The organism is Methylobacterium sp. WL12 (genome assembly GCF_008039475.1).
GTDB lineage: Bacteria > Pseudomonadota > Alphaproteobacteria > Rhizobiales > Beijerinckiaceae > Methylobacterium > Methylobacterium cerastii.
In genome coordinates this window covers 1-110,729 of the sequence record NZ_VRUW01000003.1, presented here as the reverse complement: position 1 = coordinate 110,729, position 110,729 = coordinate 1, and the positions used below count along the sequence as shown (strand labels likewise).

Below are 110,729 nucleotides of genomic sequence, written 5' to 3'. Positions count from 1 at the left end.
AGGACCCGAGCTTCACCGGCACGACGGGTGCATCGGGTAGGCCGCAAAGGGGCGTGACGAGCGGAAGCGGTCGTTTCAAGATTGCCCTGGATCGTCGAAAGCGGCGCCCCCCCAAACCGCACTCACGGCACGGCGACCGCGGCGACCGCGGCGACCGCGTGCGGCGTGTCGTCGAGAAGCAGTGCCCGCAGCCGGGCGGCGGCGTCCGGGCTCGCGCCGTCGAGCGCCTGCAGCAAAGCCGCGATCTGGGCGCCGCACCGGGCAGCCAGGTGCCGGGCGTGTCGCCGCGGGCGCGCGACTTCGGCATCCGCGGCGGTCGTCGGCTCCCTGGCGGCTGTGGCTTGCCGCAACGCCTGCGCCACCAGCGCCGCCAGGCTCGGCACCGGATGATGGGCCTGCCGCAACGCCTCCTCGATCGCGACCAGGTCGCCGCCGGCCATCGCCTCGCAGGTACCGTCGTCTGAAGCCAGCGCCGCGCGCATCGCCGTCAGGGTCGCATGCCCGAGGGCGCGGACCGTGGCGTCGTCGGCCCGGCGGAACAGGCCCCGCAGGTGCGCGCTCGCGTGGGCGCGCATCCCGTCGAGGGCATCCGCCTCCGAGCGGCCGTCGTGGTAGCCGTCGCGGTACCAGGCGGCGATCCGATCGATGGCGGCAGGCTCCGCTTGGGCGAGGATCGGCAGGTTGCGCAGCACCTGCGCGCGGGCCGCGAGCGGGCTGTCGTCGTCGTCCAGGGTCGAGTCGGGGAAGCGGTCGGTCTCCACCACCTCGGTCACGGCGCCGGCCCGGATCAGGCGGTCGGCGTCAGGCATCCAGATGTCGTCGGAGGCGACCGCCAGCGCCTCGGCGGTGAAGTCCGCAGCGAGCCCCGCCGCGCGATAGGCCGCCCGCTCGGGGGCCGCGTCGACCGCGAAGGCCTGCCCGAACAGGCCGGCTTCGTAGGGGGCGTGGAAGCCGAGCCGCCCGCTCGCGCCGAGGTAGCGCCCGCGGCCGCGGACGAAGGCCAGGGTGCAGGCCGAGGCGCACTCGTCGGGAACGTAGGTGTCGAGCTGGTGCTCGGCGATCAGCGCGCCCAACGCCAGCCCCTCCTCGACGAGGCCGCCGCCGCTGGTGAGATGGATGCGGCGAACGGTTGGATGCGCGGCGAGCAGGTTCGCAACCTGTAGCGCGACGCCGTCCATCAGGTCGCCGGCCACCCGCACGTCGGCCCCGCCCGGCCCGAGGACGACTCGCGCTCCCACCTCCTCCGGCGCGAAACGCTGTGCGAGGTCCGTCGAGGCGCCGACGAACGCCATCCGCACGGCGGTCCGCGTGTCGGCCGAGACGGCGCCGACGAGGCAGGCGACGCCGAGCGCCGAGGCCGCGCAGGTGGTCGCGAACGGAGTTGCGAAGCGGGACGGGATGCGGCGGGGCTTGTCGTTCGGCATGCCAAGACCTCTCGCCTGCGCCTTCGCGCAGGTCGTCTCACGGATTGGAATTTGAGGGGATCACGCTTGGGGCCGAGCAGGGCGGCGGCTCAGGCCGCTTCGTGCGCGAGATAGGCGACCATCATCTCGGCCACCGCGCGGCCGGCATAGGCCGGCGGGCTCTCGCCCCGTCGCACCGGGAAGGCGTCGACGATCCTGCGGCCGGCCAGGATGCCCCGGACCTCGTCGGGCATCAGACCGTCGTCGATGGCGGTCGCGAAGGCGGCCCGGCCGTAATCGCGGCGCCGCAGGCGGGCCGCCGCGGCGGCGTCGCGGTATCCGGACGCGCGGCCGGCGCCGGTCGGGTCAAACGTTGCGTCGTGATAACCCATGATCGAAGTCCTTCCCTGCCTGCTCTCGCTCCTTCCCCATGCCGTCGGTGCGGCAACAGGCGTGGATCGGGCCGGCAGGCATCCGGGACTTCAGCTGTGACTTGCGCATCGCCACGGTCATGCCGGCCTCCCTGCGGCGTAAAAGCCTCCGCATCCTTTCGACGATTCGGACGATACGCTGCGAAGCTGGGGATGTGCTTCCAAAGTTATCCGCGGATGCAGACCAGTCGTGGCGCGGACGGATCGAACCGCAGAAGGATTGCGATCCGCGCGCCGCGGCGTCGGCGGCGCGGATTTGCGCGCCCGCCCCCTGGCGTTCCGGGCGCGCGCACGCCAAAATCGACGCCATGCACGACGGCACCCGCGTGGAGATCACGCCCGAGATCCTGCTCAAGGCCTACGCCGCCGGCATCTTCCCGATGGCCGAGGACGCCGACGACCCGACGCTGTACTGGGTCGAGCCGCGGGCGCGGGGCGTGCTGCCGCTGGACGGGTTCCGGGTGTCGAAGCGGCTCGCCCGCACGGTGCGCTCGGACGCGTTCGAGGTCCGCAGCGACACCGATTTCGACGGCGTGATCGCCGGCTGCGCCGCCCCGCGCCGCGAGAGCGAGCGCACCTGGATCAACGGCCGCATCCGCGAGCTCTACGGCGCACTGTTCGACCGCGGCCACGCCCACACCGTCGAGGTCTACGCCGGCGAGCCGCGCCGCCTCGTCGGCGGGCTCTACGGGGTGTCGATGGGCGCGGTCTTCTTCGGCGAGAGCATGTTCCACGAGGTCCGCGACGCCTCGAAGGTCGCCCTCGTCCACCTGATGGGCCGGCTTCGCGCCGGCGGATACCGCCTCGCCGACACGCAGTTCGTCACCGAGCACCTCGCCCAGTTCGGCGCCGAGGAGTTGCCGCGCCACGTCTACAAACGCCGCCTCGCCGAGGCGCTCGGCCATGCCGGCGACTGGAACGCCTGGCTGACGGACGGCAGCGTGCGCGGCGCTCAGGCGCTCGCCGCGCTCGGGGTGGGTGGCGCAGGGGATTGAGGCGAAAGCGTTTTCCTCCCGCACAAGGGGAGGAAGAAGAGATGACGATCAGCGGAAGAGCGCGTCGAACAGCGATTGCGGCTGCTGGGGCTGCGGCGGGGCTGCGGCCGGGCCTTCGTTCGAGGGGAAGAACTTCCGCGAGGGCTTCTGGCGCGGCTGCACGGGGACGCCGCGTGGCGCCTCGACGTCGACCTGACCGGCCGAGTTGACCTGCTGCACCGTCTTGGTCGCATCCTTCGTGCCGCGCTTGCGCTCGGGCTTGGCGGCCATCACCGGCACATCCTCCTGCTCGCGCGCCTCGGCGATGATGTCGCTGCCGCCCTTACAATCCACGAGCCACACGTCGTAGATCGGGTGCTCGATCGCGTGCAGGCCGGGACTCGAGGCGAACATCCAGCCGGTGAAGATCCGGCGGTACTTGTTCTCCAACGTCACCTCGTCGACCTCGAGGAAGGCCGTGGTCTTGGCGCTCTCGGTCGGCGGCCGCGTGTAGCAGACCCGCGGGGTGAGCTGCAGCGCGCCGAACTGCACGGTCTCGTCCACCGCCACCTCGAACGAGACGATGCGGCCGGTGATCTTGTCGAGGCCGGAGAACACCGCCGTCGGGTTCTTGATCTTGTCGGCCGAGGCTGGGCCTGCGCAGAGGGCGACGAAGGCGATAGCGAAGGACCCGAGTGCGGCGCGTGCTGTGATGCGGCTCAAGGCACGCCCCTCCCGGCGATTGGACGACGCGGCGAAAAGCCGACGGATGGCGGGCGTTCAACACCGGAACGGTGGTGGAAAAAGGGCGTGGCGCTTGTGATCCCGCCGTACGTCGGGCGGACGAGGCCTGCAGGCTCCGTTTCCAGCCCCTCCCCGTCATTCCGGTGCTGCGCAGCAGAGCCCGGAGTCCAGATCCGCAGACAGCGCATGCTGAAGAGCGACCTGCGGCTCCGGATTCCGGGCTCGCCTACGGCGCCCCGGAATGACGGTGCCCTCGTCAGAAAAGGCCCCACGATCCTGAAGCCGGGTCAGCACAGGTCGGTGACCTGCCGGCAGGACGACCGGAACGCTACTCGCCTGGATTCCACGGCACGTAGTCGCCGGTCGCGGCGGGCCGCGCGCCCCAGGAGAGCTGCGAACCCTTTGGGCGGTAGGCGTCGGCCGTGCCGGTCATGTTCTCGACGTGGGGCTTCTGCCACTCGCGCGGGGTGTAGGCTTCCTCGCTCGGCGGCAACTCGACGTTGTGGCAGAGCCAGCCGCGCCAGCCGGGCGGGACCTTCGAGGCGTCGGCATAGCCGTTGTAGACCACCCAGCGCCGCTCCGAGCCGACCGAGCGGTCGATCAGGGCGCCTTGCGCGCGATAGTACTTGTTGCCGTGGTCGTCGCTGCCGACGAAGTTTCAGCTGAGCAAGGTGTAGAGCGCGAGCGACATCGTCTGCCCGTTCCACCACGTGAAGATGCGCAGAAGCGTATCCTTGAGCGCCATCGCCGTCTCCGAGCCTCGTCGCACACGCGACCGCGATCGGTGTGCCGGGGCGGTTATGCGGAGCGGGTGGCCGCAAGTCCAGATCCAAGTCCGCGGTGAGGGCTGCAACCCGGCGGCGCCGTCGCCGGGGGCAGCGGTGTCGCCCGGCGACCACGCCCGCGCGACGTCGCGGCGCGAGGGGGCTTCAGGCGGTCAGCCGACGCTGTGGACGCAAAAATTTTCCGTGCGAAATCCCCACAGCAGAAACAGCACTTACGCAGTGCCACGACTTATCCACAGTTTTACCCGCAAGACCACAACATCTAGCGTGGAACCGGCCGCGCGAACACCACTTGTTGACGTGAGGGCCGGCCCGGCGTTAATGTCCGGGTCATGGTTCGGGCGCACCGATCCGTTCGATCAGCGCGCGTCCAGCCACCTTCTTACCAACGTCGGCCAGTCCGGGCAGCGTCCATCCAGGCGCCCGGATTCGGCTCTTCGGATCTCCGGATTCAACCCCGGGGCGCAGCTGCGCCTCGTCGGGAGAGGTGCGTCTCATGCGGTTCGAGCGTCGTTACACCACGTCCGGTTCTTCGCCCTATGCGGCAATCCCCTTCCGCAAGGCGCTGTCGGAGATCCGCAACCCGGACGGCTCTACGGTCTTCCGCCTCGACGGCATCTCGGTGCCCGAGGCGTGGTCCCAGGTCGCCAGCGACGTGTTGGCGCAGAAGTACTTCCGCAAGGCCGGCGTGCCGGCGCGCCTGAAGAAGGTCGAGGAGAACGACGTTCCCTCCTTCCTGTGGCGCTCGGTGCCCGACGAGGCGGCGCTGAACGAACTCCCCGAGGCTGAGCGCACCGGCTCCGAGACCTCCGCGACCCAGGTGTTCGACCGCCTCGCCGGCTGCTGGACCTATTGGGGCTGGAAAGGCGGCTACTTCACCAGCGAGGAGGACGCCTCCGCATTCCTCGACGAGCTGCGCTTCATGCTCGCCAAGCAGATGGTCGCGCCGAACTCGCCGCAATGGTTCAACACCGGCCTGCACTGGGCTTACGGCATCGACGGCCCGAGCCAGGGCCACTACTACGTCGACTACAAGACCGGCGTGCTGACGAAGTCCGAGACGGCCTACGAGCATCCGCAGCCGCATGCCTGCTTCATCCAGTCGGTCCAGGACGACCTCGTCAACGAGGGCGGCATCATGGACCTGTGGGTCCGCGAGGCGCGCCTGTTCAAGTACGGCTCCGGCACCGGCTCGAACTTCTCGTTGTTGCGTGGAGAAAACGAAAAGCTCGGCGGCGGCGGCAAGTCGTCGGGGCTGATGTCGTTCCTCAAGATCGGCGACCGGGCGGCCGGTGCGATCAAGTCTGGCGGCACCACGCGGCGCGCGGCCAAGATGGTCATCGTCGACATCGACCACCCGGACATCGAGCAGTTCATCGACTGGAAGGTGAAGGAGGAGCAGAAGGTCGCCGCCCTGGTGACCGGCTCCAAGGTCGTCTCCAAACACCTCACCGCGGTGATGAAGGCCTGCACCCAGTGCGAGGCCGAGGGCGACGCCTGCTTCGATCCCGAGCGCAACCCGGCGCTCAAGCGCGAAATCAAGGCCGCCCGCAAGGCGATGGTGCCGGACGCCTACACCAAGCGCGTCGTCCAGTTCGCCCGCCAGGGCTTCACCAAGATCGACTTCCCCGTCTACGACACCGACTGGGATTCCGAGGCCTACCTCACGGTCGCCGGCCAGAACTCCAACAACTCCGTCTCGCTCACCGACGACTTTTTGCGCGCGGTCGAGGCTGACGGGGAGTGGCTGCTGCGCGACCGCAACTCGAACAAGACCAAGTCGGTCGGCGCCCGCCACCTCTGGGAGAAGATCGGCGAGGCCGCCTGGGCCTCGGCCGACCCGGGCCTGCACTTCAACACCACGATGAACGACTGGCACACCTGCCCGACCGGCGGGCGGATCCGGGCCTCGAACCCGTGCTCCGAGTACATGTTCCTCGACGACACCGCCTGCAACCTGGCCTCGGCCAACCTGCTGACGATGTACGACCGGCAGACCAAGCAGTTCGACGTCGAGGCGTTCGAGCACCTCAACCGCCTCTGGACGGTGGTGCTCGAGATCTCGGTGACGATGGCGCAGTTCCCGTCGAAGGAGATCGCCGAGCTCTCCTACAAGTACCGCACGCTGGGCCTCGGCTACGCCAACATCGGCGGCCTGCTGATGACCATGGGCCTGCCCTACGATTCGGATGCGGGCCGGGCGCTCGCCGGCGCGCTCACCGCGATCATGACCGGCGTGGCCTACGCCACCTCGGCCGAGATGGCCGCCGAGCTCGGGGCCTTTCCGGCTTACGAGGACAACGCGGACGCCATGCTGAAGGTGATCCGCAACCACCGCCGCGCGGCGCATGGCGAGGCCGAGGGCTACGAGTTCCTGTCGATCTCGCCAGTTCCCCTCGACCACGCCAACATCCCGCAGGGCAACCTCGGCGACCACGCCCGCGCCGCCTGGGACCGCGCCCTGCGGCTCGGCGAGGAGCACGGCTACCGCAACGCTCAGGCGACGGTGCTGGCACCGACGGGCACGATCGGTCTCGTCATGGATTGCGACACCACCGGCATCGAGCCCGACTTCGCCCTGGTGAAGTTCAAGAAGCTCGCCGGCGGCGGCTACTTCAAGATCATCAACCAGGCGGCGCCCGATGCGCTGCGGGCTTTGGGCTACCGGGAATCCGAGATCGCCGAGATCGAGGCCTACGCGGTCGGCCACGGCTCGATGGGCCAGGCGCCGGCGATCAACCCCGGCAGCCTGCGCGCCAAGGGCTTTTCGGACGACAAGATCGCGGCGATCGAGGCCGGCCTGAAGTCGGCCTTCGACATCAAGTTCGTGTTCAACCGCTGGACGCTGGGCGACGACTTCCTCACCGGCACCCTCAAGGTGCCGGCGGAAAAGCTCTCCGACCCGACCTTCGAGCTGCTGCCGTTCCTCGGCTTTTCGAAGAAGGACGTCGAGGCCGCCAACACCCACATCTGCGGGGCGATGACCCTGGAGGGAGCTCCCTTCCTCAAGCAGGAGCACTACGCGGTGTTCGACTGCGCCAACCCGTGCGGGCGGATCGGCAAGCGCTACCTCTCGGTCGACAGCCACATCCGCATGATGGCCGCCGCCCAGCCCTTCATCTCGGGGGCGATCTCCAAGACCATCAACATGCCCAACGACGCCACGGTGGAGGATTGCAAGGCGGCCTACACCCTGTCCTGGCGCCTGGCGCTCAAGGCCAACGCCCTCTACCGCGACGGCTCCAAGCTGTCTCAGCCGCTGAACTCGGCCCTGATCCAGGACGAGGACGACGAGGAGGACATGGTCGAGGCGCTGGTCCAGATGCCCGCCGCGGCGAAAGCCACGCAGCTCGCCGAGAAGATCGTCGAGCGGGTGATCGAGCGGGTCGAGCGCATCCGCTCGCGGGAGAAGCTGCCGCACCGGCGCAAGGGCTACACCCAGAAGGCCGTCGTCGGCGGGCACAAGGTCTACCTGCGCACCGGGGAGTACGATGACGGCCGCATCGGCGAGATCTTCATCGACATGCACAAGGAGGGCGCCGCCTTCCGAAGCTTGATGAACAACTTCGCCATCGCGATCTCCCTCGGCCTCCAGTACGGCGTTCCGTTGGAGGAGTACGTCGAGGCGTTCACCTTCACCCGCTTCGAGCCGGCGGGCTTCGTGCAGGGCAACGACGCGATCAAGAACGCGACCTCGATCCTCGACTACGTCTTCCGCGAGCTGGCGATCTCGTACCTCGCCCGCATGGACCTCGCCCACGTCGACCCCTCCGAGATCGGCTCCACGATCCTCGGCGGCGGCGAGGGCGACACCACCCGCGAGCCGGGCAAGCCGCAGCAGACGGCCGCCAGCGTCGTCTCCCGCGGGCTGCTCCGCGGCTCGGCCGACCGGCTGACCCTGATCCAGGGCGGCCCGTCCGGCGCGACCGTCGGGGTCGGCTCCGGCAACGCGGGCCAGTCGGCCCCGGCCGGCGGCGTGGTCCACGCGCTACGCGGCGCGACGGCGCTGAAGATGGAGACCGAGCTGTCCGTCCACGCGGAGACCTCGATCGAGGCCCTGCCCTTCGCCAAGCCTGAGCGCAGCGTCGCAGACCGGCGGGCCGAGGCCAAGATGAAGGGCTACGTCGGCGAATCCTGCCCGGAATGCGCGAACTTCACGCTGGTCCGCAACGGAACCTGCCTGAAGTGCGACACCTGCGGCGGCACGACTGGCTGCAGCTAGTCAGACCAAGCCTCATGGGCGAGCCCCATGAGGTTTGGAGGATCGCCTGATCCCCGCACGCGCGGGGATCAGGCAGACATTCGAGCGCAGACTGCCGACTTCTGATCGGCCAACCGCAAGCCGGCCTGCCTCGACTCGCTGCGGAATGGCCTCACGGCGCCGTCCGCAGCCGCTCCAGCAGGGCGACGTCGGCATAGCCGTCCGGGCGGAGGCCGGTCGCGGCCTGGTAGGCGCGGATCGCGGCCCGCGTCTTCGGACCGATCCGGCCGTCGACGACGCCGACCGTGTGGCCGTGCGCGTCCAGGCGGGTTTGCAGGTCGCGGCGCTCGGCTTCGGTCAGGGCGCGGTCGCCGCGGGGCCAGTCGCGGGCGAAGGCGGCTTGCCCGCGCAGGCGGTCCGACAGGTGCGCGACGGTGAGCGCGTAGGACAGCGACGTGTTGTAGCGCAGGATCGCCGAGAAGTTCGGCCGCAGCAGGAAGGCCGGACCGCCCGCGCCCGCGGGGACGACGAGGGTCGCTTGCGCGGCGCCGTCCCCCTCGCGCTGGGGGACGGGCGTCACGCCGACCCCACGCCACGCATCGAGGCTGCGCGCGGTGGTCTCGTCCGCCAGCGCGTAGTCAAAGCGCTCTCCCAGCGCCGCCTCGCTGCCCCAGGCTTCGCCGCGGCGCCAGCCCATGGCGACGAGGTAGTTCGCCGTCGAAGCGAGGGCGTCGGGAGCCGACCAGAGGTCGCGCCGGCCGTCGCCGTCGAAATCCACGGCGTGGGCGCGGTAGACGCTCGGCATGAACTGGGTATGGCCCATGGCACCGGCCCACGAGCCGGTCAGGCGCGCGGGCGGCACGTCCCCTTGCGCGAGGATGCGAAGGGCCTCGATGAGCTCGTCGCGCCAGTAGCCCGGTCGGCCGGGATCGCCGCAGGCCAGCGTCGCGAGCGATTGCACCACCGGACGGACGATCGCGGCGTCGTCGAGGACCTTGCCGTAGCCCGACTCGACGCCCCAGAAGGCCACGAGGGTGAAGCGGTCGACGCCGGTGCGCTGCTCGATCGCCTCGAGGATCGTGGCCCATTCCGCAAGCTTGCGCTGCCCTTCGGCGATGGTCGCCTCGGTGATCGTGGCGTCGAGGTAGGCCCAGATCGGCTTGACGAACTCGGCTTGGCCGCGGGTCGCCTCCAGCACGCCCGGGTTGGACGCCAAGCCGGAGAGCTGCCCGTCCGCCACGGCCTGCGGCACCCCGCTTGCCTGCGCGTCGGCGGCGATCCTGCCCAGGCAGTCGGCCCAGGACGATGCCTCCGGAGGTGTCTCCGAAGATGCCGGGCCGGCCGTCGCCGGAGCCGTTACCAAGACCAGCGGGAGGGTAGCAGCGCGGAGCAAGCGGGCGAGGCGCATCATCGGTTCTCGGCGGCGGGACGGCGATCGCATTGCCGGAGGAAGCCCATGGGCCCTATGTCGGTTCTCGATCCCGCTCAAGGCGCGTGTGCGGTCGCGCCCCGGCGCACCCGTCACGGTTCACCACGGCTCTCGTCCCCGCACCACGCTTGGACCCCTCGACCGATGCCGAACCCTGTTACGTTGACCGTCCGTGCCGCCGCCGAGGGCCTCGTCGCGCTGGTGGCGGCCGGCAACCGGCTGCGCCTGCCGGGGACGGAGCACCCGTTCGTGGTCGGCGTCCACGCGCCGATGCGCGCGGAGCTGACGCTGCGGGACCTGCCGGTGACCGGGACGATCCCGCCGGGGCTCGACGGGCGCTACCTCAAGATGGGCGCCAACCCGGCTCGCCCGACGACGCGCGGCCACGACTGGTTCCTGGGCGACGGCATGGTGCACGGCCTCCGCATCGCGGGCGGCAAGGCCCTGTGGTACCGCAACCGCTGGATCGGCTCGCGGACGGCCTCGGCGGCGCTCGGCCGACCCGCCGCCCCCGGACCGCGCCGAGGCGACGACACCGTCAACACCAACGTCGTCGAGATTGGCGGCCGCGCCTTCGCCCTGGTCGAGGCCGGCAGCTATCCGGTCGAGCTGTCCGACGACTTGGAGACGCAAGCCTACGATCCGTTCGAGGGGACGCTTTCCGGCTCCTTCACCGGGCATCCGCACCGCGACCCGGAGACCGGGGAGACGCATGCGATCGCCTACGACGGCCGGGTCTGGGACAGCGTGCGCCACGTCGTCCTCTCGCCCGCCGGCCGCGTCGTGCGCGACCTGCCGATCCCGGTCGAGCACGGCCCCTGCATCCACGACTGCGCGATCACGGCGCGCTTCGCGGTGGTGCTGGACCTGCCCCTCACCTTCTCGATGCGGGCGGTGGTGGCAGGCCACCGCTTCCCGTTCCGCTGGAACCCCGCCCACCGCGCCCGCCTCGGCCTGCTCCCCCGGCACGGGACGGCCGCCGACATCACGTGGTGCCCGCTCGATCCGTGCTTCGTGTTCCACGTCGGCAACGCCTACGACGAGGCGGACGGGCGGGTGGTCCTCGACGTCGTCGCCTACGACAGCGTGTTCGCCTCGGCCGCGGGCGGTCTCGACAAGCCGGGCCGGCTGGAGCGCTGGACCGTCGACCCCGCCACGGCGCGGGTCGAACGGCGGGTGGTCGATCCGGCGGCGCAGGAATTTCCGAGGATCGACGAGCGCCGCTTCGGGCGACCGCACCGCTACGTCTACGCGGTCTCGGTCCCGGCCGACGGCAACACGCAGCTCGAAGGCGCGACGCAGATCTACAAGCACGACCTGACGACGGGGGCGCGGCGCGTGCACGAGTTCGGCGCCGGCAGCGTGCCGGGGGAGTTCGTGTTCGTGCCGGCGGCCCCTGAGGCCGGCGAGGACGAGGGATGGCTCGTCGGACTCGTCATCGACACCGCAAGCGACACGACCGACTTCGTCGTCCTTGATGCGCGCGCCTTCGAGGCGCCGCCCGTCGCCGCAATCCACCTCGGGCACCGGATCCCGCCGGGCTTCCACGGCAACTGGTTTGCCGCGCGCGACCCGGCCTGAACGGCTTGCCCCGTCACGCCGGCTTTTCTCCACGACGTGCCCTCTACGGCTTGCCGACCAGGGGGCAGCCGCCTTCCCCGAGCGGGCGAAAGGCCTTGTCGGCCGGGATCGTGTCGAGGAGCTTGTAGAGGTCCCACGCCCCCTTCGACTCCGAGGGCGCCTTCACCTCGAACAGGTACATCGGGTGCACCTTGCGGCCGTCCGCCCGGATAGTCCCCTTGCCGAACAGCGGGTCGTCCGTCGGGTTGGCCTTCATCCAGGCCATCGTCGCCTGCGGATCGGTGGATTTCGTCGCGGCCACGGCCTTCAAGTAATGCGACAACCCGGCATAGACGCCTGCGTGGTTCATGGTCGGCATGGCGTCGCCGTTGCACTTGTAGAAGCGTTCGGAGAAGGCCCGCGTCCCCGGGTTGAGATCCCAATAGAACGACTCCGTCAGCACCAGGCCCTGCGCGGTCTGCAGGCCGATCGCGTGCACGTCGACGACGTAGATCAGCAGCGCGGCGAGCTTCTGCCCGCTATCGGTCAGCCCGAACTCGTGCGCCTGCTTGATCGCGTTGATCGTGTCGCCGCCGGCGTTGGCCAGCCCGACCACCTTCGCGCCCGAGGACTGCGCCTGAAGCAGGAACGACGAAAAATCGGTGGCGGGGAACGGCACGCGGGCCGAACCCAGGACGCGGCCACCGCCCTTCTCGATCACCGCGGTGGCCTCGTTCTGCAGGGAGAGGCCGAACGCGTAGTCGGCGGTGAGGAAGTACCACGCGTCGCCGCCGCGCTCGAGCATGGCGCCGGCCGTGCCGTGCGACAGGGCGTAGGTGTCGTAGGTCCACTAGATCGTGTTCGGCGAGCACTGCTTACCCGTCAGCTCCGTGGTCCCGGCCCCTGAATCGATGAAGACCTTGTTCTTCTCGCGCGTGACCTGGCTGACCGCCAGGGCCACCGAGGAGGTGGGAACGTCGAGGATCGCGTCGACGCCGTCGCGGTCGTACCATTGTCGCGCCACGGCGGCGCCGATGTCGGGCTTGTTCTGATGGTCGGCGGCGACGACCTCGACCTGCACGTCCCGGTTTACCTTGGCGAAGTCCTCGACCGCCATCTGCGCGGCGACGACGGAGCCCTTGCCGCCGGTGTCGGCGTAGACGCCGGACATGTCGTTGAGGACGCCGACCTTGACGTGGATCGGCTCGGCGAACGCGGAGCCCGCCGAGATGGCGAGGCCGAGCGCGGCCGTGAGGATGCAGCACCGGGTCGAGGCCATGGCGGGCGGTCCTCCGAGATCGGTTATTGTTGAACCCAGGAGGGCACGCCCGACATCCCAGCGTCAAGCGTCGCGGCGTCTTGAGAAGCCAACGGAATACAGCAATGAAACCAATCGATCGTTGCGAGCGGGTGCTGCGATGCGGGATGAGCCGATATCGCCTCCGAGCGCGGACGTGAAGTCGGCAAACCGACCGGGACGGCACCTCGGAGGTCCGAGGCCAAATCGCGGGACCGCGCCGCGGAGCGCTTTATTCCGCGCGCCGGTCCGTGCATGGTGAATGCACGAGCGTCGCGCCGTCCGGTGCGATGCCGCCGCGGGATCGCGCTTCAAGCCCGACGTCAACGGGCAGGTCGATCCCGCCGCCGGGAGGGTTTTGGATGGATCGTCGCGTCCTGTTGGCCGGCGTCGGCGGCCTCGCCGCGTGGACGGCGCTTCGCCCCTCGGCCTCCGTCTCGGCCGCGGACAGGACGCCCATCGTGCTCTGGCACGCGATGTCGGGCGCGAACGGCGAGGAGGTCGAGCGGCTGACGCGCGACTTCAACGCGAGCCAGTCAGAGGTCACCCTTGAGGCGGTGTTCAAGGGCACCTATCCCGAGACGCTGACGGCGGCGATCGCGGCCTACCGCGCGGGCAAGGCGCCGCACGTCGTCCAGATCTTCGAGGTCGGCACGGGCACGATGCTGCAGGCGGGCCCCGCCATCAAGCCGGCCTGGAAGCTCGCGGAGGAGACCGGGCTCGCCCTCGACCCCAAGGCCTACATCCCCGGCGTGCGCGGATACTACAGCTTGGCCGACGGCAAGCTCGCCTCGATGCCGTTCAACTCCTCGACGGCGGTGATGTGGTACAACCGCGACGCCTTTGAGAAGGCGGGGCTCGACCCGGACAAGCCGCCGGCCACCTACGACGACTTCGCCAAGGCGGCCCGCACCCTCGCGTCGAAGGCGGCCACGCCCATCGCCAGCACCTCGGCCTGGATGACCTGGATCCAGTTCGAGGAATACGCCGCAATCCAGAACCTCGCCTACGCCACCGAGAACGACGGCTATGACGGCCTCGGCGCGGAACTGCTCATCAACACCAAGCCCTTCGTCGACCAACTCCAGCGCTTCCTCGACCTCTCGAAGGACGGCGCCTTCAAGTATGCCGGCCGCGACGGCGCGCCCGACGCGGTCTTCTATTCCGGGCAGGCCGCGATCGGCTTCGGCTCGTCCTCGGGCCGCGCCGACATCGTCAAGAACGCCAAGTTCCGGTACGCCGAGGCCTTCCTGCCGACCGAGCCGGCGCTGAACCCGCGGCCGAACAACTCCATCATCGGCGGCGCCAGCCTGTGGGCGATGACGGCGCCCAAGCGCAGCGAGGCCGAGTACAAGGGCGTCGCGGCCTTCTACGCCTTCCTCGCGAAGCCCGAGCAGGTCGCCCTCTACGCCCAGAACACCGGCTACGTCCCGGTGACGCTGGCCGGCTACGAGGCCACGAAGCAGGCGGGCTACTTCGACAGGAATCCCGGCACCGACGTTCCGGCGCGGCAGCTCTCCCGCGGGGAGCTGACCCCGAACTCGCGCGGCCTGCGCCTCGGCCGCCTGCCGGAGATCCGCGCGATCCTCTACGAGGAGATCGAGAAGGCGCTCCAGGGCCAGCAGACCGCGCAATCGGCCATGGACGGCGCCGTCGCGCGCGGGAACCGCGTGCTGCGCGACTTCCAGAAATCTGCGCGCGGCTGACGCGGCGGCCGGCGCAAGGCAGTCCCGACCAAGGCACTCCCCACATGGAACGACGGACGCTGTTCCCGGGCCGGGTGCTCCCGGCGCTGCTCATCCTGCCGCAACTGGTGTTGACCGGCGCCTTCTTCCTTTGGCCGGCCCTCCAGGCGATCAAGTCGAGCCTGGAGCGCGAGGACGCCTTCGGCACCAGCACCGAGTTCGTCGGCCTCGACAACTTCGCCGACCTGTTCGGCGATCCGCTCTACCTCGCCGCGATCGGGCGGACGCTGGTGTTCTGCGCCTGCGTGACCGCCATCGCGATGGGCGTGGCGCTGGTGCTCGCGGTCCTGGCCGACACCGAGATCCGCGGGCGCGCCTTCTACCGCACGATGCTGATCTGGCCCTACGCGGTGGCGCCGGCCATGGCGGCGGTGCTGTGGGTGCTGATGTTCCACCCGCAGATCGGCCTCGTCGGGGCTTGGCTGAACCGGATCGGGATCGCCTGGGACTACAAGCTCGACGGCACGCAGGCCATGGCGCTCGTGGTGCTGGCCGCCGCCTGGAAGCAGGTCAGCTACAACTTCATCTTCTTCCTGGCGGGCCTCCAGGCCATCCCGAAGACGATCATCGAGGCGGCTCGCATCGACGGCGCCCGCGGCGTCCGCCGGTTCCGCACCATCGTCCTGCCGTTGCTGATGCCGACGGTCTACTTCCTGCTCGTGGTCGACCTCGTCTACGCGGCCTTCGACACCTTCGCGACCGTCTACGCGGTGAACGGCGGAGGGCCGGGCCAATCGACCCAGACGCTCGTCCTCAAGGTGTACCTCGACGGCGTGGTCAACGCGAACGTCGGCTCGTCCTCCGCGCAGTCCGTGGTGCTGATGGCCGGCGTCATCGTCCTCTGCGCCCTGCAGTTCCGGTTCCTCGGGCGAAAGGCCGCCACCTGATGCGCCGGAGGATGCCCGCCCTGATCCCGCATGCCGTGCTGATCCTGGCGATCCTGCTGTTCGCCCTGCCGATCTGGATCGCCGTCGCGGGCTCGACCCAGGATTCGGCCTCGATCGCCCGCGGCGAGGTCTCGCTCGTCCCGAGCCTCTCCGGCCTCGGCGTCTACCGCGACGTGCTGGTGAACGGGTCGGCGGGGGCCGGGCCGGTGTGGCGCTCGCTGCTCGTCTCGGCCGCGATGGCGCTGGCGATCGCGTTCGGAAAGATCGCCCTGTCGCTGCCCTCGGCCTACGCCGTCACCTTCTTCCGCTTCCCCTTCCGCATGACCGCCTTCTGGCTGATCTTCCTGACGCTGATGCTCCCGGTGGAGGTGCGGCTGATCCCGACCTTCCAGGTCATGTCCTCCCTCGACCTCATCAACAGCTTCACGGGGCTGACGATTCCCCTCGTCGCCTCCGCCACGGCGACGCTGCTGTTCCGACAGACGTTCCTCGCCGTTCCGGACGAGCTCGTGGAGGCGGCGCGCATGGATGGGGCAGGCCCCTTGCGCTTCCTGCGGGACATCCTGATCCCGGTCTCGGGCGCCAACATCGCGGCCCTGTTCGTGATCCTGTTCGTCTACGGCTGGAACCAGTACCTGTGGCCGCTCCTGGTCGCGACCGATCCGAAGCTCGACACGGTGGTCATCAGCATCGTCAAGATGGTCGGCGTCGACACCGCCACCGAATGGAACAAGGTCATGGCGACGGCGGTGCTGGCGCTGATCCCGCCGGTCGCGGTGGTGCTCGTCATGCAGCGCTGGTTCGTGAAGGGCCTGACGGAGGGTGACAAGTGATGGCGGGCCTGAGACTCGACGGCCTGCGCAAGAGCTTCGGCGACAATGAAATCCTGAAGGGCGTCGACCTCGCCCTGGCGGACGGCGAGATGCTCGTCATCGTCGGCGCGTCGGGCTGCGGAAAATCCACCCTCCTGCGCATCGTGGCGGGCCTCGAGACGCCGACCGCCGGGCGCGTCCTGATCGACGGGCGCGACGTCACGGACCTCGACCCGTCGGCGCGCGACATCGCGATGGTGTTCCAGAACTACGCCCTGTACCCGCACATGAGCGTGTTCGAGAACATGGCCTACGCGCTGAAGATCCGCGGGCTTCCCCGCGCCGAGATCCGGGCGAAGGTCGACGCGGCCTCGGCCCTCCTGGGCTTGGAAGCGCTGCTCGATCGAAAGCCGCGCCAGCTGTCCGGCGGCCAGCGCCAGCGCGTCGCCATGGGGCGCGCCATCGTGCGCGACCCGAAGCTGTTCCTGTTCGACGAGCCGCTGTCGAACCTCGACGCGAAGCTGAGGGTGCAGATGCGCGGCGAGATCCGCCGCCTCCAGCGCCGGCTGAAGGTGACGAGCCTCTACGTCACCCACGATCAGGTCGAGGCGATGACGCTGGGCGACCGGTTGCTCGTGATGCACCAGGGCGTGCCGGTGCAGCTGGCGACGCCGACGGAGGTGTTCGAGCGCCCGGCCGACACCTACGTCGCGGGCTTCATCGGCTCGCCGGCGATGAACCTACTCCCCGGCACCCTCGGGCGCGACGGCACGACGGTGCGGGTGGCTGACGCCGACGTCGCGCTCGGGCCCTGGCGGTTCGACCGGCCCGACGGCCACCGGGTGGTCCTGGGCATCCGGCCGGAACACGTCGCGCTCGACGCAACGGGCATGGCCTGGCTGGTCGAGGTCGTGGAGCTTCTGGGCTCCGAGATGCTGGTGCATGCCGGACGCCCGGGCGAAGCGTCGCTGACGCTCAAGGTCGCCAACGGCGCGCCTGTGGGCGACGCCATCCAGGTCTCGTTTCCCGCAGCCCACATCCACCTCTTCGACCAGACGACCGGCTTGCGGATCGAGCCGACGCTCGCATCCTCACGCACGATGGACGCCGGCTCGCCTGAAGATGCGAGAACCTGACCGTGTTCTATCGCAGGACGCACCGCATGCGCTTCATGACCGCCGCCATCCTCGCCTGCCTCGCGGGCCCGTCTGCAGCCTGGGCTCAAGCCGCGCCGCCTTCGCCCCGCGAGGTGCCGGCCAAGACGATCCCGGTGCCCGACACCGTAAGCCCGGCCCTGCAGGCGATCATCGCCCAGCCGCTGCGGACGAACTGGGACAAGCCGCCGACGACGCCCGACGGCTGGAAGCAACTCTCGGACGGCTTCGCGACCCTCGTCGCCCCGCAGATCGGGCCGATGTCGGAGCGCCTGCGGGTGAGCGTGGCGCCGACGACGATCGACGGCGTGCGGGCGTACACGATCACCCCGGCCGACATCCCCGCCGCGAACCGCGATCGGATCGCGATCCACGTCCACGGCGGCTGCTACGTCCTCAACCCCCGCGAGGCCGCCCTGCCGGAGGCGATGCTGCTGGCCGGCTTCGGCCGAATGAAAGTCATCGCGGTCGACTACCGGATGCCGCCAGAGGCGTTCTTCCCGGCGGCCCTCGACGACGGCATGACGGTCTACAAGGCCGTGCTTCAGACCACCGCCCCCGGTCGGATCGCGGTCTTCGGAAGCTCGGCCGGCGGCGCGTTGACCCTCGAGATGATGCTGCGGGCCAAGGCGGAAGGCCTCCCGCTGCCCGGGGCGATCGCGCCCGGCACGCCGATGTCGGACGCGACGCAGCGCGGCGACTCGTTCCAGACCAACGCGATGGTGGACAACGTCCTGGTCTCGCCGACCGGATTCTGTGACGCGGCCACGAAATTCTACGCCGCGGGGCACGACCTTTCCGATCCCCTGCTTTCGCCGATCAACGGCGACGTGCGCGGGTTCCCGCCGACGATCCTGACGACGGGCACGCGCGACCTCCTCCTCTCGAACACCGTCCGGATGCACCGCAAGCTCCGGCAGGCCGGGGTCGAGGCCGCGCTCCAGGTCTTCGAGGGGCAGTCGCACGCGCAATTCTACCGGGACGATCGCGTCCCGGAGGTGAAGGAGGCGTTCGAAGAGATCGCGTCCTTCTTCAATCGCCATCTCGATCGCTGACGTAAGGGACCGCCCCAGTGCGTGCGATAGGTATTGGACGACGTGGCCTGCCTTGACGCGGTGGGCCTCGGGCGAGCCGACAGCCTCCACGATCGCGGCCGGCTGTCACGATCTTGAACAGGGCCCGTTTTCGAGGTCGAGCACGGGCGTGTCATCGTTGCGGCTTCGGCCGCGGAGAGCCGAAGCTCAGAGGACATCCATGGCGATCGCGCCCGTTGATCCATCCCTGTCCAAGCCTGTTCCCTCCAAGCCTGTGCCGGCAACCGATCCCGGCACGTCGCCGGCGTCCGGAACGCTCGAACGTCTCGGCATCCGCTTCACCGCTTGGGCCGAGCGCTGGTTTCCGGACGCCTTCATCTTCGTCGCCATCGCGGTGGTGATCGTCGCCCTCGGCGTCTTGGCCAACGGCGCGCCGGCGGCGTCCGTCGCCAAGAGCTTCGGCGATGGCTTCTGGAGCTTGATCCCCTTCACCATGCAGATGGCCTTCGTCACCATCGGCGGCTACGTCGTGGCGGTCTCGCCACCGGTGCGGGCGCTGATCGAGCGCATGGCGCAGGTGCCCCGGACCGGTCGCGGGGCAGTCGGCTTCGTGGCGGGGGCGACGATGCTCTCGTCGTTCCTCAGCTGGGGCCTGAGCCTGATCTTCGGCGGCCTGCTGGTCCGGGCGCTCGCCCGGCGGACGGACCTGCGGATGGATTACCGGGCCGCGGGCGCGGCGGCTTATCTTGGGCTCGGCGCGACCTGGGCGCTCGGTCTCAGCTCGTCGGCGGCGCAACTCCAGGCCAACCCTGCGAGCCTGACCAAGAGTCTGCTCGCAATATCCGGCGTGATCCCGTTCAGCGAGACCATCTTCCTGTGGCAGTCGATGCTGATCGCGGCAATCCTGTTCGTCGTCTCGGTGGCGATCGCCTACGCCTCGGCGCCGCGCGGGGCGACCGCCGTCACCGCCGAGACCCTGGGCGTCGACGTGAGCCGCGAATCGACCGACATCCCGCCGCCGCGCCAGCCGGGCGAGTGGCTGGAGCACTCGCCGCTCCTGACGATCCTCCTCGTGGTGATCGCCGGCGGCTGGATCGTGCAGGAATTCACCCGCCAGTCGTGGATCGTCGCGATCTCGAACCTCAACACCTACAACCTGCTGTTCCTCACCCTCGGCCTGCTGCTGCACTGGCGGCCGAAGCGCTTCCTCGTGGCCGTCTCGAAGTCGGTGCCGGCGATCGCGGGCATCCTGATCCAGTATCCGCTCTACGCGGCGATCAGCGGGATGCTGACGGTGCCGAAGAACGCGGCCGGCGCCTCGGCGTCCGATGCGATCACCCATGCCTTCGTCAACCTCAACACCGCCGGCACCTTCCCGCTGACGATGGGCGTCTACTCGGCGATCCTCGGCTTCTTCGTCCCCTCGGGCGGCGGCAAATGGTTGCTCGAAGCGCCCTACGTGCTCCAGGCGGCCAACGAGCTGAAGGTCCACCTCGGCTGGGCGGTGATGATCTACAACGCCGCCGAAGCGCTGCCGAACCTGATCAACCCGTTCTGGATGCTGCCGCTGGTCGGCATCATCGGCTTGAAGGCGCGGGACATCGTCGGCTTCAGCTTCCTTCAGCTCATCGTCCACCTGCCGCTGGTGCTGTTCCTGCTCTGGGCCCTGGCCTTCACGTTGACCTACCATCCGCCCGTCATGCCGTGAGGGCGCGGCGGCGGGACGGTCAGAGCTTGCGCGACGCGCTTTGGCCGACGAGGACGGCGGCGCCGGCATCCGCGAGGCGCTGCACCTGATCCCTCGGCGCGTCCGACGTCGTAACCAGTGTCCACCGTCGCGGAAGCGCCGCCCAGGCGTTCTGCTCGGCCCGGCCGAGCTTGCTCGCGTCGGCGAGTACGATCACCCCGTTCGCTTGGCGCATCATCAGGGATTTGAGGGCCACCTGATCGAGGCTCGCCTCGCAGAGGCCGCGACCCGCCACCACCCCGTCGGCGCTGAGGACGACGTGATCCGCGGTCATGAGGCGAAGCGCCTCGACGGCGAGGGGGCCGACCGTGCTCATGCTGGTGGCCCGCAGGGCGCCTCCCAGGACCACGAGCTCGATCCCCGGCGCCTCGGCGAGGGCGGGGAGCAGGGCGAGGTTGTTGGTGACGATGCGCAGGCGGCGCTTGGCGAGCAACTGCCCGAACGCGGCGACCGTGGAGCCGGCGTCGAGGATCAGCGTGTCGCCATCCTCGACCAGCGTGATCGCCTTGCGGGCGATGGCGAGCTTCTCGGGCCCGTTCACGGCCAAGCGCTCGGCCAAGGTCGTCTCGACCGGGTGCCCGGCGAGGATCGCGCCGCCGTAGGTCCGGCGGACGGCCCGGGTGGCGGAGAGGACCTGGAGGTCGCGCCGGACCGTTGAGGCCGAAACGTCCAGGCGGGCGGCGACGTCGTCGACGTCGATCTCGCCGAGCTTCAGCGCCTCCAGCAGCAGCGCCTGACGCGCCTTGCTCCGCATCGACATGAGGACGACGACCCTACCGAGATGATCCGGTGCGCCCGATCCGCCCTCCGCTCCGACCGAGCGAAGGGCCCATCATGCCCGAGGGTGGATCGGCTGGCTATGTAGAAGCCGGCGCCGCCTTTGGAGCGAGGTCGACCGCCTGCCGCAGGGCCTCCATCAGGCTGCGCTCGTCGGCGACGCCCTTGCCGGCGATGTCGAAGGCGGTCCCGTGATCGACCGAGGTGCGGATCACCGGAAGGCCCACGGTGATGTTCACGCCGGCCTCGAGACCCAGCACCTTGATCGGGCCGTGACCCTGATCGTGGTACATCGCGACGACCATGTCGTAGTCGCCGCGGCCGGCGAGGAAGAACAGCGTGTCGGCGGGCAGCGGGCCGCGTACGTCCCACCCCCTGGCCCGGCAGGCCTCGACCGCCGGCGTGATCTTCTCCGCCTCCTCGCCGTGGCCGAACAGGCCGTTCTCGCCCGCATGCGGGTTGATCGCGCAGACGCCGATCTTCGGGTTCGCGATGCCGGCCTTCACCAGCACGGCATGCCCCCGCGCGATCACGCGCTCGACCAGGCCGGGCTCGATCTTTGCGATCGCGTCGATGAGGCCGATATGCGTCGTGACGTGGATCACCCGGAGCTTGGGCGAGACCAGCATCATCGAGACCTCCGGCGTGCCGGTCAGGTGGGCCAGCATCTCGGTGTGGCCAGGGAACTTGTGGCCGGCGGCATGCAGCGCCTCCTTGGACAGGGGCGCGGTGCAGATCCCGCCGGCTTCGCCCGCCTGCACCAGCTCGACCGCCTTGGCGATGAAGCGGTAGGCCGCCTCGCCGCCGACCGGAGAAACCTGCCCGAACGGCAGGTCGGCGGGGACGACCTTGAGGTCGATGCACTGCACCGCCCCCGTGTCGAAGTCGGCCTCGCCGACCTCCGTCAGGGCATCGACCGGCACCCGCGACCCGACGATCTCGCCCGCCTGCCGGAGTCGCCCGGCATCGCCGACGATCAGCGGACGGCACAGGGCCTGGACCTCGGCGTGGGCGAGCGCCTTCATGATGATCTCGGGGCCGATGCCGGCCGGATCACCCATGGTGATGGCGATGGTCGGACGTGTCATGAGAAGCTTCCTTCGATGCGGACCGCACGCAAGCGCTCGCGGATGCGGATGAGGCTGTCGGCGTCGCCGAAGGCGCCCGCCTTCGTCGCGACGGGGATGGCGAGGCGGCCGAGCGTGAGGCCGAGGGACACGCCGGGCTCGATCTCGTCGACAAGGCGGATGCCTTCGACTCCGAAGCGCGACAGGAGGGCTGAGGCGGTCTCACCCCCGGTGGCCGCGAACGCGCCGATCCCGGAACCCAACGGCGCGAGCGCGTCGGCCAGGGTTTGCACGAGGCGGGGGCCGAGGGCCATGTCGGGAACGCCCTCCATCGCGATCTCGACCAGGACGTCGTGCCCGGCGGCGATCGCGATCTCGACATGCGCGAGCGAGGCGGCCAAGTCGCCGGGATCGCGCAGGAGGGTCTCGGACGGAACGGGCAGGTGGACGACGCCGTCCAGGGCGGCGAGCTTGCGGGTGGCCGCGCGGGAGGCTGCCGCGAGCGATCCCACCACGATCAAGCTGCCGCCACGGTGCGGCGCAATCCGCAACGGCGCGAGCGGCGGACTCGCCTCGACCGCGGCAAGGGCGTGCGCGAGGCCGGCGCTGCCGACGAAGAACGATGACAGGCCCGCGGCGGCGATGCGCAAGCCCGCGGCGGCGATGCAGTCGAGATCCTCCTGGGTCTCGGCATCGCAGATGGCGACGACATCGCCCGCGGCGGCGATCTGCTCGAGCTGCGACGCGAAGCCCGGGCCGCGCACCATGGCCAGCGGCACGGCCTTCGTCGCGACGCCGGCCGTGCCCAGCATAAAGGCCAGGTCGGCGTTCGCGTAGCTGTGGTCACGCGTCCAGACTTCGGCGTCCTCAAGGGGGCGGCCGTCGACGTGGACGCGGCCGCCGACGGTCGTGCGCCCGGCGGCCGGAAAGGCCGGGGCGCAGATTCCGAACACGGTCCCGGCGCGGCCGGCCTCGGTCCGGCCCTTCAAGTGATGGATCGCTGCGGCGGTCTCGGCGGCGGGCTGGCCACGCAGGGTCGAGTCGATCTTCTTGAATAGGATCCGGTCCGGATCGTGGAGGCGCCTCAGGCATTGGGCGTGCCGCTGAGCGGCAGCCGCGGCGGAGAGGCCCCGGCTGTCGGCATCGTAGGACAACACCAGGAGATCCGCAGAGCCGAATCCTGTCCCGGTGCCCTGAGTCGCTGTGCCCCAGCTCACCGCCGCCGCACGGCCGCGGCGACCGAAGGCGATGGCGCAGTCGGCGGCGCCGGTCAGGTCGTCGGCGAGGATGAGCCAGCGGTCGGCCATGTCAGCGCCCAGCGACGCGGTCTGGGCCGGCCGAGTGGTTCGGGCGGGCCATGCGATCCGAAGCGGGAACGCGGATGGCGGGCGCCAGCTCGGGATCGGCCTCCAAGAGTTCGGCTTCCACGGGATCGCCGAACCGCCGCGCGGCCCAGGCCGTCGCCACGGGGACGAGAATGGCCGTGACGACGACGCAGGCGGCCACCAGGATCGTCGCCGGACCTGCGGCGTCGGCATAGGCCGGGTTGGCCGAGGCCACGATCGCGGGCACCGCAGCCGCGTTTCCGGCGGTCGAGGCGGCAGCGATCCCGGCGACCCCGGTCCCGCCGGTGAGACGGTCCGCGAAAAACAGCGGGATGCCCGTGACGACCACCACGGCGACGCCCATCGCGAGGCCGAGAAGGCCCGCCTGCCAGACCTTGGTGAGGTCGAGCCCCGCACCGAGCGCGAAGGCGAAGAACGGGATCATCACGGGGATGGCGCGGCCGAGGAAGGCGCGCATCTCACGGTCGAGGTTGCCGATGATCATGCCGACGAGGAGCGGCAGGATGGCCCCGACCAGCGTCTGCCAGGGAAAGGCCGAGAGCCCCGCGACCCCGAGCGTGACCATGGTGAGGAACGGCCCGCTCTCCAGCGACATCACCGTGTAGGCGCCAACGTCGCGCGGGCGGCCGTACTGGCCCATCAGCGCCATGTAGAGGCCGCCGTTCGTGTCGTTCATCGCCGCGACGACCGCCAGGGTGGACAGGCCCGCGAACATGCCGGCGGCGACCGGCGCCTCGCCCAGCACGCGCCCGAAGACCAGGCCCAGAAGCACGGCGATGCCGACCTTCACCAGCAGCAGCGTGCCGCCCTTCCTGGCGATGTAGGGCGTCGCGCGGAAATCGATGCTCGCTCCCATGCACACGTAGAAGACGGCGAGGATCGTCAGCGCCCCCGAGAACAGGGCGCCCGTGAACGAGCCGAAAAGCTTCGGCGTGCCGGGGAAGAAGGTGGCGATGAGCGCCCCGGCGAGCAACGGCACCACCATCATGCCGCCGGGCACGGCCTCGATCGCCCGCTTGATCGGGATCTGCATCTCGGGCTCCTCCCTGCGCATTCCGCGCAGATTTATTGGTTTTTGCGCCGACACAGCCCACGACGACGCCGTTCGACACATTCATTCTGCACTGTTTGCGCATGCTGTCTATAAATTCGCTTAAAATACGCGATCCCCATCGTTCGACTGTCACCGCGAATCCTGGCTTGGGCACCGCGTCGCCCCTAGACAGGTGTCACGCACGTAGCGCGAAGACATCGCGTGCGGTGAGGCGGTTACGTCCGCTTCAAGGGCTACGTGTGAGGCGGTACCCGACCGAAGGCGGATACTTCCCGAACCCCCGCCCTAAAACGCCTTTCGACGTCAGGCGTCGGTCAGGGCCCCGCCTGTCGGCGCCGGTATTCGGCCGGCGTCGTGCCGACCCGGCGGACGAATGCGCGCCGGAGGGTGTCGGCGTCGCGGAAGCCGCAAGCGTCGGCCACCTGCTTGAGGGCGGCGTCCTTCGTTTCGAGCAGGCGGCGGACGGCCTCGATCCGCACGGTCTCGACATAGGCCGCGGGCGTCAGGCCGGTCTCGGCCAGGAACAGGCGCGCGAAGTGGCGCGGGCTCATCCCGGCCCGTTCGGCGAGGCGCTCGACGCCGTGGTCCTCCGCGGGGTGGGCGGCGATCCAGCGCTGCACCGCCTGCAGGGCGGAGCGTCCGACCGGGGCGCTCACCCCGCGGCGGCTGAACTGCATCTGGCCGCCGCCGCGCTTGAAGAACATGACGAGCTGAGCCGCGACCCGGCGTGCGATCTCGTCGCCGAGATCCTCGTCCACGAGCGCCAGGGCGAGATCGAGGCCGGCCGTCACCCCGGCGGCGGTCCGCAACCTCCCGTCGAACAGGCAGATCGCGTCGGGCTCGACGATCGCCGCGGGATAGTGCTCCGCCAAAGCCTCCGCCACGGCCCAGTGCGTCGTCACCCGGCTGCCGTCCAGCAGGCCGGCCTGCCCGAGGAGGAACGCACCGCTGCAGACCGAGCCGTAGCGTCGGCAGCCCTCCGCGGCCCGGCCGAGCCACGCCAAGAGGTCGGGCCGAACCTCCAGTTCCCGGATCCGCGGTGCGCCGGCGACGAGGAGGGTGTCGAACTGCGCCGGCGCGGCGTCTGGCGCGACCCAATCCGCGACCAGGCCACGCCCGGACGACGTGATGATGGGGCCGGGCTCCGTTCCGACGACGGCGAGTGCGTAGGCGTCCCGGCCGCTCTGGGCGTTCGCCTCCGCGAACACGTCGAGCGGTCCGGCCACGTCGAGAAGCTGGACGCCGGGAAGGGCGAGGACGGCGACGGATCGGGGGCCATGCAGGCTCCATGGCTGACGCTGCGCGCACGATGGCAGAGATCGTCGTGTCAAGACGATTGCTGACGGGCGTGGGGGTCCGTAGCTCGTGGAACGCCCCCGCGCAAAGGAGATCCGCCATGAGCACCCCGTCAGACGCCGCCATCCCCGAGAGCGCGCTCGCCAAGGCGATCACCGCCTTCGTGCGCGACACCGAGACCGACCTGCTCTTCAACCACTCAAGCCGGGTCTATCGGTTCGGCGCGCTGGCCGGCGTCCGGCAGGGCCTGCGCTTCGACCGCGAGCTGCTCTACGCCGGCGCGATGTTCCACGACGTCGGCCTGATGCCGGACCACAGCAGCGCCGACGCGCGCTTCGAGGTCGACGGAGCCAACGCGGCGCGCGACTTCCTGAAGGCGCACGGCGTGCCGGAGGCGGACGTCTACACGGTGTGGACGGCCATCGCCCTGCACACCACGCCCGGCATCCCGGTCCACATGCACCCGGTGGTCGCGCTCGTCACGGCCGGCGTCGAGATGGACGTGCTCGGCTTGACCTACGACCAGTATTCCGACGCCGAGCGCGCCGCGGTGGTCTCGGTCTTCCCCCGGACGCCGGACTTCAAGGAGGACATCATCCAGGCCTTCTACGACGGCATCCGGCACAAGCCGGACACGACCTTCGGCAACGTCAAGGCCGACGTCATCGCCGACAAGGAGCCGGCGTTCCGCAAGGGGAACTTCTGCAGCGTGATCCGGGCCTCGCGCTGGCCCGGTGGCACCCACGCGACGGGCTGCGGATGCGGGCAGCACGACTGAGCCGCCCCGCGCGCCGGAGCGAAGGCGATGCCGCCGAAAACGAGAATTGTTTAACGTGTGAGAAAGCGGCGTGGGCGGAGCGCGGCTTAAACCGCGGGATGGCAGATGCTCCCCCGCAACGCGCGCTCTACGTCATCACCGCCCACGCCCAGGAAGGCGTCCTCCAACAGACGCGCCAGATGGCGGCGAGCGCCGTCGTCCTCGCCCGCCGCTGGATCGACGCCGGCCATGCGAACGTTCGCATCGAAGATGCCAAGGGGGAACTCTTCACCGGCGATATGTTCAAAGCCGAGTTCAAGGATCGCCACAGGGGCTGCTTCTAGTTTCCTCTCGGTCTGCTTGTGCTGACGTGGCGCTTGAGAGTAGCGCTCGAAGCGTTGCACGATGGCGACGCTCGCAGTGCAACGCTTCGTCTTGCGCACAAGTGAGCGACAGGATTTCCGGCGCCATGCCATACGGGCGGACCCGACGACGGGGTGGCATGGACGTTGGCATGATCGGTGGAATGACGAGCGCGGGTTTCATGCAGGCGACGAAGGTCACAGCCGTGGCCGCGTCGATCTTCGGGCTGGCGGCCGCCCCCGCGACGGCAGGCTCTTCGGCGCAACCCGGGCAGACCGTGGGGCAGGCCCCCGGCGCGCCGTTGCCCGTCGGCCTCTACTTCATCGACACGTCGAGCTTCGGCTCGCGGGACATCGCCCCGCGCGGCACCGATTCGAACGTCAACCTGCCGTCCTTCATCTGGGCGACGCCGGCCGACATCGTCGGCGGACGGCTGCAATTCGTCGTGCTGCAGCCCATCACCGCATCGAGCACGCGGGGCGCGGCCTACCAGAGCGGGTTCGGGCAGACGCTGCTTGCCGCCCAGGTCGCCTGGAAGCTCGGCCACGACCTCAACTTCAGCTACCTGCTCGGCGCGTACCTCCCGAGCGACACGAAGATCGTCATCCAGAATCCGGTGCTGCACCAGCGCTTCGCCATCACGTACAATGGCGACGGCTGGAACCTGACGGGCAACGTCCTCTACGGCACCTTCTTCGACACGCGGTCGGCCACCGGCACGTACTACCCGGACTTTCTCAACCTCGACCTCACGGCCACGAAGCATTTCGGCAAATGGGAGGTCGGGCCGGTGGCCTTCGGATCGACCGACCTGCCGACCGGCGACCCCTCCTACGCCCGCCAAGGCCAGGTCGCCGTCGGCGCACTCGTCGGATACAATTTCGGCCCGGTGAACCTTCAGGCCTACGTCACGCGGGACGTGATTCAGCGCAACTACGCCGGCCTCGAGACACGCGGCTGGCTGCGAGTCACCGTGCCGATCTATCAGGACAAGGACGCGCCTCCCGCGGCGAGCCCGGTCATCCGCAAGTTCTGACATCGTCGACGCGCCGGTCATCGGAACGCAGTCGAGGGCATCGAGGTCTTCGCAGCGCGATGCCCTTCGGTCCGCGAGCTATCGCAGGGTGGGCGACTCGCCGGCCTTTAGATGCGGATCCTCGCCGTCTGGGCCGCCGAGCGAAACATGGTCGTTCAGGCGCCCGAGATGCTCGAAGACATGCTCGAAGGCGTTCGTGACGGCCTGCTCGAAGGCGCCGTCGCCCTTGCCCTGGGCGTCCTTGAGGGCGCCGAGCAGGGCGCGGTGCTTATCTGTGTCGCTCGACATGGTCTTCCTCCCGACCGGCACGAGCACCGGCTCGGAAAGCCAAGCGGCTCGACCGCCCCGAGTTCCGCGGCATCGCCGACGACGGACCCGGCTTGAAGCCGGCGCGCCTGGAACTTGCGGCGCTCCCGACCTGATGTGCGCGATGTCCGACACCCGGTGCGTCGCCTACTTCGCCGCCTGGATGTTCGGCGGCCCGAGATGCTGGAGGAAGTCCGGCTTGCCGAGGCTCACGCCGGCCCCGCGCAGGATCGCGTAGGCGGTGGTGACGTGGAAGAAGAAGTTCGGAAGCGCGAACCCGGTGAGGTAGGTCTGCCCCGAGAAGCGGTATCCCGAGCCGTTGGGGAATTTCAGCTCCACCTCGCGCTCCGCGGCGGATGCCAGCGCCGCCGGGTCGACGCCCTCGACGAAGGCGATGGTCCGGGCGCAGCGCTGCTTGAGCTCGGCAAAGCTCGCCTCGACGTCCGGCATCGCCGGAGCCTCAATGCCGGCGAGCCGCGCCATCGCGTTCTTCGCGCTGTCGGACGCCATCTGGAACTGGGCCGGCAACGGCTTCATGTCGGGGGCGAGGCGGGCGAGGAGCAGGTCGGCCTCCGGCTTCTCCGAGGCCGCCTTGTCGAGCCAGGCGCTCATGTTGCGAAGCGCGTTGACGAAGATCGGCGCGCTGACGTCGTGGATGCTGGTGCTCATCGAGAACGGCTAAGCCGGCCGCCGCCGTCGGCGCGGTGAGGCAGCGCACATGGCGGGACGCCACGTCCCAGCGGACGGGTGGCCCCTCAGGCCCGCCCGGCCGGCCGCGCGTCGGCGAGGCCGCCGAACGAGGTGAAGCGGTCCGGCTCGTCGAGGGGGACGTCGAGGCTGCAGCGCAACCCGTCGATGGCGAAGTCCAGCCGGACCAGCCCGCCGAGCTCCCGGCTAATCCCGCCCGTGATCAGGCGCGTGCCGAATCCGCGCTTTCCCGGCTCCCGAACCGGCGGGCCTCCGCTCTCCTGCCAATCCAGAACGAGCCGCCTCGCGGCGCTCTCGGCGACGACGACGGTCCAGGCGACCTCGACGCGGCCCGCATCGGTCGAGAGTGCGCCGTACTTGGCCGCGTTGGTGGTCAACTCGTGCACCGTCATGCCGAGCGCCAGGACGTAGCGCGGCGGCAGGTCGAGGTCGGTGCCATCCAGGTCGAAGCGATGGGCCTGGTCGTCCCGGAAGGGGGCCAGCTCGTTCTCCAGGACCGTCCGCAGCGAGGCGCCGCCCCAGTCGTCGCGCGACAGCAGGTCGTGGGTCTTGGACAGCGAGAGGATGCGCCCCTCCAGCCGTTCGCCCCGGTCGTCGTCGCGGCGGGTCTGCCGCGCCAGGGATTGCACGGTGGTCAGGGTGTTGCGGACGCGGTGGTTCAGCTCGTGCAGCATCATCGTCTGCCGCTCCTGCAGGACGCGGCTGCGCGCGACCTCCTCGCGCAGCTCGCCCTCGTGTCGTTGCAGCGACGCGGCCATGGCGTCGAACGCTTCCCCAAGCCGGCCGAATTCGCCGGGTCCGGAGATCCCGGTCCGGGTCCCCAGCTCGCCGGCCCGCCAGGCGCTGGCCGCCGCAAGCAGGCGTCGCACCGGCCGGCGGATGAAGACGCGTCCGGCCATCAGCGCGGCGACGACGGCGAGGATCGCACCGAGGCCGATCAGCACGATCCCGCGGCGGGTCGCGGCGTCGATGTCCGCGAAGGCGCTGGCCGACGACAGGCCCACCGCCACCGTCATGGTTTCGAGGTCCTCCGGCGAACCTCCGGCCACCGCCGTGATCCGTTGGTTGCCGCGCAACCCCGGCAGGTCGGCGACGGTGCCGCGGTGATCCGTCAGGGCTTTCCAGTAAGCCGGAGGAAGCGGCTTGCCCGCCCACGCCTCGTGATCGGGCAAGCGTACCAGGATCGTGCCGTTGGGGTCGGCGACGGTGAGCGCGGCATCGGGCGGCAGCCCGGCATTGGCCTGCCGGGCCGCGAGGTAGGACAGGTCGATGCTGGTGATGACGATGCCGTCGGGCCGCCCGTCGCCGTCGTCGTCGGGGATGGCTTGCGCGAACTGGATGGTGGGCCGGCCGGTGACCCGCCCGGACACGACCTGCCCGATGGCGAACCCGCCGGAACGCATCGCATCCTGGAAGTAGGACCGGTCGGCGACCGTGTAGGCCCCGACCGGCGAGCCGAGGGTGTTGCACCGGATCTTTCCATCCGCGTCGGCGACGCCGAAGAAGAACGAGCCGGGCACCTGGCCGACCACCGTCGCGAGGTAGGCTGTGCACGCCCGCGCATCCTTGGTGCGGATCTCCGACAGGCCGGCCAGGATGCCGAGCACCTGCCGCGCCCCGCGGCCGAACTGCCCGAGGTCGGCCGCGACGTTCCGCGCCGCGCGCATCGCCTCGTTGCGAACCGCCTCGGCACGGGCGGTCCGCAGGGCGTATTCGTTATAGCCTTGAACGGCCAACGCCGGAGTCAGGGCCAGCACGACCAGGCCCACGATCCGCTTCGTCAGTGACATCGAGGGCTGCTTCCCGAGCCTGGTCGTCCCCGCCGCGTCTCGGGACCCGGACACCAAACTAGGTCGCATTCGGCTCCGCGACCATGGCGTGGCATCGGGCGCGAGGCGGCATCGGTGACCCCGGGGATGCGGCTTTGGGAGAAACTTATCCGTTCCAATGTCTTAAAGACGCCACCGGCCTGTTCGTGCCGGCGGCGCCTGCCCTTTCCCTTGTGCACCCCGTCGCCGGGGCGGGAGCGCCGGCGGAAAGCGGTCCTCTTGCGGGCGCGGCGGGGTCAGGCGGTGCCGTTGCCGCCCGTCGCGCCGTAGACCTCGCCGGTGACGTAGCTCGCCTCCTGGCTCGCCAGGAAGACGTAGACCGGCGCGAGCTCCACCGGCTGGCCGGGGCGGCCGAGCGGCACCTCGGAGCCGAACGTCTCGACCGCCTCCTGCGGCTGCCCGCCCGAGGGCTGCAGCGCGGTCCAGAACGGCCCAGGCGCCACCGCGTTCACGCGGATGCCCTTCGCGACCTGCTGCTTGGCCAGAGCCTTCGAGAAGGCGACGATGCCAGCCTTGGTGGTGGCGTAGTCGACGAGGATCTGCGGCGGGTTGTAGGCCACGACCGAGGCCGTGTTGATGATCGACGCGCCCGCCGGCATGTGCGGCAGCGCCGCCTTGGTGATCCAGAACATCGCGTAGAGGTTGGTCTTCAGCGTTCGGTCGAACTGCTCGTCGGTGATGTCGCCGACGTCCTTCTGGTTGGTCTGCTTGCCGGCGTTGTTGACCAGGATGTCGAGCCCGCCGAGGTCGGTGACAGCCCGGTGCACCAGCGTCTCGCAGAACGCCTTGTCGGTGATGTCGCCCGGCAGCAGCACCGCCTTACGGCCCTCCGCCTCGATCAGCTCGGCCACCGCCCGCGCGTCCGGCATCTCGGCCTCGACGAAGCTGAGCGCCACGTCGGCACCCTCGCGGGCGAAGGCGATGGCGGCCGCGCGCCCGATGCCAGAATCGGCGCCGGTCACCAGGGCCTTGCGGCCGGCGAGGCGGCCGTGGCCCCGGTAGCTGGTCTCGCCGTGGTCCGGCTGCGGGTCCATCGCTCCGGCGAGGCCCGGCGCCTCCTGCGGTTGGCGCTCGAACGGCGGCTGCGGGTACTGGGTGCGCGGATCCTGCATCGTGAGGCGCTTGTCAGCGGCGTCGGTCATGAAGCTGTCCTGGCGCGCCGGGTTCGAACGGGACAGACCGTGCGGCGCGCGTGTCGGGTGATGCTGTCCGGGAACTTCGGCAATCGGCCCCGTGCGCGGATGTTCCGGCCCCTGCGGCCCTATGGACGCCGCCGGAGCCTTCCGTCAGGCCGCCTCGCCCCGCCTGCGCCCGAGCGCCGCCATGGCCTCGTCGGCGGCCCGCTGCCCGCTGTCGTGGGCGCCGTGGGCGGTGGTGAAATCGTGCGGGTGCGTCGCCTCGCCGGCGAAGAACAGCCTGTCCTCGAAGGGCCGGGCGAGCCGCGCCCGCGCACCCGAGCGGCCCGGCAGGGCGCAGCTATACGCGCCGCCGACGGAGGCCATCCGGCTCCAGGACGTCGCCGCCAGCGGCCGGATCGCCGAGGCGATGTCGCCTCCGAACAGCGCGGCCAGCTCGGCTGAGACGTGGGCGAAGCCGGCGGCCGGGCCGTCCTCCGCCACGATGCGGGCGCCCTCGCCTCCGAGGAACGCCTCGATCACCGGCCAGCCGTTGGGGCGGATCGAATAGGCGGCGGCTCGTCGGTCGTGCAGGTTGCCGTAGACGTGCGTGTCCGGCGCGAACGCGGCCTCGCGCCCGATCTCGAGGAAGACCTTCTCGTTGCGGCCGAGCGGCAGGTCGGCGGCGGCCTCGCGCCAGGGCTCGACCCCGGAGGGCAGGTGGATCGCGTCGCCGGCCAGCACCGCGGTCGAGACGGTGAGAATGGCGGCCCCGGCGCGGACGGTGCCGGCGCGCGTGGTGACGGCGACGCCGTCCGCGGTCAGGTCGACCTGCTCGGCGGGGGTGGCGAGCCGCAGAGTCGTCGCGGACGGCAGGCTGGCCGCGACCAGCGTGCCGTAGCCGAGCGGCAGGTGCCAGTTTCGGCCCGTCGCGGCGTCGTCGTAGGCGAGATAGTCGGTGGCCGAGATCGCCTCGGGTGCGACGCCGCTCATGAAGCCGGCGATGGCGCGCACGTAGGCGTTCCAGGGACCGCCGGGCTCCAGGGCGTCGCTCGCCCGGTCGCTGCCCGCCGCGACAAGGCGAAGCCGCTCCTCCCAGTCGCCGTAGGCCCGCTGCGCCGCCGCCTGGCCGTCCGCGTCCTGGGCCAGCGACGGATGCGCCTTCGCCCATGGCGGCTCGCCGCGGTCGACGGGAAAGCCCGAGGCCTCGGCGATGCCGACCCAGGCGTTGCGGTCGCCGGAGTGGAGCCATTCGCAGCCGAAATCGAGCGGATGGCCGCCGAGATCCTGCGTGAAGGCGCGTCCCCCGAGGCACGACGAGGCCTCGAGCAGCAGCGTCGCCTTGCCATGCGCCGCCAGCCGCCGCGCGGCCCCGATGCCGGCGGCGCCTCCGCCTACGATGATGACGTCGAACACGCTGGCCATGGCGCCGTAGGTGAGATCGCCCGAGCGGCGAGACAAGCGCCGCGCCGACCGGGTCGGCGGCCGGCCGCCCCTCAGGCCGCTTGTGCGAGGGCGGCCTGGAACTCCGCCTCCGGCAGCAGCGCCCCGCCGGTGGTCCAGACGACGTGCGTCGCGTGGGCGACGTCGGGCAGGGCGCCGCAGGCCGGCCCCACCGCCGCGAAGGCCGCCGCCGCCGACGGCTCGAGGCGCAAGCCCGCCCGGTCCCAGAGATCGCGCAGCCAGGCGAACAGGTCGGCGTCGCCCACCGTCACCACGGCCTCGACGAGGCCCCCGACGGTGCCGGCCACCAGCATCGAGGCCGTGGCCACGGCCAGGCCGTCCGCCGCGGTCCGGTTGTCGAGCCCGACCTCGTAGACGCTCACCGACCGCGCCGGGCCTGCGGCGAGCTGCACGAGCATGCAGGGCGCGGCGACGGGCTCGACGAAGACGCAGCGCACGGCGTCTCCGTAGAGCAGTTTCAGGCCGAGGGTGACGCCGCCCGGGGCGCCGCCGACGCCGCAGGGGAGGTAGACGCACAAGGGATGGGCCGCGTCCACGCTCACGCCCGCCGCGTCGAGCTGGCGCCGCAGGTCGAAGGCCGCCGCCGCGTAGCCGAGGAACAGGTCGACCGAGCTCTCGTCGTCGACGAAGTGCGCGTCGGCGCGGCCCTCGAAGGCGATCCGCGCGGCGGCGACGGCGCTGCCGTAATCGCCCGCATGCTCCACCACCCGGGCGCCGAGGTCGCGCAGGCGGCGCTTCTTCCACGCCTTGGCGTCGTGGGACATGTGCACCTCGACCTGGAAGCCGAGGGCGCGGCCGATCACCCCGACGCTGAACCCGAGGTTGCCGGTGCTTCCCACCGCGATCGTGTGGACGCCGAAGGCCGCCCGGACATCCGGGTCGGCGAGGCGGGCATAGGAGGACGCGCCCGAGAGCCAGCCCGCGGCGAGGCCGAGCCGCTCGGCCTCGACCAGCACCTCGTAGACGCCGCCCCGCGCCTTGATGCAGCCGGTGATCGGCAGATCGTGGTCGGCCTTCACCCAGGCCGCGGCCCCCGGGCGTCCCGACACCAGGGCGGCCAGGTCGGCGGAGAGCGGCAGGAGGGCCGAATCGATCCGGCCGGTCGCGAGTTCGGGAAACAGCCGGGCGAGGAGCGGATCGAAGCGGCGCCAGCGCGCCTCGGCCGCCTCGACCTCGGCGAGGCCGAAGGCCAGGCCCGGCAGGATCTCGGCGGCGCGGCCCAGGCGCGGGTTGCGCCAGACCGTGGGCCTGCCGTCCCGCACGGCGTCGGGGAGATCGAGCGGGGGCGTGCCGGCGGCGCTCATGCGGACGGTCTCCTGTAACGGGAATCGGCTCGGGCGGACCGGGCCGTCGCGCCGAGCCGGCCGGCCGGGGACGGGTCGGCGGCCGTGCGGCCGTGCTCGTCCACCGGGCCCGGACGGCATCGCACATGCGGCCGCCTGCCTGAAGCCGGCGGCGAATCTCCCAGCTTGGTCGCCCGCACCCAGCGTCCATGAACGATCCTTCCGTTCCAGGGGGCGATGACGCAAGGATCCCGCGGCCAGGAACACTAGGCGTCTCATCGCAGCGAGAACGAAGGCGCATTTCGAGAGCACCTTCCGCGCCGACTTTGCTAGCTTTTCCGGGCTGACCCACGAAGGACCCGCGAAGATGCTGTCGAAGTTCGAGCGCTATCCCCTGACCTTCGGCCCGAGCCCGATCGAGCACCTGCCGCGGCTGACGGCCCATCTCGGCGGCGACGTGCTGATCTACGCCAAGCGCGAGGATTGCAATTCGGGCCTCGCCTACGGCGGCAACAAGCTGCGCAAGCTCGAGTACATCGTGCCCGACGCCATCGCGAGCGGGGCCGACACCCTGGTCTCGATCGGCGGCGTGCAGTCGAACCACACCCGCATGGTCGCGGCGGTCGCCGCCAAGATCGGCATGAAGTGCCGGCTGATCCAGGAGGCCTGGGTCCCGCACGAGGACGCGGTCTACGACCGGGTCGGCAACATCATGCTGTCCCGCATCATGGGCGCGGAGACGCAGCTCGTCGACGACGGCTTCGACATCGGCATCCGCGAGAGCTGGACGAAGGCCCTGGAGGACGTGAAGGCCAAGGGCGGCAAGCCCTACGCGATCCCCGCCGGCGCCTCGGTGCACAAGTTCGGCGGGCTCGGCTACGTCGGCTTCGCCGAGGAGGTCCGCGCCCAGGAGGCCGAGATGGGCCTGCACTTCGACTACATCGTGGTCTGCACCGTCACCGGCTCGACCCATGCCGGCATGGTGGTGGGCTTCTCCGCCGACGGGCGCGCCCGCAACGTGATCGGCATCGACGCCTCCTGCACCCCGGCCCAGACCAAGGCGCAGGTCCTGGAGATCGCCAGGAACACCGCCGAGCTCGTCGGCGCGCGGGCGATCACCGAGGACGACATCGTGCTCAACGAGGACTACGCCTACCCGGTCTACGGCGTGCCCTCGAAGGAGACGGTCGAGGCGATCCGCCTCTCGGCCCGGCTCGAAGGCATGATCACCGACCCCGTCTACGAGGGGAAGTCGATGCAGGGCATGGTCGACCTCGTGCAGAAGGGCTTCTTCCCCAAGGGCTCGAAGGTGCTCTACGCCCATCTCGGCGGAGCGCCCGCGCTCAACGGTTACAGCTACACCTTCCGAAACGGCTGAGCCGCGTCAGAAGCCGCCGGACTCCGTCGGCGGCAGCGCCGCCACCAGCTGCCGCAAGAAGGCTTGGACAGCGTGCGGCAGCTTGCGGTCGCGCATCACTTGGACCTGGATGCCGCGCATCAGGCTCATCCGCGCGTGCACCGGGATGCAGACGAGCTCGCCGAGGCGCACCGGCGTCTGCACCGTGAGGGCCGACATCAGCGCCAACCCCTTCGTCCGCCGAACGAAGGGCAGCAGGGCGGAGAGGATGTTGGCCGTGAGCGTCGGCTCGATGGTGATGTCCTCGGCGAGGCAGGCCGCGTCGAAGACCCGGCGAGCCGTGGTGTCGAGGGTCGGCACCGCGATCGGGTAGGGCTTCAGGTCCGCGAGCCGGATCGCGGGTCGGCGCGCCAGGGGGTGATCGGGGGCGCTGAGCGCCACCATCTCGACGGCGTTGTCGTAGGCGACCGCGACCAGGCTCGAGGGCGCGAGCGCGAAGGTGATGCCGATGTCGGCGTCGCCCGCCGCCACCACGTGCGTGACCTGGGCGGGGGGCAGCATCTGCACCTCGAAGCGGATGCCCGGATGGGCGGCGTGGAACCCCGCGATCGCGTTCGGCAGCAGGTCGAGGGCGAAACCCTCCGAGGTGGCGACCCGGATGAAGCCGCGCGCCAGGCCCTGCAATTCCTGGATATCGGCTGCGACCTGCTCGGCCCGCAGCAGGGTCTGGCGCGCGTGTTCCGCCAGCAGCTCCCCGGCCGGGCTGAGCACCATGCCGCGCGGGCGACGCTCGAAGAGGACGCAGTCGAGTTCGCTCTCGAGATTGGAGATCTGCCGGCTGATCGCCGAGGCTGCGATGTTCAAGTGCGTGGAGGCCGCGGCGATCGACCCGGTTCTGGCGACGGCCAAGACGTAGCGAAGGCCCGAAACGTTCATGGAACCCTGTCGATTGCCGAAACGGCACGGCAGCAATCACGAAATTCTACTTGTTGCGATGCCAATTGCACAACACCATGGCACGACGAAAAAAGCGGCAGGTCGATGCGGGCGGTCCGATGCTGGCCGCGCGGACGGGTGAGAAGGACCGACATCATGGCGAGCAGGATCATGACGACACACCGCTCCACGGCACGCGCCGCGCTCACCCTGCTGATGTTGGCCGCCAGCGTCCCGGCGCTCGCCGGCAAGGCGAACGACATCCTGGTCTACGCCTCCGACACCGAGCCGGAAAACGTCAGCCCGTATCACAACAGCGCCCGCGAGGGCGTCATCCTGGCCCGCAACGTCTGGGACACCCTGATCTACCGCGACCCGAAGACCGGCACCTACCAGCCGATGCTGGCCACCGCCTGGAAATGGGTCGATCCCGTCACCCTCGAGCTGACCCTGCGCGAGGGCGTGACCTTCCACAACGGCGACGTCTTCGGCCCGGAAGACGTGGCCTTCACCTTCAACTACGTGCTGACGCCGGAAGCCCGCACGGTGACGAAGCAGAACGTCGACTGGATGAAGTCGACGGAGGTCGTCGACGCCCACACCGTCCGCATCCATTTGAAGGCCCCCTTCCCGGCCGCGCTCGAATACCTCGCCGGCCCGACACCGATCTTCCCGGCGGCCTACTTCAAGAAGGTCGGCCTCGACGGCTTCGCCAAGGCGCCCGTCGGCACCGGCCCCTACCGCATCACCGCGGTCGAGAACGGCCGCGGCGTGAAGATGGAGCGCTTCGCCAAGTATTGGCCTGGCAGCCCGATCGGCGCGGCCAAGATCGGCAAGCTCGAGTTCCGCGTTATCCCCGACGCCGATAGCCGCATGGCCGAGCTCGTCACCGGCGGCATCGACTGGATCTGGCGCGTGCCGAGCGATCAGGCCGACCAACTGAAGGGCGCCCCCAACATCTCGGTCCTCAGCGCCGAGACCATGCGGGTCGGGTTCCTGCAGTTCGACACCCTCGGCCGAGCCAAGGAGAACTCGCCTCTGAAGGATCCCCGCGTCCGGCAGGCGATCTCGTACGCCATCGACCGCAAGGCCATGGTGGACAACCTCGTGCGTGGCGGGAGCCGGGTGATGAACGCGGCCTGCTTCATCGACCAGTTCGGCTGCACCGACGAGGGCGTGCCGCGTTACAGTTACGATCCGGCCAGGGCCAAGGCGCTTCTCAAGGAGGCGGGCTACCCGAACGGCTTCGAGATCGATCTCGGCGCCTACCGCGAGCGCGACTACGCCGAGGCCGTGATCGGCTACCTGCGCGCCGTCGGCATCACCGCCCGGCTGAACTACCTGCGCTACGCGGCGCTCCGCGACCTCATCCGGGGCGGCAAGGTCTCGATCGCCTTCCAGACCTGGGGATCGTTCTCCGTCCTCGACGTCTCGGCCTTCACGGGCGTCTACTTCCGCGGCGGCGACGAGGACCTGACCAAGGACCCCGAGACTATCGCGGCCCTCCAGGCCGGGGATGGGGCGACCGACCCGGCCGTGCGGAAGGTCAAGTACGCCGAAGCGCTCAAACGCATCGCCGGCCAGGCCTACGCCCTGCCGTTGTTCTCGTACTCGACGAACTACGCCTTCACGTCGGACCTGACCTTCACGGCGCAGCCCGACGAGCTGCCGCGCTTCTACGCGGCGCAGTGGAAGTGACGGCCGGCGCCTGAAGCCGACCGACCGCCGACCGAACGAGGGAGCCGGGCCATGCTGCGATTCATGATCCAACGAAGTCTGGTGGCGCTGGCGGTCGCCGTGACGGTGTCGGTGGCGAGCTTCATGCTCCTGCACCTGTCGGGCGACCTCGCCACCGCCATCGCGGGGCCGGAGGCGACCTCCGTGCAGGTGGAGGCGATCCGGGTCCAGTACGGGCTCAACCAGCCCCTTCTCGCGCAGTTCTTCGCCTGGGGGGCCAAAGCGATCCGGCTCGATTTCGGCAACTCGTTCTACTTCCGCGAGAGCGTGATCGACCTGCTGGCCGCCCGCCTGCCGATCACCCTGTTCCTCGGCGTGGTGGCGCTGGCCGTGGCGCTCTTCGTGGCCATCCCCCTCGGGGTGCTGGCCGCGGTCCGGCGCGACACCTGGATCGACCGGGCCGCCCTCTCGGTCTCGGTGCTGGGCCAGGCCATGCCGAGCTTCTGGTTCGGCCTGACCCTGATCATGATCTTCTCGGTGAACCTGCGCTGGCTGCCGGTCTCCGGCAACACGACCTGGAAGCACTTCGTGCTGCCGGCGATCGCGCTCGGCTACTACGCCATGCCGGCGGTGATGCGGCTCACCCGCAACGGCATGCTGGAGGTCCTGGCCTCCGACTACGTCCGCACCGCCCGCGCCAAGGGCCTGCCCCCGCGCAAGATCCTGATCCGGCATGCGCTTCGCAACGCCGTCATCCCGGTGATCGCGCTCGCCGCCGTGCAGTTCGGCTTCTTGCTCGGCGGCTCCATCGTGATCGAGGCGGTGTTCTCGCTCCAGGGGCTCGGCCAGCTCGCCTGGGAATCCATCGCCCGCAACGACTTCCCGGTGGTGCAGGCGATCGTGCTGGTCCTGGCAATGATCTACATCGCCCTGACGCTGGCCGCCGACCTCCTCAACGCCTTCCTCGATCCCCGGCTGCGCCAATGACCCTCCAGCCATCCGCCTCCCCCATCGCGGCCGGCTTGCCCGAGACGCCGACGGCCCTCTCGGCCGACAGGCCGGCGGCGCTCCCCGCCGCCCGCTCGCCCACCGCCCTGGCGCTCCGGCGCGGGCTCCGCCACGGCGGCTTCGTGATCGGTGCCGGCATCCTCGGGACCATCCTGCTCTGCGCGCTCGCCGCCCCGCTGATCGCGCCCCACGATCCCTACGCCCAGGACGTCTCACGGCGCCTGATCCCGCCGATCTGGCAGGCGAAGGGCACGTGGGACCACGTGCTCGGCACCGACAAGCTTGGGCGCGACTACCTCAGCCGCCTGATCTACGGCAGCCAGATTTCCCTGCTGATCGGGATCGCAGCGGCGGCCATCTCGGGCGTGATCGGCACGACGCTCGGCATCTGCGCCGGCTATTTCGGCGGCCGGGTCGACGCGGTGGTGAGCTACGTCGTCACCACGCGGCTGGCGATGCCGGTGGTGCTGGTGGCGCTCGCCATGGCCTCCCTCGTCGGCGGCTCGCTGAAGGTGGTGGTGCTGGTGCTCGGCTTCCTGCTCTGGGACCGCTTCGCCGTGGTCACCCGCGCGGCGACCCGGCAGATCCGCGACCAGGACTTCATCGCCGCGGCCCGCGCCACGGGCTTCTCCCCGGCCCGCATCCTGTTCCAGGAGGTGCTGCCGAACATCCTCAACGCGCTCATCGTGGTGGCGACCCTGGAGATGGCGCACGCCATCCTGCTCGAGGCCGCCCTGTCTTTCCTGGGCCTCGGCGTGCAGCCGCCGCTGCCGTCCTGGGGCCTGATGATCGCCGAGGGCAAGCCGTACATGTTCTTCCAGCCCTGGGTCATCACCATTCCGGGCATCGCGCTCCTGGTCCTCGTCCTGGCGATCAACCTGCTCGGCGACGGCATCCGCGACGTCACCGCCCCCGAGGGGCGGCGCTGAACCGCCCCTGCCCCGCAGAAAACCCCACCGCACCAAGATCGAGTGAGCCCATGTCCCGACACGACGCGATCGCGCGCGCCGCGCGCCACTACGACGAGGGCGGCTTCCTCAGCGTGCTGCAGGACGCCGTCGCCCGCCAGACCGAGAGCCAGACCTCGGGGCAGCTGCCGAAGCTGAGGGCCTATCTCACCGACTTCCTGGTCCCGCGGATCGCACCGCTCGGCTTCACCAGCCGCATCCTCGACAACCCGGACGGCGTCCACGGCCCGCTCCTGATCGCCGAGCGCCACGAGGGCGACGCGCTGCCCACCGTGCTGATCTACGGACACGGCGACACCGTGCGCGGCTACCCCGAGCAGTGGCGCGAAGGCCTCGCCCCCTGGACGATCACCATCGAGGGCGAGCGCTGGTACGGCCGCGGCACCGCCGACAACAAGGGCCAGCATATCCTCAACCTCGGCGCGCTGGCGGCGGTGATGGCGGCGCGCGAGGGGCGGCTCGGCTTCAACACCAAGCTGCTGATCGAGATGGGCGAGGAATCCGGCTCGCCGGGACTGCGCGACCTTTGCCGCGCCGAGGCCGAAGCGCTCAAGGCCGACGTGCTCATCGCCTCGGACGGTCCCCGCGTCAGCGCCGAGCGGCCGACGGTCTTCCTCGGCTCGCGCGGCGGCTACACCTTCGAGATGCTGCTGGACCTGCGCGAGGGCAGCCACCATTCCGGCAACTGGGGCGGCCTGCTGCGCAACCCCGGCACGGTGCTGGCCAACGCCATCGCCACCCTCGTCGACGGGCGCGGCAAGATCCTCCTCGACGCCCTGCGCCCGCCCGCGATCCCCGACAACGTCCGCGCGGCGCTCGCCGACATCGCTGTGGGCACCGACCCGACCGCGCCGGCGATCGACGCCGATTGGGGCGAGCCGGGGCTGTCCGCGGCCGAGCGCGTGTTCGGCTGGAACACCCTCGAGGTGCTGGCCTTCAAGACCGGCGACCCGGACGGGCCGCTCAACGCCGTGCCGCCCACCGCCAAGGCGACGCTGCAGTTGCGCTTCGTCGTCGGCACCGACTGGGAAGGCATCCTGCCGGCCCTGCGCGCCCACCTCGACGCCCACGGCTACCCCATGGTCGAGGTCCGCGCCGCCCGCACGGAGGTGTTCCGCGCCACCCGGCTCCCCATCGAGGACCCGTGGGTCGACTGGGTACTGGCTTCGATCGCCGAGAGCACGGGCAAGCGTCCGGCCCTGCTGCCGAACCTCGGCGGCTCGCTGCCCAACGACGCCTTCTCGGAGATCCTCGGCCTGCCGACCCTGTGGGTGCCGCATTCCTACCCGGCCTGCCTCCAGCACGGCCCCGACGAGCACCTGCTCGGGCCGCCTTCGCGCGAGGCCCTGATGCTGATGGCGGGCCTGTACTGGGACCTCGCCGAGACCGGGCCGGCGGTGCTCGCCCGGCGCGAAGCCCTCAAGGGAGCCTAAGCATGAACGAGCCCGTCGTCCGCATCCGGAATCTCACCCTGGCGCTGCCGAAGGGCTCGGACCGTCCCCATGCGGTCGAGGACCTCTCCCTCGACCTGATGCCGGGCAAGATCCTCTGCGTCGTCGGCGAGTCGGGCTCGGGCAAGTCGATGAGCGCCTACGCACTCACCGGCCTCCTGCCTCGCGCGCTGAAGCCGGTCGGCGGGCAGATCCTGTTCGAGGGGCGGGACCTCCTGACCCTGGAAGAGCGCGGCTGGCGTGCCTTGCGCGGTCGCCGCATCGCCATGGTGTTCCAGGAGCCGATGACCGCCCTCAACCCGGTCATGCGCATCGGCGACCAGATCGCCGAGATGTTCGAGGCGCACGGCCTCCTCACGCCGGCCGAGCGCAGGAACCGGGCCGTCGCGCTCGCCACCGAGGTCGGCCTGCCCGATCCGGGCCAGATCGTGCGCGCCTACCCGCACCAGCTCTCCGGCGGCCAGCGCCAGCGCGCGATGATCGCCATGGCGCTCGCCCTCGAACCCTCGATCCTCGTCGCCGACGAGCCGACCACGGCGCTCGACGTCACCACCCAGGCCCAGATCCTCAAGCTGATCCGCGACCTGCAGCGGCGGCGCGGCATGAGCGTCCTGTTCATCACCCACGATTTCGGCGTGGTGGCCGACATCGCCGACCATGTCGCCGTGCTCCAGCGCGGGCGACTGGTGGAGCAGGGCAGCGCCGAGACCGTCCTTCAGCATCCGCAGCACCCCTACACCCAGGCCCTGCTCGCGGCGGTGCCGAGCCTGGTGCCGCCGGCCCGCGCTTCCCGCGCGGACGCGCCGCTGGCGCTCTCGGCCATCGGCCTGACCAAGACCTACGCGACGCGGGGCGGCCTGTTCGGCAAGCCGCGCGTGATCGCGGCGGTGAAGGAGGTGGGCTTCGAGGTCCGACGCGGGGAGACCCTCGGCCTCGTCGGCGAATCCGGATCGGGCAAGTCCACCACCGCCCGCCTCGCGATCCGGCTGATCGAGCCGGACCGGGGCACGGTGCGCCTCGGCAGCCTCGACTACACGGCGCTGGCGCCGCGCGCCCTGCGCGACGAGCGGCGACGCATCCAGATGATCTTCCAGGACCCGTTCGCGTCCCTGAACCCGCGCCGCACCGTCGAGCAGATCATCACCGCCGGCCCGATCGCGCACGGCACTCCCCGGCGCGAGGCGCGCGCCCGGGCGCGCGAGCTCCTCGACCTCGTCGGCCTCTCGGCGAGCGCGGCCGAGCGCTACCCCAACGCCTTCTCAGGCGGCCAGCGCCAGCGCATCGGCATCGCCCGGGCGCTCGCCATGGAGCCCGATGTGCTCGTGGCCGACGAGGCGGTCTCGGCCCTCGACGTCTCGGTCCAGGCGCAGGTGCTCGATCTGCTGGAAGACCTCAAGCAGCGCCTGAACCTCGCGATGCTGTTCATCACCCACGACCTGCGCGTCGCCGCCAAGATCTGCGACCGCATCGCCGTGATGCATCGCGGCGCCATCGTGGAGATGCGCCCCACGACCGACCTCTTTCGCCAGCCGGATCATGCCTACACCCGCTCGCTCCTCGCGGCGGTGCCGGGCCTGCAGGCCGCTCGGCCCTGACCGGGCGCCGGCCTCCAGTTGGAGGGGCGACGCGCGTGTGATCCTGCAGCTCCGCCAGCGAGCACGCCTTCTCGCGCCTGAGAGGGTGTGACCCCGCCATTCGAAGATCCGAAACGAACCATCGCCGCAGGCGCGATCCGCGAAGGTAACGCTTTTCCGATCGGCCCAGGTCTTGCTTCGGGTTCGCTGACAGGTAGTGTGCCGGCTTCGCGCACATCTCCTGGTGCAGGCCGCGCAATGAAGCGTGGCCGGACGAGGGGCCAAGGGCCGCGCAGTCCGGCGAGCTTTGCAGAAGCCCGAATCGTAAGAGGACCAAGATGGCCTATCTCGCTCCTGCTGAGTTCGTCACCAAGATGGTGGACGCAGGCGAATCCAAGATCTTCATGTCGACCCGCGACACCATCATTCGCGCCTACATGGCTGGCGCGATCCTGGCGCTCGCCGCGGTCTTCGCCGTCACCATCACGCAGCAGACCGGCATCCCCATCCTCGGCGCCGCCCTGTTCCCGGTCGGCTTCTGCATGCTCTACCTGCTCGGCTTCGACCTGCTCACAGGCGTGTTCGTGCTGGCGCCCCTGGCGCTCCTCGACGGCCGGCCGGGCGTGACCTGGGGGGGCGTGCTGCGCAACTGGGGCCTCGTCTTCATCGGCAACTTCCTCGGCGCGCTGACCGTGGCGCTCATGATGGGCTTCGTGTTCACCTTCGGGTTCACCGCGCCGGCCGACAAGGTCGGCGAGTTCATCGCCCACATCGGCGAGCGCCGCACCGTCGGCTATGCCGCTCACGGCACCGGCGGCTGGTTCACGATCTTCATCCGCGGCATGCTGTGCAACTGGATGGTCTCCACCGGCGTCGTCGGCGCGATGATCTCGACCACCGTCAGCGGCAAGGTGATCGCCATGTGGATGCCGATCATGCTGTTCTTCTACATGACCTTCGAGCACTCGGTGGTGAACATGTTCCTGTTCCCCTTCGGCCTGCTCATGGGCGGCCAGTTCTCGGTCGGCGACTACTTCTTCTGGAACGAGATCCCGACCGTGCTCGGCAATCTCGTCGGCGGCCTCGCCTTCACCGGCCTGACCCTCTACACCACCCACGTCCGGACGGCCCCGAAGCGGACCGTCGTCCAGGCGGAGCGCCGCCTCGCGGCCTGATCGCCGGCTCGACCGGTCGGGCCTCGCGCCGCAGGGCGCCGGGTCCGACCGCCGGGATCCGCCGATGCCTTCGTCCCTGACCCTCTCCCTCGGCCAGCACAGCGAGCGCGGGCGCAAGGAGACCAACCAGGACTTCCACGGCGCGCTCGTTCCCGGGCGCGCCGCGCTGGCCCTCAGGGGCGGTGCGATCGCCATCGCCGACGGAATCGGCAGCAGCCCGGTCAGCCACGTCGCGAGCGAGACGGCGGTCCGGAGCTTCCTGTCCGACTATTACGACACCCCGGACACCTGGTCGGTGAAGACGGCGGCGAGCCGGGTCATCGCCGCGACGAATTCGTGGCTCCATGCCGAGACCCGGCGCAACCGGCAGCTGCACGACCCCGAGGGCGCGCGCGACCGCGGCTACGTCACCACCTTCAGCGCCCTGATCCTGAGGTCGCGCACCGCGCACATCTTCCACGTCGGCGACGCCCGCATCTCCCGGGTCGTGCGGCGCTCGCTCGAAGCGCTCACCGAGGACCACCGCGTCGTCTTCTCCGCCGAGGAATCCTACCTCGGCCGCGCCCTCGGCGCCGCCGCGCACGTGGAGATCGACCACCACACGGTCGTGATCGAGGGTGGGGACGTCTTCGTCCTGACGACGGACGGGGTGCACGAGCACGTGCGGCCGGAGGCGATCGTCGCCGAGATCGCGCAGCACGGCGACGACCTCGATCGCGCCGCCCGGGAGATCGTCCGGCGGGCCTACGAGAACGGCAGCGGCGACAACCTCACCGTCCAGATCGTGCGCGTCGACGCCGTCCCCGACGGCGAGCTGGACGAGATGTCGGGCCGGGCCGACGACCTGCCCCCGGCCCCCCTCCTCGACCCGCCGACCACCTTCGACGGCTACCGCGTGCTGCGTACCCTGCATGCGAGCCACCGCAGCCACGTCTACCTGGCGGTCGACGGGGAGACCGGGCGCACGGTCGCCCTCAAGGTGCCCTCGACGGACCTGCATGCGGATCCGGCCGGCCTGCAGCGGTTGATGATGGAGGAATGGGTCGCGCGGCGTATCGACAGCCCGCACGTTCTGAGCGCCCCGCCCCGGACCCGGCGGCGCAGCCACCTCTACACGGTGATGGACTATGTCGAGGGCCGGACGCTCGCCCAGTGGATGCGCGACAATCCCGAGCCGGAGCTCGAGGAGGTCCGGCGCCTCGTCGAGCAGGTCGCGGTGGGCCTTCGCGCCTTCCACCGGCGCGAGATGGTGCATCGGGACCTGCGGCCCCACAACGTCCTGGTCGACGCCGCCGGCACCGTCCGGATCATCGACTTCGGCTCTACCCGGATCGCCGGGCTCGCCGAGGACGACCCGACCATCGACGAGACGGTGCAGGGCACCGTGCAGTACACCGCGCCGGAATGCCTCGCGGGACGGCCCGCCACGCCGCAATCGGACATCTTCTCGCTCGGCGTGATCGCCTACCAGATGCTCACGGGACGCCTGCCCTACGGCGCGGAGGCGACGCGGGCCTTCAGCGCGGCCCGCGCCCAACGCCTGCATTACGTCTCCCTCGCCGCGGCGCGCACCGGTCTACCCGCCTATGTCGACGCGGCCCTGCGCAAGGCGGTGCACCCCAATCCGGCCCAGCGCTACGAGGTGCTCTCCGCCTTCGTCCAAGACCTGCGCCACCCGAACCCGTCGCTGCCCGGCCTCCGGCGGACGGCCCTTCTGGAGCGCGACCCGGTGCTGTTCTGGAAGCTCGTCTCCCTCACCCTGGCGGCGGCGGTCGTCTACCTGCTTGCGCGCTCGGCCCTTTGAGGGGTGCATGCGGCCTCGCGGATGCGCATGCGAGGAGCGGTGTCGCGTGTTGAAAGACCGCTTCCCCTCCCTCCCCACTCTTCGAGGGAGGGAAGACGGGCGCTCGATCACGGTTCGCGATAGGCCGAGCCGTCTTCGGCCTGGGCCGGGTGGGCGACGTAGCGGCCGTGGTCCGGGACTGCGACGGCTTCGAAGTCTTGCGCCAGGGCGTCGAGGCCGCGACGCATCTCTGCGCCTTCCAGCGGCCGGCCGTGGCCTGTGACGACGCGCTCGGGCCGGAGCGCGGCGAGGCGGCGGACCGAGGCGGCGGCGGCGGACCAGTCGATGGTCAGGTACATCGGCGGGCCGTGGAACTCGGGCTCCTGCAGCGCGACCGCGTAGATGGATTCCTGCGCCGTTGTCACGAAGGCGTCGCCGGCGATCAGCGACCCGTCGGCCTCGCGCCAGAGCGAGACGTGGCCCGGGCTGTGGCCCGGCGTGTGGATCCAGCGCCAGCCCGGCATCGGCGGCACCGTCCCGTCCGCCGGCAGGATGACGAGGCGTGCGCCCACGTCGACCGGTTTCGTCGGGTAGAGCGGCGACAGCAGCGCGAGCGCCCCGCCGCCGACCGTGGGGTCGGGGCTTGGATATGAGGCGCTGCCGTCGAGATAAGGCCGCTCCGCAGCGTGAGCGTAGATCGGCACGTCCCACTCTTCGGCGAGGTCCTCCAGCACGCCGACATGGTCGAAGTGCCCGTGCGTCAGCACGATCGCCGCCGGGCGGGCGCCGGCGCCGAAGCGTGCCTCGGCCGTGCCCTTGATCAGGCCCTTGCCGCCGGGGATGCCGGCGTCGACCAGCACCCATCCGCGGTCGCCCGCGTCGGGTGCGCCGACGAACACGACGTTGACCATCACCACCCGGCGATAGGCGAGATCGGGCAGGAGCGCGTGGCTACCGTCCCCGGCGGCCTCGCCGACGCGCGCGATGGCCCCGACCGAAACCTGTTGGACCATGTGCCTTGCGCCTTTCGCTTCGGAAGTGATCGCCGTTGAGGGGTAACCGTGCGGGCCGGCGGACAGCCGTCGACCGCGCGTGTCGTTTGCCGGCGAATCACCGTAATTTACTGATTGCCGCTATCAGGCGGCGCCGTCGTCCCGCCATGGCCGTAACGCGTCGGGGACGCGGAAATCGGGCGGCGTCTCGAAGTCGGCGGCTGCGCCCCGCATCGCCCGCGGCGGGCGCGGAAAGCCGCTCCGGTCGCCGTAATCGTAGCGGCCGGGTGGGGAGAGGCGCTTGTCGGCCATCAGCCCCTGGGCGCAGACGACATCGAGCACGGTCACGCCGGCCACCGCCGCGGTTGCCGCGACGAGGTTGGCGCGCTGCTTGCGATCGCCGTCGAAGCCCTGGGCCAGGGTCGCGAGGTCGAGGGCGTCGCCCGCGACGCGGCCGAGGATCCACGGGGTCGGGTCGTGGCTCATGAGGATGGCGACGCCGGTCGCGACCTCGCGCACGCCGTAGCTGCGCACCAACGTCTCGCGCCCTTCGAGGCCGAGGGTGCGGCACAGGCCCCGCGGCGCCGCGAGTTCGAGGAGGCCGAGGCCGATCGAGAACCAGCCGAGGCCGCGGGCGAGTTCCTGGTGTCCGGTCTGGGCGCCGCGACCGGGCGCCGGGCGCGTCGGGTAGGGATGGCGCATCGTGCTCATGGCCGGATCACCACCTTGATGCAGCCGTCCTGCTTGTCGCGGAAGGTGCGATACATCTCCGGGCCGTCCTCCAGCCCGATCGTATGGGTGATGACGAAGGACGGGTCGATCTGCCCTTCCTCGATCCGCCGCAGCAGGTCGCCGGTCCAGCGCTTCACGTGCGTCTGCCCGGTGCGGACGGTGAGGCCCTTGTTCATCAGGGCGCCGATCGGGAACTTGTCGATCAGGCCGCCGTAGACGCCCGGCACCGAGAGGATGCCGGCGGGCCGGCAGACCATGATCATCTGGCGCAGGACGTGGGCGCGGTCCGTCTCCAGCATCATCGCCTGCTTCGCGCGGTCGTAGACGGCGTCGACCGCGCCGAGCGCATGCGCTTCGAGCCCGACGGCGTCGATGCACTTCTCCGGCCCGCGTCCGTCGGTCATGTCGTTGAGCCGGGCGACGATGTTCGACTCCGCGTCGTAATCGAGCACCTCGGCGCCCCCCGCCCGCGCCATCTCGAGGCGCTCGGGCACCCGGTCGATGGCGATCACGCGCTTGGCCCCGAGCAGGATCGCAGAGCGGATCGCCATCTGCCCGACGGCGCCGCAGCCCCAGATCGCGACGGTGTCCTCCGCCTGGATGTCGCACTGGACCGCGCCCTGCCACCCCGTCGGGAAGATGTCGGAGAGGAACAGCAGGTGCTCGTCGGGGATGCCGTCCGGCACCTTGATGTGCGTCGAGTCGGCGAAGGGCACCCGCAGGTATTCGGCCTGTCCGCCGGCATAGCCGCCGGTCAGGTGCGTGTAGCCGAACAGGCCCGCCGTGGTGTGGCCGAAGGCGGCGTCGCCAAGCGGCTTGTTGCGGTTGGTGCGCTCGCAGACCGAGAAGTTGCCGCGCCGGCATTGCGGGCACTGGCCGCAGGTGATCGTGAAGGGCACCACGATCCGGTCGCCGACCTTGAGCGCGGAATTGTCCTTCCCGACCTCGACCACCTCGCCCATGGTCTCGTGGCCCATGATGTCGCCCGCCTTCATGCCAGGCATGAAGTGGTCGTAGAGATGCAGGTCCGAGCCGCAGATCGCGCAACTCGTGACCTTGATGATCGCGTCGCGCCCGTCCTCGATGGTCGGATCGGGAACCGTGTCGCAACGGATGTCGGTCGTGCCGTGCCAGACGAGGGCTTTCATCGGCTTCAAGCTCCCGGCCGCCGATCGGAAGGTGCGGCCCATGCGGGTGCAACCTCGGTCGCCGGGGTTGGTTCTGTGCGGTTTCGGACCGAACGGGAGCGCGGGCGGGCTGACGAAGCCTGGGCGAGAGCGGACGTTTTCGTCCTGACCCCGACGACCGATGGGGTCAGGTCTCGGATGCAGCGAGGATGGCTGGAGGAGGACGCAGCAGAAGCGCTTCAGGATCTGGTCGCGGATGAGGGCAAGTCGTCAAACGATCCTTCGCGCGGCACCTGGGCAGCGGCGGGGACTCGCCCACGACATCTGCCCCCTCCGCCAGACCTTCGAGGACGCGCCTACGCGACGGCTTCGTCCGGCTCCGCCCGCGCGGTCAGCCGGTAGAACACGGCGAGGCCGCTGGCGAAGACGGCCAGTCCCATCCACGTCGCGTAGGAGGCGAAGTCCGGGCCGACGAGGGCGAGCGCCGCGCTGCGGCCGGCCAGGGTGTCGGCGACGGCCAGGATCACCCCAACGAAGCTCTCGCCGACGAGGAAGCCGGAGGCGAGCAGGACGCCGCGGCGGCGCGCCGCCTCCGTCGCCTTGTCGGCGTCATCCCCTTGCGCCTCGGCGCGCCGGCGCAGCCTCCGCTCGGCGAGCCACCCGAGGACGCCGCCCACCGCGATGGTCATCTCGACCGACAGCGGCAGGTACATGCCGATGCCGACGGTGAGCGCCGGGAAGGTGAGCCCGCGCCGCCGCAGCCACGCCTCGACCGCGACCAGCACGGCGCCGAGCCCGGCGCCGACCAGAACCATCCGCCACGGCAGGGTGCCGTGGACGATGCCGGCGGCGATCTGCGAGGTCAGCGCCGCCTGCGGCGCGGGCATGGCGTTGGCGGCGTCCATGCCTTCACGCGGCAGCGAGCCGACGAAGCCATAGGCCTCGTAGAGCAGGGACAGGAGCGGCGCGACGACGGCCGCACCCACCGCGACGCCGACCACGAGCACCGCCTGCTGGCGCCACGGCGTGGCGTCGACGAGCTGGCCGGTCTTCAGGTCCTGCAGGTTGTCGTTGGCGATCGAGGCCATCGTGACGATGACCGCCGCCACGAGCAGCGCCATCGCGATGACGAAGCGGTCGCCCTCCGGGCCGGCGGAGCGGCCGATCAGCAGCGGCAGCAGCACCGCCGCCGCCATGGCGGTGAGGATGCCGATGCCGGAGATCGGGCTCGAGGACGAGCCGAGGAGGCCGGCGAGGTAGCCGCAGGTGGCGGCCATCAGGAAACCGAACAGCACCGCGAACACGGTGGCGGCGACGACGAGCACGGGCAGGCTTCCGCCGAGCTCGGCGCCGGACGCGAAGTTGGCGAACAGCCACGCCAGCGGCACGGTAAGCGCCAGCAGGGCGCCGCCGACCCAGGTGATCGGCAGGTCGCGCTCGCCCCGCGGGTGGTCGCGGCCGGGCAGGCCCGAGCCGTCCTTGCGCGCCGAGGCGAGCGCCGTCGCCACGCTGCCGAGGACCGGACGAGCGAGCGACCCGACCGTCCAGAGGCCGCCGACCGCAATGATGCCGGCCCCGATCAGCCGGACCTGGCCCGACCACACCGCCTCGGCCATCTCGGCGTGCGTCGCACCCTCACCCTGGCCGAGGGCGGTCAGGAGCGGCACGGCGACGCCCCAGGCGATCGCCACGCCGGTGAGCAGCGCCAGGCACGCGCCGATGCCGACGAGGTAGCCGACGCCGACCAGCGCCAGCGAGAAGCCGGTGCCCACGCGGAACACGGCGCCTCCGGCTGCGAGCGTCCCATGGACGCCGTCGGCGAGCACCCGGAAGCCGGTGGTCGCGAGCCCGATCGCGCCGGCGCCCGCCGCCGCTGCGAGGAGGTCGCGCAGGCCCCGGGCGCCGGCTTCGCCTTCGCCGGTGCGCAGCACCTCGGCGGCGGCGACGCCCTCCGGGTAGGGCAGGCCCGCGCTCGTCACCAGCGCGCGCCGCAGAGGAATCGAGAAGGCGACGCCCAGCAGCCCGCCGAGGCCGCAGACCGCGCTCGTCTGCCAGAACGGAAAGCCGTGCCAGTGCCCGATCAGTACGAGGCCGGGCAGGATCAGGATGACGTTGCACAGGGTGCCCGCGGCGGAGGCCTGCGTCTGCACGATGTTGTTCTCGAGGATGTTCGAGCCGCCGAGCAGGCGCAGGCATCCCATCGAGATCATCGCCGCCGGGATCGACGACGAGAAGGTCATGCCCGTCTTCAGGCCCATGTAGACGTTGGCCGCGATGAAGACGACCGTGATCGCGGCGCCGAGCACGATCCCGCGCAGGGTGATCTCGCGCGGACGGGGCGCGTCCGACGATCCCGCTTCCGAAGCCGTCGCTTCCAAAGGCGCTTGGCCCGACGCTCGGGTGATCTGGTTTCGCGCGTCCATCGTGCCCTCGGTCCCGGCCGTCCTGCGCGACATCGACGCATCGTCTTCGGCGAAAACCCTGCCACGGGCGCCGGCTTTCCCGTCCGCGACGCTTTGCCGTCTCACCGGCTCCGCGCTGGCCGCGAAGAGCCCGTCCGCGATGATCGCCAGGAGTGCGGCGGACGAAAGGCGGCTCGCCGAGGAACGCGGTTATTCAATCGATCGCCAAAGCTGAAGCGACCATAACCTGCGTTAAACTTCGTTCTTCGCGAAAACGTCTTCGGAACAAGCCATTCGAGGCGAGGTTTCCACGGCAGGCCGACGGCGAGCCCCCGATGGGTGCTTCGAACCGCCGGCCTCCGACCTCAACGGCACGGATTCAACGCAGCCGCCTCGCAGGAGGCGGCGCGCCCGGGCGCGATCGTGACAGGTGCGTATGGATTTCCCAAAAGACATCGATCTCCCAAGAGGTATCGACCTTCCGAGCGACATCGGCTTCCCGAGGGACGATGCCGGCCATCCCCTGGCCGAGCGCTTCCGCGACCTCATCCAGAACCCGTCCTTCCCCTGCGTCGGCGCCAAGGCCGCCCTGGCGCGCGGGCAGATCCGCTTCGTCATCGGGCGTGACATCGGCGCGGCCGACGACGACGCCCGGATGCACGCCGCCCTGATGGCCTTCGTCTGCCGCTACCGGGCGCGACCGGAGCTGTTCCAGAGCCTCGTCGTGATCTTCGATCGCCCTGGCGGCCTGTCGGAAGAAGGCTTCGAGGCCCGGATGTGGGACCGGCTCCAGGCGCTGTCGGATCAGGACAGCCGCCTCGGCCACGCCTACGACGCGCGCGTCGCCCCCGACCCGCAGGACGCGCATTTCTCCCTCAGCTTTGCGGGCGAGGCGTTCTTCGTGGTGGGCCTGCATCCCGGGGCGAGCCGGAAGGCGCGCCTCTTCGCGGCGCCGGCCCTGGTGTTCAACCTGCACGACCAGTTCGAGCGGCTGCGGGCGGAGGGGCGCTACGAGCGGATGCGCGAGACCATCCAAGCGCGCGACGTGTCGTGGGCGGGCTCGGTCAACCCGATGCTGACCCGCCACGGCGAGCGCTCGGAGGCGCCGCAATACAGCGGGCGCCAAGTGCCCGACGACTGGGCGTGCCCGTTCCAGCGCCGTGCGGTGGAGCTTCGGCGCGAGGCCGGGCCGATCGCGGCGGACCTGCGCGGCGGGGCGTTCCGGGTGCCCCCCGCCACTAGGCGATCGCCATCCGCCGCGGACCGGACGCCATGAGCGACCCTTTCATGAGCGACCGCTTCGATGCGAACCCCGCCCTCGTCGCCCTTGTCGAGCGTTTGCGCGCCACCGGCTATGCCTTCACCACCGTGACACCCGCCACCCATGCCCGCGTCAACGCCCGCCCCCGCAACGCGCGGGCGCGCAGCTTGCGCGACGTGTTCGGCTGGAGCCGGCCCTTCGTCGAGGACCTGCTGCCGCCGGACCTGTTCGCGGCGATGCGCGAGGCCGGCGTGCTGGCCCGCGACGGCGACGCCTGGCGCGCGACGATCCGGGTTTCGAGCCTGGACGGCGGCCTGTTCGTCCACTCCGCCTACCCGCCCGACGCCACCGACGTGGTGTTCTTCGGCCCCGACACCGCCCGCTTCGTTGCGGCCGTGGTCGAGCATCTCGACGGGCGCACGGCGGCGGTCCAGCGTGCGGTCGACGTCGGCTGCGGCTCGGGGGCTGCCGGCATCGCGATCGCCCGGCGCAACCCGGAGGCCGAGATCGTCCTCGTCGACATCAACGACGCGGCGCTCGCGGCGGCTGCGACCAACGCGCAGCTCGCGGGCGCCCACGGCGTCGTGCCGTGCCGCAGCGACCTCCTCGGGGGGGTCGAAGGCGAGTTCGACCTCGTCGTCTCGAACCCGCCGTTCATGCTGGACCGCGCCGGGCGAACCTACCGCGACGGCGGCGGGGCCTACGGCGAGGGCCTGTCGCTCGCCGTGGTCGAGGCCGCCGGCGCCCGCCTCGCGCCGGGCGGCAGCTTGGTGCTGTTCACCGGCTCGGCGATCGTCGAGGGGGAGGATCCGTTCCGCCAAGCCGCGACCGCCGCCTGCGAGGCGGCCGGGCTGAGCTGGTCGTATCGCGAGTTCGACCCGGACGCCTACGGCGAAGAACTCGAGGGACCGGCCTACGCCGACGCGGAGCGCATCGCCCTCGTCGTCCTCACCGCGACGCGCGGGAGCCAGCGATGACGCCGGAAGAGACGGCCGAGCGAGACGCGTTCCTGCGCGCTACGCTCGCCGGCCTGGGACAGACGCCAAAGCGACTGCCGGGCAAGTACCTGTGGGACGAGGCCGGCTCGATCCTGTTCGACAGGATCTGCGATCATCCCGACTACTATCCGACCCGGCGCGAGATGGCGCTGCTGCCGCAGGCGGTGCCGGAGATCGCGACGCTGGTCGGGCCCGGGGCGACGATCGTCGAGTACGGCAGCGGCGCGAGCCGCAAGATCCGCACGCTGCTCGACGGCCTCGACCGGCCGCGCCGCTACGTGGCGATCGACATCTCGCGCGACTACCTCGAAACCTCCGTCCGGACGCTGGCGCAGGACTATCCCGAGATCGCGATGATCCCGGTCTGTTCCGACTACGCCGAGCCGATCCGGCTCCCCGTCGACCTCGCCGACGGCCCGGTGCTCGGGTTCTTTCCCGGCACCAGCATCGGCAACCTGGCGCCGGCCGAGGCAGAGGCCTTCCTGGCACGGGCGCGCGACACCCTCGGGCCGAGCCACCTCCTGGTCGGGGCTGACCCGACGCAGGACGCCGACCGGCTGCAACGGGTCTACGGCGGCTGCGACGGGCTGATGCCGGCGCTCCACCTGAACTACATCGGGCGGCTGAACCGCGAACTCGATGCCGGTATCGACCGCGACGCCTTCCGCCACGAGATCCGCATCCTGCGCGACCCGTTGCGGGTCGAGGCCCACCTCGTGGCCGCCCGCGCCGACACCTGGCACCTCGGCACGGACGCGGTCCACTTCGCGGCCGGCGAGAGCGTCCGCACCGACGTTTCGCATAAGCACTCGCCCGACGTGTTCCAGGCGCTCGCCGGACGGGCCGGCTGGACGCCCAAAAACGTTTGGCTCGATCCGGACGGCTTGTTCAGCCTGCACCTCCTGAGCCGCTGACGGTTCGGGGCCGACCCGCGCCGGATCGATCCGTCAGGGCGTGCGCTCAGAACCGGTACGGCCGCCGGCATCGCCGTCCGCCTGCGACTGGGCGATCATCGCCCGGACTTGATCGACCACGACCCGGGCTGCCTCGCGCTGGGCCTGCGCCTCCAGGCGGACCGCTCGCGATCGCGCGATCACCGCGCGCGACTCGGCGATCACGCTCGTCGGAAGATCGGAATCGGGTGCGTCGGGCATCGCCCAAATTTACCCGGCTCCGAAAAAGTCGCAACGTCGCACGTTAAAGTGCGGCATCCTGACGGGCCGCAGGCGACGCACCGCCGGCCACCGCGCGGACGTAGGACAGCACCTCGCGGCGCGCGTCTGCATCCGAGATCGCGTGCCAGGAGGCGAGCAGGGCCGCCGTCTCGTTCATCGCGTTGGCTTCGACCTCGAAGAAGTCCGTGACCGGGCAATCCAGGGCCTCGGCGATCCTCGCCAACTTGGCGATCATAAGCCCGTTGCTCAGCTCAGCCTCGGCTATATCTGGCTTCTGCATACTGTGGCGCTTCTATCGTCTACGTTGTTGCGCGGCTTTGGCTTGCCGGCCATAGTAGCGTCGCGTCGCGACATCGATTGCGCGCAACATTTTGCCCGAATCCAGGTGGGGGTCAACGGTGGCGACGGACACGCTCGACCGCATGGCCGAGGTCTGCCTCGAAGCGCATGCCCTGATCGAGGCCCACGGAACACCCGAGATGCGGGCGACGATCCGCCTGCTGCTGCTTCAGCTCGGCCGCGAGCTGGTTCGCCGTGAGGCCGAGTCGTAGAGGGAGCGCGAGGACCGCTGACCCCGTAGGTGGCCGACCCCGGCGTCCCGGCACACGACGACCTGAGGTCCACCACCTCGCGCAGCTCGGTCTCACACCTCCCGAGCCGGATGTCCTGTCGCAGACGGCAGCACAGGACTGGAACTTGACCGCGCAACCCCCGGTAGGAGGCAGTGAGGGGGAGGGAAGGACCGCACCATGCCGCAGATGTTCGACTGGATCTTCTTCGCCATCATCCTCCCGTTCCCCGCCTTCCTGGCCTGGGACTGGTACCGAAACCGCTAGGACGTTTTCAGTTTCGCTCGGATCGTATCCGGTGGTGGCGAAGGCGTTGGCGCGCGTCTTGGGCTGCCCCGTGTGAATTCGCTTTGCAGCTCGGCCTCGCCATGATGGCCCAGTCCGCCACCGCCCCCGAAAAGGGCGTGCGGCATGCGCTGGCGGCCGTTCGAACGCTTCGACGCACCACCCGCGGTGCCGAAGCGGGCGCGAGTCCCCCCTCGCCCGCTCGGGAGGGCGGCAGTGCGGCGCCGCTCCCGTCTTGTCCGGCGCCCTGGTCGGCCCCCGCAAAGAAAAACGCCCCGGCCATCGGCCGGGACGCTCCTTCTCAAGTCATGCGACCAGGGTCAGCAGACCGAGGTCAGGCGGCCTTCTGGACCTCGGCCGGAACCTCGGAGGCTGCGCCTTCGATCGCCGGCGCGCAGGTCTTGCCGCCGATGGCGATCTCGATACGGCGCGGCTTCTTCGCCTCCGGGATCTCGCGGACGAGGTCGACGTGGAGGAGGCCGTTTTCCAGCGCCGCGCCCGTCACCTGGACGTAGTCGGCGAGCTGGAACCGGCGCTCGAAGCCGCGGGCGGCGATGCCCTGGTGCAGCACCTCGGCGCGACGCTCGGGATCAGGCTTGCGCTGGCCCTTCACGGTCAGCGCGTTCTCCCGCACCTCGATCGACAGGTCGGCCTCTGTGAAGCCGGCCACCGCCACCGTCACGCGGTAGGCGTTCTCGGCGGTGCGCTCGATGTTGTAGGGCGGGTAGGTCGGCACCGCGTCGGTCGCCACGAACTGGTCGAGGGCCGAGAACAGGCGGTCGAAACCGACGGTGGAACGGTAGAGGGGAGCAAGATCGAACTGACGCATAAGACACATCCTCCGTGGAGCAACATGCTGGTTTGAGTCTATGGTCCGCCGCGTGGGCCGGACCGGGCTCGTACCGCCTGACGGCCGGTACGATCGTGATATTGGAGGGGTTCGAGGTGCGTTCAAGACCCGGCCGGACGACGGGCCAGATGCGGCAGGACGCCGCACTCCTCAGCCTGCACGACACGCCTGGAAACCCGGTCCCGCCCGGCGCCACGGTGATGGCGGTCGGCACATCCGACGACTGCACCCTGCGGGCGGCGCGCTGGTCCGCGACGACCCGGACCTGCAAGGGCACGGTCTGCCTGCTGCAGGGCCGGGCCGAGTTCATCGAGAAGTACTACGAGACCATCCGCGACCTGCGCGTCCGGGGTTTCGCCGTCGTCGCCTTCGACTGGCGTGGCCAGGGCTCGTCGGACCGTCGGGTCGACGACCCGCACAAGGGCCACGTCGCCACCTTCGACGACTACCGTCGCGACCTGCTGGCGATCCGCGACGCGGTGCTGGTGCCGTTCATGCCCGACCCGCACGTCTGCCTCGCCCATTCCATGGGCGGCTGCGTGGCGCTCACCGGGGCGCTGGACGGCTGGCTGCCGTTCCGGCGGATCGTCACGGTGGCGCCGATGCTGTCGATCAAGATGGTGCGCTCGCCGGCCTTCGCCTCGGGCGCGACGCGGCTGCTGCAGCGCCTCGGCCTCGGCAGCCGCTACGTGCCCGGCGGCGGCCCGGTCTCGATCGCGACGAAGCCCTACCCGAACAACCGGCTGACGCGGGACCCGGCGCGCTACGCCCGCAACGCCGCCGCCGCGCTCGCCGTCGGCGCCGGCGCGGTCGGCGACCCGACCATCGCCTGGACGGCGGAAGCCTTCCGCGCGGTGGCGCGCCTGCGCGACCCGCGCGTGCCACCCCGCATCGCGACCCCGACGCTGATCGTGGCGGCCGGCGCCGACCCGGTCTGCGGCACACCGGCGGCCCAGCGCTTCGCCGCGCGGCTCAAGGCCGGCCACATCCTGGTGCTGCCTGACGCCCGCCACGAGATCCTCTCCGAACGCGACGCGATCCGGGAGGATTTCTGGGCGGCGTTCGACGCGTTCGTGCCGGGCTCGCCGGTGCGGGCGGTGGAGGATAGGCGGTTGGCGACGGCGTGAGTCCTTCTCAAGCCTCGACGCGCGCGCTCGCCAGGATCGCCACGCCGCAGGCGATGACGGCGATGCCGGCGATCATCGGTAGCGTCACCGGTTCGCCGAACAGAAGCGCACCGCCGATCGCGGCGCCGACCATGCCGACGCCGGCCCAGATCGCGTAGACGATTCCGATCGGCAGCATGTCCATGCTCGAGGACATCAGCCAGAGAGCCGTGCCGTAGCCGAGGGCGACGATCAGGGTGGGGATCGGCCGGGTCAGGCCGTCGGCGGCCTTCAGCGCGAGGGTCGCGGAAATCTCGGCGCCGATCGCGACGGCCAGCGTCAGGTACGGGCTCATGCGCTGGCCGCCAGCGCGTCGCCGGCGGCGCGGGCCTCGGGCGCGGGGGGCGGCACGGCGAACATCTCGATGTCGTCGGCGAACTGCTCCACGATCGTCGCCCCGTTCGCCAGGCACACCGGCAGGTAGGCCGGCAGCGTCGGCGCGGGCGCAAAGCCCTCGGCGAGCAGGCGATCGTTGGCGAAGGTCACGTCGAGGGCGCAGAACGCATAGTACGCGCGGACGGCGCGGAGCATCGCCTGCTTCAGCGACCCGTCGAGGCCGAACACCTCGGCGAAGCGCCGGCGCAGCACGGCGCGGTCGGCGACGAGGTCGAACTGCCGGAAGGCGCGCCGTCCGTCGCTCGGCTCCGCCGCCTCGAAGGCGGCGATGACCTCGGCCCAGGTGGTACGGCCGCGGGCGCCGGCCGAGAGGTGGTAGAGGTCGTGGGCGAGCGTCGGCTTGGTCAGGAGCCCGATCAGGGTCTCGGCGACCCAGTCGGCCGGGACGACGTCGACGTGGCTCTCCGGCGCGCAGGGCAGCATGCGCAGGGCGTCTGCGGCGCGCAGCACCCATAGGATGCTGGAGCTCGGCCCCGCGCCGAGGCTCGCATGGCCGACGACGATCGAGGGGCGGGCGACGACGACCGGCAGGTCGGGGAAGTGCTCGGCCAGCGAGGTCTCGGTCGCCGCCTTGGAGACCGTGTAGGCGACCATGTGCCGGGCGTCGGCCGCCGGGTAGTCGTCCTCGGCGACGAATTCGTCGGCGTCGGCGCCGCAGATCATCGCGGTGCCCACATGGAGAAAGCGCTGCAGGTCTGGCATCGCCCGGGCGCGCCGTGCCAGCGCCAGCGTTCCGTCGTGGTTGGTGCGGTAGACGCGCTCGTCGCCCCACCACGAGGTGTCGGCCGCCAAGTGCAGCACATGGGTGCAGTCGTCGAGGCGCGGGTCCCGGTCGATGTCGGCCCGAGTGAAGTCGCCGGGCACCACTTCGACCTTGCGGGCGAGGCGCTGGGCGGTGAAGGCGTCGGTGAAGCGGGAAAGCCGCGCCGCGATGCGCTGCCGGCCCTGCTCGACGCCGGCGCAGCGCACGAGGCAGACCCAGGTCGCGTCGTCGCCGCCTTCGAGCGCCCGGTGCAGAACCGCACCGCCGATCAGCCCGGTCGCACCCGTCAACAGTATCCGTGGCACGGTCCGCCCCCCTCTTTCGAAGAGGCATAGCCAGAAACGTTTGGATATAATCCCTGGAATCGTTGCGTCAGCGACGATCGGGGTTCGATTGTGCCCGACCAGCAACATTCACGCATTCGTGAGTATCAACACCACGTTATACCTTCGGTTGTCGCTGCACCCCGTCACCGATCGGTCCGAATCGAGTAGATCGCCCCCACAGACACCGTGACGTCGTTCGGCGTGCCGACGCGCCGGACGATCGGGCTTCCGGCGGCCGAGGCGACGAGACGGTCGTAGCGGACGGAGCCGAGCGTCCGCCACGCGTCGGACCAGTCGTAGGCCAGGGCCACGATCGCGCCGGCCGAGCGGGTTCCGCCGGTCGCGCGATAGGGCGTCAGGCGCGGGTTAGCGTTCGCGGAGGCCACCGGCACGTCGAAGTCGAGGCGCATCGCGGCGGCATCCCCGAGCACGAGGCGGGGGCCGCCGCTCAAGGTGAAGCGGCCGGCGGTGCCGACGAGGTCGGCGCCGAGCTTGGCGACGACGCCGTCATGGGCACGCAGCCCCTGCGTGACCTCGGCGCGGAGCCGCAGGACGTCGTCCACCGGCCAGACCTCGCCGAACAGGCCGAGCGCCGCCGCGACCGGGCGGCGCGGCAAGCCTGCGAGGCTGCGGTCGTCGTGCACGGAGCGGCCGCTGCGGACATCGAGCACGGCCCCGGCCTGGATCGCGGGGGCGTCCACCAAGGCGACGTCGAGGGCGTCGTCGGGCGAGAACCATTCGCGGGGGGCGTCCACCTTGCGGAAGGAGGCGTAGGGCAGCCCCCAGAGGCCGACCGCGCGGGCGCCCTGGAAGCGCGCGCCGGTCCCGGCGAAGCCCCCGACGGAGATCACGGTGCCCGGCTCGAACAGGGCCGCGAGGTCGTCGGCACACCCGGGCGACGGACCGAGGGCCACGCAAAACGCGATCCATCCCGCAGCGAATCCCACGGGTGCGCGGATCGTCCTCTGCCGAGCCCGCATCCGGCCGCTCGCGCTCAAACCCGGCCTCCCACGGCTCGACCGCCGCGCGCGAACGTCCCGACCGGCCATCGCGACCTTTCACGGATCGGCCGGCTCGGAAACGGCCGGCGCGATCATTTTCCCGCGACCTCTCCGCACCGGACTCACGGCCGCAGGAACACACGCGGAGCGTGAGGGCGGGCGCGGCCTAGCGCAGCTTCGCCCGCGCCGCCGAATGGTCCGGCGCCTGGCCGAACACCGCCTTCATCGCATGCCAGAGCGGCTTGCGCTTGAACTGCGCATCGAGCGGAAGCGCGCGCTGCGGCAGGCCGTCCGGACGCTTGCGGTAGGGGTGGTCGTTCAGCCAGGTGTCGGGGTCGTAGAGGTCCCAGGACATCACGTTCAGCACGGCGGGCTCGGCCGCCACCACCTCGAGGTAGGATTTCGCGAGGTCGGCGACCTTGCGATCGCGGGTGGCGACGTCGGCAGGGAACGCCCGGTCGTCGATGTCGAACTCGGTGATCTCGATGCCGAGCCCCATCGCCCCGATCTCCCGGAGGAAGCGACGGAGCTGGCCCTGGTCGATCGGCACCGTGCTGGTGATGTGCGATTGCAGGCCGAAGCGGCGGATCGGCACGCCGCGCGCCAGCATGCCCTCCAGACGCTTGAGCACGCGGATGCGGCGCGCCTCCATCCACGGCACGCCCTGCTCGACCGCGTCCTCGTTCCAGCACCCGGCCGCCTTCGGGTCGACCTCGTGCAGGATGCGGAAGGCGAGATCGACGTAACCGGGGCCGAGCGCCGTCAGCCACGGGCTCTCGCGCAATCCCTCCGGGCCGCCGCCGTCCTGCGACAGCACCTCGTTGACCACGTCCCAGGAGGCGATCTGCCCGCGGTAGCGGCCGGCCACGGTCTCGATCCAGCGGCGCAAAAAATCCTCCGCCTGGGGGGCGGTGGCCCGGGCCAGCAGCGGGCGCACCCAAGGCGGCAGCGCCTCGTGCCAGACCAGGGTATGCCCGCGCATCCGCTGGCCGTTGCTGCGGGCGAAGCGAACCAGGGCGTCGGCCTGCGCGAAGTCTGTCTTCCCCGGCTCGGGCCGCACCACCTCCATCTTCATCTCGGTGCCGCAGACCAGCATCCCGGCCTCCCGTGCCACCGCCTGCCGGTAGGCAGGGTCGCGCGCGAAGCGGAAGCCGGGCACCTCGGCGCCATAGGTCAGCCCGGTGCGGGCGGCGGCCGCCTGCAGGCTGTCGGCCGCCCAGGACGGCCGGCCCATCGGCCCGAACGGATCGTTCGCGGCGCGGGCCGGCGCGGCGAGAAGGCCCGCGGCGCCGGCGAGGAGGCTGCGGCGGGTCATCGGGCCGACATCGCACGCCGTGTCGAGGGCGGCACCGCGAGCTCCCTCTCCCATAGGGAGAGGGTCGGGGTGAGGGGCGTGACCTCTCCGGAAAGTTCTCATCCCTCACCCTGTCCCTCTCCCGCTCTGGAGAGGGGACCCACGCCTACATCGGACGCATCGCGCGGTCGGCGATCCGGCGTCGTGTCGGCTGACGCGTCATTCATCGCCGGAACAGCGGATCGTTCTCCAGCGCGATCGGCAGGCCGTGCGGGGTCGCCTCCGCCGCGCGGAGGAAGGCGTCGCGGCGGGCGTCGAGAGTGTCGGCGTCGGCGATGCCGCGGGCGGCGAGGATAATCTCCAGGGCGGCGAGCCAGCGGCCGTAATTGGCCGGCGCCTCGGGGCCGTCTGCGGGGCGGATCGCGGCGCCGAGGGTGTCGGCCCACTCGGCCCAGGTGAACAGCCCCGATTCCTGTAGCGACACCACCATCGCGAAGACCTGCGCCTCCCACGGCGCCGAGAATGGGGAGGCAGGCACACTCACGTGCGGCCGCCCGCGATGTAGTGCTCGAACACCGCGACGGTGACACGCCCGTTCGGGTCGGCGTCCTCGCCCCAGAGCTCGCTCGACGGGAAGGCCACGGTGTAGAGCCAGTCCGGGTTCTCGCCCTCCCCGTAGGCGTTGGTGTCGGGCAGGACGAAGGTGCCGTGGACGCGCAGCACCGTGCCCCGCTTGGCCCGCACGTAGCGCGGCAGGCGGGTGTGGGTCGGCGGGTGGATGTTGCGCATCGTCACCGCGTCGCCGACCGCGAAGCGCGCCGGCGCCGGGGCGGGCCGGTCGCTCGGGAAGCCGGCGCGGTAGCGCGGCTCCAGGATGTCGGCGGTGAGGACCCGGGCCACCGGCGCCGGGTCCGGGTCCGGGTCAGGAACGCCGCGGGCGATCTCGTCGGGCCGCGCGAGGCCGTGGGCGGCGAGCTGGCGCTCCAGCGCGTCGAGCCAGATCGCGTAGTAGCTCGACCGCAGGTAGTCGGCCGGCGGCATCGCCTCGCGGGCGGCGCGGCTGCCGTCCAGCGTCCAGGCGCCGGTGAAGCCCATCGCCATGGCCAACGCGAAGACACGGCTTTCCCAAGCTGCGTGGAACACCGGCTCGTCGGGTTCTGGCATCACCGGGCCGAGCCCGTGCATGCCGCCGAGATCCTGGGCGCCGTTCATGCTGGCACACTTGTGGGAACACTTGCGGGTGCGCCCGGCAGCCCGGTGCCGATCATCGCGTCGCGGGTGACCAGGGCTGCGAGCCCGCGCTCGTCGAGGGCCTCGGTCCCGGCCGGCCGCATCGGCAGCACCATGTAGCGCAGCTCGGCGGTGGAATCCCACACGGTGATCCGCGTCGCCTGGGGCAGGCGCACCCCGAACGCGGCGAGCACGCCGCGCGGGTCGATCACGGCGCGGGCGCGGTAGGGCGGCGCCTTGTACCAGACCGGCGGCAGGCCGAGCACCGGCCAGGGGTAGCAGGAGCACAGGGTGCAGACGACGAGGTTGTGCTCCTCGGGCGTGTTCTCGACCACCACCATGTGCTCGCCGCCGCGCCCACCGATGCCGAGTTCGGCGATGGCCGGGGTGGCGTCGGCCAGGAGCCGTTCGCGATAGGCCGGATCGACCCAGGCACGGGCCACCACCTGCGCCCCGAGATGGGGGCCGACCTGCGTCTCGTAGCGCTCGACCAGCGCATCGAGCGCCGCCGGCTCGACGTAGCCCTTCTGCACGAGGATCGATTCGAGCGCCCGCACCCGCGCCTCGACGGGGGACAGCTCGCTGTGATCGTGGTCGTCGTGGTGGTGGGCCATCCGAGCCGGCGCCCGCCTCAGGCCAGGTCGAGCGAGCGCTCGAACGCGGCAGCGTTCGAGGCGTGGCCCTTCGGATCGGTCACCACGATGTCCTTGAAGCCGCGCCGAGCCAGTTCCCAGGTCTTCTCAAGGGCCTGGTCGGCGGTGCCGCACGCGAACGTCGCGGGCCGGCCCGCATGGTCGTTCGCCTTCACAGTGTACACGGCAAGCTCTCCTGATCGTTCGAATCGAACATAAACGGATGTGGCGTCGCCTGCGAGGATCGGGAAGGGGTTTTGGCACGCCGCCCAGATTCAATCGGAGAGGCCCGTCCCGCACGACGCGGCGACCTGATTTCGAGAAACGCGAATTTTTTGGGAACCGGATCATGCGCCGGTCGTTACTCACGCGCGAGGCCCAACGACGGCTCGCGCCACGGGCGCCGGGTCAAGGCATCCGGCGACCCTTGTCATCACGTTGCTCCAAGGAGGATGTGGTCATGAGGACCCTCGATTTTGCACCGCTCTACCGTTCCACGGTCGGCTTCGACCGACTGTTTTCGATGCTGGACCAGGCCACGCAGGCCGAGGCCTCGTCGACCTGGCCGCCCTACGACATCGAGCGGGTGGCGGACGACGAATACCGCATCTCCATGGCCGTCGCCGGCTTCGCGCCCGACGAGATTGAGCTGACGCAGCACGATTCCAGCCTTCTGGTGACAGGCCAGAAGACCACCTCCGAAAACGCGCGCCAGGTCCTGCATCGCGGCATCGCCGCCCGCACGTTCCGCCAGACCTTCAACCTGGCCGACCACGTGAAGGTCGTCGGCGCGAGCCTGGAGAACGGCCTGCTGACCGTCAGCCTCAAGCGCGAGGTGCCCGAGGCGCTCAAGCCGCGGCGCATCCCGATCGGCGGGTCGCAGGACGCCGTGAGCCAGGCCGTGGGGCACGAGTCCGCCGGCCAAGACAACGCGCCGCGGATCGAGTCCACGCGCAAGGCCGCCTGAGGCGGCAGCGTGGGCGGGGCCTGAACCAGGGCCCTGCCCGACCGCGAACCGAGCCCCCCGCGAGCCTCGCCGGGCCCGCGGGGGTATGACGACCCCTATCGCCCATCCAACCCGTAACAGGAAGCAAACCCGTATTCAGGAAGGAGGATCGTCGATGATGCAGACGCACCTTTTCCACTCCCGGGCCACCAGCCCTGACATGAACGTGGGCGTCGGCCCCGGCCTGCCCCCCGTCGGCGCGCACCAGTCCGGCGGCGCGCATCCGGCCTCGTTCGAGGCTTGGCAGGCGCTCGTCGCCCCCGGCGACGTGTTTCGCCACCCGCGCGCGGTCCTGTCCCATCCGATGCTCTCGCCGGCGGACAAGCGCGCGATCCTGGCATCCTGGGCGTCGGATGCCTGCGTGCTCGAAGGAGCGCCGGGCATGCGGTGCCTCGTCGGCAGCCGGGCCGAGCCGGTCTCGATCGACGCGGTGCTCGCGGCGCTCGGCGAGCTCGACCGGGAGGTCCGGCGGACGGGGCCTCCGGCGACACGCGCGGCACCGCGCCGCCTGCGGCGTCTCACGGACCTGCATCGCTACGTCCGCCCGAGGCGGCGCGACGACGACGACGACCCGCCGCCGTGCCCGGTCGGCGTGATGCCGCGCCCGAAGACTCCCCCGAGCGCGGCGCTCGCCGCCGCCATCCCGGCCTGACGGCCGAGTCAGGTCTCGGCGCTGAGCGTGCTTGAAGCGAGCGAAAGCCCGGTGCGGCCCCGCACCGGGCTTTCGTCGTGGACGATCCGACGCCGGGTCGCGTCTTCGCGCGCCTACCCCTCCATCGCCCGCTGGAACGCTTCCGCATGATCCGGGTGCCAGCGTGAGAGCGCCGGGCGGTTCTCGATGATGTCGCCGGCCGCCCACGCGATCCGGCGCTCGTCCTGGGCGCGGGTGGTCTCGTTGTCGGGGCACAGGACGTAGAAGTCGCCCTCTTCCATCCGACCGAGCAGGAAGGTCACGGTCTCCTCCGGCGTCCAGGCGCCGGGCGGCTTCTCGGCGACGCCGCGGGCCTTGGTCAGCCCGGTGTAGACGAAGCCCGGGATCAGCAGGTGCGCCGTGGTGCGGCAGCCGTCCCGCCCGCGCAGGTCGTGGGCGAGCGCCTCGGTCGCCGCCTTCACCCCCGCCTTCGAGACGTTGTAGGGCGTGTTGCCCGGCGGCGTGGTGATGCCCTGCTTCGAGCCGGTGACGATGACGGCGCCGGGCTTGCCCCCCGCGATCATCCCCGCCGCGAAGGCGTGGATGCCGTTGATCACCCCCCACAGGTTGGTGTCGAGGATCCGGCGCCAGGTGTCGGCGTCGGAGAACAGCTTGCCGCCCGCCTCGATGCCGGCGTTCAGCATCACCACCGCCGGCGGTCCGCTCGCGGCGACCGCCTGCGCGAACGCCTCCATCGCCGCGCGATCCCCGACGTCGAGGGCAACGGCGCGGACCTCCACTGCTGCGAGCTTCGCCACCTCGGCGCGGGAGGATTCGAGCGCCTCGCCGGGAAGGTCGGCGAGCCAGACGTTCATGCCGGCCCGGGCGAAGGCCTTCGCCGCCGCGAGCCCGATGCCGCTCGCGGCGCCGGTGACGACGGCCGCACGGCCGGGTTCGATCGCTGGATGGGTCATCGGCGCCTCTCGCTGAACTCCGCTTCACGGTGAGGGTGGGGCGTCCGCCCGGATTGTCGAGGGCCGCGCAAGCCCTGCGCCCTGGCCATCGGCAGCGGCCTCTGCCACCGTCCGGCACGTTCCACGCACCGGGAATCGCCTGCATGCCCGCCCGCGCCCTGTCTGCCGCCCGCCCGCTGTCCGTGGCCCTCGCCCTGCTCGCCGCGCCCGCCGTCGCGCAGGCGCCGAAGGTGCCGCCGCCGCGCGCGCCCGCCACCGCGCCGGACCCTGCCTTCGAGGCGATGCGGGCCGCGTTCGAGGCGCTACCCGAGGCCGAGCGCAAAGCGCTGCAGGACGCGCTGGTCTGGACCGGCGACTACAACAGCGTCGTCAACGGCGCCTTCGGCCGGCGGACCTTCGAGGCGCTGAACGCCGCCCGCGCCCGCACCGCCGGGGCCGACCCCCTCGACCCCAGGAGCCGCGCCGCGATCCTGGCCGCGGGCGAGGCCGCGCGGAAGGCCGTGCGCTTCACCGTGCTGGCTGACCCGGCGAGCGGCGCGGTGCTCGGCGTCCCCGAGCGGATGGTGCCCAAGCGCAGCGCCGTGCCCGGCGGCACCCGCTGGCAGAGCGCCGACGGGCGGCTGACCCTGGAGAGCCGGTCGTTTCCCGCAGGCAGCACCGACCTCGAGGCGCTGTTCGCCCGCGCGACCGCGCCGCTCGCCGACCGCAAGGTGACGTACAAGCTCAAGCGGCCGGACTTCATCGTGGTCACCGGCGAGACCGCGTCGGGGCGTTCCTACCTCCGCTACGCCGCCGGACCGGCGGGCATCCGCGGCTTCGCCATCGGCTACGAGGCGGCGCAGGCTGCGGACGTCGACCGCCTCGTCATCGCCATCGCCAACAGCTTCGTGCCGTTTCCCAACGCGCCGGCCGAGGCGCCCAGGATCGCGGCCGTGCCGGCAACCAAACCGCCGGCCACGGGCCTGCCCCCGGCCGGCATGACCTCGCAAGTGACGGCCCCGCAAGTGACGGCCCCGCAAGTGACGCCGCCGCAAGTGACGCCGCCGCAAGTGACGCCGCCGCAGGTGGTCGGCACCGGCCTCGTCGTGGCGCCGGGCCGCGTGTTGACCGCGTCGTCCTTGGTCGAGACCTGCCCGAACCTGCGGGTCGGCGCCGCCCCGGCCAAGGTCCTGCGCAGCGAGCGGGGTCTGGCGCTTCTGGAGGCCGCCGGCCTGCCGGCACCGAGGCTGCCGGGCCTGCACGGGACCTCGGCCTCCGAGGATCGGGTGGTGGTCGCCGCCGACGGGGCGGGTGTGTCGGTGGCCCCGGGGGCGATGTCGGGCGAGGCGCGGGTGACGGCACCGCTTCAGCCCGGGTCGGCGGGGGCACCGGTCCTCGACCGCGCGGGCGGCCTCGCGGGACTCGTCGCCCGCTATCCCGCCGCGCCGCGGCTGGTGGCGGGCGTGGTGCCGCCGGCGAGCTTTCCTGTGATCCCGGAGGACGTGATCGCCGCATTCCTGGCCGAGGGCGGCATCGCCACGAAACCGTCGGCGGCCACCGCCGGCAGCGTCGGCGCCGCCGCCTCGGCAGTCGGGGGCGCCGTGATCGGGCTCGGCTGTACGAGATAGGGCCTGCCGCGCGATCCTCGGATCACGCGACAGGCCCGCTTTGGTCGTGTGGCCGCCCGCCCTTCAAGCGAGCCGGCATCCACCTCGCTCGGACGGGCTTCGCGCCCGCGTCGGCGTCAGAGACGGCCAGTGACGAGCAGAACGATCAGGACGATGAGCAGGATGCCGCCGAGGCCGAAGCCCGGGCCGCGGTAGGCGCCGCCGCCGAGGAAGCCGCCACCACCGAAGGCGAGAATGATCAGGATGATGAGCAGAATGGTGACGAGCGACATGAAGGAAGTCTCCGCGGGAGCGCACGGGTCGTGAGCTTGACCGTGCAAACGCCGCGACAATCCGTTCCGTTCAAATAATTCGCACGCAAACTGACGGACGGTTTTGCCGGCTCAGGCGTGCCAGTCCGGCAGCGGGTCGGCGGGCCGGTCGAGCCAGTCAGGGCTCGGCAGGTTGCGCTCGCGTAGGAAGGCCGGGTTGAACAGCTTCGAGGCGTAGCGCGCCGCCCCGTCGCACAGGATCGTCGCGATGGTGTGGCCCGGCCCGAGCGCCCGCGCCAGCCGGATCGCCCCGGCGACGTTGATGCCGGACGAGCCGCCGAGCGACAGCCCTTCCGCGCGCATCAGCCCGAACACGATGTCGAGCGCCTCGGTATCGCCGATGCGGAAGGCGTGGTCGGGGGTGAAGCCCTCGAGGTTCTTTGTGATCCTGCCCTGGCCGATGCCTTCGGTGATCGAGGAGCCCTCGGCCTTCAGGGTCCCGCTGGTGTAGTGCGCGTAGAGCGCCGAGCCCTCGGGGTCGGCCAGCGCGATTGCGACCTTGGGGTTTTTCGCCCGCAGGGCGGCTGCGGTTCCCGCGAGCGTGCCGCCGGTGCCGGCCGCGCACACGAAGCCGTCGACGGTGCCGCCGGTCTGGTCCCAGATCTCGGGGCCGGTATGCGCCTCGTGCGCGCCGCGGTTGGCGACGTTGTCGAACTGGTCGGCGAAGAACGCCCCGGCGGGGTCTTCCGCCGCGATCCGCTCGGCGAGGCGCCGGGCGACGTGGACGTAGTTGTCTGGGTTGGAGAACGGCACCGCCGGCACTTCGACGAGCCGGGCGCCGGCCAGCCGCAGCGTCTGCTTTTTCTCCTCCGATTGCGTGACGGGGATGACGATCACCGTGCGGTAGCCGCGCACCGACGCGACCAGCGCCAACCCGATTCCGGTGTTGCCCGCCGTGCCTTCGACGATGGTGCCGCCCGGCCGGATCAGCCCGCGCGCCTCCGCGTCTTCGACGATCGCGCGCGCCGCCCGGTCCTTCACCGAGAGGCCGGGATTCAGGAACTCGGCCTTGCCGAGGATTGTGCAGCCGGTCTCCTCCGACGCCCGGCGCAGCCGGATCAGCGGCGTGTTGCCGATCGCCGCCAGCACGTCGGGGCGGGTGGCGTGATCCGGGTTCGTCGCCATGCCCATGTCGCTGCCTCCGTGTCGCCCGCGCCCCGCGCGGCGGCGCCTTGCGATAGCCCGGACGGCGGCCGGCCGGAAGGCGGCCGCGGCGCCGGTCGGCTCGTCGGCGCTCACGTCGCCAGGGCGGACGCGGGGTCGTCAGCATTCGGGAAGGTTCACGGCCAAGCCGCCGAGGCTCGTCTCCTTGTATTTGGTGCTCATCTCCTCGCCGGTCTGCCGCATGGCTGCGATGCAGTTGTCGAGGGGCATGAAATGCGAGCCGTCGCCGCGCAGGGCGAGCGAGGCGGCCGCGACGGCCTTCGTGGCGCCGATCCCGTTCCGCTCGATGCAGGGCACCTGCACCAGGCCCGCGACCGGGTCGCAGGTCATCCCGAGATGGTGCTCCAGCGCGATCTCGGCCGCGTTCTCGACCTGCTCGGGCGTGCCGCCGAGCACGGCGCACAGGCCGGCCGCCGCCATCGCGCTGGCGGAGCCGACCTCCCCCTGGCAGCCGGCCTCCGCGCCCGAGATCGAGGCGTTGTGCTTGATCAATCCGCCGATGGCGGCGGCCGTCAGAAGGAAGTCCTGAACGCGGGCCGGGTCGGCGCCGACGCACCGGTCCAGGTAGTACCGGATCACGGCGGGGACGACGCCTGCGGCCCCGTTCGTCGGCGCCGTCACCACCTTGCCGCCGGCCGCGTTCTCCTCGTTGACCGCCATGGCGTAGACGCCCAACCATTCCGTGACGCTGTGCGGCTGCTCCCGGTTCGAGCCCTGTTCGGCAAGCAGCTGGTCCCGGATGCGCTTGGCCCGGCGTCGGACGCGAAGACCCCCGGGCAACTCGCCGTCCCGCGACAGCCCGCGCTCGATACAACCGTCCATCGTAGTCCAGATGCGCGCGAGCCCCGCGTCGATCTCGGCTTCCGAATGGCTGACGGCCTCGTTCGCGCGCTTCATGGCGGCGATGGACAGGCCGCTGTCCCGCGCCATGCGCAGCATCGCGGCCGCCGATTCGAACGGGTAGGGCCAGAGCCGCGGGTCCGCGGCGTCGGAAGATGGCGGCAGGACGACGTCGCGTTGCGCGGCGGTGAGGATGAAGCCGCCGCCGATCGAATAGTAGGTCTCGGACAGGATCGGCGAGCCCTGCCCGTCGCAGGCGGTGACGACGAGCCCGTTCGCGTGGCCGGGCAGCGGAGGCCCGAAATCGAACGCGACCGCGCTTTCGGGATCGAAGGCGAGAACCGGAAGCCCCGGCAGGACGAGGCACTTGTCGACGCGCAGGTCCTCGAGCCGGCGCTCGGCCTCGGCCATCTCGATGTCGGCGGGCCGGTAGCCGAGCAGGCCGAACGACACCGCGCGGTCGGTGGCATGGCCCTTCCCCGTGAAGGCGAGCGACCCGTACAGGGTCACGCGCACTGCGGCAGCCGCGCCTTTCGCCGGACTGGCCCGCAGAAGGTCGAGGAAGTCGGCCGCCGCCGTCATCGGCCCCATCGTGTGGGACGAGGACGGCCCCAGGCCGAGCTTGAACACGTCGAATACGCTGAGGAACATCAAGACGTCCTGTTACGGCCTCGATCTGCACCCCGTGGCACCGCGGCTGGCCTTCTATCGCACTCCTTGTGCCGGCAGTCCCTGGTTTTGCCTACGTCGAGGATGTCGAGCATGCGGCCACGTAGGGACAGGCGCCCCCGTCCCCCCCGACCAGGTGCCAATCTGTCCGAACCCATCCTTCCGATCCGATCTCGAACCCAAGCGCCATCGCCGCGGCGCGATTTTTGCGGTTCCGTTCGAACCACGCTCGGCCGAGGACGGCCCGAAACCGGGGGATCGCCCGCCGCGGCGGCTGGCGTCGTCCTCGACCGGCCGACATGGTGCTGAATCTCGCTTCGTGGATCGGAGAGATCATGGCGTCCAAGGACCAACCCTCCGGCCTGACGGCGCGCAAGACCGTCGAGGACATCATCGCGGGGGGTGAGGGCGACGGGCATCAGCTCTCGAAATCGCTCGGCCTGTTCTCGATCATCGCGATGGGCATCGGCGCCGTCATCGGCGCGGGCATCTTCGTGCTCACCGGCACCGCGGCCGCGCAATATGCCGGGCCGGGGATCATGCTGTCGTTCGTGGCCGGCGGCATCGCCTGCGCCTTCGTCGGGCTGTGCTACGCCGAGATGGCGGCGCTGATCCCGGTGGCGGGATCGAGCTACACCTACACCTATGCGACCTTGGGCGAACTCTTCGCCTGGATCATCGGCTGGGACCTGATCCTCGAATACGCCATGGGCGCCGCCACCGTGGCGGTCGGCTGGTCGGGCTACGTCGTCAGCCTGCTCAAGGATGTCGGGCTGGTGATCCCGGCCCGCTTCACCGCCGCGCCCGGCACCGCGGTGAAGCTCGCCGACGGCTCCGACGCCACGGCGTTCGCGAACCTGCCGGCGGTGCTGATCGTCGCGCTGCTGACGCTGCTGCTGGTGCGCGGCACCAAGGAATCGGCCCGGCTCAACAACATCATGGTGGCGGTGAAGCTGACCGTGGTGATCGCCTTCATCGTGCTCGGCTACGGCTACATCAAGCAGGCGAACTGGACCCCGTTCATCCCCGACAACGACGGCAATTTCGGCCATTTCGGCTGGAGCGGCGTCCTGCGCGGGGCGGGCGTGGTGTTCTTCGCCTTCATCGGGTTCGATGCGGTCTCCACCGCCGCGCAGGAGGCGAAGTCGCCCCAGCGCGACATGCCGATCGGCATCCTCGGCTCGCTCGCGATCTGCACGGTGCTCTACGTGCTGGTCGCCGCCGTGCTCACCGGCGTGGTGCCCTACAAGGATCTCAACGTCCCCGATCCGATCGCCAAGGGCGTCGACGTGATCGGGATCGCGTGGTTCTCGGCGCTGATCAAGCTCGGGGCGCTCACCGGCCTGACCACCGTGATCCTGGTGCTGCTCTACGGCCAGAGCCGGATCTTCTACACCATGGCCAACGACGGCCTGCTGCCGCGCCTGTTCGCCCACGTGCACCCGACCTACCAGACGCCCTATCGCAGCCAGCTCCTGATCGGCTCGGTGGTGGCGGTGGTGGCCGCCCTGGTGCCGATCGGCATCCTCGGCGAGATGGTGAGCATCGGGACGCTCGCCGCCTTCATCCTGGTCTGCGGCTCGGTGATCTACCTGCGGCGCTCGGACAAGAAGCGGCCCCGCCCGTTCCGCGTGCCCTACGTGCCGATGGTCCCCCTGCTCGGCATCCTGTCCTGCCTGTTCCTGATGGCGGGCCTGCCGCTCGACACCTGGATCCGGCTCGTCGTGTGGATGGCGATCGGCTTCGTGATCTACTACGTCTACGGCCGCAAGCACTCGGTGCTGCGGCGCCGGGACGGGACGGCAGCGTAGGCCGGGGAGCCTCCCGGCCGCGAGCCCAGATGCCGCCTTAGGCCGTCCGGTAGAGCAGCACGCGGCCGGCCGAGATCAGGTGCAGCAGGCCGTCGAAGTCGGCGATGTTGCGGGTCAGAACGGTGAGCCCGAGCTTCTGCGCCAGCAGGAACAGCACGCAATCCTGCAGCGCGCGCAGGCGGCCGTCGGCAGCATAGCCCTGTAGCCGGCAGAGGATGCCGGACAGCAGCGCCGCGCGGCCGAGCACGTCCGCGTCCGGAGCGAAGACCCGATGCGGGCGCATCGCATCGATCTGCCGCCCGATCGCCGAGACCGCCGCCACTGTCCGCGGGTCGTCCGGGTTCAGGACGCCGACCGTGTGCATCAGTTCCTGGATGGCCACGGTCGCGTGGTTGACGGGCCGCGTCGTGATCGCACGGACGACGGCGGCCGGCGCACGCCCCTGGAGGCGATCGATGGAGACGCAGGTGTCGAGCAACAGGGCAGACCCGGCCACCTGAGCCGCATCGAGAAACGGCAGATCCGCGTCGCGCCGACGCGCGAGGGTGGCGCGCGGGTGGCGCGCGGCGCGAAGCGCGCCCAGCGGACGGCCGCCGCGAAATCGAAATCCGCCGCCTCAGAACCCGAGCTTCAGGTCCGGGTCCACCGTACCGCCCACCGCCTCGAACACGGTCGCGAAGTCGTCGTCCAGCGCGACGCTGGCCAGCGCGAAGGCGATGAGGTCGGTATCCGCCGCGATGCCCATGCGCCGCTTCGCCTGGTCGAGCGGGGCCGGGCTGATCCGGTTGCTGATGCGCGCGCTCTTGTCGGCCAGCAGCCCGGAACGTTCGGCGGCCTCCATCACCGCCTCGAAACGGCTCCCCCTGGGATCGGGCCGTTTGTGTCCGTGTTCGCTGCGGCCTTCGGTATCGCGTCACCCTGGCGTTCGACAAATTCGGTATTCGTCGAACATATCACCGGCCGACCAAGCCCGGAAGCGCCTCACCCGAACACGTATCCCCCGTTGATCCGCAGGCCGACCTCGCGGCCGGTGGCGTAGCGCTCGCCGTCGGAATCCTCGACGATCAGCAGGCCGCCGTCGGGGCGGGCGACCTCGATGCGCTGCCGGCCTTGGCTGCGGTAGGACGAGCGGACGGTGCCGGTGAGATGCGCGGTGGCGGGCTCCACCAGTTGCAGCTGCCAGGGCCGCACGAAGAGTTTGACGGGGCCGATCAGGCCGGCCGGCGCGACGACCGGGGTGGGCCGGCCGTCGACGCGGACCTGGCCGCCCTCCGTGATCGCCTCGACCTCGATCGCATCGCCGAGGAAACGCAGCACGGTGGCCGAGGCCGGGTTCTCCTGCACTTCGTCGGGGGTGCCGACCTGCTCGAGGCGGCCGCGGTCGAGCACCGCGACCCGGTCGGAGAGCTCCAGCGCCTCGTCTTGGTCGTGGGTGACGAAGATCGTGGTCTGGCCGGTGCGGTCGTGGATCTCGCGCAGCCACCGCCGCAGGTCTTTTCGCACCTGGGCGTCGAGGGCGCCGAACGGCTCGTCCAAGAGGAGGACACGCGGCTCGACGGCGAGGGCGCGGGCCAGCGCGATGCGCTGGCGCTGGCCGCCCGAGAGCTGCGAGGGATAGCGGTCGGCGAAGCCCGAGAGCCGGATCAGGTCGAGCAGCTCGCCGACGCGGCGCTTGATCTCGGCGGCCGGCGGGCGCTCCGAGCGCTTCCGCGCGTTCAGGCCGTAGGCGATGTTGTCGGCCACGCTCATGTGCTTGAACAGGGCGTAGTGCTGGAACACGAAGCCGACGGCGCGCTGCTGCACGGGCAGGAAGGTCGCGTCGTCGCCGCCGAACAGGATGCGACCGCGATCAGGCGTGTCGAGCCCGGCGATGATGCGCAGCAGCGTGGTCTTGCCGGAGCCCGAGGGGCCGAGCAGGCCGAGCAATTCGCCCGCGCGCACGTCGAGGTTGAAGTCGTGCAGGACGGCCGCCGTGTCGAAGGTCTTCGACAGGCCCTCGACGCGGATCGCGGTCGAATTCGCGTTAATGCCGTGCCCGCGACCCGAGCTCCGCCCCGTAGCGCCATTCGAGGAGGGATTTGAGGGCGAGCGTGACAAGGGCGAGTCCGGCAAGGAGCGAGGCGACGGCGAAGGCGGCGACGAAATTGTACTCATTGTAGAGGATCTCCACGTGGAGCGGGATGGTGTTGGTCAGGCCGCGGATATGCCCGGACACCACCGAGACCGCGCCGAACTCGCCCATGGCGCGGGCGTTGCAGAGCAGGACGCTGTAGAGCAGGCCCCAGCGGATGTTGGGCAGCGTCACCGTGCGGAAGGTGTGGAGGCCGGTGGCGCCGAGCGTCAGCGCCGCCTCCTCCTCGGCGTTGCCCTGCTCCTGCATCAGCGGGATCAGCTCGCGCGCCACGAACGGGAAGGTGACGAACACCGTCGCCAGCACGATGCCGGGCAGTGCGAACAGGATCTGGATGCCGTTGGCCTGCAGCCAGCCGCCGAACAGGCCCTGGCTCCCGAACAGCAGCACGTAGATCAGGCCCGAGACCACCGGCGAGACCGAGAACGGCAGGTCGATCAGCGTGATCAGCAGGCTCTTGCCGGTGAACTCGAACTTGGCGATCGCCCAGGCGGCGGCGACCCCGAAGACGAGGTTGAACGGCACGGCGATCGCGGCCACCGTCAGCGTCAGGCGGATCGCGGTCCAGGCGTCGGGCTCGGAGAACGCCTCGAGATAGGCCCCGACGCCGCGCGCAAACGCCTGGGCGAAGACCGTGAACAGCGGCAGCACCAGGAACAGCGCCAGGAACACCACCGCGGTGCCGATCAGCAGGCCGCGCACGAGGCGGCCCTCGTTGGCGGCATCCTCCTGCACGGGGGCTGCGGCCGTCAGGCTCAGATCAGACATAACCGAACCTCCGGCGGCTCCAGGCCTGGATCAGGTTGATCGCGAGCAGGGTCAGGAACGAGATCCCGAGCATGATCGTGGCGATCGCCGCGGCGCCCCCGTAATCGAACTCGGAGAGCTTGATGACGATCAAGAGCGGCGCGATCTCGGAGACGTAAGGCAGGTTGCCGGCGATGAAGATGATCGAGCCGTACTCGCCGACGCCGCGGGCGAAGGCCAGCGCGAAGCCGGTGAGCACCGCCGGGATCAGCGGCGGCAGCACCACCCTGGTCAGCGTCGTCCACCGGGTGGCGCCCAGCGTCGCGGAGGCCTCCTCGACCTCCTTGTCGATCTCGGCGATCAGCGGCTGGACGGTGCGCACGGCGAAGGGCAGGCCGATGAACACCATGGCGATGAAGATGCCGACCGGGGTGTAGGCGGCCTGGATGCCGAGTTTCGTCAGTTGCGCGCCGACCAGCCCGTTCGGCGCGTAGAGCGAGGCCAGCGCGATGCCCGCCACCGCCGTCGGCAGGGCGAAGGGCAGGTCGACCACCGCGTCGACGAGCTTGCGCCCGGGGAAGCGGTAGCGGGTCAGCACCCAGGCGACGAGGAATCCGAACACCGAGGCGGTAAGCGCGGCGAGCAGCGACACGCCGAAGCTGATCTTGAGGGCGCTGGCGACGCGCGGGTCGGTGGCGACGTACCAGATCCCCGACAGGCCGAGGCCCGAGGCCTTGGCGACGAGGGCGGCGAGCGGCAGCAGCACCACCAGCCCGAGGCAGGTCAGCGTGTAGCCGAAGGTGAGCCCGAAGCCGGGGATCACGCTGGGTTGTCGGAAACGCCGCTTCGGGCGGGGTGGGGCGACCATGATGCCTCGACGGATCGTCCCTCCCCCCTCTGCGGGGGAGGGTGGCCCTCGCGTGAGCGAGGGTCGGGAGAGGGGAGCGCGTAGTCCGGAGAGGGCGCTCCCCTCTCCCGACTTAGCTCGCGGCCCACCCTCCCCCACAGAGGGGGGAGGGAAAGCGTGGAGCGTTTACCGCCCCTGGCGGCTCAACTGGTCGAACAGGCCGCCGGTGTCGAAGTTCTTCTTCTGGATCTCGTCCCAGTTGCCTTGGAGGTCCTCGATCTTGAACAGCTTGATCTCGGGCAGCTGCTTGAGGTCGGCCTCGGCCGCGGCCTGGGGCTTGAACGGGCGGTAATGGTGCTTGGCGAAGATCGCCTGCGCCTTGTCGGTGTAGAGGAAGGCGAGGTAGGCCTCCGCCTGCTTGCGGGTGCCCTTGCGGTCGACGTTGGCGTCGACGAGCGCCACCGGCGGCTCGGCGTAGATCGAGGTCGGCGGCACGACGATGTCGAACTTGTCGGCGCCGAACTCCTGCAGCACGAGGTAGGCCTCGTTCTCCCAGGTCGGCAGCACGTCGCCCAAGCCCCGCTGCGCGAAGGTGACGGTGGAGCCGCGCGCGCCGGTGTCGAGCACCGGCACGTTCTTGTAGACGGTGCCGACGAAGGCGTCGGCCTTGGCCGTGTCGTTGTCCTGGTTGTAGGCGTAGCCCCAGGCGGCGAGGAAGTTCCAGCGTCCGCCGGCCGAGGTCTTGGGGTTCGGGGTGATGACCTTGATGTCGGGCTTGGCGAGGTCTCCCCAGTCCTTCACGCCCTTCGGGTTGCCCTTGCGCACCAGGAACACCACCGTCGAGGTGTAGGGCAGCGCGTCGTTCGGCTGCTTGGTGCGCCAGTCCGCGGAAATCTTCTTGGTCAGCTTGGCGATCGCGTCGATGTCGGAGGGGATGCCGAGCGTCACCACGTCGGCGTCGACGCCGTCGATCACCGTGCGGGCCTGCGAGCCCGAGCCGCCATGGGAGGCGCGCACCGTCAGCGTCTCGCCGGTCTTGGCCTTCCACTCCTCCGCGAAGGCCGCGTTGACGTCGCGGTAGAGTTCGCGCGTCGGGTCGTAGGAGACGTTGAGCAGGGCCGTCTGCGCCTGAGCGCCGCCCGCCGCGAACAGGCCGCCGGCCAGGCACAGCCCCGCCAGCGCCGTGCGCCGCCCGATCCGTCCCGCGCGCCGTGTTCCGTTCCGCTCGCTCACGCCGATCCTCCGGTCATCACCGCTGGACGACGGCCCATCGGGCACCGTCCCTGACGAAGAAGTCGGGTTCTCGTTCGTTTTACAGAACGTTGTCAACTGGTGGATCGCCGTCCTTCCATCCCAGGAACACGGTGGAAGACATGATCATTCTTCCGGCGCGTGCCTCAACCGAGCGGACGGCGACGGGGTCCTTCTACAGAAATGGCCTGCCAGAGAAGAGAAGCGCGAAGCGCGACGCGTTTCTTAGAAAGAACGTTATGTGGCTCCGGCGTCATGTGTTCGCGCAGGCAGATACACGACGCGGCCCGCCGGGCATGCCCGACGCGAAAAAATCCTCATGCGTCGAGGTATCCCGCCTCGGCCAGGGCCTCGGCGACGGCTTCGAAGCAGGGCTCGCCGGGGGCGAAGCCGTCGGGATTCGGCTCGAACACGTCGTCGTCGGCCTGCGGGTGGGCCGGGAGCGCATCCGCACGCAGGCGGCCACCGAGGCCGAAGAAGCTCGTGGCCGCCGTGAGGGCCCCGCCGATCGATCCTATCGTCATGCCACACCCCATTCGTGAACGGTTCGTTAACGATGGTGGCGGGAAAGCGTTGCACACGCAAGACGTGTGGGTCGGGACGCGTCGTCGGCCCTTGCCTGCGGCTCCGCGGTGACGTGGCCGGCCTGCATCGCCGGCGGGACTTTTCGCGGCTCGCTGGCGGCCCTGCGGACGGGGCCGGGCGGCCGGGCTATGGAATGCGGCGCGCCGGACCGGCGGCCCCAACCGACAAGATGTCCATGACCGTGATCGCCCTCGTGCTCGTCGCCAACCTGCTGCTGGCCGGCCTGTTCTCCCTCGTCGCCATCGCGGTCGACTGACGGTTCGCGGCGCGGTCAGCCCCGCACAGGGCGGTCGAGGGAGCGGTCGACCGGGCCGTCGAGGGGATGGAGGCGGTCGGCCGGCCCGGGGCCGGAGGCGGGCCGCCGCACCGGGCGCGACAGACGGCGGGCGAGGCTCTTGAGGTCGGGCTTCGCGGGGCCGGCCGGCGCATAGAGCGCGCGGTCGAGCGCAGCGAGGCCGGCCGCGGTGTCGGGATCGGCGCGCCAGGCCTGCGCGAGGTCGGGCTCGGCCGACAGCGTCACCGCACGGAAGCCCACGGCGTCGCCCGTGCCGGCCGCGCGGCGCAGGGCCGCCCGGGTGCCGCGCGGCAGGCGCAGCGCGCCGGCGCCCGTCCCGAACCCGATCAGCGCCAGCCCGAGGCCGAAGGCGGCGAGCGCGGCGGCGGCCGCGACCCACGGCGCAGCGGCGAGCGGAGGCGCGAGGTCGCCCTCCCGGTCGGGCAGGCCACCGCCGATCTGGCGGGCGGGAATCTCGGCCTCGCGCATGGTGCGCGAGACCGTGTCGAACCATGGGATCACGATCGCGTCGAGCGGGATGATCTCGGGCACGCCGGCCTTCACGTCCCACTGGTAGGTGGCGCGCGCCACCGGCCCGGCGGGGGTGATCAGGGTCTCGCGGGTGACCGGGCCGGCGAAGGTGAGGATGCCGCGGGTGCGCATCACTGGGCGCGGCGGCAGCCCTTCCGCGACCATCCCCTGCGCCTCCACCGTCACGATGCGCCGTGTGGTGTCGCCGAGCTTCACCGTCTCCGGGTCGGGCGACCAGGAATCGGTGATCGTCACGTCCTTCGCCGGCAGCCACCACGGCTCCTTGGCGTCCGGCCCGCCGCCCTCCTTGGTCCAGGTCGCGACCGGCAGGGCGATCGGGCCGGAGCGCACGTCGACGACGCGGCGGTCGCCGTTGTCGTTGATCGTCAGGCGGTGGTCGAACGGTTCGATGGTGAAGTCGCCGGCATGGTGCGGGAACACCGCGATCACCCGGTCGAAGGCGATGGCGCTCTGGCCGTCCTTCAGCTTGGTCTTGCTCCAGCGGTCACGGCCGAGCTGGCTCCAACTGAAGTTGGCCAGCGTCGGCTGGATCACCTCCTCGAGCAGGATCTGCTGCTTGTAGACCCCGTGGATCTTGAGCAGCACCATCTCGCGTACGAAGGGCGCGGCGTTGCCGTTCAGCTCAGGGGTCACCGTGAGGGTGAGGTCGCCGGGCTCGACCTCGGCGCGGGCGGGCTGAGTGACGAACAGGAGCGCGAGCAGCGCACCGATCCACCCGCGGGCGTGACGACGGAACGTCGCCGGAGCGGGCGCGGGCCCCCTCTCCCGGGCGGGAGAGGGTCGGCGTGAGGGACGAGAACGTGCCGGAGAGGTCACGCCCCTCATCCCACCCTTCTCCCCATGGGAGAAGGAGCCGCGCGGCGTCTCCAGCGCATCCCTCGGGATTGGGATCGGGCTCGTCGCGTCCAAAGCCGTCACCATGGGTTGCTCCCGGCGGGCATGCTCGTGCCGGCTTCGATGCGGCGGGTCTGCTCGGCCTTGATGCGGAGCTTGAGGTAGCGGCCGGGGTCGTCCGGCAGGGTCTGGAGCCAGAGGCGGTCGGGGCGGATCTCGTGGGCCTCGAAGCTCTTGGTGACGCGTCGCACCTCCTTCTCGGGGGCCTCGGCCACCATCGCCGAGCCGCCGCCGGTGCGGCCGCGCCCGGCGGCGTCGCCGGCCGAACCGCGGGCCTCGCCGCGACCGGATTCCACGGTCTGCTGCTCGGCCTGGCCCCGGCGCGCGACCTTGCTGTTGCCGGGGATCGAGGCGGACGAGCTCGACTCCTTGTTGCCGGCCAGGCCTTCGCCGCTGGAATTGGCCTGGAGCGTTTCGTCCTTCTCCTGGTTGGCGGTGTTGTTGTAGCGGGCGCCGTACTGCGCCGAGCCGTTGGCGGTGCCGCCGCCCTTGCGGTCGATCGCCTCGGCGACGAGCTTGGCGAGCAGCGAGCGGTTGGCCTGCGCGTCGGCGTCGCGCGGGTTGAACTGCAGCGCCGCGTCGTAGGCCTCGATCGCGCCGGCATAGTCGCCCATCCGGGCGAGTGCGTTGCCGAGGTTGTACGAATTGCGCCGGCCGCCGTTGCGGAACAGCGCCGCGGCCTCGTCGTAGCGCCCGGCCTCGTAGAGCGCCGGCCCGCGCCAGGCCGGGTCGTCGAGGATCGCGAGCGCCACTGAGGGCAGTCCGACCCCCATCAGCAGGCGGCCGAGGCCGGTGCGCGGCTGCGAGACCAACAGCAGCGCCAGGATGCCGGCGCCGGCCGCCGCGATCCCGACGGTCCGCGCCCAGCGCCGCCAGCCGCGCGAGAGGGCGGCCGAAAGGGTGGGAGAGACAGGCAGGCGGCCGAGCACGCGGGCTGCCATCACGCACTCCTCCGGAACAGGATCAGCGCCGGCACCAGCGCCAGCAGCAGCAGCCAGCGGCCGAGGTCGGCGAAGGCGAGCACCGCGTAGCCGCCCGCGGCCAGGTGCTGGGCCGTGCCGGCGCCCACCGCGTCGAGCACGGGGGCCGGCGCCGACAGGTCGGCCGCGACCCCGCCGCCGGCCGAGACCAGCCGGTCGAGGGCCGCCCGGTCGGTCTTCGGCGCGCCGGGCGGCAAGGTCTTGTGCGTCGGCACGAACAGCCCCTGGACGCGCCAGCCCTTGGCCCGCATCGCCTCCGCCTCGCGCAACGCCGCGTCGCCGATGCCGTCGCCGTCGGTGATCAGCACCACGTCGGCGGCCAGCGCCCCCGCCTCCTCCAGGGTGCGCCGCGCCAGGGCCAGCCCGCGCTCCGGGTGGCTGCCGCGGTCGGGCACCGTGTCGGCGTCCAGCGCGAACAGGGTGGTGCCGAAGCTGTCGCGGTCGGTGGTCGGCCCGGTGGCGACGTAGGCGTCGCCGGCATAGACCACCAGCGCCACCGCCCGGGTGCCGGCGGCCTCGGCCACGCCTTGCGCGGTCTGGCGCAGGTCCTTGAGCCCGCCGCCCTCAGCGACCGAGCGCGACAGGTCGGCGACGATCACCGTCGCGTCGAGGTTGCGGAAGGTCGTCGCGTCCTTGCGCTCGACGGCGGGTCCCGTGAGCGCCAGTGCGACGACCCCCGCGGCGGTGGCGGCCGCGAGGTTCGCCTGCCGCCGGCCGCCGAGCACGGCGCCGCGCCGGACCATCAGCGCCATCAGCGCCGGGTCGACCGCCCGCGCCCAATCGCCGAGCGGCGCCGCGCGGGCGGCGGCCCGGAAGGCCAGCACGGCGATCACGGGAATCGCCAGCAGCCACCAGGGGCGTAGGAGCGCGTAGGCGTCGAAGAGGGTCATCGCCGAACGCTCCCTCGGTGGAGAGGGCCCCCCTCTCCCCGCAGGCGGGGAGAGGCCCGCAGGCACCTCGTCGTGCCTGCGGGAAGCGCAGGCGAAGCCGAAGCGGCGGTGAGGGGGCGTTGCCGAAGGCGGGCGTCCGGAAGCACCCCTTCACCTTCGGCTGCCGCCTCGCCGCGCCGACGACGAGGTCGGCACGGCCCTCTCCCCGCAGGCGGGGAGAGGGGATGCGCGGTATTGGTCGCGCCGAAGTCTCGCGCCCGCTCGAAGAGACTAGAACGAAGACGCTTCATCCCCGCCTCCGGGAGGCCAGCAGCAGCCCGGCGCAGGCGAAGGCCAGCGCCGCGGGCCAGGGCCAGAGGTCGTGGCGCAGAGGCACCGGGGGGGCCTTGGCACGGCCCCCCTCCAGGGTGTCGATGGCGTCGGCGACCGCGACGAGGTCGTCGGTGGTCTTCACCCGGAAGGCCTTGCCGCCGGTGATCTCGGCCATCTCCCGGAGCGTCTCGGTGTCGACCACGTCCTGCTCGCCGTCGGCGTCGGCCATGTCGCGGGGACCGAGCGCGATCGTGTAGACCTTGATCCCGAGCTCCTTCGCCAGCGCCGCCACGTCCTTCGGCGTGGTTTGGCCGGCGTTGTTGGCGCCGTCGGAGAGCAGGATCACCGCCTTCGAGGACGCGACCGGTTGCCCCTCGCCGCCGGAATCCTTCGGGTCGAGCCGGCGCAGCGCCAGCCCGAGGCCGTCGCCGATGCCGGTGGAACGGCCGACGAGGCCGATGGTCGCATCCTCCAGGGCCCGCGCCACGCTCGCCGTGTCGAAGGTGAGCCCGGCGGCCACGAAAGCCTGGTCGGCGAAGATCACCAGGCCGATGCGGTCGCCGGCCCGGCGGCGGATGAAGTCGGCGCCGACGCGCTTGACCGCGACGAGTCGGTTCACGGTCTCGCCGTCGAGGGAGAAGTCGCGTCGCTCCATCGAGCCGGACAGGTCCATGGCGAGCATGATCTCGCGGCCCGAGGCCGGCAGCGCCGTCGCCGGCAGGACGAGGCGCGGACCGGCGAGCGCCACGACGAGCGCCGCCCACAGGGTCCAGATCGCCCAGGTCCGGCGCCGGCCGCGGGCGGCGACGTCGGCGCCGGCCTCCGCCTGCGCCACCAGCGAGGGCGGGACGCGCAACGCGCCGCTGCCGCCCGCGGCTTCCGCCGGGACGAAGCGCTGAACCAGCAGCGGCAGCGGCAGGAGCAGCAGCGCCAGCGGCGCGGCCCAATCGAACGCGGAGGCGAGCGCCGTGACCCAGGCCGGGAGCAGGCTCATCCGCGGATCCGCCCGATCAGGCGCCCGAGCTCGGCGTCGAGGGCGGCCGGGTCCGGCCGGTCGCCGCGGCGGTAGAGCCCCTCGACGAGGGTGCGCCCGGCGCCCGCCGTGAAAAAGGTGGTGGAAAACAGCCCGTCGAGCCTCTGCGCCCATGCCGTCCCTTGCGCCGCGGCGGCCGCCTCGCCGTGCAGGGTGCGGGCGAGGCGGCGCAGCAGCCGGGCCTGTGCCACGAGGCGCGCGTCCGGATCGAGGCTTCGTGCGGCGGACAAGTCGCGCAACGCCGCCCGGCGCAGAGTGGCGCGGGCGCGGACACGAAGATAGCGCACCAGCCCGACGAGCAGCGCGGCGGCGAATCCCGCGAGGATCGCGACGACGACCTCGCCGGAGATCGCCCCCGCCACCTGGTTCGGCAGGTGAAGCCCGCGCAGGGCGTCGAGGGTGGACGGAGCGTCGGCGGGGGTCATGGTTCTCCGCACCTGGGCGTGCGCATCCACTCCCCCCTCTGCGGGGGTGAGAAGGAAATGCCAGCGGCTTCACAAAACCGCATCGAGCCGTTCCATCAGCGGGGCGTAGGCCTCCGGGCCGGCCTCGACGTCGAGGCGCAGGCCTTCGATGCCGCGGCGGGCGTAGTCGGCCAAGCGCTCGTCGGCGGGGAGCCGCCCGGGGGCCGGCTCGCGCGTGGGCTGGCGGGCGGCCTGCACCGTGCCGCGGCGGCCGTCGGGCAGGGCGAAGGGATAGAAGCCCGGCGGGCGGGTCCGCTCGAAGGCGTCGCTCACCAGGATCAGACGGATCGAGAGGCGTTCGGCGAGCAGCGTCAGCAGACGGTCGAAGTCGGCGCCGGGGCTGTCCAGCGCCGAGGCGATGACGAGGTGTCCGCCGGACGGCAGCAGGCTGCGGGCGAGCGTCAGCAGCGCGTCGAGGGGCGGGTCGTCGGCTGTGGGCAGCGCGAGCGCGCGGGCGTGGGCCGACGCGAGGGCGCCGGTGATCGCCGTCATCGCGCGCTCGCCGCCGGCCGGGCGCAACGCGGTCGGCGCGTCGCCGCCCGCGACCACGAGGCCGACGCGGCCGCCGTCGCCGACCACGCGCCAGCCGAGCAGCGCCAGCGCTTCGGCCGCCGCGACCGAGCGCAGCGCCCGGCGGGTGCCGAACAGCATCGAGGGCCGGAAGTCGGCGAGCAGCACCACGGCGCGGTCGCGCTCGTCGTGGTGGGTGCGCACGTGCAGGATGCCGGTGCGCGCGGTGGCGTTTCGGTCGATGTGGCGCCGGTCGTCGCCCTCCGACCACAGCCGCACGTCGTCGGGCTCCGACCCGCGCCCGCGCCGCCGGGTGACGATGCCGCCGGGCAGCCCCGCCAGCGTCCGCGTCGCCGGCGTGACACCGCGGCGGGCGAGGTGGCGCAGGCCCATTAGGGCCTCGCCGGAGAGGTGGAAGGCCGGGTTCGCCTCGGGGGCGGCTGAGGCGGTCATGCGGGTGCCCGCACCCTCAGAGCGCCCGCACCCGCTGCACCAGCCCGGCGACGATGCCGCGGGTGGTGAGGCCTTCGGCGGCGGCGCGCCAGGTCAGGCCGATGCGGTGGGAGAGCGCGTCGGCGGCGAGATCCGCCACGTCCTCGGGGATGACGTGGTCGCGGCCGTGGAGGTAGGCCCGCGCCTTGCCGGCCACCATCAGCGCCAGGGTGCCGCGGGGCGAGGCCGGATGCTCGATCGCGGCGCGAAGCTCGGGCGCGGCGGAATCGGTGCGCGTCGCTGCGACGATGCGCACGAGGTAGTCCTTCAAGGCCGGCGAGACGTAGGTCTTCAGCGCGGCCTCGCGTGCGGCCAGCACCTCGGCGACCGAGAGCTTCACCGGCATCGCCTCGCCGTGGTGGTTGAGCTCGCCCTCGACGAGGTCGAGGATCTTCCGCTCGGAGGCCTCGTCCGGCATGCCGACGACGACGTGGAGCAGGAAGCGGTCGAGCTGCGCCTCGGGCAGCGGGAAGGTGCCCGCATGCTCGATTGGGTTCTGGGTCGCCACCACCATGAACGGGTCGGCGAGGGGATGGGTCGTGCCCGAGACGGTGATCTGGCCCTCCGCCATCGCCTCGAGCAGGGCCGACTGCACCTTCGGCGGCGCGCGGTTCACCTCGTCCACGAGGATCAGCGAGTGGAACAGGGGGCCGGGCAGGAACTCGAAGGTGCCGGCGTCCTGCCGCCACACCGTGGTGCCGGTCAGATCCGCCGGCATCAGGTCGGGCGTGCACTGGATGCGGGCGAAGGAGCCGTCGAGCCCGTCGGCGAGCCGCTTGACGGCACGGGTCTTGGCGAGCCCCGGCGCGCCCTCGATCAGCAGGTGGCCGCCGGTGAGCAGCCCGATCATCAGGCGCTCGACCAAGCCCTCGCAGCCGATGAGCCCGTGCTCCAAACCGGCGCGAAGTTCGAGGATGCGGGCCCGCAACGGATCGGAGACGGCGCCGGGGCGCTCAGCGAGAGCGGCACCGCTCATGCCACCGCTCATGCGCGGAAAAGCCCGGCCGACTGTAGGTGAGCCTTCATCCTGCAAGTCTCCTCGTCGAACGCCGCGGACGTGGCCGCGGCACCTGGATTCTTGAGCGATCCATGAGCCAGGCCGGTGTGCCCGCTGCCCGGGGCACCCGTCAATCCCGCCGCGACCTGCGGTGGTAGCGGAGATCGTCACGGAAGCGTCATGCGCGTCCGTCTAGGAGACCGGATGGTCCTTCTGCCCACGCCCCTCCCCGAACCGGTCAACTCGGCGATCAGCCTGGTCGTCGCCTTCGTGCTCGGCACCCTGATCGGCGCCGAGCGTCAGTACCGCCAGCGCACCGCCGGCCTGCGCACGGCGGTGCTGGTGGCGGTGGGGGCCGCCGCCTTCGTCGACCTCGGCATGCAGCTGACGGGGGCCGAGGGCGCCACCCGCACCGTCGCCTACGTGATCTCCGGCATCGGCTTCCTCGGCGCCGGCGTGATCATGAAGGAGGGTATGAACGTCCGCGGCCTCAACACGGCAGCGACCCTGTGGTGCTCGGCCGCAGTCGGCGCCTTCGCCGGGGCGGACCTGCCGCTGGAGGCGCTGTTCGTCGCCGTCGCCGTCCTGGCCTGCAACACCCTGCTGCGCCCGCTCGTCAACGCGATCAACCGCTTCCCGATCGACGAGAGTGCCACGGAGGCGACCTACGAGGTCCAGGTCACCACCGCCCCCGGTGCGGCCGGCCCGGCGCAGGACATGCTGGTCGAGCGGCTCGAGGCGGCGGGCTACCCGGTCGGCGGCGTCGCGGTGGAGGAGCGCGGCGACGCGGTGGTGGACGTGGTCGCGACCCTCATCGCCAGCGCGGTGGCGGCCAAGGACCTCGACGCGGTGGTGGCGGCGCTGGCGACCCAACCCGGCATCCGCCACGCCACCTGGGCGGTGCAGACGGGGGATTGAGCGGGCAAGGGCACGCCCCGTCGAACCCGTTGCATATCGCGAGAAGGACGACGGCCCGCGTCTTTCTCCCCCGCAGCGGCTTGCAGATTCACACATGTCCGTTCCGGCACCGGGCTGATCGCGCGGAGCACAGTGCGGCCCCCTCTCCCGTTCGGGAGAGGATTGGGGTGAGGGGTCAGGTCGATCCGGAAAGGGCACACCCCTTACCCTGTCCCCCTTCCCGACCGGGAGAGGAGACTCGCGCCTCGCTCGGGATGCGTGGCGATATGTATGAAGGGGCTCGTTGGCTTCAGTGGGGAGGTAGAGCGCGGCGTTCCGTGCGTGCATCTTTCAAACTGCAGCCCCGAACGTGCGGCGGCACACCGGGGATCCGGGCCGGCGCTTCCCCCGTCGCTCGGTCAATCCACCTTCTCAGCACCGGCGCCGAAACCGCCCGGAAGGAGAGATCCCATGGCGAATACTCAGAAGAACGCGCTCATCGTCGGGGCCTCGCGCGGCCTCGGGCTCGGGCTTGTCGAGACCTTTCTGGGGCGCGGCTGGCGCGTCACCGCGACCCAGCGCAACGCATCGCCGGGGCTCGCCGCCCTGAAATTCGAGGCGCTGACGATCGAGACGGCCGACATCGACGACGACGCGGCGGTCTCAGGCCTGCACGACCGGCTCGCATCGCAGACCTTCGATCTGGTGTTCGTGGTCGCCGGCGTCGCGACGCAAGCGCACGATCCGCTGCACGCGGTGCCGCGGCAGGTCGCGGCGCAGGTCTACCTCACCAACGCGATCAGCCCAGTGCGCTTCGCGGAGACCTTCCGCGACCGCCTCGCGCCCGGCGGCAGCCTGGTGTTCATGAGTTCGATCCTCGGCAGCGTCGGGCTCAACACCTCGGGCGGCTGGGAGAACTACCGCGCCAGCAAGGCGGCGCTGAACACCTTGGTGCGTAGCTTCGCGATCCGCCACCAGGCGGAGGCCTTGAGCGTGGTTCTGATGCATCCGGGCTGGGTGCGGACCGAAATGGGGGGCGCCGAGGCGGACATCGACGTGGCGACCAGCGTCGGCGGCATGGCCGACGTCATCGAGGCCCGGCTCGGCCAGCCCGGCACAATGTACCTCGACTACCGCGGCGAGACCCTCGCCTGGTAGCACCGAACCTGGACGCGATCCGCGGGCGACCTCAGCGCCGCGGGTCGAGGGGGCGGCCGCGGCGCTCGACGATCACCGGCGGCCGGGTGCGGCGCTCGACGATGACGGTGCGGGGCGCGCGGCTCGGGCCGGCCTGGGCGATGATGCGCTCCGGCATCCGCTCCGGCTTGGCCTTCACCGCCGCCACGACGTGCGGGCGAACCTCGTCCGCGGGCAGGCCGATCAGCCCGGCGGCGATCTCGATCTGCTGCTCCAGGTCGTCGGACAGGTCCTGCGCGGCGATCACCGCCTCGACGATGGTCGGCGGCTCGCGGCGGACCCGGATCGGCGGCAGGTCGGCAAAGCTCTTCTTCGACTTCTTCACGGCTGGGCTCGCGCTCGTCATCCTCGGACCCTACCCGATTCGAGGCCATTGTGCACTGCATCAAAACGCGGCCGGCGCGGTCGGCCCCTGCATGGACCGAGGGTGCCGAATGGACAGGCAGGCCGCTCATCTGTCTTCGACGGCGTCAGCGCATTCATGATGCAATTGCCACCTCGCGCGTCACAGTACTGCGTCGAAATGGCGCAGCATGGGCGATCGGCACAGGCGTGGTTCGGTCACGGCGGAAGCCGATCCTGCAAGCTCGAACCGCCTGAAAACCCGAGCCGTCATGTCGCGTAGCGAAACCCTGACCCACGACCCGCGGACAACGCCGGCTCGGCCGGATCTCGCCGACATCCGCCTACGCGGCACAGTTGAGGCGGCACGCTTCGTCGCCGGCGAGCCACGGCAGGTCGTGATCCCGGCGGCCCCCTTGCGCCGGACGCCGCGTGCGGAAGCCGGCCTCGAAACGGAGGCGGTGATGGGCGACGCGGTGACCCTGTACGAGGTTCGCGACGGGTTCGCCTGGGTCCAGCTCGTGCGCGACGGCTATGTCGGCTACCTGCCCACGGCGAGCCTCGGCCCGGCCGACCCGGCCCCGACCCACCGGGTGACGGCGCTGCGCAGCTTCCTCTACCCCGCCCCCGACATGAAGCGCCCGGCGCTCGGCCATCTGAGCCTCGGCGCGCGGATCGCGGTCGCGGGGACGGAGGGCGACTTCGTGCGGGTCGGCGACGCCTTCGTGTTTTCGGCCCATTGCGCGCCGCTCGACCGGACGACGCCGGACTATGCCGGCACCGCCGAACGGCTCGTCGGCACCCCATACCTGTGGGGCGGGCGCACCAGCCTCGGCCTCGACTGCTCGGGCCTGGTCCAGCTCTGCCTGGATCTTGCCGGCCTCCCCTGCCCGCGCGACGCCGACCAGCAGGCCCGCGCCGTCGGCCGGCCCCTGCCGCTCGCCTTCGAGGGCTTACGCCGCGGCGACTTCGTCGACTGGCGCGGCCATACCGGCCTGATGCTCGACGCCGACACGCTGCTCCACGCCAACGGCCACCACATGGCGGTGGCGATCGAGCCCCTGCGCCAGGCGGCCGCGCGGATCGAGGCCAACAGCTATGGCGCGGTGACGGGGATGCGCCGGATCGAGGCCTGAGGGCACGCGGAGCCGCGTCCCCCTCCCCTTCTGCGAGGAGGGAAGAAAACCAGCGCCCCGTGTCCCCTACCCCTTCAGCCGCATCTTGATCCGGTAGGTCAGCCCGTCGCGGACGTCGCGATAGGCGTCCATGCGTTGGTCGCGCGAGGCGTCCTGGAGGATGGTCGGGTCGGCCGTCTGCCAGTACTCGACGTCGGCGGCGAGCGTATGGGTGAGGGCCAGCGCCTTGTGGTGGGCCTCGGGGGCGAGCGTCACGATCAGGTCGAAGTTCAGCCCCTCCCACTCGTCGAGCTCCTCGACGGTGCGCGGCCGGTGCTTCTTGGCGTCGATGCCGATCTCGTCCAGCGCCGCGACCATGAACGGGTCGACCGGCTCGCCCGAGCGCACGCCGGCCGATTGCACGTAGACCGACTTGCCGAAGTAGTGGCGCGCGATCACCTCCGCCGCGGGGGAGCGCACGGCGTTGAAGTTGCACATGAACAGCACCGATTGCACCCGGCGCTTGCGCGGCACGACGAGGTCGCCGGGCTGAGGCGGGACGAGGACGTCCATCGCGCGTGGGCTTTCAGCGTCGGTGCGGACCCGGCATCGCTTCCGATCGCGTCGCGATCGGAAGCGATGCCGAGACTCCGCGATGCCGCGCGCTCTGACGCCGAACCGGTGCCCACTTCGGCGGAGCGCGCTCGGGGCGGCGCAACGCCACCTCAGCCCTTCCAGTGCAAGGCGAAGATCAGGGTGAACAGCCGCCGCGCGGTGTCGTGGTCGAGGTCGACCTTGCCGGAGAGCCGCTCCTTCAAGGTCTCAGAGGCCTCGTTGTGCAGGCCGCGCCGGCCCATGTCGATCGCCTCAATCTGCGTCGGCGAGGCGGTGCGGATGGCGTTGTAGTAGCTCTCGCAGATCATCTCGTAGTCGCGGATCACCCGGCGGAAAGGCGTCAGCGACAGCAGATGGGTCATCACCGGCTCGCCCGACGGCGACTGGATCGCGAAGGAGAGCTTGTTCTCCACGAGCCCGAGGTGGAGCGCGTAGGGGCCGGTGCGACCGGGGATGGCGAAGTGGTTGTCCTCGATGATGTCGAAGATCGCGATGGCGCGCTCGTGCTCCTGGTCGGGGTTGCCGCGGCCGATCGAGTCCTCGTCGAGCGCCACCGAGACCAGGCGGTCCGTGCCCTTCCCGGCCGGCTTCTCAGCCTGCGTCTCAGTCCCCTTGGCCTCCGACATCGTGCGCATGCCCCTACAGGTTCAGCCGGATCGCGACGGAGCGGGCATGCCCCTCGAGGCCCTCCGACCGGCCCAGCGTTATCGCCGCGGGGCCGAGCGCCCGCAAGCTCTCCGGCGTGCAGGCGAGGATCGTGGTGCGCTTCATGAAGTCGAGGACGCCGAGGCCCGAGGAGAACCGCGCAGAGCGCGCCGTCGGCAGCACGTGGTTGGGGCCGCCGACGTAGTCGCCGATGGCCTCGGGCGTGTGGGAGCCGAGGAAGATCGCCCCGGCGTTGCGGATCTTCTTGGACAGCGCCTCGGCGTCCTGCGTCTCGATCTCCAGGTGCTCGGGCGCGAGGCGATCGACCAGGGGCACCGCCTCGTCGAAGTGCCTCACCCGGACGATCGCGCCGTAGTCGCGCCAGCTCGCCCGCGCGATCTCCTGGCGCGGCAGGGTGGTCAGCGCCCGCTCGACGGCGGCCTCCGCGGCCTCGGCGAGTTCCGCGCTGTCGGTGATCAGGATCGACTGGGCCGCCACATCGTGCTCGGCCTGGGCCAGGAGGTCGGCGGCGATCCAGTCGGGGTTGGCGTGGCCGTCTGCCAGGATCAGCACCTCGGAGGGGCCGGCGATCATGTCGATGCCGACCTGCCCGAACACCCGGCGCTTGGCCGCCGCGACGTAGGCGTTGCCGGGGCCGACGACCTTGGCGACCGGGGCGATCGTCTCGGTGCCGTAAGCCAGCGCAGCCACCGCCTGCGCCCCGCCGACGCGGTAGACCTCGTGCACGCCCGACAGGTGCGCGGCGGCGAGCACCAACGGGTTCGACTGCCCGTCGGGCATCGGCACGACCATGACGATCCGCGGCACGCCGGCGACGCGCGCTGGGATCGCGTTCATCAGCACCGAGGACGGGTAGCTCGCCGTGCCGCCGGGCACGTAGAGCCCCACCGATTCCAGCGCGGTCCAGCGCCAGCCCGAGGTGACGCCGAGGGCGTCGGTCTCCATCCGGTCGCCGGGGACTTGGCCCGCATGGAACGCCTCGATCCGGGCAGCGGCGAAGCGCAAAGCCTCCAGTGCCTCGGGCGGGCAGGCCTGGAGCGCCGCGGCGATCTCATCCTCGGTGACCCGCAAGGCGGACGCGGTGAAGCCCTCGCCGAGCCGGTCGAATTGACGGGTGTAGTCGACGAGCGCGGTGTCGCCGCCCTTCACCACGCCGGCGATGATGCCGCGCACGGTCTCGTCCACGTCCTCCGAGATCTCGCGCTTGACCGTGAGCAGCCGGGCGAAATCCTCCGCGAAGGTCGGGTCGCTGCTATCGAGGCGGATCATCGGCGCGTGCTTCTCTTGATGGTGTGGGGCGCGACGGCTCAAGCCGACGGGCCGGGCACGGGCGCCGCGTGGCCCGGGCGGCTCTCGGCCTCCCAGACCGGGCCGAGGTCCTTCATCCGTACCTCGATGCACTCGACCTCGAGGCGGATCGCGGCCTGGCCCGAGAACAGCAGCGTGACCAGGCCCGAGGGCGCCTCGGTCTCCTCGAAGGTGATCGCGAGCAGGCTCAAGGGCGCGTCCCCCGGCGTCAGGCCGCGGGTGCGAACCCCGAGCACGCGCTCGAAATGCAGGCCGGCGAGCCGTCGCCGCGGCGTCTCCGGGCTCTGCCAATCGAACCGGCGCAGCGCGAGCACGAAGCGGTGCTCGGCGGCTAGGAACGTGAGGTCGGCGACGTTCAGCACCGCATCCTGCAGGTGGGCCGAGATCACGGTGAGGTCCTCGGCGTCGAGGGCGGCGAGCTTGAGAAGCTCCATGTCGGCGGGCCGCTCCGGAGAGGGTTTCACGGGAAACATTTTCGCCCGCGTCAGTAGCGAGACCGGCCGCTTCCGGCAACCGCGGCCGGGTCGCACGAGCCGCGGCGGATGGTGTCCGGTCCCTCGCATCCACCATACCGGAGGATCGGGACGGCCGATGCGCAGTCTGGCGCGTTGAGCGTCGAGGCCGGGGCGCGGACAGCTGTTGCGCCGGCCTCAGCCGCCGTTCAGGCAGCCAATCGTAGACCCCACGTCGATCTCGGACCGGAGACGGACACATCCCATGACCATCAAGCGCTACACCCTCGCGGCCATCGCCGCCCTGACCCTCGGGACGACCCTCGGCGCGACCGGGGCCAGCGCCCAGTATTACGGCAACGAGTACGGCGGCCCGCGCCGGTTCGACCGCGGCTACGACGAAGACCGCCCGCGCCGTCGCGACTACGAGGAGGACCGCTACGAGCGCCGCCGCGACCGCGACGACTTCCGCGGCGGCGGCCGCGGCGGCAGCATCTGCGTCACCGCCCGCGGCAACTGCGTGACCCGCCCCGCGCCGTTCAACTCGTCCTGCGGCTGTGAAGTCCCGGGCTTCGGCTTCAAGCGCGGCGCCATCGGCCGCTGATCGCCGCGATCCCGCCTTGCGGGGGGGCCGTCCAGCCATCGGGCCGGGCGGCCCTTCGTGTTTTAGGCCTTCGGCGCCGCGAACCGCGCGGGCTGGTGCGAGCGTCCTGGGCGAGCTGCTGTCCTGGGCGAGCTCGGAGAGCATGATCCCTCCCCGATCCCCGCCTTCGGTCGGGAGCGCGCCGGCCCCCAGGGCCGAGCCGCCGAACGACCCGCGCCGCTCAGGCGGCGCGGACGCCCGCCAGGAAGCTGCCGACCTCGGCGCGCAGTTCCTCCGATTGGCCGGCCAGCGCGTCCGAGGCGAGCAGCACCGCCGCGACCTCGCTGCCGGCTGCGTTCGCGGCGCTGGCGACCGCGGCGATGTCCGCCGTCATCGCGCTGGTCCCGGCCGAAGCCTCGCCCATGTTGCGCACGATCTCCTGGGTCGTGACGCCCTGCTCCTCCACCGCGGCGGCGATGCTGGTCGACACCCGGTTCATCGCCTCGATCCGCCCGGCGATCGCATGGATCGCCTCGGAGGCTTCGCCCGCGGCTGCCTGGATCGAGGCGATCTGCTGGCCGATCTCCCCCGTCGCCCGCGCCGTCTGCGAGGCCAGGTCCTTCACCTCCGCCGCCACCACCGCGAAGCCGCGGCCCGCCTCCCCGGCGCGCGCCGCCTCGATCGTGGCGTTGAGCGCCAGCAGGTTGGTCTGGCCGGCGATGGTCGAGACCAGGCCGACGACGTCGCCGATCCGGGTCGCGGCCGCGGCCAGCGCGTCCATGGCGGCCTGCGTCCGCGTCGCCTCGCGCACCGCGCCGTCCGACATCTCCGCCGCCTGCTCGACCTGCCGCCCGATCTCCTGGACCGTGGCCCCGAGCTCCTCGGCCGCCGCGGCGACGGTGTTGACGTTCTGGGCGGTCTCGTTGGCGGTGGTCGCGACGCTGCTCGACCGTTGCGAGGTGCCCTCGACCGCGTCGCGCATGCCGCCCGAGGCGGCCTGCAGCCCGGCCACCGAGCAGGCGACCCGCGCGACGATGCCGCCGACCGAGCGCTCGAAGCGTTCGGCGAGGTCGCGCAGGAGGGCGCGGCGCGCCTGCTCCTCGCGCAGGCGGGTGGCCTCGGTCGTCTTCAACTGCGCCGCGGCCTCCTCGAGGGAGACGTCGCGGATGGTCACCACGGCCCGGGCGATGTCGCCGATCTCGTCGCGCCGGGTGCTGCCGGGCACCTGCTCCAGCGCCTGCCGGGCGGCCAGGGCCTTAAGCGCCGCGGTGAGCGCGCCGAGCGGCCGCACGATCGATCGGGCCAGCAGCAGGCCGAGGATGGCGGTGCCGGCGAGCACCCCGAGCCCGACCAGGGCAAGCGTGCGCGACAGGGTCGAGACGGCGCCGATCGCCTCGCCGAAGCTCTGCTCGGCGATCACCGTCCAGGGCGCCCCGAGCACCGAGACGACGGAGGACGCCGCCAGGCGCCGGCCTTCCGGGGCCTCGAAGTCGAACGGCCGCCCCTCCGTGAGGCGGCTCGGGGCGATCCCGAGCGCGCCCAGGGGGCTGCCGGCCTTCGCGTCCGGGTTGAGCGGCGGCTGGGTGCGCAGCAGGCCGTCGGCGCCGGCCGAGAGCATCTGCCCGGTCTCGCCGAGGCCGGTGCGCTTCGACAGGGTGCGGTCGAACAGGGCCGGCCCGACCCGCATCACGACGTAGCCGATGCGCTCGGCCGCCTGCGCCGTGCCCATGGCGACGTTGGCGCGCTTCGTCACCGCGCGGCCGATGAAGGCGGATGGCCCGGCGTCGACCGGATAGGCCGCGAAGTCCTCGAACAGGGCGGCTTCGGGATCGGCCGCCCTGAGGCGCTCGAACAGCCGCGCGAGCCCCGTTCCCCGCAGCGCCGGATCGGAGACCGGACGGGCGAAGTCCTCGCCCTTGGTGGTGGTGTAGACGACGCGCCCGCCCTCATCGAGCACCAGCAGGTCGGCGTAGCCCGCCTGCGCCAGAAGCTTGCGGCCGACCTCCTGCACCTTCGCGTGCCGCCGCCCGTACATCGTGTTGGTCGCGGTGCCGTCGAGCGCGATGCGGGCCGCGGCCGTCTCGGGCGCCCGGAAGGCGGCGAGGAGGCCGGCATAGTCGGGCTTCGCGGGATCGAGGGTCTCGATCAGGTCGGCGACGTTCGACACCACCTGCGGGTGCGCCGCCACCGTGAGGAAGTCGGCCTGCATGCGGTCGGCGACCAGCTCGACCCCGTCGCGCCGCGCGTCGGCGGCGAGTTGCAGCCGCTCGCGTGCCGCATCCACCAACCCGGCCCGGGCCGAGTACCAACTGTACCCGCCCATCGCCGTGGCGCTCAGGAGAGCGAGCCCGATGGTCATGGCGGGCAGGCGTGCCTCGAGGCGTGAGAATACCGACATCGATCCGTCTCGAAGATGCTCGAAGAGCTTGAGCCAGATCTTGTCGCAGGTATGCGTTAAAATTTCTTGCCGGAGACCGAAGCTTATCGTCCAAGCAATACGCCTGACGCACGACGATGATAAGAATAAAATCTGTCTTCTTTCCTGACGGCTCGTGAAACCGATTGACGTCGATCGATTCTCGTCTCGCAAATTCAGAAGCACGCCCAACCGGCACTGCCCGCGATCGGCCGGCCCCGCACCGCTCCGATTGCGGCCCGGCCGAGGCTCGGGCTTTCGGGCCTCAGGCCCGCACGCGCTCGATCCGCGCGCCGCAGCGGGCGAGCTTGGCCTCCAGGGCCTCGAAGCCGCGGTCGAGGTGGTAGACCCGGTTGATCTGGGTCTCGCCCTCGGCCGCCAGCCCCGCGATCACCAGCGATACCGAGGCGCGCAGGTCCGTCGCCATCACGGGCGCGCCCTTGAGGCGCTCCACGCCCTCGACGATCGCCAGATCCCCCTCGAGGCGGATCTTCGCGCCGAGGCGGGCCAGCTCCTGCACGTGCATGAAGCGGTTTTCGAAGATGGTCTCGCGGATCTGCGACTGGCCGTTGGCCAGGGTCATCAGCGCCATGAACTGCGCCTGCAGGTCGGTGGGGAAGCCCGGGAACGGGTCGGTGGTCACGTCCACCGCCGCGATCCCGCCGCCGTTGCGCCGGACGCGGATGCCCCCGGGAACCTGGGTGATCTCGGCGCCGGTGGTCGAGAGGATGTCGAGGGCCGAGTGCAGCAGGTCGGCGCGGGTGTTCTCCAGCACCACGTCGCCACCGGTCATCGCCACCGCCATGGCGTAGGTGCCGGTCTCGATTCGGTCGGGCAGCACCTCGTGGCGGGCGCCGTTCATGCGGGCGACGCCCTCGATCACGATGCGCGGCGTGCCGGCGCCCTGGATGCGGGCGCCCATCTTGATCAGGCAGTCGGCCAGATCTACCACCTCCGGCTCGCGGGCGGCGTTGGAGATCACCGTGGTGCCGTAGGCGAGCGAGGCCGCCATCAGCGCCACGTGGGTGCCGCCGACGGTGACCTTCGGAAAGTCGATCTCGGCGCCGCGCAGGCCGTTTTTCGTACGCGCGACGACGTAGCCGGCATCGATCTCGATCTGCGCGCCGAGCTTTTCCAGCGCCATGATCAGGAGGTCCACGGGCCGGGTGCCGATGGCGCAGCCGCCCGGCAGGGAGACCTTGGCCTCGCCGAAGCGGGCGAGCAGCGGCGCGACCACCCAGAAGCTCGCGCGCATGGTCGAGACCAGTTCGTAGGGCGCCGTTGTGTCGATGACGTTCGACGCCGTGAGCCGGATGGTCTGGCCGGTCTCGGTGGTCTGCCCCGGGCGCTTGCCGACCACCATGTGATCGACGCCGTGGTTGCCGAGGATGCGTGTGAGCGCGGCGATGTCGGCGAGCCGCGGCACGTTGGCGAGTTCCAGGGTGTCGCCGGTGAGCAGGCTCGCGATCATCAGCGGCAGGGCGGCGTTCTTCGCCCCCGAAATCGGGATCGTGCCGTTGAGCGGCACGCCGCCGGTGATGTGGATGCGGTCCATGGTCTCGTGATCCTCACGCGCCGCGCCTCGTTCCGCGCGCCGCCGGCCTTGCCCCTCAGGGCGCTCGCCGCCCATGCTTGCGCGCAGCCTATAGGCGAGTTTTGTCCGAAAGGGGACCGATGCGCGCGCTGGCCGGTCCGGGGTTGCATGCCGGGCGGCTCGCAGGACGTCGACGGGTGTGGATCCGTCCGCTGCCGCGACGCGGGCGCGGTCGGCGTCCGGACGCGATCGTTGCGCGGCTCGGCGACCTGTCGTCAGGTTGACGGCGCCTCGGAAGCCGGCCCGTCCGGTTCGTCCGGCTGCCCAGCGTCCGCAGCCGAGTCGTCGCGCTCCGCCGCCTCGCCGCGGCCGCGGACCTGCCCCTTCCGTCGCCGCAGGTTTTCGCGGAGCGCCGCCTTGAGGCGCTCGGCGCGGGCTTCGTCGTTCTTCGTCGTCATGGCTTCAAGCGACGTCGTCCAGGTTCACGCGACCCATCGTCGCCTTCGACTCCTAAGTCGTCGTCGGGCACCTCACAATCCGCACACACGGCGGGGCCGGACGCACCCCGACGCCCTGCAAGGCAGGGATGACGCCTCGTCACCTTGAACCGATTCTAGATCCGGCTGTATCCTCCTGTCCGGCGGCGCCACGCGAGGCCGCCGGATTCCTCATTCACCCGATGCGTGATCGGGTGCGCCGGGCCTCTCAGGGTCCGCAGGCGCGCCCTCGGCATCCGAACAAGGCCAGCCGCGACGACCTCGCGTCCGACGCCGGCCAGCCCCAAGGATATCCATGCCCGAGACCCGGCCTGCTTCCTCCCCAGCCCACGCGCACGCGCAGGGTCCGGTTCGCGGCAACGACTACGAGGCGCATTTCCAGGGCGCGCTCGCGCGCTTGCACGGCGAGCGCCGCTACCGGGTCTTCGCCGACATCGAGCGGATCGCCGGGCGCTTCCCGATCGCGAACTGGCGCCGGCCCGACGGGGCGACCTCCGAGATCACCGTGTGGTGCTCGAACGACTACCTTGGCATGGGCCAGCACCCGGAGGTGGTGGCCGCGCTCACCGACACGGCCAAGCGCTGCGGCGTCGGCGCCGGCGGCACCCGCAACATCGCCGGCAACAACTCGCCGCTGGTCGACCTCGAGCGCGAGCTCGCCGACCTGCACGGCAAGGAGGCCGGCCTCGTCTTCACCTCGGGCTACGTCTCGAACCAGGCCGGCATCTCGACGATCGCCAAGCTGATCCCGGACTGCCTGATCCTGTCGGACGCGTTCAACCACAACTCGATGATCGAGGGCGTGCGCCACGCGGGCTGCGAGAAGCGGATCTTCCGCCACAACGACGTCGTGCACCTGGAAGAGCTGCTGATCGCGGCCGCCGGCCGCAACGTGCTGATCGCCTTCGAGAGCGTCTACTCGATGGACGGGGACGTGGCGCCGATCGGCGCGATCTGCGACCTCGCCGAAAAATACGGCGCGATGACCTACCTCGACGAGGTCCACGCGGTCGGCCTCTACGGGCCGCGCGGCGGCGGCATGGCCGAGCGCCAGGGCGTGATGCACCGCGTCGACGTGATCGAGGGCACGCTCGCCAAGGGGTTCGGGTGCGTCGGTGGTTACATCACCGGCTCGTCCGCGCTCTGCGACGCGGTGCGCAGCTTCGCCCCGGGCTTCATCTTCACCACGGCGATTCCGCCGGCGATCGCGGCCGCGGCGCGGGCCTCGGTGCGCTATCTCAAGCGCTCGAACGGGGAGCGCGAGGCGCACCAGCGCCAGGCCGCCGCGACCAAGCGTGCGCTGGAGGAAGCCGGCCTGCCGGTGCTCGCCACCGAGACCCACATCGTGCCGGTGATGGTCGGCGACGCCGAGCTGTGCAAGGCGGCGGCCGACCACCTGCTCGAGCGCCACGCCATCTACATCCAGCCGATCAACTACCCGACGGTGCCGCGCGGCACCGAGCGTCTGCGCATCACCCCCTCGCCGTTCCACGACGATGCCCGCATCGCCACGCTGACCGCGGCGCTCGTCGAGACCTGGGACACCCTCGACCTGCCGCGCGCCGGCACGGTGTTCGCGCAGGCCGCCGAGTAGGCCGCGCCCGCGCGAAGCCCTCAGGGCTCAGTTCGGCTTCGGCCGGTTTCCGCCCGGCGCCCAGCCATGCGCCTCGGCGGTGGCCTGGAGCTTCGTCTGCATCTCGCCGGCCAGGCTGCCGATCCAGTGCTGCATGCCCGTCAGCTGCGCCTGGGCCAGCTGCGGCTGCGCCTTGGCCATGTTGCGGCCGGCCGGCGTGTCGTAGAATGCGGCGATCGCCTCCAGGTCCTCCTTCGACAGCACCGCCGCGAACGACAGCGCCTGGAGGTTCAACAGCTCGTCGTAATGCGCCGACAGGATCGGCATGATCACCTCCTGCACCATGACCTTGGCCCGATCGGGCTGCTTGAGCCCCATCTGCTGGACCATCGCGGTCATCGGCGCCGTCATCGCCTGAAGCGTGGTGTCGCGGTCGCCCTGGGCGCGGGCGACGACCGCCTTCGCCGCCGCCAGCCGCGCCGGATCGACGGTGACCTGGGGCACCGGCTTCGCCGGGGCCGGCGCCTGGGCGCGGGCGGGCCCGGAGAAACCGAGGGCGAAGGTCACGAGAGCGAGGGTGGCGATGCGCATCACGCGTCCTCCGAAGACGATTATCGCGGGCCGCGAATCGGGCCGCGCCGGACCATAGGCGTTGCCGGCGGATCAACCTAGAAGCTCGGCCGCGTTGCATCCGCAGGCCGGATGCGCTGTGACTGCGCCCGCACGAATCAACGGGGAGCTTTGGGCGGATGTCGGGTGGTCACGGAGCGGGTGGTGGGTCGAACAAGCGCGTCGCGCTACTGATCTCGGTGCTGGCGCTGTTCCTCGCCTTCAGCGAGACGCTGGGCAAGGCGGCGCAGACCGACGCGATCGGCGCCAACGTCGAGGCGGCCAACCAGTGGGCGTTCTTCCAGGCGCGGACCATCCGCGCCACGGTGCTCAAGACCGCCGACGAGGCGGTGGCCCTGGTGCCGCCGGGGCCGAACCAGGACGCGATCGCGGCCAAGCGCGCCGAGTGGGCCAAGACCATGGCGCGCTGGGATTCCGAGCCCGCCACCGGCGAGGGCCGCAAGGAACTCGCCGAGAAAGCCAAGACCGCGCAGAACCACCGCGACCTGTCCCTGCTGCGCTACCACCATTACGAGCTGGCCTCGGCCGCCTTCCAGATCGGCATCGTGCTGGCCTCGGCCGAGGTGATCACCGGCATCGTCGCCCTGGTCTTCGCCGGTGGCCTGCTCGGCGCGGCCGGCGCGGTGCTGCTCGCCTTCGGCTATCTCGCCCCGCACGCCCTGCCGTTCTTCCATTGAGACGGGCTGCAGTGAGACGGGCTGCGGGTCAGCGGTCTCCGAACCAGTCGTCGTAGCCCGGCTCGATGCACGTGTGGCCGACGAAGCATTTCGGGTCGGTGCGCGTCGGCGCGGTGGCGGTGCGCGTGACCTCCGTCGCCTCGCAGAAGCTGCGGTCGCGCACGAAGCGGTCGTAGGTCGGGCCGCCGGTGCCGAGCACGATGCCGCCGGCGCGGGCGACGGCGCCGCGGGCCTGGGCGCAGGTGAGCGTCGTAGTGTCGACGCGCTGGGCCTCGGCGGGGCCGGCGGCGAGGAGCAGACAGGTCGGCAGGCAGCTCAAGATCAGGCGGCGCATCGGCGGCTCCTTTGGGGTCCCGGAGCAACGTCGCCCATGTCCTACGGTTCATGCGTCGCGGTTCAGGCCGCCCGCCGCTCCGGGTCGGCGAGGCTCGGTTCCGGCGGCCGGCCGGACGGGTCGAGCAGGCGCCGCCGCAGCCGGACGCAGGGGCGCTCCACCCAGGCTTGCATTAGCACGCAGAGGGCAAGGGTCGGCACGAGGCCGGCGACGATCAGTACGAGGGACCCCGAGCCCGGCCGCAGGTGCAGCAGCAGCGCGATCATCGTCGGGTGCAGGAGGTAGAAGCTGTAGGAGTAGAGCCCGAGCCGGCGCATCGGTGCGGAGCCGAGCGCCCGCACCACCCATCCGCGGCCCTGCAAGGCGGCCGAGAACGGCACGAACAGCGCCGCGCTCTGCAGCGTGTAGCGCAGGGTCTCGCGGAAGGCGGGGTTCCGCACCGCGAGGGTGGCGAGGATCACCGCGCCCGCCGCCGCCACGTGCCAGGGTTTCGGCCGCCAGGCGCGGTCGGCCGGGATCACCGGGTTGTTCCACAGGCCGAGGCAGCAGCCGAACAGGATCGCGTCGATGCGGGTGTGGGTCCAGGAGTAGTTCAGGCTGTAATCGGCGAGCCGCCACACGTTGAGGCAGCGGATGGCCAGCACGCCGCCGCACAGCGCCAGGCATGCCAGGGCCGCCCGACGCGGCGACAGGCGCCCGAGCCACAGCAGGTAGGCCAGCGGAAACAGCAGGTAGAAGTGCTCCTCGATCGCGAGGCTCCACAGCGGCACCGGCAGCACCTGCTCGGTGCCGAGGAGGTCGGGGTAGTTCGTCAGGAACGTCGCCTGCCCCAGCACCGCCACCGCGTCGACGCGCATCCAGTCGAGCAGGCCGAGCCCGTAGAGCAGGCCGGAGAACGCCAGCGCCAGGTACATCGGCGGCAGGATGCGCAAGGCCCGGCGCAGGTAGAACGCCTTCAGCGACACCGTCCCGCTCACCCCCCGCTCGATCCGCAGCAGGGTGGTGATGAGGTAGCCCGACAGGAAGAAGAACACCGTGACGCCGAAGCCCCCCGGCACGACGTGGCTGAGCCCGCAATGGGCGACGTAGACGATGCCGATCGCCAGCGCCCGCACCCCGTCGAGCTGCGGCAGGTAGGGCATCGCCGGCGGGACCGGGGCGGTGGGGCTCGGGATGGCACAGCTCCTTGCGGGTTCCGGACGATCGCCGGACACCGAAACACGAAACCGCAAATTTTTCGTCCTCACTATCCGCGCCGGCACCGGAGTGGTGCGACGATTATCTCCCCCTCTGCGGGGGGGAGGGAAGAGGCGTATCTCTCGGGCGCCAAAGCTCGTGTCGGCTCGAATGCTGGAGAGCGCAAATCTAGATCGCCGATGTCCGCGAGGCCCCGCCCCGCATGCGACACTCGCGCGGTTGCCGGCGCGGGCGAGAGGTCTACGATCCGGGCATCGCGGCCCTGACCTTCGGCGCTCCGCGCATGAGAGACGGATGCGCTCCCGCCTTCGACGCGTGATGAGCCCGTGCCCCGGTACTTCTTCGACATCCACGACGGCTTCCACCAGCGCGACGACGTCGGCACCCATTGCGACGACGTGCAGGCCGCCGCCCTCGAGGCCAAACGCCTGCTGCCCGCCATCGCCGTCAACGAGATCCCGACCGACGGCGAGCGCCAGACCATCACCGTGGTGGTGACGGACGAGGACGGCTACGCCGTGTACTCGGCCGCCCTCGCCTTCGTCGGCACCTGGCTGCTGCGGTGAGCCGGCGCCGGCCTGAGCCGGGCACAAGGGATCGGTAACCATCGCCCGCGCATGATCCGGCCCGGAACCGCCCGTTCGCGGGGCCGAGACGGGGTTGCGTGATGTTCTCTGCCGCCTTCCTGCGCGCGGGCCTGTCGCCCCTGGCGCTCGCCGCCGCGCTGAGCACGGCCACCGCCCAAGGCGCGCCGCCGGCTGCGAGCCCCGCGCCGGCGCAACCCGTGCCCGCCCTGCCGCAGGCCGCACCGGTGGCGGCTCCTGCGCCGGAGGCCGCGGCGCGCGAGCCGGCCAAGCGCAAGCCCGAGCCGGAGCTGGTCTACGCCACCGTCTCCGCCGACCCGCGGCCGACGCTGACGCAGAAGACCTTCACCGAGACCCTGCGTGCCGCCGACCTGTACCAGGCCTTCGCCGACGCGGGCGGCTGGGCGCCGGTACCCGAGACCACGGTGTTCAAGCCGGGCGCGTCGAACCCGGCGATCCCAGGCCTGCGCCATCACCTGACCCTCACCGGCGACCTGCCCGCCGACGCGCCCCCGAGCGACCGGCTCGATCCGCCGCTGATCGCGGCGGTGACCGCGTTCCAGGCCCGCCACGGCCTGCCGGAATCGGGGCTGGTGGGCCGGCTGACGATCGCCGCGCTCAACGTGCCGGCCTCCGTCCGCCAGCGCCAGCTTGCGGCTTCGGCGGCCCGGCTGATGGGCTCGAAGTTCCCGTTCGGCGAGCGCTACGTCGTCGTCAACATCCCGGCGGCCACCGTCGAGGCGGTGGAGGGCGGCCAGGTCGCGCGCCGCTACGTCGCCGTGGTCGGCAAGCCCGACAAGGCGACGCCCAGCGTCGAGACGCGGATCACCGACATCAACTTCAACCCGACCTGGACGGTGCCGGTCTCGGTGGTGAAGAACGAGATCATCCCGCGGATGCGCAAGGAGCCGGGATATCTGGCCAAGAACCACATCCGCATCCTCGGCCCCGGCAACGTCGAGGTCGATCCGACGGCAGTGAACTGGAACACCGAGAAGGCGGTCAACTACACGCTGCGCCAGGATTCCGGCTTCGACAACTCGCTCGGGCAGGTGCGGATCGACATGCCGAACCGCTTCGCAGTCTACATGCACGATACGCCCTCGAAGTCGCTGTTCGCCCGCAACGTCCGCTTCCACAGCCACGGCTGCGTCCGCGTCGGCGGGGTGAAGGAGCTCGTCGGCTGGCTGCTCTCGGGCGTCGAGGGGCCGAACGGGCCGGGCTCGGCCTGGGGGCCGATCGAGATCGAGACCGCCATCGCCGACGGCGAGCGCCGCGACCTCAAGCTGGTGAAGCCGGTGCCGGTGACCTTCGTCTACCTCACCGGCTACGCCACGCCGGACGGGCGCGTGCACTTCCGCGACGACATCTACGGGCTCGACACCCCCGGCGGCCCGGTGCCCTCGGCGGCGACCGAGCCGGCCACCACCGGCACGGTCGCGCCGCGCGCGGCGATCCGCCCCGCCAAGCCCGAACAGCGCCCGCCGGTGGCCGCCGACCTGAAGCCCGCGGTCGCCCTCAGGCCCCTCATGCCAGCGCCCGCTTTGGCGCGGCCCGTCCCGCGCCTGCCGACGACGCAGCTCGGCGACGGGCCGGCCCCGCGGCCGCCCGGCACGATCCCGAACTGACCGCGGAGAGAGTTGGAACGGTTCCAGCCTGTGCGTGGGTGGCACCCCTGCCCCGCGCCCCGGACCGGCCCCGGAACAATCGCCGCCACCGTTCATTCTGCCGGGTGAGGAACGCCGGAGCCGGCGGCACGGCTGCGCGGCGTTCGCCCCCAACCGAACGAGAACGGAGCCACCCCATGGCGAAGGCCAAGCCCATCACCCGCATCGAGAGCGACCGCCTCAACACCCCGACCGACCTCGATCCGGCCGACACCAAGAAGATCGCCGAGGGCCTCGCGGTCCTGACCTCGGATCTGTTCGCGCTCTACATCAAGACCAAGAACTTCCACTGGCACATGAGCGGCCCGAACTTTCGCGACTACCACCTCCTGCTCGACGAACAGGCCGAGCAGATCTTCGCGATCGTCGACGACGTGGCCGAGCGCGCCCGCAAGATCGGCGGCTTCGCGCTGAAGTCGCTCGGCCAAGCCAAGACCCTGACCCGGGTCGCCGACAACGACGCCGAGTACGTCTCGCCGCTCGACATGCTCAAGGAGCTGCGCGACGACAACAAGGCGCTCACCGCCAACATGCGCGAGCTGCACGAGGTGACGGACGAGGCCAACGACGTCTCGACCACCTCGCTCCTCGAGGAGTGGATCAACCAATCCGAGGAGCGCACCTGGTTCCTCTACGAGTCGACCCGCAACGCCACCGACGGCGGCCACTAAGCCCTTTCGCCTGACGTGAGACGAGGCTCCGCTTCCCGAGAGGAAGCGGAGCCTTTTTCGTTAGGCCTTCCGCGGCCTAGGAGGTTCACCCGCGCTGGTACTCGGCGTCTGACACTGGTTCCATCCACGTCACCGCTTCGCCGTCCTGCTGTTCCTGGATTGCGATGTGTGTCATTGCGCTCGTCGCCGTCGCGCCGTGCCAATGCCGCTCGCCCGGCTCGAACCAGACGACGTCGCCCGGCGCGATCTCCTCGACCGGCCCGCCCTCGCGCTGCACCCAGCCCCGGCCGAAGGTGACGACCAGCGTTTGGCCCAGCGGGTGCGTGTGCCAGGTGGTGCGAGCACCGGGTTCGAACGTCACGCTCGCGCCGGAGACGCGGGCAGGGTCCGGGGCGGTGAAGAGCGGGTCGATCCGCACGGTACCGGTGAACCAGTCGTCGGGTCCCCGGCCGGACGGCTGAGATCCGCTGCGTTTGATTTCCATTCGTCGCTCCTTCGTCAGACCATCGAGGTCCGTTGGGCCTCAGAGAGACCACCCGCCGTCAACCGCGATCGCGGCGCCGGTCACGAACGCGCCGAGGTCGGAGCTCATCCACAGCACGGCCTCGGCGATCTCCTCGGGCTTGCCGAGGCGCCCGACCGGCTCCAGGTCGATCGCCTTCTGGATGTCGCCGCCGGTGAAGCGGTCCATCATCGGCGTCGCGATGTTGCCCGGCAGGATCGCGTTCACCCGGATGTTCGCCTTGGCGTAGTCGAGCGCGGCGGACTTGGTCAGGCCGATCAGGGCGTGCTTCGAGGCGGCGTAGCTCGCGCCTCCCGCGACGCCCCTGACGCCGGCGCCGGAGGAGGTGTTGACGACCACGCCGCCGCCCTGGCGCAGCATCTGAGCGATCTCGTGCTTCATGCACACGAAGGTGCCGCGCAGGTTGATGTCGAGGATCCGGTCCCATTCGTCGAGTTCGATCGCGTGGACGGGCGCCGCCCGGTTCTCGACGCCCGCGTTGTTGAAGGCGCAGTCGAGTCGCCCGAACCGCGCGACCGTGCCGGCGACCGCCGCCTCCACCGCGTCGGGCCGGGACACGTCGCAGCGGATCGGCAGCACCGCGGCGCCCGTCCCCGCCATCTCGGCCCGCACCTGCTCCAGCGCCGCTTCGTCCCGATCCGCGATCGCGACTTCGGCGCCCTCGCGCGCGAAGGCGAGCGCGGCGGCGCGGCCGATGCCGCTGGCGGCGCCGGTGACGAAGGCGACCTTTCCGGTGAAACGCTGTGGGCTCGGCATGGCGACGGCTTTCGGCTGAGGGGGGCGAGCGGGTGGGCTTGCCGGTCGGCCGAAGCTAGGCGTCCCGCGCTGCCGCGATCACCCGTCCGCGCCTCAACGGAGCGATGAGCGGAACTCAACGCCAAGGCGACAACGCGCCGGACGGGCGGACGCCTACAGGCCGAGGGGCCTCAGCGTGCGGATCAGGTCGATCAGCAGCCGCAGGCCGGCCGGCACCTGGCGGGGGCCGGGATAGTAGACGTGGAAGCCCGGTCCCATCGGAGCCCACTCCGCCAGCACGATGCGCAGCGTTCCGGCGGTGACGAACGGCGCGGCGCAGGCCTCGGGGAGGTAGGCGAGCCCGCCGCCGCCCGCCGCGAGGGCCAGCGCCAGCTGCGTGTTGTCGAGGGTCACCGCGCCGGGCACGTCGAGGGCGAGCGTCTCACTCGCCCGCTCGAACTCCCATCGGTAGAGGCTGTCGTCGCCCAGCCGGATGCGCAGGCAGCGATGCTCGCCGAGGTCGCGCGGGTGATCGGGCGTCCCGCGCCGGTCCAGGTAGGCGGGCGCGCCGACGACCACCCAGCGCAGGTCGGCCGACAGGCGTTGCGCGATCATGTCCTGGGGCACGGTGCCGCCGTAGCGGATGCCGGCGTCGGCGCCGGCTTCCACCACGTCGACCAGGTCGTTGGACACCCGGACCTCGACCTCGACCTGGGGATGGCGCGCGCCGAACTCGGGCAGCACGGGGGCGAGCAGCAAGGTGCTCGCATGCTCGAGCACGTTGAGGCGAATCCGTCCGACGGCGTCGCCCGGCGCCCGGTGGCGATCGAGCCCGTCGAGGGCCGACCCGAGCGCCGCGAAGGGCTGGTCCAGGGATGCGAGGAGGTCTGCGCCGGCCGCGGTCAGGGTGACGCTCCGGCTCGTGCGGTTGACCAGCCGCACGCCGAGGCGCGCCTCCATCTGCTTGAGCGCGTGGCTCAGCGCCGAGGCGCTGACGCCGAGCTCCAGCCCGGCCCGCCGAAAGCTGAGATGGCGTGCGATGGCGAGGAACGTGCCGAGGTCGGCGAGGTCGGTCCGGCTGATCCGCATGGGGGCGAGCAGGCTCACATCGCGCGGCCGCACGCGACTCCTTTCGATGCGGGCGGCCTCACCCTTGCAACGCGAGCCGCACCTTCACCACCCCCATGTCCTCCGGGTCGCGGCTTTGCGAAAACCCCAGGCGGCGGCAGACGGCGAGCATCGCGCGGTTCTCGGCCAGCACCGTGCCCTCGACGGTGCCGATGCCCTCGGAGGCCGCCCAGTCGAGCATCAGCCGCATCAGGGCGAGGGCCAGGCCGGTGCCGCGGGCCTCGGAACGGACGAGGATCGCGTACTCGCCGCTGGTGCCGTCGGCGTTGGCGTGCAGGCGCACCGCGCCGAGCATGCGCTTGGCGCCCTCCTCGCCCGCGTCCAGGGCCACGAAGGCGATGGCGCGGGCGTAGTCGAGCTGGGTCAGGCGGGCGAGGAAGGCGTGGCTGAAGTCGCGCACGGGGGCGAAGAAGCGCAGGCGCACGTCCTCCGGGTCGATGGTGGCGAAGAACGCCTGGAACAGCGGCTCGTCCTCGGGCCGCACCGGGCGCACGTCGACCGTCCGGCCCTTCAGCGTCAGCGTCCGCATCCATTCGGCCGGGTAGGGGCGGATCGCGAAGCGTGGATGGCCGCCGGCCCGGCGGGGACTGGCGCGCAGGCGCACGCGGGCGTCCAGCGCCACGACGCCGTTCGCGTCGGCGAGCAGCGGGTTGATGTCGAGCTCGCGCACGTCGGGCAGGTCGGCGGCGAGTTGGGCGAGCTTCACCAGCGTCAGGGCGATGGCGCCGCGGTCCACCGCCGGCACGTCGCGGTAGGCGGCGAGCCGGCGGGCGACGCGGGTGCGGCCGATCAGGTCGTCGGCCAGCGCCAGGTCGAGGGGCGGCAGGCCCAGCGCCCGGTCGTCGATCACCTCCACCGCCGTTCCGCCGCGGCCGAACACCACCACGGGGCCGAAGACCGAGTCCTCGGCCAGCCCGGCGATCAGCTCGCGGCGCTGGCCCTTGCGCACCATCGGCTGCACGGCGAAACCCGTGACGCGGGCGTCGGGCCGCTCGCGCCGGGCGCGCACCAGGATCTTGCGCGCGGCGTCGCGGACGTCCTGCTCGCTGGTGAGGTCGAGGTGCACCCCGCCGATGTCGGACTTGTGCACCACGTCCGGCGAGACGACCTTCAGCGCCACCGACCCGCCGGCCGCGATGATCGTCCAGGCGGCGGCCGCCGCCGCGTCGATGTCGGGGGCGAGCGTCAGCGGCACGGTCTCGATGCCGTAGGCGGCGAGCAGCCCGGCGACCGCGACGGGGTCGAGCCACGCCGCCCCTTGCCGCAGGGCTGCGGCGACGATCGCCTCGGCGGCCTCCGTGTCGGGCGAGAAGTCGCGCGGCAGGGAGCCGGGCGTGCGCATCAGGTCGTCCTGCGCCTCGCGGTAGCGCACGAGATGGAGGAAGCCTTCGATCGCCTCGGACTCGGTGGAGAAGTGCGGGATGCCGGCGCCCGCCAGGATCGCGGCGGCCTCCTCCCCGTGGGACACCGCGAAGACCGGTTTCTTCCGCCCCTGCCCGCGGCGCGTTTGCGTCACCGTGTCGGCGATCGCCTGCGCCACCGCGGCGGCGTCCGAGCGGGCGGTGGGGACGTGGACCGAGAGCACCGCGTCGCCGGCGTGGTCGGCCAGCATCGGCGCGAGGGCGGCGGCGTAGGCCGGCCCGTCGGCGGTGATGCCGAGGTCCACCGCCGGCCCGTCCGCCGGGACGCCGCCGCGGTCGGCGAGCCGGTCGGCGGCGAGCAGGCCGATGCCGCGGCCGTTGGTGAGGATCGCGAGGCGCTTGCCCGCGAACGGGCGCTGGTGGGACAGCGTCTCGGCGGCCGAGAACATCGCGTCGAGGTCCTCCACCGCGAGCAGGCCCGCCCGTCGGAACGCGGCGGCGTAGACCGCGTCGGGCCGGGCCAGGGCGCCGGTATGGGTCTCGGGGTCGCGCCCGTCGCGGGCGTGGCGGCCGGCGCGCAGGACCACCACCGGCTTGGTGCGCGCGGCGGCACGCGCCGCCGACATGAAGCGCCGGGCGTCCGACACCCCGTCGAGGCACAGCAGGATCGCCCGGGTGCGCAGGCAGTTGGCGAAGTGGTCGAGGCAGTCGGCGACGTCGACGTCGCAGGCGCTGCCGAGCGCCATCACCGCCGAGAACCCGGCCCCGTGCCGGGCGCCCCACTCGACGATCGCCCCGGCGACCGTGCCCGATTGCGAGACCAGGGCGAGGTCGCCCGCCGCCGGCGCGCGGGCGAGCAGGCTCGCGTCGAGCCGGTGGCCGGGCACGGCGAGACCCGCGCTGTCGGGGCCGAGCAGGCGCAGGCCGTGCGCGCGGGCGATCCGCGCCGCGCGCGGGCCGGGGTCGTCCGGCCCGGTGCCGAGGCCGGCGGTGAGCAGGATGGCGGCCCGCACGCCGGCGCGCCCGGCCTCCGCGACGATCCCGGGGATGCTTTCGGGCGGGCTCGCCACCACGGCGAGGTCGGGCACTGAGGCTAGATCCGCGATCCGCGCGACGCACGGGACGCCGTCGGCTTCCGCGTCCTGCGGGTGGACCGGATGGACCGGCCCAGCGAAGCCGCCGGCTCGGATCTTGTCGAACACCGCGCGCCCGAGTGAGCCGGCGCGGGCGCCCGCCCCGACCACGGCGACCGAGCGCGGGGTGAGCAGGGCCTCGAAGCGGTAGGTGCTCACGCGGGGCCTCCGTGCGGGTGGCCGGGCGCCCGGCGGCGGGCGGTCGCGGCCGATCCTCCGGCATCCTGCGGGCCGCATCGCCCGCGCGCATCCGGCGGGCAGGCCGAGGTCGGCGCCGCGAGCTTCTTCAAATAGGGCCGGCCGCGCCAGGGCAAGCCTCTTCTCGGGCGGGGCCTCGGGACGGGTCCTGCGAGTCGCTTTCCAGCGATAATCGACCGCAAAATCGTTGCCGCCACAACGAAGTTTTCGGGTTCGCGGGCGAGGGTATTGGGGTGTCTGCAACCGCGACGCGATGGCTAATACCGAGGCTCGCCCAGGGTCCGGCCGCCTAGACCAGGGCATGCGCCCCTGGACACCGGTGCGGCGCGGGGACCGACTGCACTCCGGCCACCGCGCTACACTCGATTTTTCATGTTACAGACCATTCGATCAAGTCTAATCGAACGGAAACAGACCTTGCGTATTGCGTCGGGATGTTCGACATCATAACCGCCTTGCCTGGACAAGCTGGCGTCAGCTGAGAATTGCCCACTTCTCGGGTCGCGCCGACGCCGGACATGTCGAAAGAAGTCGGACCGGGGAAACGATCGATGATGAACGACAACGGCATGGAGCCGGATTACATCGCGCTGGCAGCGGAGATCGTGTCGGCCTTCGTCAGCAAGAATTCCGTCCCGGTCCCGGAATTGAACGGGCTGATCGTCTCGGTCCACGCGACGCTGGCCCAGCTCGGGAACGGTGGCGTCGCCGAGAAGGTCGAGCCGCCGACGCCGGCCGTGTCGATCAAGCGCTCGGTCACGCCCGACTTCATCGTCTGCCTGGAGGACGGCAAGAAGTTCAAGTCGCTCAAGCGCCACCTGCGCACGCGCTACGACATGACCCCCGACGCGTACCGCGCCAAGTGGAACCTCGCGGCCGACTATCCGATGGTGGCGCCGAACTACGCCGCCGCCCGCTCGGAACTCGCCAAGACGATGGGCCTCGGCCAGCAGCGCCGAAAGACCCGCGGCAAGGCCGCCGCCCCCGAAGCC

106 protein-coding genes and 2 pseudogenes are annotated in these 110,729 nt (G+C 71.2%); 40 read left to right on the top strand and 68 right to left on the bottom strand.

All coding sequences use genetic code 11. The annotated features are described in order from the left end of the window. Positions 1-122: 122 nt before the first annotated feature. Both FV226_RS02565 and FV226_RS02560 read right to left on the bottom strand, forming a co-directional pair. Complete coding sequence (locus FV226_RS02565; RefSeq protein WP_147761672.1) at positions 123-1,424, bottom strand: hypothetical protein; 1,302 nt, start codon at positions 1,422-1,424, stop codon at positions 123-125. A gap of 89 nt (positions 1,425-1,513) precedes the next feature. Continuing rightward, entirely contained in the window at positions 1,514-1,795 is a 282-nt protein-coding gene (locus FV226_RS02560; RefSeq protein WP_147761671.1) for a hypothetical protein, read from the bottom strand. 347 nt (positions 1,796-2,142) lie between these two features. Between FV226_RS02560 and aat the strand changes: the two genes are divergently transcribed. Next, entirely contained in the window at positions 2,143-2,829 is a 687-nt protein-coding gene (aat, locus tag FV226_RS02555; protein ID WP_147761670.1) for a leucyl/phenylalanyl-tRNA--protein transferase, read from the top strand. A 48-nt stretch (positions 2,830-2,877) separates the two neighbouring features. Here aat and FV226_RS02550 read toward each other — a convergent pair whose 3' ends face one another. Then, the gene (locus FV226_RS02550) at positions 2,878-3,531 is read right to left on the bottom strand and encodes a DUF2155 domain-containing protein (RefSeq protein WP_147761669.1); all 654 of its coding nucleotides are present in this window, start codon (positions 3,529-3,531) and stop codon (positions 2,878-2,880) included. 349 nt (positions 3,532-3,880) lie between these two features. After that, positions 3,881-4,297, bottom strand: a pseudogene (locus FV226_RS02545) (NADH:ubiquinone oxidoreductase subunit NDUFA12). A 536-nt stretch (positions 4,298-4,833) separates the two neighbouring features. Here FV226_RS02545 and FV226_RS02540 point away from each other — a divergent pair. Beyond that, a complete protein-coding gene (locus tag FV226_RS02540) occupies positions 4,834-8,559 on the top strand; it encodes a vitamin B12-dependent ribonucleotide reductase (RefSeq protein WP_147761668.1) in 3,726 nt (1,241 codons plus the stop codon). A gap of 151 nt (positions 8,560-8,710) precedes the next feature. Here the strand turns inward: FV226_RS02540 and FV226_RS02535 are convergent, their stop codons facing one another. Continuing rightward, positions 8,711-9,946, bottom strand: coding sequence for a lytic murein transglycosylase (locus tag FV226_RS02535; protein ID WP_246691468.1), 1,236 nt, complete (start codon positions 9,944-9,946; stop codon positions 8,711-8,713). Between the two features lie 165 nt (positions 9,947-10,111). Between FV226_RS02535 and FV226_RS02530 the strand changes: the two genes are divergently transcribed. Continuing rightward, positions 10,112-11,548 carry a carotenoid oxygenase family protein gene (locus FV226_RS02530; protein WP_147761666.1) on the top strand — a complete coding sequence of 479 codons (1,437 nt, stop codon included), beginning with the start codon at positions 10,112-10,114 and terminating at the stop codon, positions 11,546-11,548. Positions 11,549-11,591: 43 nt separating this feature from the next. On the opposite strand, the pseudogene FV226_RS02525 reads toward FV226_RS02530, so the two are convergent. After that, positions 11,592-12,806 (bottom strand): annotated as a pseudogene (locus FV226_RS02525) (ABC transporter substrate-binding protein). 380 nt (positions 12,807-13,186) lie between these two features. On the opposite strand from FV226_RS02525, the gene ugpB reads away from it, so the two are divergent. The 6 genes from ugpB to FV226_RS02495 all read left to right on the top strand — a co-directional run bounded on the left by ugpB (position 13,187) and on the right by FV226_RS02495 (position 20,164). After that, positions 13,187-14,530 (top strand): sn-glycerol-3-phosphate ABC transporter substrate-binding protein UgpB, encoded by a 1,344-nt coding sequence (ugpB, locus tag FV226_RS02520; RefSeq protein WP_147761665.1) that lies wholly within the window; start codon positions 13,187-13,189, stop codon positions 14,528-14,530. Positions 14,531-14,574: 44 nt separating this feature from the next. Then, positions 14,575-15,456, top strand: a complete 882-nt coding sequence (locus FV226_RS02515; protein WP_147761664.1) for an ABC transporter permease subunit — start codon at positions 14,575-14,577, stop codon at positions 15,454-15,456. An 11-nt stretch (positions 15,457-15,467) separates the two neighbouring features. Then, a complete protein-coding gene (gene ugpE, locus FV226_RS02510) occupies positions 15,468-16,289 on the top strand; it encodes a sn-glycerol-3-phosphate ABC transporter permease UgpE (protein WP_246691465.1) in 822 nt (273 codons plus the stop codon). Next, the gene (gene ugpC / locus FV226_RS02505; RefSeq protein WP_147761662.1) at positions 16,289-17,404 is read left to right on the top strand and encodes a sn-glycerol-3-phosphate ABC transporter ATP-binding protein UgpC; all 1,116 of its coding nucleotides are present in this window, start codon (positions 16,289-16,291) and stop codon (positions 17,402-17,404) included. Before ugpE ends, ugpC begins: the two co-directional genes overlap by 1 nt. 26 nt (positions 17,405-17,430) lie before the next feature. Further along, entirely contained in the window at positions 17,431-18,477 is a 1,047-nt protein-coding gene (locus FV226_RS02500; RefSeq protein ID WP_147761661.1) for an alpha/beta hydrolase, read from the top strand. 199 nt (positions 18,478-18,676) lie between these two features. Continuing rightward, complete coding sequence (locus FV226_RS02495; protein ID WP_238272245.1) at positions 18,677-20,164, top strand: TIGR00366 family protein; 1,488 nt, start codon at positions 18,677-18,679, stop codon at positions 20,162-20,164. Positions 20,165-20,183: 19 nt separating this feature from the next. Here the strand turns inward: FV226_RS02495 and FV226_RS02490 are convergent, their stop codons facing one another. The 5 genes from FV226_RS02490 to FV226_RS02470 all read right to left on the bottom strand — a co-directional run bounded on the left by FV226_RS02490 (position 20,184) and on the right by FV226_RS02470 (position 25,730). Then, complete coding sequence (locus FV226_RS02490) at positions 20,184-20,963, bottom strand: DeoR/GlpR family DNA-binding transcription regulator (protein ID WP_147761660.1); 780 nt, start codon at positions 20,961-20,963, stop codon at positions 20,184-20,186. Between the two features lie 97 nt (positions 20,964-21,060). Beyond that, positions 21,061-22,068, bottom strand: a complete 1,008-nt coding sequence (gene pdxA / locus FV226_RS02485) for a 4-hydroxythreonine-4-phosphate dehydrogenase PdxA (protein ID WP_147761659.1) — start codon at positions 22,066-22,068, stop codon at positions 21,061-21,063. After that, the gene (locus FV226_RS02480; RefSeq protein ID WP_147761658.1) at positions 22,065-23,354 is read right to left on the bottom strand and encodes a four-carbon acid sugar kinase family protein; all 1,290 of its coding nucleotides are present in this window, start codon (positions 23,352-23,354) and stop codon (positions 22,065-22,067) included. The genes pdxA and FV226_RS02480 overlap by 4 nt, the downstream gene beginning before the upstream one ends. Position 23,355: 1 nt before the next feature. Further along, the gene (locus FV226_RS02475) at positions 23,356-24,426 is read right to left on the bottom strand and encodes a 2-keto-3-deoxygluconate permease (RefSeq protein WP_147761657.1); all 1,071 of its coding nucleotides are present in this window, start codon (positions 24,424-24,426) and stop codon (positions 23,356-23,358) included. A 335-nt stretch (positions 24,427-24,761) separates the two neighbouring features. Then, positions 24,762-25,730, bottom strand: coding sequence for a GlxA family transcriptional regulator (locus FV226_RS02470; protein WP_147761715.1), 969 nt, complete (start codon positions 25,728-25,730; stop codon positions 24,762-24,764). Positions 25,731-25,843: 113 nt separating this feature from the next. On the opposite strand from FV226_RS02470, the gene FV226_RS02465 reads away from it, so the two are divergent. Then, entirely contained in the window at positions 25,844-26,521 is a 678-nt protein-coding gene (locus FV226_RS02465; RefSeq protein ID WP_147761656.1) for an HD domain-containing protein, read from the top strand. A gap of 86 nt (positions 26,522-26,607) precedes the next feature. Here FV226_RS02465 and FV226_RS27855 read toward each other — a convergent pair whose 3' ends face one another. Beyond that, positions 26,608-26,904 (bottom strand): hypothetical protein, encoded by a 297-nt coding sequence (locus FV226_RS27855; RefSeq protein ID WP_187277205.1) that lies wholly within the window; start codon positions 26,902-26,904, stop codon positions 26,608-26,610. 140 nt (positions 26,905-27,044) lie between these two features. Here FV226_RS27855 and FV226_RS02455 point away from each other — a divergent pair, with 140 nt between their 5' ends. Next, the gene (locus tag FV226_RS02455; RefSeq protein WP_246691464.1) at positions 27,045-27,899 is read left to right on the top strand and encodes a transporter; all 855 of its coding nucleotides are present in this window, start codon (positions 27,045-27,047) and stop codon (positions 27,897-27,899) included. 78 nt (positions 27,900-27,977) lie between these two features. Here the strand turns inward: FV226_RS02455 and FV226_RS02450 are convergent, their stop codons facing one another. From FV226_RS02450 to FV226_RS02425, 6 genes are all read right to left on the bottom strand, one after another. After that, entirely contained in the window at positions 27,978-28,187 is a 210-nt protein-coding gene (locus FV226_RS02450) for a hypothetical protein (RefSeq protein ID WP_147752495.1), read from the bottom strand. A 165-nt stretch (positions 28,188-28,352) separates the two neighbouring features. Continuing rightward, complete coding sequence (locus FV226_RS02445; RefSeq protein ID WP_147761654.1) at positions 28,353-28,874, bottom strand: DUF1993 domain-containing protein; 522 nt, start codon at positions 28,872-28,874, stop codon at positions 28,353-28,355. 86 nt (positions 28,875-28,960) lie between these two features. Next, positions 28,961-30,703 (bottom strand): HWE histidine kinase domain-containing protein, encoded by a 1,743-nt coding sequence (locus tag FV226_RS02440; RefSeq protein WP_147761653.1) that lies wholly within the window; start codon positions 30,701-30,703, stop codon positions 28,961-28,963. A 275-nt stretch (positions 30,704-30,978) separates the two neighbouring features. Then, positions 30,979-31,884: an SDR family oxidoreductase gene (locus FV226_RS02435; RefSeq protein ID WP_147761652.1), complete on the bottom strand. Its 906-nt coding sequence runs from the start codon at positions 31,882-31,884 to the stop codon at positions 30,979-30,981. 144 nt (positions 31,885-32,028) lie between these two features. Further along, positions 32,029-33,282 (bottom strand): FAD-dependent oxidoreductase, encoded by a 1,254-nt coding sequence (locus tag FV226_RS02430; protein ID WP_147761714.1) that lies wholly within the window; start codon positions 33,280-33,282, stop codon positions 32,029-32,031. A gap of 71 nt (positions 33,283-33,353) precedes the next feature. Continuing rightward, positions 33,354-34,625 carry a D-serine ammonia-lyase gene (locus FV226_RS02425; RefSeq protein WP_147761651.1) on the bottom strand — a complete coding sequence of 424 codons (1,272 nt, stop codon included), beginning with the start codon at positions 34,623-34,625 and terminating at the stop codon, positions 33,354-33,356. 346 nt (positions 34,626-34,971) lie between these two features. On the opposite strand from FV226_RS02425, the gene FV226_RS02420 reads away from it, so the two are divergent. After that, positions 34,972-35,982 (top strand): 1-aminocyclopropane-1-carboxylate deaminase, encoded by a 1,011-nt coding sequence (locus FV226_RS02420; protein WP_147761650.1) that lies wholly within the window; start codon positions 34,972-34,974, stop codon positions 35,980-35,982. A 6-nt stretch (positions 35,983-35,988) separates the two neighbouring features. On the opposite strand, the gene FV226_RS02415 is transcribed toward FV226_RS02420, so the two are convergent. Together FV226_RS02415 and FV226_RS27850 are read right to left on the bottom strand one after the other, a co-directional pair. After that, positions 35,989-36,897 (bottom strand): LysR family transcriptional regulator, encoded by a 909-nt coding sequence (locus tag FV226_RS02415; protein ID WP_147761649.1) that lies wholly within the window; start codon positions 36,895-36,897, stop codon positions 35,989-35,991. After that, the gene (locus FV226_RS27850) at positions 36,894-37,070 is read right to left on the bottom strand and encodes a hypothetical protein (protein WP_187277365.1); all 177 of its coding nucleotides are present in this window, start codon (positions 37,068-37,070) and stop codon (positions 36,894-36,896) included. The genes FV226_RS02415 and FV226_RS27850 overlap by 4 nt, the downstream gene beginning before the upstream one ends. Between FV226_RS27850 and FV226_RS02410 the strand changes: the two genes are divergently transcribed. From FV226_RS02410 to FV226_RS02380, 7 genes are all read left to right on the top strand, one after another. Next, positions 37,069-38,595 (top strand): ABC transporter substrate-binding protein, encoded by a 1,527-nt coding sequence (locus tag FV226_RS02410; RefSeq protein WP_246685517.1) that lies wholly within the window; start codon positions 37,069-37,071, stop codon positions 38,593-38,595. The genes FV226_RS27850 and FV226_RS02410 overlap by 2 nt on opposite strands. 51 nt (positions 38,596-38,646) lie before the next feature. Continuing rightward, the gene (locus FV226_RS02405; protein ID WP_147761647.1) at positions 38,647-39,561 is read left to right on the top strand and encodes an ABC transporter permease; all 915 of its coding nucleotides are present in this window, start codon (positions 38,647-38,649) and stop codon (positions 39,559-39,561) included. Continuing rightward, positions 39,558-40,511, top strand: coding sequence for an ABC transporter permease (locus FV226_RS02400; protein ID WP_147761646.1), 954 nt, complete (start codon positions 39,558-39,560; stop codon positions 40,509-40,511). The genes FV226_RS02405 and FV226_RS02400 overlap by 4 nt, the downstream gene beginning before the upstream one ends. 50 nt (positions 40,512-40,561) lie before the next feature. Next, complete coding sequence (locus FV226_RS02395; RefSeq protein WP_147761645.1) at positions 40,562-41,983, top strand: M20 family metallopeptidase; 1,422 nt, start codon at positions 40,562-40,564, stop codon at positions 41,981-41,983. 2 nt (positions 41,984-41,985) lie between these two features. Next, complete coding sequence (locus tag FV226_RS02390; protein WP_147761644.1) at positions 41,986-43,596, top strand: ABC transporter ATP-binding protein; 1,611 nt, start codon at positions 41,986-41,988, stop codon at positions 43,594-43,596. Between the two features lie 317 nt (positions 43,597-43,913). Further along, a complete protein-coding gene (locus tag FV226_RS02385) occupies positions 43,914-44,750 on the top strand; it encodes a formate/nitrite transporter family protein (RefSeq protein WP_147751719.1) in 837 nt (278 codons plus the stop codon). 64 nt (positions 44,751-44,814) lie between these two features. Further along, the gene (locus tag FV226_RS02380; protein ID WP_147761643.1) at positions 44,815-46,554 is read left to right on the top strand and encodes a bifunctional protein-serine/threonine kinase/phosphatase; all 1,740 of its coding nucleotides are present in this window, start codon (positions 44,815-44,817) and stop codon (positions 46,552-46,554) included. 107 nt (positions 46,555-46,661) lie between these two features. On the opposite strand, the gene FV226_RS02375 is transcribed toward FV226_RS02380, so the two are convergent. The 4 genes from FV226_RS02375 to FV226_RS02360 form a co-directional block, all read right to left on the bottom strand. Beyond that, complete coding sequence (locus FV226_RS02375) at positions 46,662-47,546, bottom strand: MBL fold metallo-hydrolase (protein ID WP_147761642.1); 885 nt, start codon at positions 47,544-47,546, stop codon at positions 46,662-46,664. A 123-nt stretch (positions 47,547-47,669) separates the two neighbouring features. Then, positions 47,670-48,236, bottom strand: coding sequence for a cyclase dehydrase (locus tag FV226_RS02370; protein WP_246685501.1), 567 nt, complete (start codon positions 48,234-48,236; stop codon positions 47,670-47,672). Continuing rightward, the gene (locus FV226_RS02365; protein ID WP_147761641.1) at positions 48,233-49,405 is read right to left on the bottom strand and encodes a zinc-dependent alcohol dehydrogenase; all 1,173 of its coding nucleotides are present in this window, start codon (positions 49,403-49,405) and stop codon (positions 48,233-48,235) included. Before FV226_RS02365 ends, FV226_RS02370 begins: the two co-directional genes overlap by 4 nt. A 335-nt stretch (positions 49,406-49,740) precedes the next feature. Continuing rightward, a complete protein-coding gene (locus FV226_RS02360) occupies positions 49,741-51,762 on the bottom strand; it encodes an oligopeptide transporter, OPT family (RefSeq protein ID WP_246691467.1) in 2,022 nt (673 codons plus the stop codon). Here FV226_RS02360 and FV226_RS28440 point away from each other — a divergent pair. From FV226_RS28440 to egtD, 4 genes are all read left to right on the top strand, one after another. Continuing rightward, positions 51,659-52,021, top strand: a complete 363-nt coding sequence (locus tag FV226_RS28440; RefSeq protein WP_246685640.1) for a hypothetical protein — start codon at positions 51,659-51,661, stop codon at positions 52,019-52,021. The genes FV226_RS02360 and FV226_RS28440 overlap by 104 nt on opposite strands. Before the next feature lie 255 nt (positions 52,022-52,276). Further along, positions 52,277-53,062, top strand: a complete 786-nt coding sequence (gene gntA, locus FV226_RS02355; RefSeq protein ID WP_147761711.1) for a guanitoxin biosynthesis heme-dependent pre-guanitoxin N-hydroxylase GntA — start codon at positions 52,277-52,279, stop codon at positions 53,060-53,062. Further along, positions 53,059-54,024: a class I SAM-dependent methyltransferase gene (locus tag FV226_RS02350; RefSeq protein ID WP_187278695.1), complete on the top strand. Its 966-nt coding sequence runs from the start codon at positions 53,059-53,061 to the stop codon at positions 54,022-54,024. The genes gntA and FV226_RS02350 overlap by 4 nt, the downstream gene beginning before the upstream one ends. Beyond that, on the top strand, positions 54,021-54,959 hold the full coding sequence (gene egtD / locus FV226_RS02345) for an L-histidine N(alpha)-methyltransferase (RefSeq protein ID WP_147761640.1): 939 nt from the start codon (positions 54,021-54,023) through the stop codon (positions 54,957-54,959). Before FV226_RS02350 ends, egtD begins: the two co-directional genes overlap by 4 nt. Before the next feature lie 33 nt (positions 54,960-54,992). Here the strand turns inward: egtD and FV226_RS02340 are convergent, their stop codons facing one another. Then, positions 54,993-55,199 carry a hypothetical protein gene (locus FV226_RS02340; RefSeq protein ID WP_147761639.1) on the bottom strand — a complete coding sequence of 69 codons (207 nt, stop codon included), beginning with the start codon at positions 55,197-55,199 and terminating at the stop codon, positions 54,993-54,995. Between the two features lie 43 nt (positions 55,200-55,242). Then, entirely contained in the window at positions 55,243-55,455 is a 213-nt protein-coding gene (locus FV226_RS02335; RefSeq protein ID WP_147761638.1) for a hypothetical protein, read from the bottom strand. A gap of 163 nt (positions 55,456-55,618) precedes the next feature. Here FV226_RS02335 and FV226_RS27845 point away from each other — a divergent pair, with 163 nt between their 5' ends. Continuing rightward, positions 55,619-55,771, top strand: a complete 153-nt coding sequence (locus FV226_RS27845; RefSeq protein WP_187273639.1) for a hypothetical protein — start codon at positions 55,619-55,621, stop codon at positions 55,769-55,771. 637 nt (positions 55,772-56,408) lie between these two features. Here the strand turns inward: FV226_RS27845 and FV226_RS02330 are convergent. After that, positions 56,409-56,903, bottom strand: coding sequence for an Hsp20 family protein (locus tag FV226_RS02330; protein WP_147761637.1), 495 nt, complete (start codon positions 56,901-56,903; stop codon positions 56,409-56,411). 149 nt (positions 56,904-57,052) lie between these two features. Here FV226_RS02330 and FV226_RS02325 point away from each other — a divergent pair, with 149 nt between their 5' ends. Further along, positions 57,053-58,051, top strand: coding sequence for an alpha/beta hydrolase (locus tag FV226_RS02325; protein WP_147761636.1), 999 nt, complete (start codon positions 57,053-57,055; stop codon positions 58,049-58,051). Between the two features lie 7 nt (positions 58,052-58,058). Here FV226_RS02325 and FV226_RS02320 read toward each other — a convergent pair whose 3' ends face one another. From FV226_RS02320 to FV226_RS02285, 8 genes are all read right to left on the bottom strand, one after another. Next, positions 58,059-58,385, bottom strand: coding sequence for a multidrug efflux SMR transporter (locus FV226_RS02320; protein ID WP_147751710.1), 327 nt, complete (start codon positions 58,383-58,385; stop codon positions 58,059-58,061). Beyond that, complete coding sequence (locus tag FV226_RS02315; RefSeq protein WP_147761635.1) at positions 58,382-59,539, bottom strand: SDR family oxidoreductase; 1,158 nt, start codon at positions 59,537-59,539, stop codon at positions 58,382-58,384. Before FV226_RS02315 ends, FV226_RS02320 begins: the two co-directional genes overlap by 4 nt. Positions 59,540-59,718: 179 nt before the next feature. Beyond that, entirely contained in the window at positions 59,719-60,489 is a 771-nt protein-coding gene (locus FV226_RS02310) for a MipA/OmpV family protein (RefSeq protein WP_187273638.1), read from the bottom strand. A gap of 253 nt (positions 60,490-60,742) precedes the next feature. Continuing rightward, positions 60,743-61,891: an endo-1,4-beta-xylanase gene (locus FV226_RS02305; protein ID WP_238272426.1), complete on the bottom strand. Its 1,149-nt coding sequence runs from the start codon at positions 61,889-61,891 to the stop codon at positions 60,743-60,745. A 202-nt stretch (positions 61,892-62,093) separates the two neighbouring features. Then, positions 62,094-62,414 carry a nitrile hydratase accessory protein gene (locus FV226_RS02300; RefSeq protein ID WP_147761633.1) on the bottom strand — a complete coding sequence of 107 codons (321 nt, stop codon included), beginning with the start codon at positions 62,412-62,414 and terminating at the stop codon, positions 62,094-62,096. Then, positions 62,411-63,082, bottom strand: coding sequence for a nitrile hydratase subunit beta (nthB, locus tag FV226_RS02295; protein ID WP_147761632.1), 672 nt, complete (start codon positions 63,080-63,082; stop codon positions 62,411-62,413). Before nthB ends, FV226_RS02300 begins: the two co-directional genes overlap by 4 nt. After that, the gene (gene nthA, locus FV226_RS02290; RefSeq protein WP_147761631.1) at positions 63,079-63,714 is read right to left on the bottom strand and encodes a nitrile hydratase subunit alpha; all 636 of its coding nucleotides are present in this window, start codon (positions 63,712-63,714) and stop codon (positions 63,079-63,081) included. Before nthA ends, nthB begins: the two co-directional genes overlap by 4 nt. A 17-nt stretch (positions 63,715-63,731) precedes the next feature. Then, the gene (locus tag FV226_RS02285) at positions 63,732-63,917 is read right to left on the bottom strand and encodes a hypothetical protein (RefSeq protein ID WP_147729728.1); all 186 of its coding nucleotides are present in this window, start codon (positions 63,915-63,917) and stop codon (positions 63,732-63,734) included. A gap of 275 nt (positions 63,918-64,192) precedes the next feature. Here FV226_RS02285 and FV226_RS02280 point away from each other — a divergent pair, with 275 nt between their 5' ends. Together FV226_RS02280 and FV226_RS02275 are read left to right on the top strand one after the other, a co-directional pair. Beyond that, positions 64,193-64,699 (top strand): Hsp20 family protein, encoded by a 507-nt coding sequence (locus FV226_RS02280; protein ID WP_147751729.1) that lies wholly within the window; start codon positions 64,193-64,195, stop codon positions 64,697-64,699. 154 nt (positions 64,700-64,853) lie between these two features. Next, positions 64,854-65,390, top strand: coding sequence for a hypothetical protein (locus FV226_RS02275; RefSeq protein ID WP_246691463.1), 537 nt, complete (start codon positions 64,854-64,856; stop codon positions 65,388-65,390). Between the two features lie 113 nt (positions 65,391-65,503). Here FV226_RS02275 and FV226_RS02270 read toward each other — a convergent pair whose 3' ends face one another. After that, on the bottom strand, positions 65,504-66,343 hold the full coding sequence (locus FV226_RS02270; RefSeq protein WP_147761630.1) for an SDR family NAD(P)-dependent oxidoreductase: 840 nt from the start codon (positions 66,341-66,343) through the stop codon (positions 65,504-65,506). A 143-nt stretch (positions 66,344-66,486) separates the two neighbouring features. On the opposite strand from FV226_RS02270, the gene FV226_RS02265 reads away from it, so the two are divergent. Further along, the gene (locus tag FV226_RS02265; RefSeq protein ID WP_147761629.1) at positions 66,487-67,950 is read left to right on the top strand and encodes a serine protease; all 1,464 of its coding nucleotides are present in this window, start codon (positions 66,487-66,489) and stop codon (positions 67,948-67,950) included. 116 nt (positions 67,951-68,066) lie between these two features. Here the strand turns inward: FV226_RS02265 and FV226_RS02260 are convergent, their stop codons facing one another. The 3 genes from FV226_RS02260 to FV226_RS02250 form a co-directional block, all read right to left on the bottom strand. Next, positions 68,067-68,222 carry a hypothetical protein gene (locus FV226_RS02260; protein WP_007563230.1) on the bottom strand — a complete coding sequence of 52 codons (156 nt, stop codon included), beginning with the start codon at positions 68,220-68,222 and terminating at the stop codon, positions 68,067-68,069. 111 nt (positions 68,223-68,333) lie between these two features. Continuing rightward, complete coding sequence (locus FV226_RS02255) at positions 68,334-69,386, bottom strand: cysteine synthase A (protein WP_147761708.1); 1,053 nt, start codon at positions 69,384-69,386, stop codon at positions 68,334-68,336. A gap of 138 nt (positions 69,387-69,524) precedes the next feature. Then, positions 69,525-70,916 (bottom strand): L-serine ammonia-lyase, encoded by a 1,392-nt coding sequence (locus tag FV226_RS02250; RefSeq protein WP_147761628.1) that lies wholly within the window; start codon positions 70,914-70,916, stop codon positions 69,525-69,527. A 353-nt stretch (positions 70,917-71,269) separates the two neighbouring features. Between FV226_RS02250 and FV226_RS02245 the strand changes: the two genes are divergently transcribed. Further along, positions 71,270-72,745, top strand: a complete 1,476-nt coding sequence (locus FV226_RS02245; protein ID WP_147753994.1) for an amino acid permease — start codon at positions 71,270-71,272, stop codon at positions 72,743-72,745. Between the two features lie 37 nt (positions 72,746-72,782). Here FV226_RS02245 and FV226_RS02240 read toward each other — a convergent pair whose 3' ends face one another. The 7 genes from FV226_RS02240 to FV226_RS02205 form a co-directional block, all read right to left on the bottom strand. Continuing rightward, on the bottom strand, positions 72,783-73,241 hold the full coding sequence (locus FV226_RS02240) for a DNA-binding protein (RefSeq protein ID WP_246685418.1): 459 nt from the start codon (positions 73,239-73,241) through the stop codon (positions 72,783-72,785). Between the two features lie 120 nt (positions 73,242-73,361). Further along, positions 73,362-73,586, bottom strand: a complete 225-nt coding sequence (locus tag FV226_RS02235) for a hypothetical protein (RefSeq protein WP_147761627.1) — start codon at positions 73,584-73,586, stop codon at positions 73,362-73,364. 140 nt (positions 73,587-73,726) lie between these two features. Then, the gene (locus FV226_RS02230; RefSeq protein ID WP_306422429.1) at positions 73,727-74,752 is read right to left on the bottom strand and encodes a sulfate/molybdate ABC transporter ATP-binding protein; all 1,026 of its coding nucleotides are present in this window, start codon (positions 74,750-74,752) and stop codon (positions 73,727-73,729) included. Between the two features lie 16 nt (positions 74,753-74,768). Then, complete coding sequence (cysW, locus tag FV226_RS02225) at positions 74,769-75,644, bottom strand: sulfate ABC transporter permease subunit CysW (RefSeq protein ID WP_147753992.1); 876 nt, start codon at positions 75,642-75,644, stop codon at positions 74,769-74,771. Further along, positions 75,637-76,491 (bottom strand): sulfate ABC transporter permease subunit CysT, encoded by an 855-nt coding sequence (gene cysT, locus FV226_RS02220; RefSeq protein WP_147761626.1) that lies wholly within the window; start codon positions 76,489-76,491, stop codon positions 75,637-75,639. Before cysT ends, cysW begins: the two co-directional genes overlap by 8 nt. A 165-nt stretch (positions 76,492-76,656) precedes the next feature. Continuing rightward, a complete protein-coding gene (locus tag FV226_RS02210; protein WP_246685419.1) occupies positions 76,657-77,649 on the bottom strand; it encodes a sulfate ABC transporter substrate-binding protein in 993 nt (330 codons plus the stop codon). A gap of 389 nt (positions 77,650-78,038) precedes the next feature. Next, the gene (locus tag FV226_RS02205) at positions 78,039-78,245 is read right to left on the bottom strand and encodes a hypothetical protein (protein WP_147761625.1); all 207 of its coding nucleotides are present in this window, start codon (positions 78,243-78,245) and stop codon (positions 78,039-78,041) included. Between the two features lie 194 nt (positions 78,246-78,439). Between FV226_RS02205 and FV226_RS28880 the strand changes: the two genes are divergently transcribed. Beyond that, a complete protein-coding gene (locus FV226_RS28880; protein WP_281406015.1) occupies positions 78,440-78,562 on the top strand; it encodes a hypothetical protein in 123 nt (40 codons plus the stop codon). Between the two features lie 15 nt (positions 78,563-78,577). On the opposite strand, the gene FV226_RS02200 is transcribed toward FV226_RS28880, so the two are convergent. The 7 genes from FV226_RS02200 to FV226_RS02170 all read right to left on the bottom strand — a co-directional run bounded on the left by FV226_RS02200 (position 78,578) and on the right by FV226_RS02170 (position 85,683). After that, entirely contained in the window at positions 78,578-80,053 is a 1,476-nt protein-coding gene (locus FV226_RS02200; protein ID WP_246691462.1) for a hypothetical protein, read from the bottom strand. Continuing rightward, positions 80,047-80,967: a tetratricopeptide repeat protein gene (locus FV226_RS02195; RefSeq protein WP_147761624.1), complete on the bottom strand. Its 921-nt coding sequence runs from the start codon at positions 80,965-80,967 to the stop codon at positions 80,047-80,049. Before FV226_RS02195 ends, FV226_RS02200 begins: the two co-directional genes overlap by 7 nt. Then, complete coding sequence (locus tag FV226_RS02190) at positions 80,967-81,896, bottom strand: VWA domain-containing protein (RefSeq protein WP_147761623.1); 930 nt, start codon at positions 81,894-81,896, stop codon at positions 80,967-80,969. The genes FV226_RS02195 and FV226_RS02190 overlap by 1 nt, the downstream gene beginning before the upstream one ends. 286 nt (positions 81,897-82,182) lie before the next feature. Continuing rightward, positions 82,183-83,202, bottom strand: coding sequence for a VWA domain-containing protein (locus FV226_RS02185; protein ID WP_147761622.1), 1,020 nt, complete (start codon positions 83,200-83,202; stop codon positions 82,183-82,185). Beyond that, entirely contained in the window at positions 83,199-83,666 is a 468-nt protein-coding gene (locus FV226_RS02180; protein WP_147761621.1) for a DUF4381 family protein, read from the bottom strand. Before FV226_RS02180 ends, FV226_RS02185 begins: the two co-directional genes overlap by 4 nt. A 69-nt stretch (positions 83,667-83,735) precedes the next feature. Continuing rightward, entirely contained in the window at positions 83,736-84,668 is a 933-nt protein-coding gene (locus tag FV226_RS02175) for a DUF58 domain-containing protein (RefSeq protein WP_147761620.1), read from the bottom strand. A gap of 16 nt (positions 84,669-84,684) precedes the next feature. Then, a complete protein-coding gene (locus tag FV226_RS02170) occupies positions 84,685-85,683 on the bottom strand; it encodes a MoxR family ATPase (protein ID WP_147761619.1) in 999 nt (332 codons plus the stop codon). Positions 85,684-85,908: 225 nt separating this feature from the next. Between FV226_RS02170 and FV226_RS02165 the strand changes: the two genes are divergently transcribed. Next, positions 85,909-86,622 (top strand): MgtC/SapB family protein, encoded by a 714-nt coding sequence (locus tag FV226_RS02165; RefSeq protein ID WP_147761618.1) that lies wholly within the window; start codon positions 85,909-85,911, stop codon positions 86,620-86,622. Between the two features lie 450 nt (positions 86,623-87,072). Next, positions 87,073-87,759, top strand: a complete 687-nt coding sequence (locus tag FV226_RS02160) for an SDR family oxidoreductase (RefSeq protein WP_147761617.1) — start codon at positions 87,073-87,075, stop codon at positions 87,757-87,759. Positions 87,760-87,790: 31 nt separating this feature from the next. Here FV226_RS02160 and FV226_RS02155 read toward each other — a convergent pair whose 3' ends face one another. Beyond that, complete coding sequence (locus FV226_RS02155; RefSeq protein ID WP_246686232.1) at positions 87,791-88,123, bottom strand: hypothetical protein; 333 nt, start codon at positions 88,121-88,123, stop codon at positions 87,791-87,793. 289 nt (positions 88,124-88,412) lie between these two features. Between FV226_RS02155 and FV226_RS02150 the strand changes: the two genes are divergently transcribed. Beyond that, a complete protein-coding gene (locus FV226_RS02150; RefSeq protein ID WP_147761615.1) occupies positions 88,413-89,276 on the top strand; it encodes an NlpC/P60 family protein in 864 nt (287 codons plus the stop codon). Between the two features lie 66 nt (positions 89,277-89,342). Here FV226_RS02150 and FV226_RS02145 read toward each other — a convergent pair whose 3' ends face one another. From FV226_RS02145 to FV226_RS02130, 4 genes are all read right to left on the bottom strand, one after another. Beyond that, positions 89,343-89,828 (bottom strand): low molecular weight phosphatase family protein, encoded by a 486-nt coding sequence (locus FV226_RS02145; RefSeq protein WP_147753211.1) that lies wholly within the window; start codon positions 89,826-89,828, stop codon positions 89,343-89,345. 152 nt (positions 89,829-89,980) lie between these two features. After that, a complete protein-coding gene (locus FV226_RS02140; protein WP_147761706.1) occupies positions 89,981-90,496 on the bottom strand; it encodes a UPF0262 family protein in 516 nt (171 codons plus the stop codon). A 13-nt stretch (positions 90,497-90,509) separates the two neighbouring features. Continuing rightward, the gene (gene hisD, locus FV226_RS02135; protein ID WP_147761614.1) at positions 90,510-91,805 is read right to left on the bottom strand and encodes a histidinol dehydrogenase; all 1,296 of its coding nucleotides are present in this window, start codon (positions 91,803-91,805) and stop codon (positions 90,510-90,512) included. 38 nt (positions 91,806-91,843) lie between these two features. Continuing rightward, positions 91,844-92,278 (bottom strand): DUF2948 family protein, encoded by a 435-nt coding sequence (locus tag FV226_RS02130; RefSeq protein ID WP_147761705.1) that lies wholly within the window; start codon positions 92,276-92,278, stop codon positions 91,844-91,846. 283 nt (positions 92,279-92,561) lie between these two features. On the opposite strand from FV226_RS02130, the gene FV226_RS02125 reads away from it, so the two are divergent. Then, positions 92,562-92,900, top strand: coding sequence for a hypothetical protein (locus FV226_RS02125; RefSeq protein ID WP_147753209.1), 339 nt, complete (start codon positions 92,562-92,564; stop codon positions 92,898-92,900). A 220-nt stretch (positions 92,901-93,120) separates the two neighbouring features. Here the strand turns inward: FV226_RS02125 and FV226_RS02120 are convergent, their stop codons facing one another. From FV226_RS02120 to FV226_RS02110, 3 genes are all read right to left on the bottom strand, one after another. Further along, entirely contained in the window at positions 93,121-95,277 is a 2,157-nt protein-coding gene (locus FV226_RS02120) for a methyl-accepting chemotaxis protein (protein WP_147761613.1), read from the bottom strand. 283 nt (positions 95,278-95,560) lie between these two features. After that, complete coding sequence (gene murA / locus FV226_RS02115; RefSeq protein WP_147761612.1) at positions 95,561-96,850, bottom strand: UDP-N-acetylglucosamine 1-carboxyvinyltransferase; 1,290 nt, start codon at positions 96,848-96,850, stop codon at positions 95,561-95,563. A gap of 254 nt (positions 96,851-97,104) precedes the next feature. Further along, positions 97,105-97,287: a hypothetical protein gene (locus tag FV226_RS02110; RefSeq protein ID WP_147761611.1), complete on the bottom strand. Its 183-nt coding sequence runs from the start codon at positions 97,285-97,287 to the stop codon at positions 97,105-97,107. Positions 97,288-97,621: 334 nt separating this feature from the next. On the opposite strand from FV226_RS02110, the gene hemA reads away from it, so the two are divergent. Then, positions 97,622-98,920: a 5-aminolevulinate synthase gene (gene hemA, locus FV226_RS02105; RefSeq protein ID WP_147761610.1), complete on the top strand. Its 1,299-nt coding sequence runs from the start codon at positions 97,622-97,624 to the stop codon at positions 98,918-98,920. A 27-nt stretch (positions 98,921-98,947) separates the two neighbouring features. On the opposite strand, the gene FV226_RS02100 is transcribed toward hemA, so the two are convergent. Continuing rightward, the gene (locus FV226_RS02100; protein ID WP_147761609.1) at positions 98,948-99,490 is read right to left on the bottom strand and encodes a DUF2059 domain-containing protein; all 543 of its coding nucleotides are present in this window, start codon (positions 99,488-99,490) and stop codon (positions 98,948-98,950) included. 158 nt (positions 99,491-99,648) lie between these two features. Here FV226_RS02100 and FV226_RS02095 point away from each other — a divergent pair, with 158 nt between their 5' ends. After that, on the top strand, positions 99,649-100,206 hold the full coding sequence (locus FV226_RS02095; protein ID WP_147761608.1) for a DUF4337 domain-containing protein: 558 nt from the start codon (positions 99,649-99,651) through the stop codon (positions 100,204-100,206). 28 nt (positions 100,207-100,234) lie between these two features. Here FV226_RS02095 and FV226_RS02090 read toward each other — a convergent pair whose 3' ends face one another. Both FV226_RS02090 and FV226_RS02085 read right to left on the bottom strand, forming a co-directional pair. Beyond that, a complete protein-coding gene (locus FV226_RS02090) occupies positions 100,235-100,540 on the bottom strand; it encodes a hypothetical protein (RefSeq protein WP_147761607.1) in 306 nt (101 codons plus the stop codon). Positions 100,541-100,602: 62 nt separating this feature from the next. Further along, positions 100,603-101,682, bottom strand: coding sequence for an acyltransferase (locus FV226_RS02085; protein WP_246691461.1), 1,080 nt, complete (start codon positions 101,680-101,682; stop codon positions 100,603-100,605). Positions 101,683-102,063: 381 nt separating this feature from the next. On the opposite strand from FV226_RS02085, the gene FV226_RS02080 reads away from it, so the two are divergent. From FV226_RS02080 to FV226_RS02070, 3 genes are all read left to right on the top strand, one after another. Continuing rightward, positions 102,064-102,303 (top strand): hypothetical protein, encoded by a 240-nt coding sequence (locus FV226_RS02080; protein WP_147753201.1) that lies wholly within the window; start codon positions 102,064-102,066, stop codon positions 102,301-102,303. Between the two features lie 101 nt (positions 102,304-102,404). Continuing rightward, the gene (locus FV226_RS02075; protein ID WP_147761703.1) at positions 102,405-103,949 is read left to right on the top strand and encodes a L,D-transpeptidase family protein; all 1,545 of its coding nucleotides are present in this window, start codon (positions 102,405-102,407) and stop codon (positions 103,947-103,949) included. A 176-nt stretch (positions 103,950-104,125) separates the two neighbouring features. Continuing rightward, a complete protein-coding gene (locus FV226_RS02070) occupies positions 104,126-104,659 on the top strand; it encodes a DNA starvation/stationary phase protection protein (RefSeq protein WP_147761606.1) in 534 nt (177 codons plus the stop codon). 85 nt (positions 104,660-104,744) lie between these two features. Here the strand turns inward: FV226_RS02070 and FV226_RS02065 are convergent, their stop codons facing one another. The 4 genes from FV226_RS02065 to FV226_RS02050 all read right to left on the bottom strand — a co-directional run bounded on the left by FV226_RS02065 (position 104,745) and on the right by FV226_RS02050 (position 109,698). Next, on the bottom strand, positions 104,745-105,143 hold the full coding sequence (locus FV226_RS02065) for a cupin domain-containing protein (RefSeq protein WP_147761605.1): 399 nt from the start codon (positions 105,141-105,143) through the stop codon (positions 104,745-104,747). A 39-nt stretch (positions 105,144-105,182) separates the two neighbouring features. Continuing rightward, positions 105,183-105,938 (bottom strand): glucose 1-dehydrogenase, encoded by a 756-nt coding sequence (locus FV226_RS02060; protein WP_147761604.1) that lies wholly within the window; start codon positions 105,936-105,938, stop codon positions 105,183-105,185. Positions 105,939-106,091: 153 nt separating this feature from the next. After that, the gene (locus tag FV226_RS02055) at positions 106,092-107,006 is read right to left on the bottom strand and encodes a LysR substrate-binding domain-containing protein (protein ID WP_147761702.1); all 915 of its coding nucleotides are present in this window, start codon (positions 107,004-107,006) and stop codon (positions 106,092-106,094) included. A 58-nt stretch (positions 107,007-107,064) separates the two neighbouring features. After that, positions 107,065-109,698 carry a bifunctional acetate--CoA ligase family protein/GNAT family N-acetyltransferase gene (locus tag FV226_RS02050; RefSeq protein ID WP_147761603.1) on the bottom strand — a complete coding sequence of 878 codons (2,634 nt, stop codon included), beginning with the start codon at positions 109,696-109,698 and terminating at the stop codon, positions 107,065-107,067. A gap of 590 nt (positions 109,699-110,288) precedes the next feature. Between FV226_RS02050 and FV226_RS02045 the strand changes: the two genes are divergently transcribed. Next, on the top strand, positions 110,289-110,729 hold a 441-nt coding region (locus tag FV226_RS02045; protein WP_281406014.1), incomplete at its 3' end, for a MucR family transcriptional regulator.

What these genes read in the sequence shown, in the direction of transcription:
- FV226_RS02565 (WP_147761672.1), bottom strand. Translation starts at nt 1,424, where the DNA reads ATGCCGAACGACAAGCCCCGCCGCATCCCGTCCCGCTTCGCAACTCCG.
- FV226_RS02560 (WP_147761671.1), bottom strand. Translation starts at nt 1,795, where the DNA reads ATGGGTTATCACGACGCAACGTTTGACCCGACCGGCGCCGGCCGCGCG.
- aat (WP_147761670.1), top strand. Translation starts at nt 2,143, where the DNA reads ATGCACGACGGCACCCGCGTGGAGATCACGCCCGAGATCCTGCTCAAG.
- FV226_RS02540 (WP_147761668.1), top strand. Translation starts at nt 4,834, where the DNA reads ATGCGGTTCGAGCGTCGTTACACCACGTCCGGTTCTTCGCCCTATGCG.
- FV226_RS02535 (WP_246691468.1), bottom strand. Translation starts at nt 9,946, where the DNA reads ATGCGCCTCGCCCGCTTGCTCCGCGCTGCTACCCTCCCGCTGGTCTTG.
- FV226_RS02530 (WP_147761666.1), top strand. Translation starts at nt 10,112, where the DNA reads ATGCCGAACCCTGTTACGTTGACCGTCCGTGCCGCCGCCGAGGGCCTC.
- ugpB (WP_147761665.1), top strand. Translation starts at nt 13,187, where the DNA reads ATGGATCGTCGCGTCCTGTTGGCCGGCGTCGGCGGCCTCGCCGCGTGG.
- FV226_RS02515 (WP_147761664.1), top strand. Translation starts at nt 14,575, where the DNA reads ATGGAACGACGGACGCTGTTCCCGGGCCGGGTGCTCCCGGCGCTGCTC.
- ugpE (WP_246691465.1), top strand. Translation starts at nt 15,468, where the DNA reads ATGCCCGCCCTGATCCCGCATGCCGTGCTGATCCTGGCGATCCTGCTG.
- ugpC (WP_147761662.1), top strand. Translation starts at nt 16,289, where the DNA reads ATGGCGGGCCTGAGACTCGACGGCCTGCGCAAGAGCTTCGGCGACAAT.
- FV226_RS02500 (WP_147761661.1), top strand. Translation starts at nt 17,431, where the DNA reads ATGCGCTTCATGACCGCCGCCATCCTCGCCTGCCTCGCGGGCCCGTCT.
- FV226_RS02495 (WP_238272245.1), top strand. Translation starts at nt 18,677, where the DNA reads ATGGCGATCGCGCCCGTTGATCCATCCCTGTCCAAGCCTGTTCCCTCC.
- FV226_RS02490 (WP_147761660.1), bottom strand. Translation starts at nt 20,963, where the DNA reads ATGTCGATGCGGAGCAAGGCGCGTCAGGCGCTGCTGCTGGAGGCGCTG.
- pdxA (WP_147761659.1), bottom strand. Translation starts at nt 22,068, where the DNA reads ATGACACGTCCGACCATCGCCATCACCATGGGTGATCCGGCCGGCATC.
- FV226_RS02480 (WP_147761658.1), bottom strand. Translation starts at nt 23,354, where the DNA reads ATGGCCGACCGCTGGCTCATCCTCGCCGACGACCTGACCGGCGCCGCC.
- FV226_RS02475 (WP_147761657.1), bottom strand. Translation starts at nt 24,426, where the DNA reads ATGCAGATCCCGATCAAGCGGGCGATCGAGGCCGTGCCCGGCGGCATG.
- FV226_RS02465 (WP_147761656.1), top strand. Translation starts at nt 25,844, where the DNA reads ATGAGCACCCCGTCAGACGCCGCCATCCCCGAGAGCGCGCTCGCCAAG.
- FV226_RS02455 (WP_246691464.1), top strand. Translation starts at nt 27,045, where the DNA reads ATGCAGGCGACGAAGGTCACAGCCGTGGCCGCGTCGATCTTCGGGCTG.
- FV226_RS02450 (WP_147752495.1), bottom strand. Translation starts at nt 28,187, where the DNA reads ATGTCGAGCGACACAGATAAGCACCGCGCCCTGCTCGGCGCCCTCAAG.
- FV226_RS02445 (WP_147761654.1), bottom strand. Translation starts at nt 28,874, where the DNA reads ATGAGCACCAGCATCCACGACGTCAGCGCGCCGATCTTCGTCAACGCG.
- FV226_RS02440 (WP_147761653.1), bottom strand. Translation starts at nt 30,703, where the DNA reads ATGTCACTGACGAAGCGGATCGTGGGCCTGGTCGTGCTGGCCCTGACT.
- FV226_RS02435 (WP_147761652.1), bottom strand. Translation starts at nt 31,884, where the DNA reads ATGACCGACGCCGCTGACAAGCGCCTCACGATGCAGGATCCGCGCACC.
- FV226_RS02430 (WP_147761714.1), bottom strand. Translation starts at nt 33,282, where the DNA reads ATGGCCAGCGTGTTCGACGTCATCATCGTAGGCGGAGGCGCCGCCGGC.
- FV226_RS02425 (WP_147761651.1), bottom strand. Translation starts at nt 34,625, where the DNA reads ATGAGCGCCGCCGGCACGCCCCCGCTCGATCTCCCCGACGCCGTGCGG.
- FV226_RS02420 (WP_147761650.1), top strand. Translation starts at nt 34,972, where the DNA reads ATGCTGTCGAAGTTCGAGCGCTATCCCCTGACCTTCGGCCCGAGCCCG.
- FV226_RS02415 (WP_147761649.1), bottom strand. Translation starts at nt 36,897, where the DNA reads ATGAACGTTTCGGGCCTTCGCTACGTCTTGGCCGTCGCCAGAACCGGG.
- FV226_RS02410 (WP_246685517.1), top strand. Translation starts at nt 37,069, where the DNA reads ATGACGACACACCGCTCCACGGCACGCGCCGCGCTCACCCTGCTGATG.
- FV226_RS27850 (WP_187277365.1), bottom strand. Translation starts at nt 37,070, where the DNA reads ATGATCCTGCTCGCCATGATGTCGGTCCTTCTCACCCGTCCGCGCGGC.
- FV226_RS02405 (WP_147761647.1), top strand. Translation starts at nt 38,647, where the DNA reads ATGCTGCGATTCATGATCCAACGAAGTCTGGTGGCGCTGGCGGTCGCC.
- FV226_RS02400 (WP_147761646.1), top strand. Translation starts at nt 39,558, where the DNA reads ATGACCCTCCAGCCATCCGCCTCCCCCATCGCGGCCGGCTTGCCCGAG.
- FV226_RS02395 (WP_147761645.1), top strand. Translation starts at nt 40,562, where the DNA reads ATGTCCCGACACGACGCGATCGCGCGCGCCGCGCGCCACTACGACGAG.
- FV226_RS02390 (WP_147761644.1), top strand. Translation starts at nt 41,986, where the DNA reads ATGAACGAGCCCGTCGTCCGCATCCGGAATCTCACCCTGGCGCTGCCG.
- FV226_RS02385 (WP_147751719.1), top strand. Translation starts at nt 43,914, where the DNA reads ATGGCCTATCTCGCTCCTGCTGAGTTCGTCACCAAGATGGTGGACGCA.
- FV226_RS02380 (WP_147761643.1), top strand. Translation starts at nt 44,815, where the DNA reads ATGCCTTCGTCCCTGACCCTCTCCCTCGGCCAGCACAGCGAGCGCGGG.
- FV226_RS02375 (WP_147761642.1), bottom strand. Translation starts at nt 47,546, where the DNA reads ATGGTCCAACAGGTTTCGGTCGGGGCCATCGCGCGCGTCGGCGAGGCC.
- FV226_RS02370 (WP_246685501.1), bottom strand. Translation starts at nt 48,236, where the DNA reads ATGAGCACGATGCGCCATCCCTACCCGACGCGCCCGGCGCCCGGTCGC.
- FV226_RS02365 (WP_147761641.1), bottom strand. Translation starts at nt 49,405, where the DNA reads ATGAAAGCCCTCGTCTGGCACGGCACGACCGACATCCGTTGCGACACG.
- FV226_RS28440 (WP_246685640.1), top strand. Translation starts at nt 51,659, where the DNA reads ATGAAGACGACCGTGATCGCGGCGCCGAGCACGATCCCGCGCAGGGTG.
- FV226_RS02350 (WP_187278695.1), top strand. Translation starts at nt 53,059, where the DNA reads ATGAGCGACCCTTTCATGAGCGACCGCTTCGATGCGAACCCCGCCCTC.
- egtD (WP_147761640.1), top strand. Translation starts at nt 54,021, where the DNA reads ATGACGCCGGAAGAGACGGCCGAGCGAGACGCGTTCCTGCGCGCTACG.
- FV226_RS02340 (WP_147761639.1), bottom strand. Translation starts at nt 55,199, where the DNA reads ATGCCCGACGCACCCGATTCCGATCTTCCGACGAGCGTGATCGCCGAG.
- FV226_RS02335 (WP_147761638.1), bottom strand. Translation starts at nt 55,455, where the DNA reads ATGATCGCCAAGTTGGCGAGGATCGCCGAGGCCCTGGATTGCCCGGTC.
- FV226_RS02330 (WP_147761637.1), bottom strand. Translation starts at nt 56,903, where the DNA reads ATGCGTCAGTTCGATCTTGCTCCCCTCTACCGTTCCACCGTCGGTTTC.
- FV226_RS02325 (WP_147761636.1), top strand. Translation starts at nt 57,053, where the DNA reads ATGCGGCAGGACGCCGCACTCCTCAGCCTGCACGACACGCCTGGAAAC.
- FV226_RS02320 (WP_147751710.1), bottom strand. Translation starts at nt 58,385, where the DNA reads ATGAGCCCGTACCTGACGCTGGCCGTCGCGATCGGCGCCGAGATTTCC.
- FV226_RS02305 (WP_238272426.1), bottom strand. Translation starts at nt 61,891, where the DNA reads ATGACCCGCCGCAGCCTCCTCGCCGGCGCCGCGGGCCTTCTCGCCGCG.
- nthB (WP_147761632.1), bottom strand. Translation starts at nt 63,082, where the DNA reads ATGAACGGCGCCCAGGATCTCGGCGGCATGCACGGGCTCGGCCCGGTG.
- nthA (WP_147761631.1), bottom strand. Translation starts at nt 63,714, where the DNA reads ATGGCCCACCACCACGACGACCACGATCACAGCGAGCTGTCCCCCGTC.
- FV226_RS02280 (WP_147751729.1), top strand. Translation starts at nt 64,193, where the DNA reads ATGAGGACCCTCGATTTTGCACCGCTCTACCGTTCCACGGTCGGCTTC.
- FV226_RS02275 (WP_246691463.1), top strand. Translation starts at nt 64,854, where the DNA reads ATGATGCAGACGCACCTTTTCCACTCCCGGGCCACCAGCCCTGACATG.
- FV226_RS02270 (WP_147761630.1), bottom strand. Translation starts at nt 66,343, where the DNA reads ATGACCCATCCAGCGATCGAACCCGGCCGTGCGGCCGTCGTCACCGGC.
- FV226_RS02265 (WP_147761629.1), top strand. Translation starts at nt 66,487, where the DNA reads ATGCCCGCCCGCGCCCTGTCTGCCGCCCGCCCGCTGTCCGTGGCCCTC.
- FV226_RS02260 (WP_007563230.1), bottom strand. Translation starts at nt 68,222, where the DNA reads ATGTCGCTCGTCACCATTCTGCTCATCATCCTGATCATTCTCGCCTTC.
- FV226_RS02255 (WP_147761708.1), bottom strand. Translation starts at nt 69,386, where the DNA reads ATGGCGACGAACCCGGATCACGCCACCCGCCCCGACGTGCTGGCGGCG.
- FV226_RS02250 (WP_147761628.1), bottom strand. Translation starts at nt 70,916, where the DNA reads ATGTTCCTCAGCGTATTCGACGTGTTCAAGCTCGGCCTGGGGCCGTCC.
- FV226_RS02245 (WP_147753994.1), top strand. Translation starts at nt 71,270, where the DNA reads ATGGCGTCCAAGGACCAACCCTCCGGCCTGACGGCGCGCAAGACCGTC.
- FV226_RS02235 (WP_147761627.1), bottom strand. Translation starts at nt 73,586, where the DNA reads ATGGAGGCCGCCGAACGTTCCGGGCTGCTGGCCGACAAGAGCGCGCGC.
- cysW (WP_147753992.1), bottom strand. Translation starts at nt 75,644, where the DNA reads ATGTCTGATCTGAGCCTGACGGCCGCAGCCCCCGTGCAGGAGGATGCC.
- cysT (WP_147761626.1), bottom strand. Translation starts at nt 76,491, where the DNA reads ATGGTCGCCCCACCCCGCCCGAAGCGGCGTTTCCGACAACCCAGCGTG.
- FV226_RS02205 (WP_147761625.1), bottom strand. Translation starts at nt 78,245, where the DNA reads ATGACGATAGGATCGATCGGCGGGGCCCTCACGGCGGCCACGAGCTTC.
- FV226_RS28880 (WP_281406015.1), top strand. Translation starts at nt 78,440, where the DNA reads ATGCGGCGCGCCGGACCGGCGGCCCCAACCGACAAGATGTCCATGACC.
- FV226_RS02200 (WP_246691462.1), bottom strand. Translation starts at nt 80,053, where the DNA reads ATGGTGACGGCTTTGGACGCGACGAGCCCGATCCCAATCCCGAGGGAT.
- FV226_RS02195 (WP_147761624.1), bottom strand. Translation starts at nt 80,967, where the DNA reads ATGGCAGCCCGCGTGCTCGGCCGCCTGCCTGTCTCTCCCACCCTTTCG.
- FV226_RS02190 (WP_147761623.1), bottom strand. Translation starts at nt 81,896, where the DNA reads ATGACCCTCTTCGACGCCTACGCGCTCCTACGCCCCTGGTGGCTGCTG.
- FV226_RS02185 (WP_147761622.1), bottom strand. Translation starts at nt 83,202, where the DNA reads ATGAGCCTGCTCCCGGCCTGGGTCACGGCGCTCGCCTCCGCGTTCGAT.
- FV226_RS02180 (WP_147761621.1), bottom strand. Translation starts at nt 83,666, where the DNA reads ATGACCCCCGCCGACGCTCCGTCCACCCTCGACGCCCTGCGCGGGCTT.
- FV226_RS02175 (WP_147761620.1), bottom strand. Translation starts at nt 84,668, where the DNA reads ATGACCGCCTCAGCCGCCCCCGAGGCGAACCCGGCCTTCCACCTCTCC.
- FV226_RS02170 (WP_147761619.1), bottom strand. Translation starts at nt 85,683, where the DNA reads ATGAGCGGTGCCGCTCTCGCTGAGCGCCCCGGCGCCGTCTCCGATCCG.
- FV226_RS02165 (WP_147761618.1), top strand. Translation starts at nt 85,909, where the DNA reads ATGGTCCTTCTGCCCACGCCCCTCCCCGAACCGGTCAACTCGGCGATC.
- FV226_RS02160 (WP_147761617.1), top strand. Translation starts at nt 87,073, where the DNA reads ATGGCGAATACTCAGAAGAACGCGCTCATCGTCGGGGCCTCGCGCGGC.
- FV226_RS02150 (WP_147761615.1), top strand. Translation starts at nt 88,413, where the DNA reads ATGTCGCGTAGCGAAACCCTGACCCACGACCCGCGGACAACGCCGGCT.
- FV226_RS02145 (WP_147753211.1), bottom strand. Translation starts at nt 89,828, where the DNA reads ATGGACGTCCTCGTCCCGCCTCAGCCCGGCGACCTCGTCGTGCCGCGC.
- FV226_RS02140 (WP_147761706.1), bottom strand. Translation starts at nt 90,496, where the DNA reads ATGTCGGAGGCCAAGGGGACTGAGACGCAGGCTGAGAAGCCGGCCGGG.
- hisD (WP_147761614.1), bottom strand. Translation starts at nt 91,805, where the DNA reads ATGATCCGCCTCGATAGCAGCGACCCGACCTTCGCGGAGGATTTCGCC.
- FV226_RS02130 (WP_147761705.1), bottom strand. Translation starts at nt 92,278, where the DNA reads ATGGAGCTTCTCAAGCTCGCCGCCCTCGACGCCGAGGACCTCACCGTG.
- FV226_RS02125 (WP_147753209.1), top strand. Translation starts at nt 92,562, where the DNA reads ATGACCATCAAGCGCTACACCCTCGCGGCCATCGCCGCCCTGACCCTC.
- FV226_RS02120 (WP_147761613.1), bottom strand. Translation starts at nt 95,277, where the DNA reads ATGTCGGTATTCTCACGCCTCGAGGCACGCCTGCCCGCCATGACCATC.
- murA (WP_147761612.1), bottom strand. Translation starts at nt 96,850, where the DNA reads ATGGACCGCATCCACATCACCGGCGGCGTGCCGCTCAACGGCACGATC.
- FV226_RS02110 (WP_147761611.1), bottom strand. Translation starts at nt 97,287, where the DNA reads ATGACGACGAAGAACGACGAAGCCCGCGCCGAGCGCCTCAAGGCGGCG.
- hemA (WP_147761610.1), top strand. Translation starts at nt 97,622, where the DNA reads ATGCCCGAGACCCGGCCTGCTTCCTCCCCAGCCCACGCGCACGCGCAG.
- FV226_RS02100 (WP_147761609.1), bottom strand. Translation starts at nt 99,490, where the DNA reads ATGCGCATCGCCACCCTCGCTCTCGTGACCTTCGCCCTCGGTTTCTCC.
- FV226_RS02095 (WP_147761608.1), top strand. Translation starts at nt 99,649, where the DNA reads ATGTCGGGTGGTCACGGAGCGGGTGGTGGGTCGAACAAGCGCGTCGCG.
- FV226_RS02090 (WP_147761607.1), bottom strand. Translation starts at nt 100,540, where the DNA reads ATGCGCCGCCTGATCTTGAGCTGCCTGCCGACCTGTCTGCTCCTCGCC.
- FV226_RS02085 (WP_246691461.1), bottom strand. Translation starts at nt 101,682, where the DNA reads ATGCCCTACCTGCCGCAGCTCGACGGGGTGCGGGCGCTGGCGATCGGC.
- FV226_RS02075 (WP_147761703.1), top strand. Translation starts at nt 102,405, where the DNA reads ATGTTCTCTGCCGCCTTCCTGCGCGCGGGCCTGTCGCCCCTGGCGCTC.
- FV226_RS02070 (WP_147761606.1), top strand. Translation starts at nt 104,126, where the DNA reads ATGGCGAAGGCCAAGCCCATCACCCGCATCGAGAGCGACCGCCTCAAC.
- FV226_RS02065 (WP_147761605.1), bottom strand. Translation starts at nt 105,143, where the DNA reads ATGGAAATCAAACGCAGCGGATCTCAGCCGTCCGGCCGGGGACCCGAC.
- FV226_RS02060 (WP_147761604.1), bottom strand. Translation starts at nt 105,938, where the DNA reads ATGCCGAGCCCACAGCGTTTCACCGGAAAGGTCGCCTTCGTCACCGGC.
- FV226_RS02055 (WP_147761702.1), bottom strand. Translation starts at nt 107,006, where the DNA reads ATGCGGATCAGCCGGACCGACCTCGCCGACCTCGGCACGTTCCTCGCC.